This window comes from Streptomyces ovatisporus, from assembly GCF_042653885.1.
Classification (GTDB): Bacteria; Actinomycetota; Actinomycetes; order Streptomycetales; family Streptomycetaceae; genus Streptomyces; species Streptomyces ovatisporus.
Map to the genome: position 1 here is coordinate 340,233 of NZ_JBHSFH010000005.1, position 113,646 is coordinate 453,878.

Annotated in this window: 99 protein-coding genes and 3 pseudogenes (1 of these 102 cut by a window edge); 48 read left to right on the forward strand and 54 right to left on the reverse strand. The window is 72.2% G+C overall.

Annotation, left to right across the window (positions count from 1 at the left end; all coding sequences use genetic code 11):
* Together ACFPA8_RS09900 and ACFPA8_RS09905 are read right to left on the reverse strand one after the other, a co-directional pair.
* On the reverse strand, positions 1–1,030 hold a 1,030-nt coding region (locus ACFPA8_RS09900), incomplete at its 3' end, for a serine/threonine-protein kinase (protein WP_386445487.1).
* Positions 1,031–1,250: 220 nt separating this feature from the next.
* On the reverse strand, positions 1,251–2,069 hold the full coding sequence (locus tag ACFPA8_RS09905; RefSeq protein WP_386445489.1) for a VOC family protein: 819 nt from the start codon (positions 2,067–2,069) through the stop codon (positions 1,251–1,253).
* Between the two features lie 343 nt (positions 2,070–2,412).
* Between ACFPA8_RS09905 and ACFPA8_RS09910 the strand changes: the two genes are divergently transcribed.
* Together ACFPA8_RS09910 and ACFPA8_RS09915 are read left to right on the forward strand one after the other, a co-directional pair.
* Positions 2,413–3,057 (forward strand): TetR family transcriptional regulator, encoded by a 645-nt coding sequence (locus tag ACFPA8_RS09910; protein WP_386445491.1) that lies wholly within the window; start codon positions 2,413–2,415, stop codon positions 3,055–3,057.
* A gap of 145 nt (positions 3,058–3,202) precedes the next feature.
* On the forward strand, positions 3,203–4,345 hold the full coding sequence (locus ACFPA8_RS09915; protein ID WP_386445493.1) for a flavin-containing monooxygenase: 1,143 nt from the start codon (positions 3,203–3,205) through the stop codon (positions 4,343–4,345).
* Positions 4,346–4,508: 163 nt separating this feature from the next.
* On the opposite strand, the gene ACFPA8_RS09920 is transcribed toward ACFPA8_RS09915, so the two are convergent.
* Positions 4,509–5,354 (reverse strand): NAD(P)H-dependent oxidoreductase, encoded by an 846-nt coding sequence (locus ACFPA8_RS09920; RefSeq protein ID WP_386445496.1) that lies wholly within the window; start codon positions 5,352–5,354, stop codon positions 4,509–4,511.
* Between the two features lie 107 nt (positions 5,355–5,461).
* Here ACFPA8_RS09920 and ACFPA8_RS09925 point away from each other — a divergent pair, with 107 nt between their 5' ends.
* Positions 5,462–6,487: a GlxA family transcriptional regulator gene (locus tag ACFPA8_RS09925; RefSeq protein WP_386445499.1), complete on the forward strand. Its 1,026-nt coding sequence runs from the start codon at positions 5,462–5,464 to the stop codon at positions 6,485–6,487.
* Between the two features lie 25 nt (positions 6,488–6,512).
* Here the strand turns inward: ACFPA8_RS09925 and ACFPA8_RS09930 are convergent, their stop codons facing one another.
* The gene (locus ACFPA8_RS09930) at positions 6,513–7,928 is read right to left on the reverse strand and encodes an MFS transporter (protein ID WP_386445502.1); all 1,416 of its coding nucleotides are present in this window, start codon (positions 7,926–7,928) and stop codon (positions 6,513–6,515) included.
* A 70-nt stretch (positions 7,929–7,998) separates the two neighbouring features.
* Between ACFPA8_RS09930 and ACFPA8_RS09935 the strand changes: the two genes are divergently transcribed.
* Positions 7,999–9,051, forward strand: coding sequence for a GlxA family transcriptional regulator (locus ACFPA8_RS09935; protein WP_386445505.1), 1,053 nt, complete (start codon positions 7,999–8,001; stop codon positions 9,049–9,051).
* 219 nt (positions 9,052–9,270) lie between these two features.
* Here the strand turns inward: ACFPA8_RS09935 and ACFPA8_RS09940 are convergent, their stop codons facing one another.
* Positions 9,271–9,879 carry an ATP-binding protein gene (locus tag ACFPA8_RS09940; protein WP_386445507.1) on the reverse strand — a complete coding sequence of 203 codons (609 nt, stop codon included), beginning with the start codon at positions 9,877–9,879 and terminating at the stop codon, positions 9,271–9,273.
* Between the two features lie 463 nt (positions 9,880–10,342).
* Positions 10,343–10,723: an STAS domain-containing protein gene (locus tag ACFPA8_RS09945; protein ID WP_386445509.1), complete on the reverse strand. Its 381-nt coding sequence runs from the start codon at positions 10,721–10,723 to the stop codon at positions 10,343–10,345.
* A gap of 366 nt (positions 10,724–11,089) precedes the next feature.
* Here ACFPA8_RS09945 and ACFPA8_RS09950 point away from each other — a divergent pair, with 366 nt between their 5' ends.
* Both ACFPA8_RS09950 and ACFPA8_RS09955 read left to right on the forward strand, forming a co-directional pair.
* The gene (locus tag ACFPA8_RS09950) at positions 11,090–11,665 is read left to right on the forward strand and encodes a sigma-70 family RNA polymerase sigma factor (protein ID WP_386445512.1); all 576 of its coding nucleotides are present in this window, start codon (positions 11,090–11,092) and stop codon (positions 11,663–11,665) included.
* Entirely contained in the window at positions 11,662–13,188 is a 1,527-nt protein-coding gene (locus ACFPA8_RS09955) for a hypothetical protein (RefSeq protein WP_386445514.1), read from the forward strand. Before ACFPA8_RS09950 ends, ACFPA8_RS09955 begins: the two co-directional genes overlap by 4 nt.
* Before the next feature lie 78 nt (positions 13,189–13,266).
* Here the strand turns inward: ACFPA8_RS09955 and purU are convergent, their stop codons facing one another.
* Positions 13,267–14,262: a formyltetrahydrofolate deformylase gene (gene purU / locus ACFPA8_RS09960; protein ID WP_386445516.1), complete on the reverse strand. Its 996-nt coding sequence runs from the start codon at positions 14,260–14,262 to the stop codon at positions 13,267–13,269.
* A gap of 64 nt (positions 14,263–14,326) precedes the next feature.
* Positions 14,327–14,773 carry an SCO4402 family protein gene (locus tag ACFPA8_RS09965; protein WP_386446290.1) on the reverse strand — a complete coding sequence of 149 codons (447 nt, stop codon included), beginning with the start codon at positions 14,771–14,773 and terminating at the stop codon, positions 14,327–14,329.
* A gap of 306 nt (positions 14,774–15,079) precedes the next feature.
* Between ACFPA8_RS09965 and ACFPA8_RS09970 the strand changes: the two genes are divergently transcribed.
* Positions 15,080–16,384, forward strand: coding sequence for an ABC transporter substrate-binding protein (locus ACFPA8_RS09970; protein WP_386445519.1), 1,305 nt, complete (start codon positions 15,080–15,082; stop codon positions 16,382–16,384).
* 95 nt (positions 16,385–16,479) lie between these two features.
* On the opposite strand, the gene ACFPA8_RS09975 is transcribed toward ACFPA8_RS09970, so the two are convergent.
* The 4 genes from ACFPA8_RS09975 to ACFPA8_RS09990 all read right to left on the reverse strand — a co-directional run bounded on the left by ACFPA8_RS09975 (position 16,480) and on the right by ACFPA8_RS09990 (position 22,137).
* The gene (locus tag ACFPA8_RS09975) at positions 16,480–18,132 is read right to left on the reverse strand and encodes a hypothetical protein (protein WP_386445522.1); all 1,653 of its coding nucleotides are present in this window, start codon (positions 18,130–18,132) and stop codon (positions 16,480–16,482) included.
* A gap of 137 nt (positions 18,133–18,269) precedes the next feature.
* The gene (locus ACFPA8_RS09980) at positions 18,270–19,673 is read right to left on the reverse strand and encodes a transcriptional regulator (RefSeq protein WP_386445525.1); all 1,404 of its coding nucleotides are present in this window, start codon (positions 19,671–19,673) and stop codon (positions 18,270–18,272) included.
* Between the two features lie 256 nt (positions 19,674–19,929).
* The gene (locus tag ACFPA8_RS09985) at positions 19,930–20,940 is read right to left on the reverse strand and encodes an alpha/beta fold hydrolase (protein ID WP_386445528.1); all 1,011 of its coding nucleotides are present in this window, start codon (positions 20,938–20,940) and stop codon (positions 19,930–19,932) included.
* A 501-nt stretch (positions 20,941–21,441) separates the two neighbouring features.
* Positions 21,442–22,137 carry a metal-dependent transcriptional regulator gene (locus ACFPA8_RS09990; RefSeq protein ID WP_386445531.1) on the reverse strand — a complete coding sequence of 232 codons (696 nt, stop codon included), beginning with the start codon at positions 22,135–22,137 and terminating at the stop codon, positions 21,442–21,444.
* Between the two features lie 197 nt (positions 22,138–22,334).
* Between ACFPA8_RS09990 and ACFPA8_RS09995 the strand changes: the two genes are divergently transcribed.
* Entirely contained in the window at positions 22,335–23,096 is a 762-nt protein-coding gene (locus ACFPA8_RS09995) for an SIS domain-containing protein (protein WP_386445534.1), read from the forward strand.
* A 46-nt stretch (positions 23,097–23,142) separates the two neighbouring features.
* On the opposite strand, the gene ACFPA8_RS10000 is transcribed toward ACFPA8_RS09995, so the two are convergent.
* Together ACFPA8_RS10000 and pdxH are read right to left on the reverse strand one after the other, a co-directional pair.
* A complete protein-coding gene (locus tag ACFPA8_RS10000; protein WP_386446293.1) occupies positions 23,143–24,642 on the reverse strand; it encodes a PAS domain-containing protein in 1,500 nt (499 codons plus the stop codon).
* Positions 24,643–25,097: 455 nt separating this feature from the next.
* Entirely contained in the window at positions 25,098–25,760 is a 663-nt protein-coding gene (gene pdxH / locus ACFPA8_RS10005) for a pyridoxamine 5'-phosphate oxidase (RefSeq protein WP_386446296.1), read from the reverse strand.
* Between the two features lie 494 nt (positions 25,761–26,254).
* Between pdxH and ACFPA8_RS10010 the strand changes: the two genes are divergently transcribed.
* Positions 26,255–27,355 carry a citrate synthase 2 gene (locus ACFPA8_RS10010; protein WP_386445537.1) on the forward strand — a complete coding sequence of 367 codons (1,101 nt, stop codon included), beginning with the start codon at positions 26,255–26,257 and terminating at the stop codon, positions 27,353–27,355.
* A gap of 51 nt (positions 27,356–27,406) precedes the next feature.
* On the opposite strand, the gene ACFPA8_RS10015 is transcribed toward ACFPA8_RS10010, so the two are convergent.
* The 10 genes from ACFPA8_RS10015 to ACFPA8_RS10060 form a co-directional block, all read right to left on the reverse strand.
* Positions 27,407–28,186 carry a nucleotidyltransferase domain-containing protein gene (locus ACFPA8_RS10015; protein WP_386445539.1) on the reverse strand — a complete coding sequence of 260 codons (780 nt, stop codon included), beginning with the start codon at positions 28,184–28,186 and terminating at the stop codon, positions 27,407–27,409.
* Between the two features lie 10 nt (positions 28,187–28,196).
* The gene (locus ACFPA8_RS10020; protein ID WP_386445542.1) at positions 28,197–28,994 is read right to left on the reverse strand and encodes a MerR family transcriptional regulator; all 798 of its coding nucleotides are present in this window, start codon (positions 28,992–28,994) and stop codon (positions 28,197–28,199) included.
* Between the two features lie 62 nt (positions 28,995–29,056).
* On the reverse strand, positions 29,057–29,653 hold the full coding sequence (locus ACFPA8_RS10025; protein WP_386445544.1) for a TetR/AcrR family transcriptional regulator: 597 nt from the start codon (positions 29,651–29,653) through the stop codon (positions 29,057–29,059).
* Positions 29,641–30,411, reverse strand: a complete 771-nt coding sequence (locus ACFPA8_RS10030) for an enoyl-CoA hydratase family protein (RefSeq protein WP_386445546.1) — start codon at positions 30,409–30,411, stop codon at positions 29,641–29,643. The genes ACFPA8_RS10025 and ACFPA8_RS10030 overlap by 13 nt, the downstream gene beginning before the upstream one ends.
* Positions 30,412–30,475: 64 nt before the next feature.
* Positions 30,476–32,065: a 4-coumarate--CoA ligase family protein gene (locus tag ACFPA8_RS10035; RefSeq protein WP_386445549.1), complete on the reverse strand. Its 1,590-nt coding sequence runs from the start codon at positions 32,063–32,065 to the stop codon at positions 30,476–30,478.
* Positions 32,066–32,198: 133 nt separating this feature from the next.
* Complete coding sequence (locus ACFPA8_RS10040) at positions 32,199–33,401, reverse strand: acyl-CoA dehydrogenase family protein (RefSeq protein WP_386445552.1); 1,203 nt, start codon at positions 33,399–33,401, stop codon at positions 32,199–32,201.
* Positions 33,389–35,644 (reverse strand): ATP-binding protein, encoded by a 2,256-nt coding sequence (locus ACFPA8_RS10045; protein ID WP_386445554.1) that lies wholly within the window; start codon positions 35,642–35,644, stop codon positions 33,389–33,391. Before ACFPA8_RS10045 ends, ACFPA8_RS10040 begins: the two co-directional genes overlap by 13 nt.
* Positions 35,645–35,685: 41 nt before the next feature.
* The gene (locus ACFPA8_RS10050) at positions 35,686–37,290 is read right to left on the reverse strand and encodes an acyl-CoA carboxylase subunit beta (protein ID WP_386445556.1); all 1,605 of its coding nucleotides are present in this window, start codon (positions 37,288–37,290) and stop codon (positions 35,686–35,688) included.
* Positions 37,287–38,954, reverse strand: a complete 1,668-nt coding sequence (locus tag ACFPA8_RS10055) for an acyclic terpene utilization AtuA family protein (RefSeq protein WP_465270234.1) — start codon at positions 38,952–38,954, stop codon at positions 37,287–37,289. Before ACFPA8_RS10055 ends, ACFPA8_RS10050 begins: the two co-directional genes overlap by 4 nt.
* A 92-nt stretch (positions 38,955–39,046) precedes the next feature.
* Positions 39,047–39,910 carry a TIGR03084 family metal-binding protein gene (locus ACFPA8_RS10060; protein WP_386445561.1) on the reverse strand — a complete coding sequence of 288 codons (864 nt, stop codon included), beginning with the start codon at positions 39,908–39,910 and terminating at the stop codon, positions 39,047–39,049.
* Positions 39,911–40,356: 446 nt separating this feature from the next.
* Between ACFPA8_RS10060 and ACFPA8_RS10065 the strand changes: the two genes are divergently transcribed.
* Positions 40,357–41,001 carry a hypothetical protein gene (locus tag ACFPA8_RS10065; protein ID WP_386445563.1) on the forward strand — a complete coding sequence of 215 codons (645 nt, stop codon included), beginning with the start codon at positions 40,357–40,359 and terminating at the stop codon, positions 40,999–41,001.
* Between the two features lie 93 nt (positions 41,002–41,094).
* On the opposite strand, the gene ACFPA8_RS10070 is transcribed toward ACFPA8_RS10065, so the two are convergent.
* The gene (locus ACFPA8_RS10070) at positions 41,095–44,130 is read right to left on the reverse strand and encodes an FAD-binding and (Fe-S)-binding domain-containing protein (RefSeq protein WP_386445566.1); all 3,036 of its coding nucleotides are present in this window, start codon (positions 44,128–44,130) and stop codon (positions 41,095–41,097) included.
* 108 nt (positions 44,131–44,238) lie between these two features.
* On the opposite strand from ACFPA8_RS10070, the gene ACFPA8_RS10075 reads away from it, so the two are divergent.
* From ACFPA8_RS10075 to ACFPA8_RS10085, 3 genes are all read left to right on the forward strand, one after another.
* Entirely contained in the window at positions 44,239–44,397 is a 159-nt protein-coding gene (locus tag ACFPA8_RS10075) for a hypothetical protein (protein WP_386445568.1), read from the forward strand.
* A 204-nt stretch (positions 44,398–44,601) separates the two neighbouring features.
* Positions 44,602–46,104, forward strand: coding sequence for a UDP-N-acetylmuramoyl-L-alanyl-D-glutamate--2,6-diaminopimelate ligase (locus ACFPA8_RS10080; RefSeq protein ID WP_386445571.1), 1,503 nt, complete (start codon positions 44,602–44,604; stop codon positions 46,102–46,104).
* Positions 46,105–46,163: 59 nt separating this feature from the next.
* Entirely contained in the window at positions 46,164–46,901 is a 738-nt protein-coding gene (locus tag ACFPA8_RS10085) for a Clp protease N-terminal domain-containing protein (protein WP_386445574.1), read from the forward strand.
* 61 nt (positions 46,902–46,962) lie between these two features.
* Here ACFPA8_RS10085 and ACFPA8_RS10090 read toward each other — a convergent pair whose 3' ends face one another.
* Positions 46,963–47,712: a DUF1990 family protein gene (locus tag ACFPA8_RS10090; RefSeq protein WP_386445577.1), complete on the reverse strand. Its 750-nt coding sequence runs from the start codon at positions 47,710–47,712 to the stop codon at positions 46,963–46,965.
* Between the two features lie 78 nt (positions 47,713–47,790).
* Here ACFPA8_RS10090 and ACFPA8_RS10095 point away from each other — a divergent pair, with 78 nt between their 5' ends.
* The 3 genes from ACFPA8_RS10095 to serC all read left to right on the forward strand — a co-directional run bounded on the left by ACFPA8_RS10095 (position 47,791) and on the right by serC (position 50,229).
* Entirely contained in the window at positions 47,791–48,003 is a 213-nt protein-coding gene (locus tag ACFPA8_RS10095; protein ID WP_386445579.1) for a hypothetical protein, read from the forward strand.
* Between the two features lie 82 nt (positions 48,004–48,085).
* Positions 48,086–48,835, forward strand: a complete 750-nt coding sequence (locus tag ACFPA8_RS10100) for a DUF1990 family protein (RefSeq protein ID WP_386445582.1) — start codon at positions 48,086–48,088, stop codon at positions 48,833–48,835.
* A gap of 275 nt (positions 48,836–49,110) precedes the next feature.
* Complete coding sequence (gene serC, locus ACFPA8_RS10105) at positions 49,111–50,229, forward strand: phosphoserine transaminase (RefSeq protein ID WP_386445585.1); 1,119 nt, start codon at positions 49,111–49,113, stop codon at positions 50,227–50,229.
* Between the two features lie 71 nt (positions 50,230–50,300).
* On the opposite strand, the gene ACFPA8_RS10110 is transcribed toward serC, so the two are convergent.
* Together ACFPA8_RS10110 and ACFPA8_RS10115 are read right to left on the reverse strand one after the other, a co-directional pair.
* Entirely contained in the window at positions 50,301–51,110 is an 810-nt protein-coding gene (locus ACFPA8_RS10110; protein WP_386445588.1) for an ABC transporter permease, read from the reverse strand.
* Positions 51,107–52,144, reverse strand: a complete 1,038-nt coding sequence (locus ACFPA8_RS10115) for an ATP-binding cassette domain-containing protein (protein ID WP_386445590.1) — start codon at positions 52,142–52,144, stop codon at positions 51,107–51,109. The genes ACFPA8_RS10110 and ACFPA8_RS10115 overlap by 4 nt, the downstream gene beginning before the upstream one ends.
* 204 nt (positions 52,145–52,348) lie before the next feature.
* Here ACFPA8_RS10115 and ACFPA8_RS10120 point away from each other — a divergent pair, with 204 nt between their 5' ends.
* Positions 52,349–53,107 (forward strand): TetR/AcrR family transcriptional regulator, encoded by a 759-nt coding sequence (locus tag ACFPA8_RS10120; RefSeq protein ID WP_386445593.1) that lies wholly within the window; start codon positions 52,349–52,351, stop codon positions 53,105–53,107.
* A 110-nt stretch (positions 53,108–53,217) separates the two neighbouring features.
* Here ACFPA8_RS10120 and ACFPA8_RS10125 read toward each other — a convergent pair whose 3' ends face one another.
* The 5 genes from ACFPA8_RS10125 to ACFPA8_RS10145 form a co-directional block, all read right to left on the reverse strand.
* Positions 53,218–54,258 (reverse strand): hypothetical protein, encoded by a 1,041-nt coding sequence (locus ACFPA8_RS10125; RefSeq protein WP_386445595.1) that lies wholly within the window; start codon positions 54,256–54,258, stop codon positions 53,218–53,220.
* Between the two features lie 158 nt (positions 54,259–54,416).
* The gene (locus ACFPA8_RS10130; protein WP_386446299.1) at positions 54,417–55,406 is read right to left on the reverse strand and encodes an aldo/keto reductase; all 990 of its coding nucleotides are present in this window, start codon (positions 55,404–55,406) and stop codon (positions 54,417–54,419) included.
* A gap of 68 nt (positions 55,407–55,474) precedes the next feature.
* A complete protein-coding gene (locus ACFPA8_RS10135) occupies positions 55,475–56,047 on the reverse strand; it encodes a recombinase family protein (RefSeq protein WP_386445598.1) in 573 nt (190 codons plus the stop codon).
* A gap of 45 nt (positions 56,048–56,092) precedes the next feature.
* The gene (locus tag ACFPA8_RS10140; protein WP_386445601.1) at positions 56,093–56,686 is read right to left on the reverse strand and encodes an AAA family ATPase; all 594 of its coding nucleotides are present in this window, start codon (positions 56,684–56,686) and stop codon (positions 56,093–56,095) included.
* Positions 56,687–56,946: 260 nt separating this feature from the next.
* The gene (locus tag ACFPA8_RS10145; protein ID WP_386445603.1) at positions 56,947–58,596 is read right to left on the reverse strand and encodes a recombinase family protein; all 1,650 of its coding nucleotides are present in this window, start codon (positions 58,594–58,596) and stop codon (positions 56,947–56,949) included.
* An 87-nt stretch (positions 58,597–58,683) separates the two neighbouring features.
* Here ACFPA8_RS10145 and ACFPA8_RS10150 point away from each other — a divergent pair.
* A pseudogene (locus ACFPA8_RS10150) lies at positions 58,684–59,538 on the forward strand (aldo/keto reductase); the annotation flags it as partial.
* A 260-nt stretch (positions 59,539–59,798) separates the two neighbouring features.
* On the opposite strand, the gene ACFPA8_RS10155 reads toward ACFPA8_RS10150, so the two are convergent.
* From ACFPA8_RS10155 to ACFPA8_RS10170, 4 genes are all read right to left on the reverse strand, one after another.
* The gene (locus ACFPA8_RS10155; RefSeq protein WP_386445606.1) at positions 59,799–60,524 is read right to left on the reverse strand and encodes a 2'-5' RNA ligase family protein; all 726 of its coding nucleotides are present in this window, start codon (positions 60,522–60,524) and stop codon (positions 59,799–59,801) included.
* A gap of 51 nt (positions 60,525–60,575) precedes the next feature.
* Positions 60,576–61,817 carry a phospholipase D-like domain-containing protein gene (locus ACFPA8_RS10160; RefSeq protein ID WP_386445608.1) on the reverse strand — a complete coding sequence of 414 codons (1,242 nt, stop codon included), beginning with the start codon at positions 61,815–61,817 and terminating at the stop codon, positions 60,576–60,578.
* A 24-nt stretch (positions 61,818–61,841) separates the two neighbouring features.
* Complete coding sequence (locus ACFPA8_RS10165; RefSeq protein WP_386445611.1) at positions 61,842–63,413, reverse strand: MFS transporter; 1,572 nt, start codon at positions 63,411–63,413, stop codon at positions 61,842–61,844.
* Between the two features lie 62 nt (positions 63,414–63,475).
* Entirely contained in the window at positions 63,476–63,940 is a 465-nt protein-coding gene (locus tag ACFPA8_RS10170) for a MarR family winged helix-turn-helix transcriptional regulator (protein WP_386445614.1), read from the reverse strand.
* 138 nt (positions 63,941–64,078) lie between these two features.
* Between ACFPA8_RS10170 and ACFPA8_RS10175 the strand changes: the two genes are divergently transcribed.
* The 5 genes and pseudogenes from ACFPA8_RS10175 (at position 64,079) to ACFPA8_RS10195 (ending at position 68,669) form a co-directional block, all read left to right on the forward strand.
* Positions 64,079–64,384 carry a hypothetical protein gene (locus ACFPA8_RS10175; protein WP_386445617.1) on the forward strand — a complete coding sequence of 102 codons (306 nt, stop codon included), beginning with the start codon at positions 64,079–64,081 and terminating at the stop codon, positions 64,382–64,384.
* A 191-nt stretch (positions 64,385–64,575) separates the two neighbouring features.
* A complete protein-coding gene (locus ACFPA8_RS10180; RefSeq protein WP_386445619.1) occupies positions 64,576–64,869 on the forward strand; it encodes a DUF2530 domain-containing protein in 294 nt (97 codons plus the stop codon).
* Between the two features lie 73 nt (positions 64,870–64,942).
* Positions 64,943–65,646 (forward strand): annotated as a pseudogene (locus ACFPA8_RS10185) (antibiotic biosynthesis monooxygenase).
* Positions 65,647–65,775: 129 nt separating this feature from the next.
* Positions 65,776–66,087, forward strand: coding sequence for an ANTAR domain-containing protein (locus ACFPA8_RS10190; RefSeq protein ID WP_386445622.1), 312 nt, complete (start codon positions 65,776–65,778; stop codon positions 66,085–66,087).
* Positions 66,088–66,170: 83 nt separating this feature from the next.
* Complete coding sequence (locus ACFPA8_RS10195; RefSeq protein ID WP_386445625.1) at positions 66,171–68,669, forward strand: HAD-IC family P-type ATPase; 2,499 nt, start codon at positions 66,171–66,173, stop codon at positions 68,667–68,669.
* Positions 68,670–68,741: 72 nt separating this feature from the next.
* Here ACFPA8_RS10195 and ACFPA8_RS10200 read toward each other — a convergent pair whose 3' ends face one another.
* The 4 genes from ACFPA8_RS10200 to ACFPA8_RS10215 all read right to left on the reverse strand — a co-directional run bounded on the left by ACFPA8_RS10200 (position 68,742) and on the right by ACFPA8_RS10215 (position 74,670).
* Entirely contained in the window at positions 68,742–69,674 is a 933-nt protein-coding gene (locus ACFPA8_RS10200) for a phosphotransferase enzyme family protein (protein ID WP_386445628.1), read from the reverse strand.
* Positions 69,675–69,745: 71 nt separating this feature from the next.
* Positions 69,746–70,363, reverse strand: a complete 618-nt coding sequence (locus ACFPA8_RS10205; RefSeq protein WP_386445631.1) for a dihydrofolate reductase family protein — start codon at positions 70,361–70,363, stop codon at positions 69,746–69,748.
* 84 nt (positions 70,364–70,447) lie between these two features.
* The gene (locus tag ACFPA8_RS10210) at positions 70,448–73,732 is read right to left on the reverse strand and encodes a sacsin N-terminal ATP-binding-like domain-containing protein (protein ID WP_386445634.1); all 3,285 of its coding nucleotides are present in this window, start codon (positions 73,730–73,732) and stop codon (positions 70,448–70,450) included.
* A 50-nt stretch (positions 73,733–73,782) separates the two neighbouring features.
* The gene (locus ACFPA8_RS10215) at positions 73,783–74,670 is read right to left on the reverse strand and encodes a DUF3027 domain-containing protein (RefSeq protein ID WP_386445637.1); all 888 of its coding nucleotides are present in this window, start codon (positions 74,668–74,670) and stop codon (positions 73,783–73,785) included.
* A gap of 209 nt (positions 74,671–74,879) precedes the next feature.
* Here ACFPA8_RS10215 and ACFPA8_RS10220 point away from each other — a divergent pair, with 209 nt between their 5' ends.
* From ACFPA8_RS10220 to ACFPA8_RS10235, 4 genes are all read left to right on the forward strand, one after another.
* On the forward strand, positions 74,880–76,322 hold the full coding sequence (locus ACFPA8_RS10220) for an MFS transporter (protein WP_386445640.1): 1,443 nt from the start codon (positions 74,880–74,882) through the stop codon (positions 76,320–76,322).
* A gap of 50 nt (positions 76,323–76,372) precedes the next feature.
* On the forward strand, positions 76,373–76,864 hold the full coding sequence (locus tag ACFPA8_RS10225; RefSeq protein WP_386445642.1) for a DUF2771 domain-containing protein: 492 nt from the start codon (positions 76,373–76,375) through the stop codon (positions 76,862–76,864).
* Positions 76,865–76,939: 75 nt separating this feature from the next.
* Positions 76,940–77,671, forward strand: a complete 732-nt coding sequence (locus ACFPA8_RS10230; protein WP_386446302.1) for a futalosine hydrolase — start codon at positions 76,940–76,942, stop codon at positions 77,669–77,671.
* On the forward strand, positions 77,668–78,555 hold the full coding sequence (locus ACFPA8_RS10235) for a 1,4-dihydroxy-6-naphthoate synthase (protein ID WP_386445645.1): 888 nt from the start codon (positions 77,668–77,670) through the stop codon (positions 78,553–78,555). Before ACFPA8_RS10230 ends, ACFPA8_RS10235 begins: the two co-directional genes overlap by 4 nt.
* Before the next feature lie 121 nt (positions 78,556–78,676).
* On the opposite strand, the gene ACFPA8_RS10240 is transcribed toward ACFPA8_RS10235, so the two are convergent.
* Positions 78,677–79,060, reverse strand: a complete 384-nt coding sequence (locus tag ACFPA8_RS10240) for a cold-shock protein (RefSeq protein ID WP_386445648.1) — start codon at positions 79,058–79,060, stop codon at positions 78,677–78,679.
* Positions 79,061–79,306: 246 nt separating this feature from the next.
* Between ACFPA8_RS10240 and ACFPA8_RS10245 the strand changes: the two genes are divergently transcribed.
* Complete coding sequence (locus ACFPA8_RS10245) at positions 79,307–79,561, forward strand: hypothetical protein (RefSeq protein ID WP_386445651.1); 255 nt, start codon at positions 79,307–79,309, stop codon at positions 79,559–79,561.
* A 1-nt stretch (position 79,562) separates the two neighbouring features.
* Here ACFPA8_RS10245 and ACFPA8_RS10250 read toward each other — a convergent pair whose 3' ends face one another.
* The 3 genes from ACFPA8_RS10250 to ACFPA8_RS10260 form a co-directional block, all read right to left on the reverse strand.
* Positions 79,563–80,225: an HAD family hydrolase gene (locus ACFPA8_RS10250; RefSeq protein ID WP_386445654.1), complete on the reverse strand. Its 663-nt coding sequence runs from the start codon at positions 80,223–80,225 to the stop codon at positions 79,563–79,565.
* Positions 80,226–80,324: 99 nt separating this feature from the next.
* Positions 80,325–81,251 carry a carbon-nitrogen hydrolase family protein gene (locus tag ACFPA8_RS10255; RefSeq protein WP_386445657.1) on the reverse strand — a complete coding sequence of 309 codons (927 nt, stop codon included), beginning with the start codon at positions 81,249–81,251 and terminating at the stop codon, positions 80,325–80,327.
* 3 nt (positions 81,252–81,254) lie between these two features.
* A complete protein-coding gene (locus ACFPA8_RS10260; RefSeq protein ID WP_386445660.1) occupies positions 81,255–82,457 on the reverse strand; it encodes a hypothetical protein in 1,203 nt (400 codons plus the stop codon).
* A 132-nt stretch (positions 82,458–82,589) separates the two neighbouring features.
* Between ACFPA8_RS10260 and ACFPA8_RS10265 the strand changes: the two genes are divergently transcribed.
* Positions 82,590–85,163 carry a helicase-associated domain-containing protein gene (locus tag ACFPA8_RS10265; RefSeq protein WP_386445663.1) on the forward strand — a complete coding sequence of 858 codons (2,574 nt, stop codon included), beginning with the start codon at positions 82,590–82,592 and terminating at the stop codon, positions 85,161–85,163.
* Between the two features lie 42 nt (positions 85,164–85,205).
* Here the strand turns inward: ACFPA8_RS10265 and ACFPA8_RS10270 are convergent, their stop codons facing one another.
* On the reverse strand, positions 85,206–85,715 hold the full coding sequence (locus tag ACFPA8_RS10270) for a hypothetical protein (protein WP_386445666.1): 510 nt from the start codon (positions 85,713–85,715) through the stop codon (positions 85,206–85,208).
* 284 nt (positions 85,716–85,999) lie between these two features.
* Here ACFPA8_RS10270 and ACFPA8_RS10275 point away from each other — a divergent pair, with 284 nt between their 5' ends.
* Positions 86,000–87,721: a DNA repair helicase XPB gene (locus ACFPA8_RS10275; protein WP_386445669.1), complete on the forward strand. Its 1,722-nt coding sequence runs from the start codon at positions 86,000–86,002 to the stop codon at positions 87,719–87,721.
* Here the strand turns inward: ACFPA8_RS10275 and ACFPA8_RS10280 are convergent.
* On the reverse strand, positions 87,604–88,812 hold the full coding sequence (locus tag ACFPA8_RS10280; protein WP_386446305.1) for a glycosyltransferase 87 family protein: 1,209 nt from the start codon (positions 88,810–88,812) through the stop codon (positions 87,604–87,606). The two genes, ACFPA8_RS10275 and ACFPA8_RS10280, sit on opposite strands and share 118 nt — an antisense overlap.
* Positions 88,813–89,140: 328 nt before the next feature.
* Here ACFPA8_RS10280 and ACFPA8_RS10285 point away from each other — a divergent pair, with 328 nt between their 5' ends.
* The 7 genes and pseudogenes from ACFPA8_RS10285 (at position 89,141) to ACFPA8_RS10315 (ending at position 95,626) form a co-directional block, all read left to right on the forward strand.
* The gene (locus ACFPA8_RS10285; RefSeq protein WP_386445672.1) at positions 89,141–91,252 is read left to right on the forward strand and encodes a HelD family protein; all 2,112 of its coding nucleotides are present in this window, start codon (positions 89,141–89,143) and stop codon (positions 91,250–91,252) included.
* Positions 91,240–91,746, forward strand: a complete 507-nt coding sequence (locus tag ACFPA8_RS10290; RefSeq protein WP_386445675.1) for an anthrone oxygenase family protein — start codon at positions 91,240–91,242, stop codon at positions 91,744–91,746. The genes ACFPA8_RS10285 and ACFPA8_RS10290 overlap by 13 nt, the downstream gene beginning before the upstream one ends.
* A gap of 219 nt (positions 91,747–91,965) precedes the next feature.
* Positions 91,966–92,976 (forward strand): LacI family DNA-binding transcriptional regulator, encoded by a 1,011-nt coding sequence (locus ACFPA8_RS10295; protein ID WP_386445677.1) that lies wholly within the window; start codon positions 91,966–91,968, stop codon positions 92,974–92,976.
* 125 nt (positions 92,977–93,101) lie between these two features.
* Positions 93,102–93,893 (forward strand): VOC family protein, encoded by a 792-nt coding sequence (locus tag ACFPA8_RS10300; protein WP_386445679.1) that lies wholly within the window; start codon positions 93,102–93,104, stop codon positions 93,891–93,893.
* A gap of 239 nt (positions 93,894–94,132) precedes the next feature.
* Positions 94,133–94,330: pseudogene (locus tag ACFPA8_RS10305) on the forward strand (IS5/IS1182 family transposase); the annotation flags it as partial.
* A 104-nt stretch (positions 94,331–94,434) separates the two neighbouring features.
* Positions 94,435–95,052 carry a hypothetical protein gene (locus tag ACFPA8_RS10310; protein ID WP_386445682.1) on the forward strand — a complete coding sequence of 206 codons (618 nt, stop codon included), beginning with the start codon at positions 94,435–94,437 and terminating at the stop codon, positions 95,050–95,052.
* A gap of 22 nt (positions 95,053–95,074) precedes the next feature.
* Positions 95,075–95,626 carry a GNAT family N-acetyltransferase gene (locus tag ACFPA8_RS10315; RefSeq protein ID WP_386445685.1) on the forward strand — a complete coding sequence of 184 codons (552 nt, stop codon included), beginning with the start codon at positions 95,075–95,077 and terminating at the stop codon, positions 95,624–95,626.
* 45 nt (positions 95,627–95,671) lie between these two features.
* Here ACFPA8_RS10315 and ACFPA8_RS10320 read toward each other — a convergent pair whose 3' ends face one another.
* Entirely contained in the window at positions 95,672–96,487 is an 816-nt protein-coding gene (locus tag ACFPA8_RS10320) for a copper homeostasis protein CutC (protein ID WP_386445687.1), read from the reverse strand.
* A gap of 199 nt (positions 96,488–96,686) precedes the next feature.
* Here ACFPA8_RS10320 and ACFPA8_RS10325 point away from each other — a divergent pair, with 199 nt between their 5' ends.
* From ACFPA8_RS10325 to ACFPA8_RS10345, 5 genes are all read left to right on the forward strand, one after another.
* Positions 96,687–97,385, forward strand: coding sequence for an HD domain-containing protein (locus ACFPA8_RS10325; RefSeq protein WP_386445690.1), 699 nt, complete (start codon positions 96,687–96,689; stop codon positions 97,383–97,385).
* 213 nt (positions 97,386–97,598) lie between these two features.
* Positions 97,599–98,177 (forward strand): RNA polymerase sigma factor, encoded by a 579-nt coding sequence (locus ACFPA8_RS10330; protein WP_386445693.1) that lies wholly within the window; start codon positions 97,599–97,601, stop codon positions 98,175–98,177.
* Positions 98,167–98,808: a hypothetical protein gene (locus ACFPA8_RS10335; protein ID WP_386445696.1), complete on the forward strand. Its 642-nt coding sequence runs from the start codon at positions 98,167–98,169 to the stop codon at positions 98,806–98,808. The genes ACFPA8_RS10330 and ACFPA8_RS10335 overlap by 11 nt, the downstream gene beginning before the upstream one ends.
* 339 nt (positions 98,809–99,147) lie before the next feature.
* Positions 99,148–99,711 (forward strand): TIGR03086 family metal-binding protein, encoded by a 564-nt coding sequence (locus ACFPA8_RS10340; RefSeq protein WP_386445699.1) that lies wholly within the window; start codon positions 99,148–99,150, stop codon positions 99,709–99,711.
* 250 nt (positions 99,712–99,961) lie between these two features.
* Positions 99,962–101,164: a Cmx/CmrA family chloramphenicol efflux MFS transporter gene (locus ACFPA8_RS10345; protein WP_386446308.1), complete on the forward strand. Its 1,203-nt coding sequence runs from the start codon at positions 99,962–99,964 to the stop codon at positions 101,162–101,164.
* Between the two features lie 3 nt (positions 101,165–101,167).
* Here ACFPA8_RS10345 and ACFPA8_RS10350 read toward each other — a convergent pair whose 3' ends face one another.
* Together ACFPA8_RS10350 and ACFPA8_RS10355 are read right to left on the reverse strand one after the other, a co-directional pair.
* Positions 101,168–101,449 (reverse strand): DUF4031 domain-containing protein, encoded by a 282-nt coding sequence (locus tag ACFPA8_RS10350; RefSeq protein WP_386445701.1) that lies wholly within the window; start codon positions 101,447–101,449, stop codon positions 101,168–101,170.
* Between the two features lie 139 nt (positions 101,450–101,588).
* Entirely contained in the window at positions 101,589–101,945 is a 357-nt protein-coding gene (locus ACFPA8_RS10355) for a hypothetical protein (RefSeq protein ID WP_386445704.1), read from the reverse strand.
* 113 nt (positions 101,946–102,058) lie between these two features.
* Between ACFPA8_RS10355 and ACFPA8_RS10360 the strand changes: the two genes are divergently transcribed.
* The 3 genes from ACFPA8_RS10360 (at position 102,059) to ACFPA8_RS10370 (ending at position 106,073) form a co-directional block, all read left to right on the forward strand.
* Positions 102,059–103,057: a MurR/RpiR family transcriptional regulator gene (locus ACFPA8_RS10360; RefSeq protein WP_386445707.1), complete on the forward strand. Its 999-nt coding sequence runs from the start codon at positions 102,059–102,061 to the stop codon at positions 103,055–103,057.
* 197 nt (positions 103,058–103,254) lie between these two features.
* Positions 103,255–104,274, forward strand: coding sequence for an N-acetylmuramic acid 6-phosphate etherase (murQ, locus tag ACFPA8_RS10365; RefSeq protein WP_386445710.1), 1,020 nt, complete (start codon positions 103,255–103,257; stop codon positions 104,272–104,274).
* 143 nt (positions 104,275–104,417) lie between these two features.
* On the forward strand, positions 104,418–106,073 hold the full coding sequence (locus ACFPA8_RS10370; RefSeq protein ID WP_386445713.1) for a PTS transporter subunit EIIC: 1,656 nt from the start codon (positions 104,418–104,420) through the stop codon (positions 106,071–106,073).
* 132 nt (positions 106,074–106,205) lie between these two features.
* Here ACFPA8_RS10370 and ACFPA8_RS10375 read toward each other — a convergent pair whose 3' ends face one another.
* The 4 genes from ACFPA8_RS10375 to ACFPA8_RS10390 form a co-directional block, all read right to left on the reverse strand.
* Positions 106,206–106,838: a hypothetical protein gene (locus tag ACFPA8_RS10375; RefSeq protein WP_386445716.1), complete on the reverse strand. Its 633-nt coding sequence runs from the start codon at positions 106,836–106,838 to the stop codon at positions 106,206–106,208.
* Positions 106,835–107,512 (reverse strand): hypothetical protein, encoded by a 678-nt coding sequence (locus ACFPA8_RS10380; protein WP_386445719.1) that lies wholly within the window; start codon positions 107,510–107,512, stop codon positions 106,835–106,837. Before ACFPA8_RS10380 ends, ACFPA8_RS10375 begins: the two co-directional genes overlap by 4 nt.
* A gap of 483 nt (positions 107,513–107,995) precedes the next feature.
* Positions 107,996–108,760 (reverse strand): SDR family NAD(P)-dependent oxidoreductase, encoded by a 765-nt coding sequence (locus ACFPA8_RS10385; protein ID WP_386445721.1) that lies wholly within the window; start codon positions 108,758–108,760, stop codon positions 107,996–107,998.
* Positions 108,761–108,768: 8 nt separating this feature from the next.
* Complete coding sequence (locus ACFPA8_RS10390) at positions 108,769–110,175, reverse strand: MFS transporter (RefSeq protein ID WP_386445723.1); 1,407 nt, start codon at positions 110,173–110,175, stop codon at positions 108,769–108,771.
* A gap of 195 nt (positions 110,176–110,370) precedes the next feature.
* On the opposite strand from ACFPA8_RS10390, the gene ACFPA8_RS10395 reads away from it, so the two are divergent.
* The 3 genes from ACFPA8_RS10395 to secD form a co-directional block, all read left to right on the forward strand.
* A complete protein-coding gene (locus ACFPA8_RS10395; protein ID WP_386445726.1) occupies positions 110,371–111,168 on the forward strand; it encodes an IclR family transcriptional regulator in 798 nt (265 codons plus the stop codon).
* A 179-nt stretch (positions 111,169–111,347) separates the two neighbouring features.
* Positions 111,348–111,731 (forward strand): hypothetical protein, encoded by a 384-nt coding sequence (locus tag ACFPA8_RS10400; RefSeq protein WP_386445729.1) that lies wholly within the window; start codon positions 111,348–111,350, stop codon positions 111,729–111,731.
* A 174-nt stretch (positions 111,732–111,905) separates the two neighbouring features.
* Positions 111,906–113,646, forward strand: partial view of a protein translocase subunit SecD gene (gene secD / locus ACFPA8_RS10405; protein ID WP_386445732.1) — the 5' portion only. It continues 650 nt past the right edge of the window; 1,741 of the gene's 2,391 nt are visible here — the first part of the coding sequence; its start codon is at positions 111,906–111,908; the stop codon falls past the right edge of the window.

The following is a 113,646-nucleotide window of genomic DNA, read 5'->3' on the forward strand; positions in this document are numbered from 1 at the left end:
CGGGAGCCGGGGCCGCGGGAGAGCCGGCCGGCGCGGGGACGTGCGCACCGGCGTGCGCGGGACGTCCGTCCGGCGAAGCGGGAGCGGGCCCCTCGGGCGGACCCTCCTGCCGGTGGGAGGGGCGTCTCGGTGCCGGACGCGCGCCCCGCTTCCGCTCGATCAGCGCGACGGCACCCGCGGGCAGCCACGCGGAGGCCGTACCGCTGTCGTCGCCGCCCGAGGAGAAGAGGTGCGGAGCGAGCTGCGCCTGGAGATCGGCCGGGCTGGGACGTTCCTCCGCGGACATCCGCATGCAGGACTCGATCAGCGGCCGCAGTTCCTCGTTCATACCCTCCAGGTCGGGGCCTTCGCGCAGCAGCATGAAGACCGTCTCCACGGGGTTGGCACCGTGGAACGGCGCATGACCGGTGGCGGCGAAGACCAGCGTGGAGGCCAGCGAGAAGATGTCGCTCGCGCCGGTGACGCTGCGCGAGTCCCGCGCCTGTTCGGGAGACATGTACGCGGGTGTGCCCACCGCCACGTTCGTCATCGTCAGGCGGGTGTTGGAGACGCCGGAGGCGATGCCGAAGTCGATGACGCGGGGGCCGTCCTCGACGACGAGCACGTTGGAGGGCTTCAGATCCCGGTGCACGAGCCCGGCACCGTGGATGGACTCCAGCGCCTCGGCCACCCCCGCCGCCAGCCAGCGGACGGCCTGCACCGGCAGCGGACCGCACTCGTTGACTATCTCCTCCAGCGAGGGAGCGGGCACGAACGCCGTCGCCAGCCAGGGCACGGCCGCGCGCGGGTCCGCGTCCACGACGGCAGCGGTGTAGAAGCCGCTGACGGCGCGGGCCGCCTCGACCTCCCGCGTGAAGCGCACCCGGAACAGCTGATCCTCGGCGAGCTCGGTCCGCACCGTCTTGATCGCCACTCGCCGGCCGGACGCCGAGCGCGCGAGATAGACCAGCCCCATGCCTCCGGCACCGAGTCGGCCGAGCACCTCGAACGGGCCGATCCGCCGCGGATCGTGCTGCGTCAGCTGCTCCACCACTTGCCTGCCACCTCCCCGTAGGGGCCAATCGACATCCGCCCCGTGCAGCTTCTCACTGCCGTGCCGGACACCAGGTCCTCAGGCCGATTCTTCCTGCCGGAGCCGCCGGTTGCGAACCCGGGGCCTGCCCTGCGCGTTCTCCACATCCAGAACGGAGTCCTCCGGGGGCCGCCGGGACCGCGTTCCGGTGGCTGGAAACCGGTCGCCCGCCCGGCCCTCATGCGTCACCCGCGACCGCTGCCGAGGGGATCTCCAGCACGGCGAACTGCGTGCCCTGGTCGTCGGCGAGGACCGCGTACCGCCCGTACGGGGAGTCCTCCGCCTCACGTACGGCCCGTCCCCCCATGCGCAACGCCCTGTGGACGGCGGTGTCGCAGTCGTCGACGGCGAAGTAGGTCAGGAAGTGGGCAGGCATCTGGGCAGGGTAGATCTCCTCCAGCAACGAGCGCCCGCCGATTGCGTGCTCCTCGTCTGCGGGCGCACCGGCCGGTGTCCACATCATGAAGTCGAAGCCGTCGCCGATCTGCCGCATGCCGTATCCGAAGACGTCCGCGTAGAACTCGTCGACGGCCGCTTTCCGGGCGTCCCGGGTGGCGACCTCGGTCCAGATGTACGCACCGTGCTCCCTGCGCACTCCGAAGCCGGCCTGCGCACCGGGCCGCACCTCGAGCAGCCCGAAGACCGCGCCGGAGGGATCGGCGGCCACGGCGACGGTGCGGTCGCCGCCCACGACGGACGGTTCCGTCAGCACGTCCCCGCCCGCCCCGCGGATCCTCGCCACGGCGGCCCGGACGTCGGCGGTCGCGAGATGGAGATTCCAGACGGTGGGGAGCCGTCCGTCGGGCTTGGCGAAGAGTCCCGCCGCGTGCCGGCCGTCCCGGAAGGCCATCGTGTAGCCGCCGGAGGCGGCGTCCGGTTCACCGAACGTCCAGTCGAAGAGCCGGCCGTAGAACCGCTTCCCGGCCTCGACGTCGGAGAGCATCGCGTCGGCCCAGCAGGGCACGCCCTCGGCGAGTACCTCTGCCCGTACCGCCATGACCGTGCCTCCAGTGATCAGCGCCCGTCTCCGCGCCGGTTCTCGCGCCCGGCAGCGCGCCCGCGTGCGCCTGTCTTCACAGTCGTGGTGCGCGCCTGTCCTCTTCCCCGTGTGCCCCTGCACTCGTACGGGCACGCTAGCCGCGTTCGCGGGCCCCCGCAGTACAACGAATCGAACGAACGGGCAATCACGCGGCCGCGGACGCGGGCTTCGGGGCGCGGCACAGGCGGAAGACGGACGGAAGACAGGCGGAAGACACGCGAAGGACACGCGAAGGACGGGGCCGGACCCCATTTGCATGCGGCCGAATCGCGCTGTCGTTCCCCGTCGATAAGCTGACGGCATGACACAGGTTCGAACCGTCGACGGGCGAGTAGCAGGACGCCGCGGGCAGGCGACGCGGCAGAAGCTGCTCGACTGCCTCGGCGAGATGCTCAGTTCGTCGCCGTACCGCGACGTCAAGGTCATTGATGTCGCCCGGAGAGCCGGCACCTCTCCGGCGACCTTCTACCAGTACTTCCCGGACGTCGAGGGCGCGGTCCTCGAGCTGGCCGAGTCCATGGCGAAGGACGGGGCCGTGCTCAGTGAACTCGTGTCCGACCGCTCGTGGGCGGGCAGGTCCGGCCGGCGCACCGCCGAGGAACTCGTCGACGGCTTCCTCTCCTTCTGGCGCAAGAACGACGCCATCCTGCGCGTGGTCGACCTGGGTGCGGCCGAGGGCGACAAGCGGTTCTACAAGATCCGCATGAAGGTGCTGAACCACGTCAACGGCCCGCTCACCAAGTCCATCAAGGAGCTCCAGGCCAAGGGCCGTGTCGACAAGGACGTCAACCCCGCCGCGACCGCCGGCGCCCTGGTGACGATGCTCGCCTCCGTGGCCGGACATCAGAAGGGCTTCCAGACGTGGGGCGTCAAGCAGGCCGAGCTGAAGCCCAATCTGGCGCTGCTCGTCCACCTCGGCGTGACGGGCCGCAAGCCCACCAGATGACCTGTCAGTTCCGGCCACCCCCAGAAACGTTTCTCCATCGCTGTGCGCAAACGCGGACGCAACTCCGCGGATACTGCGGCCACGTGCTCTTCCCGTGACTCTTCCGTGACGGGAGTGCCACGCCACCAGCACTAAACTCTCCGTCATGCCCATGACCGACGACGGAGTTCCCGTTCACATCATCGGCGCCGGTCCCGGCGGGCTGGCGACAGCCGCCGCCCTGCACGAACGGGGCATCAGCGCCGTCGTACTGGAGAAGTCCCCCTCCGTCGCCGCCTCCTGGCGCACCCACTACGACCGGCTGCGGCTGCACACCACACGGCGCTGGTCCGCCCTGCCCGGCCTGCCCATCCCCCGCTCCTACGGGCGCTGGGTCTCCCGCGACGACTTCGTCCGCTACCTGGAGACCTACGCGGAGCACCACGGCATCGAAGTGGCCACCGGAGTCGAGGTGGACACCGTCGAACGCGGGGACGACGGCTGGGTGCTGCACGCCAACGGAGGACGCAGGCTGACGACACCGGTCGCCGTCGTGGCCACCGGCTACAACCACACCGCGCACCTCCCGTACTGGCCGGGCCGCGAGGACTTCGGCGGCGAACTGCTGCACGCCTCCCGGTACCGCAACGGGAAGCCCTACGCGGGCAAGGACGTACTGGTCGCGGGCGTGGGCAACACCGGCGCGGAGATAGCCGTCGACCTCGCCGAGTCGGGTGCCGCCCGGGTACGGCTCGCGGTGCGCACCGTCCCGCACATCGTCCGCCGCTCCACGCTGGGCTGGCCCGCCCAGGCCAACGGCATCCTGTGCCGCCGCCTGCCGACGCGCATGGTGGACGCTCTCGCCGCGCGCATGGCCAGGGCGGCGGTGCCGGACCTCGCCGAGTACGGGCTGCCGCGTCCGGACACGGGCCTGTACACGCGGGCCCGTCAGGGGGCGATCCCGGTGCAGGACGTGGGGCTGATCAAAGCCGTGCGCACGGGAAAGGTGGAGCCTGTCGCTGCTGTCGAGTCGTTCGACGGTGCCAAGATCCAGCTCGTGGACGGCACCACCGTCGGCCCGGACGTCGTCATCGCCGCGACGGGCTACCAGCGCGGCCTGGAGGACCTCGTCGGCGGACTCGGCGTGCTCGACGAGCGGGGACGCCCCCTGGCACACGGCGCCCGTACCCACCCGGACGCCCCGGGGCTGCACTTCATCGGCTTCACGAATCCGCTCAGCGGAATGCTGCGCGAACTGGCGATCGACTCCCGCAAGGTCGCGCAGGCGGTCGCACGCGCGATCTCGTAGGGACGGCCGCGGGCGGGGGGTCACACCGGGCCGACAGCGGGCCGACGGCGCACTCACCGGGGGCTCACCGGCGAGTGCCGCGACGCGCGGTCGCCGCTCGACGGACCGGTGCGGACGGCCCGGTGCGGACGGACCGGTGCGGACGGTCCGTCCTCCGGCGGCCTCAGCGTCGGGGCACGGCTGCCGGGAACATCTCGTGGACGTCCAGACCCGCGCCGTCCGGAGCGATCCACGGCTGGAGTGTCAGCTCCTCGCCGTAGTCGCCGCCTCTCTCGCTCCTGTAGGGCAACGGCTCCTCCTCCGGCAGGCCGCGCAGCCGCTCCCGCAGCTCACGGGCGTACGTGCGGTGACCGGCCTCCGTCAGCCGGTCGGCGCCGTACACCACGAAGGGTTCGTGGGGAGCCATGCCCGTGTACCAGAACGTGCCGTGCAGCAACGGCCACAGCACCTGGCGGATGTGACCGTGGATGCCGCGCGGCCCGAAACTGCTCTCCCTGGCACCGACCGAGGTGACCACCAGGGCGCGCCTGCCCGCGAGACCGCCCTCCCCGTAGCGCAGGGCGCGGCCGTCGGAGCCGCGCAGCCCGAAGGCGAAGCCCTGGACGAGTACGCGGTCGAGCCAGCCCTTGAGGATGGCCGGCGGACCGAACCACCACAGGGGGAAGTGCAGGATCAGGGTGTCCGCCCACAGGAGCTTCTGCTGTTCGCTGCTGATGTCCTCGCTCTGCCCGCCACGCAGGTACGCACGCTCCTGCGCGGCGCCGACGGCGAGGCGCCGGCCGGGTCCTGACGGCGCGGCCGGCGGTGCCGCAGACGGCCCGGCCCGGCCGCCGGACGGGGCGTGGGCCCGTACGTCGGAGGCGTCCAGCACGGCCTTCCAGCCCATCGCGTACAGGTCGGAGACCCGGCTTTCGTGGCCCGAACCGGCGAGCTCGCTCAGGCCCTCGCGCATGAGGGAGGCGTTCAGGGAGCGCTGCTCGGGGTGGGCGAATATCCAGAGAACCTTCATGACTTCGAGAGTGCGGGCCGTGCTCCGGGGCCACGAGTGGCCGGATGGCCAGCTTGTGAAAGAATCCGGCCATGAATCCGGCAGTGAATCCGTCCGTGAATCCGGTCATGCCTTCTGACACCGGATTTGCTCCCGGGCGGCCCGTGTTCACCCACGACGGACGCCACCGGGTCGCCGTCCTCGTGCGGCCGGGAGTGATGCCGCTCGAACTGGGCCTGGTGCACCAGCTGTTCGGAGCGGCGAAGCACCCGGAGGACGGGCGCCCGCTCTACGAGGTGGCGACCTGCACGCTCACCCCCGGTCTGATCCGCACGAACGCGGACTTCCCCGTCCAGGTCACACACGGCACCGGCACCCTGGCCGAGGCGCAGACGGTGATCGTCCCCGCCACCCACGAGGAGGACGAGCCCGAGAGCGCGGGACGGCTCGGCGACGCCCTCACCGAGGCCCTCGGCCGCATCCGCCGTCCCGGCACCCGCGTCGCGTCGATCTGTACGGGCGCCTTCGTGCTTGCCGCGGCGGGCTGGCTGGACGGCAGAAGAGCGACGACGCACTGGAAGTCGGCCGGGCTCTTCCGGCGGTTCTTCCCCGCCGTCCGTCTCGACCCGGACGTCCTCTACACCGGGGAGGACGAGCTGTTCACCTCCGCCGGTGAGGCGGCGGGCATCGACCTGTGCCTCCACCTGATCCGCCTCGACCACGGTGCGGCCGTCGCGAACGACGTGGCGCGTTCCACTGTCGTACCGCCGCACCGCGAGGGCGGGCAGGCCCAGTTCATCGCAGGGCCCGTCGCGCACGGCGGGGGTCGTTCCTCCACCGGAGCGGCCCGCGACTGGGCCCTGCGGAACCTCGGCCGTCCGCTGTCGCTGCGGGAGCTGGCCGACGTGGAGTCCATGAGCGTACGGACGTTCACGCGCCGCTTCCGCGAAGAGACCGGCCTCACGCCCGTCCAGTGGCTGACCCGTCAACGCATCGAGCGGGCACGGCAGTTGCTGGAGGAGACGGACATGCCGGTGGAGCGGGTCGCCGCGGCCGCGGGCTTCGGCACCGGGGCCTCGCTGCGCCAGCACCTGCACGCGGCGCTCGGCGTGGCTCCCGGCGCCTACCGCGCCACCTTCCGCGGGCCGGGCTGAGCGGGCCCCGGGCGGTCACGGGCGGTCACGGGGCGGCGGGCGCCGATGCCTTCCCGGTCTCTCCCGCTCGGCCGTCCCCTCCCGCTTCCTCCCCGGGCTCTCCGCCGGCCGCGTCCCCCGCGCCTTCCCCGGGCCGCTTCCGTATCACCAGCGCCATCAGCGCGGCCGTCGCGCACAGCGCTCCCGAGCCGATCCACGCGACGTCGTAGCTCCCGAACGTGTCCCGCACCAGTCCGGCGAGGAAGGCGACGACGGAGGCGCCGATCTGGTGGGAGGCGAGGACCCAGCCGAAGACGATGGCACCGTTCTCACCGAAGTGCGCGCGGCACAGCGCGATGGTCGGCGGCACGGTGGCGACCCAGTCCAGCCCGTAGAAGACGATGAAGAACAGCATCGACGGCTGCACCGACTGCGCGAACAGCAGCGGCAGGAAGAGCAGCGAGACTCCGCGCAGCGCGTAGTAGACGGCGAGCAGCCGCCGCGGGTCGAAGCGGTCGGTGAACCAGCCCGAGGCGACGGTGCCCACCAGATCGAAGACGCCGATAACGGCGAGGAGCGTGGCAGCGGCCGGCACGGGCATCCCGTGATCGTGCGCGGCGGGCACGAAGTGGACGCCGACGAGGCCGTTCGTCGATGCGCCGCACACGGCGAAGGTGCCCGCGAGCAGCCAGAAGACCTTGCTGCGGGAGGCGTCGCGCAGGGCCCGCAGTGTCCGCCTCGCAGCTCCGGGAGGCGGGGGCGGCGGGCTGACGTGGCCGGGGCCGGCGCCGTACGGACGCAGCCCGCAGTCCTCGGGCCTGTCGCGGAGGACGAACAGCACCAGCGGCACCACGGCGAGCGCGGCGAAGGCCACGGTGAGGGAGGCCGCCCGCCACCCCGGGCCCTCCACCAGCAGCGCCACCAGCGGCAGGAAGACCAGTTGTCCGGCGGCGGACCCGGCGGTGAGGATGCCGCTGACGAGTCCGCGTCGCTGGACGAACCAGCTGTTGGAGACGGTGGCGGCGAAGGCGAGCGCCATCGATCCGGTGCCGAGTCCGACGAGGAAGCCCCAGCAGAGCAGCAGTTGCCAGGTGGCCTCCATGAAGACCGTCAGGCCGCTGCCGGCGGCGATCAGCAGCAGCGCGCCGGAGACGATGCGGCGCATGCCGTAGCGCTCCATCAGCGCTGCCGAGAAGGGCGAAGTGAGCCCGTAGAGCAGCACGTTGACGGAGACCGCCGACGAGATGGTGCCGTGCGACCACCCGAACTCCTCGTGCAGGGGGTCGATGAAGACGCTGGGCGTGGCCCGGAAGCCCGCCGCACCCACCAGCGCGACGAACGAGACGGCGGCGACCCACCAGGCCCGGTGGATGCGCGGAAGGCGCCGCCCGCGGGCCGGGCCGGCACCCGGGTGGCGGCCCGGCGGGAGATCGGGGGCGGGGAGTCCGGTTGTCCGAGTCACGGGATCAGCCTGCGCCGGGGGGCTCCCGCGATCGAGTGGCCCGGAGGCCATGTTGTGCGAGGATCGGGCCATGAGCGCTTTCCGCAGCCCCGGCCGTCACCGCGTCGCCGTGCTCGTGCGGGACGGTCTGCTGCCCATCGAACTGGGCATCCCGCACCGCCTGTTGGGCTGGTCCTGGAACGAGCGGGGCGAGCGGCTGTACGAGGTCGTCACCTGCGCCGTCCGGCCGGGCCCCGTGCGTACGGACGCCGATTTCCCGGTCGTCGTGGAGCACGGCCCGGAAGCGCTCGCCGAGGCCGACACCGTGATCGTCCCCGCCTCGCACGAACTCGACGACGCGTACGCCGAAGGGCGGCTCGACGCCCCGCTGGCCGGCGCTCTGGCGCGCATCCGGCCGGACACCCGCATCGCCTCGATCTGCACGGGAGCGTTCGTGCTGGCAGCGGCCGGACTGCTCGACGGGAGGCGGGCCACGACGCACTGGGCGTCCTGCGAACGGCTCCAGAGGATGCACCCGGAGGTCAAGGTCGATCCGGACGTGCTGTACGTGGCGGACGGCAACGTGCTCACCTCGGCGGGCGTCGCGTCCGGCATCGACCTGTGCCTGCACATGGTGCGGGAGGACTTCGGCGCGTCGGTCGCCAACTCGGTGGCCCGCCGCACGGTCGTGCCGCCCCACCGGGACGGCGGGCAGGCACAGTTCATAGAGCGGCCGGTACCGGAGGCGGGTGTGCATTCCACGGGGGCGGCCCGCGACTGGGCGCTGCGTCACCTGGAACAGCCCATCGGGCTGCGGGAGTTGGCGTCGAAGGAGTCGATGAGCGTGCGGACGTTCACGCGCCGCTTCCGCGAGGAGGTGGGGACGAGCCCGCAGCAGTGGCTGACGCAGCAGCGCATCGAGCGGGCACGTCAGCTGCTGGAGAGCAGCGCGTTGCCGGTCGAGGCGATCGCGTCCGCCGCCGGCTTCGGATCGGCGTCGTCGCTCCGCCTGCACTTCCAGTCGTCGCTGGGCGTCTCACCGAGCACGTACCGGCGGACCTTCCGGGTCGGCACGGCCCGCAGCACCCGGGCCGACGGCACGACGGAGGCACCGCGGCCCGGGTCCGCCGCTCACGCGCCCTGACCGCCGGGCCGGCTGCGGTGGGTGGCGGCGCGCTCATGCTCACGCCCGGCGCGCGGCGGCAGCGCCGCCACCCGGTACCGGCGCTCCGTGGAGGCCGGACCACGACCCGTACTCGTCGAGGAGCCGCGTGCCCCTCCTCGTCGTCCCCTCGCAACGAATCGTTCACCCCAGGGTGATCAGGCAGATACGAAACGTCAACACCTGGGCCCGAAAAGACTGTTACGCCCGCCGAACCCGAATTGCCCCTGAACCGGCTCTCGTACCGCCGCGGGCGCCACGTCCGGCACCCGGTCCCGCCGCCGCGCCGTTGACGGCCCCCGCGGCCAACTGCACGACGGGGCCTGCCGTTCCGGACTTGACAGCCGCGGAAGGCGGGCCGGCCGGGACCTTCCCCGCGACGACCCCTGAGACGGCGGAGCCCTGCTCGTCCGCAGCACGGTCGAGTTCGCACCAGATGCGCTTCCCCGCACCTTCCCACTGCCACCCCCAGCGGTCGGCGAGCCCCGAGACCAGCTCCAGACCGCGCCCGTCGGCGTCGTCGCCGTCTGCGCGACGCTGCCGGGGCGGACAGCTGCTCATGTCCGCCACCTCGACGCGCAGGGCGCCCGGCGCCTGCCGGCCGGGCAGCAGCAGCCGGAGCACGGCCGGATCGCCCGTGTGCACGACCGCGTTGGTCACCAGCTCCGAGACGAGCAGCAGCAGCGTCTCCGCAAGCGGCTCATCCGTGCCGATGCCGCAGGCCCCCAGCCTGGACCTGGCCCACCTCCGTGCACGTCCCACCTCCTTCGGGTCCGCCCCGATCTCCAACTGCACCTGAAGGACCTGCACCGCTCACACCGTCCGTACTGGCAAGCACTTCGCCTCGCGTTTGCATGGGGTCACGTTCCGTGAGCCCGATGGAGGACAGCATCGTCGACCCATACTCGGGCCAACAAGCGCTTCAGGCATATTCCGGCGCAAAGGAGTAGGCGTACTGCATACTGTGCGGCACCGTTCAGACGGACCGGAACAAGTGCGCATCGCGCCACACCGTCCGTAATGCGGCACCTGCGAATTTCCCGCATCCAACGGAGAGTACCGGAACGGAATGATGCCTTCCGGCGACCCGTGGGACATGAACAAGCCGAGTTCTGGCAGCACCGGCCCAATCGGAGGCGCAACGGTGGCCACTTCCGCGGGCGCACGCTCCGCGGGCGGTTCGGACTCCGCGCCCGGGGGCGGAGTCACTCGGGCCGGAACGGCCCGCAATGGAGTGCCGGTCGGGCGGGAGTGCGCCGCCGGGGGCGGCGGCTCAGGCCGAGAGCGGGCCGGCGGCGGCGCCCTGCTGGGTCGCAGCCGAGAGGTCGGGGTAGCAGTCGAAGAGCCGGCGCACACCGAGCGCCGCCAGCACACGGTTGACGTGGGAGCCGTCCTCGGCGCCCCTGGCGGGCAGGATCAGCCTCAACTGGCCGGTGCAGGAGCGCATCAGCCGACGTGAGGCGATCAGCACGCCGACACCGCTGGAGTCGCAGAAGAGCACTTCCGAGAGATCCAGAACGAGGCTGCGCCGCCCTTCGGCCACCGCGTCGTGTACGTGCTGCCGTACTGCGGGCGAGGTGACGAGGTCCATCTCCCCGGAGACCCGGAGAACGGCCCACTCCCCCCGCTCCTCCTCCAACACCTTCAACGACACGTCTTCGCATCCCCTTCGCTCGAGTGGGGCTTCGCCGCCTTACCGGAATCGTTCCTTCCTGGTGCGGCTGCCCGTACCCCCACGGTCAAAACGAGCCAATCACCAGACCCTAAGCGCTCGTCAGCCAGTTCTCCCCCGCAATAGTCGCAGTCATACCCGCATTTCTCCCTGGCAATTTCGGGTGTGATCGGGCAGCGACCGTACTTGAGGCATATCGCAACGTGACGGGATCGACACCATCCGCGATCAGCACGGAAGGCACATTGCCGCAAAGAGGCGTGCGTTGTCAGCCCCTCGCACTACATTCGAGGTGTCGAAGGGGGACAAGGCGGCTGCGAAGCGGCATCGAATCGGCTGGGAGCCACCATGGCGAATGACACACCACCGCGCTGGGACCGGAAGATGCAGCAGCGGCTGGCCCGTGGTGAGGCAGCCGCGCTGGGCGAGTTGTACGACCGTTTCGCTTCACTCGTGCACAGCCTTTCGCACCGGGTGCTCGACGACGAGACCGCAGCCGACCGAACTACGCGCGACGTGTTCGCCTACATCTGGGAGAACCCGCACGCCTACGACCCCAGGGGTGGCCCGATGCGCTCCTGGATAGCGGAGGTCACGCAACGGACGGCAGCGGGGAGGCTGCGCAAGCAGCAGCGCAGGGAAGCCCCCCAGTCCCCGGAGCACCACGAGCAGATAGAGGAGAAGGTGCGGGCCGCCTCCACTGCGGCCCGTGCCGACTACATCGTCACCTCGATGCCCGCCTCGCTCCGCGCCGCGCTGGAGCTGACGTACTTCCAGCGCCGTGACTACCGCCAGGCGGCCCGGCAGTTGGGCGTCACCGACGACGAGGCGAGGCGACGGCTGCGGCTCGGCCTGCAGTTGCTCTCCTCGGCGGCGATCCGGCCGCTTCCCCCGCAGCCGCACGTCGGGGGGCGTCCCCTGTGAGCGGGCCGTACGGACACGGCGGCGGAACCGGCGACAGCGACCCGGCCGGCGGGGACGCGCAGCGCGGCGGCAGCGCGGACGAAGGCGGCGCCGGAGGCAGCGGCGACACCGGAGGCGGGAGAGTGAACGGCGGCGCGCGGGGCGACGCAGCGCACCCGCCCCGCATACCGCCGCCGAGAAACCCCGCGGACGACTCGGCACTCACCGGCGAACAGCCCGGCCGCTCCGCCCCGGAGGACCCGCATCAGCCGTCCGTGCGGAACGACGGGCCCGGAGGGGAGCCGGAGTACGTCCGGTACGAGGACCAGCCCGAGAAGTTCGACCACCGCGTGCTCAAGTCACTCCTCGGAGCGTGGGCGCTCTCGGCCTGCTCGGCGGAGGAAACGGCAGCGATAGAGGGCCACTTGAGCGACTGCGGCACCTGCGCCGACGAAGCGCTGCGGCTGCGTGACGCCGTCGCACTGCTGCACCCGGAGGACAGTCTCGACCTCGACCCGACGCTGCGTTCCCAGGTGCTCCAGGGCTGCATGGTGCGAAGGGCGCCCCGCGTCCCCGTTCCCGACTGGGCCGCCCCGTACGACGCGGAGACCTCCCGCCTGGACGCGCTCCTGCGCGACATGGCGGACGAGGAGTGGCTCGCGCCGGTCCGGCTGCGCTGGTTCGACGGCCGGCAGCAGGCGAAACGGCAGAGAGACACCACGGTGGCCGGCGTGATCGCCCATCTCCTCGCCGTCGACGGGCTGGTGGCGGCCACGCTCGGCATGCCCGACCCGCTCGACGTGGCTGCCGGGAGCGGCAACGGCGGGACGGGCGACGAGTCGAACCTCGCCGCGTCCCCGCGCGGTACGGACGGAGACGCCGCCACCGGAGCCCGGGACGAAGCCCCACGGACGGTGGACCCGGTGGAGCGCACCGAGGAGTTCTGGCAGGCCGACTGCGACGTGCTGCGCACTCCCGCCGCCCGCAGGCACTGGCGGGAGCAGGGACACGCCCTGGTGCGCACGGCGTCCTTCGCAAGTACCGGAGTGGCCGGACTCGGCGTTCCCTACGGCGACTTCACCCTTCCCGTGCGGGACGCACTGCTGGAGCGCGCCTTCGAGTGCTGGATGCACGCCGAGGACATAGCGACAGCCATCCACTATCCCTACACCGCGCCGCAGGGCACGCACCTGCACCACATGGTCGACCTCGCGGCCCGGATGCTGCCGGAGACGATCGCCCGCCGCCGCCGTACCGGCCTGGCGGGCCCGCCCCGGCGGCTCACCGCGGCGGGAACACCGGGGCGCGCGCTCCATCTGGAGGTCGAGGGCGACGGCGGCGGCGACTGGTACATCCCGCTGGACTCGCCCGCGGCGACCGTGAGCCCGGGCGACGCGGTGGCCCATGTCGCCCTGGACGACTACGAGTTCTGCCAGCTCGCCGCCGGCCACGTCGCACCGATGGAAGCGATGGCGGGCAAGGACGGGGACCGCGAGGCCATCGAGGACGTCCTGTTCGCGACGGCGTCGATGTCCCGGATGTAGGCCCGGCATCCCGCACGGCCGAGGTCGCGGACGAGGGCACGGCCGCTCGCCGGACGAGCGTGCGGAGTGCGGTTGCCTTCAGGTGAAGACGACCGTGCGGTGCCCGTTCAGCAGCACGCGGTGCTCACTGTGCCACTTCACCGCCCGCGCGAGTGCCTGGCACTCCACGTCCCGGCCCACCGCCACCAGTTGCGCCGGGGACGCCTCGTGTCCGACCCGCTCGACCTCCTGCTCGATGATGGGACCTTCGTCGAGAGCCGCCGTGACGTAGTGCGCCGTCGCACCGATCAGCTTGACGCCCCGGGCGTGCGCCTGGTGGTAGGGCCGCGCTCCCTTGAAGCTCGGCAGGAACGAGTGGTGGATGTTGATGATCCGCCCGGGGAGCTGCTTGCAGAGGTTGTCCGAGAGGACCTGCATGTAGCGGGCGAGAACGACCAGTTCGACGCCCTCCTCCTCGATCAGCTGCAACAGCCGCGCCTCCGCGTCCTGTTTGCTCTCCTCGCTGCCCTTCTCGACCGGGATGTGGTGGAAGGGCAGGCCGTAGGAGCCGACGAGTTCGGCGAAGTCCGTGTGGTTGGAGACGACGGCTGCGATGTCCACGGGCAGAGCGCCGCTGCGTGCGCGGAAGAGCAGGTCGTTCAGGCAGTGGCCGAACCTGCTGACCATCAGGACGACGCGCATCCTCTCCTCGGCGGGGTGCATCTGCCAGTCCATCTGGAAGGAGTCGCCGATCGCCGTGAAGCTCGCCCGCAGCTTCTCCACGGGCACGCCTTCGTCCGTCGAGAAGTGGACGCGCATGAAGAAGAGACCCGTGTCGTGGTCCCCGAACTGCTGGCTGTCCTCGATGTTGCAGCCCGTCATGAACAGGTAGCTGGAGACGGCGTGGACGATGCCCTGTCTGTCCGGGCAGGACAGCGTCAGGATGTACTGCTCCCGCTGCCCGTCCGGGGCGTTCTGCGCGGCTCGCGCCGCTCGTTCGTCCCGCTCGGTGCGGGCAGGGCCGTCGTCCCGGCGGCCGTCGTCGAAGCGACCGGGCTGTTCGGCGGAGGCACGGTCGGCGTGCGGCTTGCTCATGGGGTAAAGACTGGCACACCGCCTGGAAGCGCCTCCGCCGTGCTTCTCCGGAGCCCCGAGCGCGTCAGACGGAGTGCAGCATGATCGCCAGTACGTCCAGCGAGCGCGGCGGTTCGTCCGGGTCCTCGGCGTCGTTCGTGGCCAGCCGTACGTGCGCGTCACGCGCCGCCCGCACGGCTTCGGGCCAGCCGTGGTGCTCCATGTAGGAGACGACCGGGGCGTCCGCGCCGACCTGGTGCATGATCCGCAGCACCCGCAGCACGGCGGTGTCGACGAGCGCGGCCTCCTGGGAGTCACGGAAGATCGTGCCGACGTACTTCTCGGCGGACCAGTTGTCCAGCCAGGTGTCCTCGACCAGCCGGTACACGGCGTCGGTGACGTCGCCGTAGCCGGGCCGGCCGGTCGCCCAGCATTCCTGCTGGAAGACGGGGTCGGAGAGCATGTGCAGCGCCGAACGCACGTTGCTGCGCCAGCGCCACCAGGGCATGTCATGGACGGGCATGGTGCCCATGGTGGTGGACCGGGGGCCGCGACGGGAAGCCCTCGTGGAATCCCGCGGAACCCGGCCGTGCTGCGACGGCCGCTCCGCGGGGCCGTGCCGGGCGGGCACCTGCTCCACGGGCTCCTGCTGAACGAGCCCCTGGCGCGGTGCCTCCTGGTGCTCCTGCCCGCGCTGCGCTGAACCTTGCTCCATGGTCATCGACCATACGTTCCCTTCCGGCCCTCGCGGCAACGGCCCCGCTGTTCACCGCGGCGTCACTCGCAGTTGGCCGCCCGGCGCCCGTGCGTTACCGCCTGCCCGGCATCGTGCGGACGCATGAAGCCCCGGCGCCGTCCCGCCCTCCTCAGCACTGCCGCCTCCACCGCCGCCTGCGCCGTACTGGTGGGCGGCTGCGGGGCCGTACCGGGCTCCGCGAAGGCGGACGAGGGCACCGTCAGCGTCATGACGTGGGCGCCGCAGGGCACCAGCGCCACCAACATGCCGGGCATGCCCGCGATGGCACAGGCGTACGCGCGGTGGGTCAACGCCGAGGGAGGCATCAACGGCCGCCGCCTGAAGGTGATCACCTGCAACGACCACAACGACACCGTGCGGGCGGCCCGTTGCGCGAACCGCGCGACGAAGGAGGACGTCGTCGCGGTCGTCGGCTCCTACAGCCAGCACGGCCGCTCCTTCATGTCCGCACTGGAACAGGCCGGCATCCCCTACATCGGCGGGTACGGGATCGCGAACCAGGAGTTCAGCAGCCCGCTGTCCTATCCCGTCAACGGGGGGCTGCCCGCACTCGTCGCGGGCAACGGCCGCCAGCTCGCCGCCGGCGGATGCTCGCACGTCTCGCTCGTACGGCCCGACACCAGTGCCGGCGACCAGTTGCCGCCGCTGCTCAACGCCGGCCTCGCGGGCAGCGAGGCGGGCCGGGCGACTGACGTGCGGGCGCCGGAGGGCGCCTCCGCGTACTCACGGCAGGCCCGGCAGGCCCTGAAGAGCGCGGAGGAGCCGGCGGGCACTCCGGGGGAGGCTCGCCCTTCCCCGGACTCCGGTCCCTGCGTCACCGCGGTGCTGGGCGGACGTACGGACACCTTCTTCGACTCCTTCCGGCGCCTGCAGAAGGACTCGCCCGCCGTGCGGACGGCTTCCGTGCTCGGCAGCCTCCGGCAGTCCCTGGTGGACCGCTCCGGCGGACGCCGCAGCCCGCTGGAGGGCGCGTACGCGACGGGCTGGTACCCGGCGGCCGACGACGCGCGCTGGAACCCGATGAAGAAGGTGATCGGCGAACACGCCTTCGGCGACAACCGCGTCGACGGCTCCGACCCCGGCGTGCAGACGACGTGGATCGCCTACACCGTTCTGCACCAGGTCCTGGAGTCCCTCGACGACGAGCCGGCGACGGCCAAGTCGGTGCGGCGTGCGCTGGACCAGGGCGGCCCGGTCGGCACGGGCGGTCTGACCCCGGAGCTGAACTGGGGCTACGACAACATGCTCGCCGCCCGGGACTTCCCCCGGATCGTCAACGCGAAGGTGACGTATCAACGCGTGCGGGAAGGCCGGCTCGAAGCGGTGCACAAGGGCTTCGTGGATGTGGAGAAGACCCTGGAGAGCGGGGCGGCCCCGGTCTCGTGAGCCTGGCGGCCCGTCCCGCCGGGCGGCCGTCCCGACCGGCTCCGACCGGCTCCGGCCGGTGGGTCGGGGCACGGTACCGGCACCTCGACGCGGCGTCAGAGCTGCCCGAACTGCCGTTCCTTCAGGCCGTACTTCTTGGCTGTGGGGTTCCACAGTCCGGCCGCCTGCTTCTTGGCCGCGGTCGCCTGACCGCTGGCCCGCGTACCGGCACCGGTGTGCGCGGTCACCCGCGCCTTGCCCTTGCGGCAGCCCTTCTTGCCGGCCGTCTGGTCGGCCCACGCCGCGTAATGGTTGTCGGCGGCGGCCGAAGACTTCCAGGCGCGGGTGAGTGCGGCGGTCAGTTCGCCGCTGGCCGGGAGTTCGCCGGTCTCCAGCTTGCCGAGCCGGGAGACGAGGGCGTTGCGCTGGCCGGCCGCCGCCCGGAGGTCGTCGGCGGCCTTGTCGAGCTTCTTGCAGGACTTGATGTTCTCCACCGAAGTGACCACGGTGGCACGGCTGTTGTTGCTGTCGGCGAGGAGCTTGTCCAGCTCGCGGGCCTGCGACTCGGCCGGGTCGGGGGCCGCGGGCGCCTTCTTCTCCTCGGCCTTCTCCTCCCCCTGGCCGGCGGGGGCTTCGCTCTTGGTCTCCTTGCCGTCGCCGCCGCTGAGCGCGGCACCGGCGGCCATGCCCACGCCCGCGACGATCACGACACCGGCTGCGATGAGCACGGCGGGAGAGGTCAGCCGCGAGGCCGGACCCCGCTCCGCGTTGCGGCGTGCGGCACGTCCCGCAGCCGGGCCCGGCACTCCCGGTGCTCCCGGGCCGCCGGGTGCGGTGGACGGGCCGGGGCCGCCGGAACGCTGACGTGTGGCGGCCCGGTCGAATATGGGCAGGCTCTGCGTCGAGCCCGGCTCGTCCGGCCCCGGTGCCGGTCCCGGGGTGTCGGCGCGGAAGAGGCTGTCGAACTCGGCGGGCGTACGGCGTTCCTGCTGCGTTCCGGCGCCTGCCGCCGGAGCGTACGCTCCGGCCGTCCCCGGAGCCCCGGACGTACCGCCGTGTGATTCGGGCGGCAGAGGAGAGCGGAGCATCGTCGTCGCCTCGGGGTCCTGCGCCTGGCCGGTCTGGGGCGGCAGCATCTGCGTCGCGTCCGCCGCTCCGGCGGGCGGAAGATGCCCGGGCGGGAGATGCCCGGACGGGAGATGTCCGGGCGGCGCGTCGGTGACGGGCGGTATGTACTGCGTGGCGTCGGCGTCGGAGACGCCCACCGGAGCCGTCGGCGGCTGGGGGCCGCTGCTGAATTGCTGTGCGGCCAGGTCCTGTTGGGGCGGCACCAACTGCGTGGCGGCGTCGGAGGCGTACGGCTGGACCTGCGGCGGCGCGCCAGGAACGTCGGACTGCGGCATGGGGCCGGGGCCCCGGCCCCCGACTGCGGGCGGCTGCACCGGCTGTTCCACGGGCATCTGCGCCGGCGGCGTCAGGGGTGCCTGCGGGGCAGGCATCGGGGGCGCCTGCGGCGGCGTGGGAGGTGCGTGAGCGGGCGGCGGAGGCAGCGCGGCGGAGTTCTCCCCTGCCGCCACGGCGGCCTGCGACGCAGCGGCCTGCGACTCGGGACCCCAGGGCTGTCCCCACGGTTGCCCAGCGGGGGGCTGCGTGTGCGACTGGGCGACCTGGCGCTGCTGTTCGGGGGTCCACGGGTCGCCGTTCGCCGGCAGCACGACACCCTCGTAGAGGGGCTTGTCGCCCTGTCCACGTCCGCTCTGCGCTGTCACCGGGGCTCCTCGATCAACCTGGCTTTCCGGAATCGTCGGGTCACGCTACCGGGTAGCCGGAAGGGACGACCACGCAGCCGAAGTGGCGACACCAACCCTTCACCTCGGATTTGGCGCAAAAGCGGAGTTACCCGCCCTCAAGCCACCCCGGACGAGGCCGTCGACCGCTCCAGCCGCACGGCGAATTCTCCTACGACCGGCACCTTCACAAAAGGCGCAAGTTGCCGCCGGAGGCTCGCCGCGTATTCCGAACTCCGCCCGGAACGGAGGGATTCGAGAAGATTCACAGCCTGCGCGCCCACCTCGCAGGCGTGTTCAAGCTCACGTTTCTGCACGTACGCGGAGGCGAGCAGGAACAGCCCGATGGACCGGCGCCGCACACGGTTCTCCGGGTGCCCCGCCAGCGCGGCCCTCGCCTGCTCGGCGGTCTCGTCCGGCTGCCGCAGATCGCTGTGACAGTGGGCCAGCTCGTCGGCCAGATAGGCGCGGCCGAAGTGCGCGATCCACTGCGGGTCGTCCCCCGGCTCCCCTCCGGTCTCGGCACGGTCCATGGCGGCCACCGCCTCGCCGCACAGCCTGCCGCACTCCGCCGCGTCCCCCGTCAGGGCATGCCCGCGCGCCTCGGCGGCGCGGAACAACGCTTCGACGCGCGGCGTCACATGTCCCCGCGCCCCCTCCTGCGCGGCACGCGCCAACTGTGCGACCTCACGCGGGTTTCCGAGGATGGCGGCGAGGTGGCTCATGCCCGCGGCCAGTACGTAACCGCCGAAGGCGCGGTCTCCGGCCGCCTGCGCCATGCGCAGCGCCTGGATGTAGTAGCGCTGGGCAAGGCCGCTCTGCCCGGTGTCGACGGCCGTGTAGCCGGCCAGCTCGGTCAGGCGGGCCGCCGCCGCGAACAGTGCGCGCCCCACCGTCTCCGTGTAGGAGCCCGCGAGCATCCCGGACACCACGCTGTTCAGGTAGTGCACGACGACCGGGCGTACGTGACCGCCCCCGAAGCGGTGGTCGAGCTCGGCGAGGGAGTCGGTCGTCGCACGCAGCGCCGCCACGTCCGGCATGCTCACGCGGGGCCCCGCACTACGGACCACTCGGGCGTCGGGGGGTGTGATCAGCCAGTCGCGGCTGGGTTCGACGAGCCCGGAGGCGGCCACGGGAGCACCGCTCAGGAAGTCTCTCCGTCCGACGTCGCTGCGCCACAGTTCGCATGCCTGCTCCACCGCACCCGCGACGGTGGGCGCGAAGTGCAGGCCCACGCCCGAGGCGAGGTTCTTGCCGGCGGCCATGCCGATCTCGTCCAGCGAGACCGTACGGCCCAGCTGCCGGCTGAACGCCTCGCACACGACGGCCGGGGTGCGGCCGCGCGGCTGCTGTCCCCGCAGCCACCGGGCGACGGAGGTCTTGTCGTAGCGCAGATCCAGACCTTGTTCCTCCCCGCAGAGGTTGACGCGCCGCGCCAGCCCGGCGTTGGAGAATCCCGCTTCCTGGATGAGCGCCTGCAGCCGTTGGTTGGGCTGCCGGGCGACCAGTGGCCTTGCGGCCATGTGACCTCCCCGAGAAGACATCGATGATCACGTCTTGGACATATGCCCTTGACTCAGTCGATGCAGCACTTCCTCGCACATTGCACCGCAGTGGGAACTACCCGCGCACGCCTGGACACGGACGCGTGCGCCCCCACGCGTGTACCTGTGCGCCCTCCCTGGGCGGGCGCGCGTCGCCGGTCGGCGCGGGTGCACGTGTGCACAGGCGCATGCCCGCGCAGGAACGCGCCGACGGCCGACGGCCGTTCCACGGACGTCAGTTGACAGCGGGATGGGCCGCGTGCAGAAACGGCTCCACGACGCGACGCCAGTCGGCCGGCCGCTCAAGATGCAGCAGGTGACCCGCGTCGGGCACTTCCGCGTAGATGCCACGGGGCAGGACGCGCACCATCTCCTGCGCCTCCGCGCGCCCCAACTCCCCGTCGAGACCGCGCACGACGAGCGTGGGGCACGCGACCCGCGCGAGCTCGTCCCAGTGCGCGTCGTACGCCCACGCCTCGCGCACCTTGAGCATCTGCCTGCGGCAGAAGACCGGCCCCCAGCCCTCCTCGCCCTCCGTCATCACCTCGGCGAAGAAGTCACCGCGCGAGGGCGAAGGACGCTCCAGGGCCGGATCCTCCTCGCCGAACCACTTGCGGACGTCCGCGAGCGTCGCGAACGGCACCGGCCAGGACTTGAACCACTCCTGCCATTCCAGCTGCGACCGTGCGCCCAGCGCCGACGCCTTCATGTCGCTGATGACGAGCGCGCTCACGAGATCGGGACGCTTCGCGGCGAGCTGCCAGGCCGTCAGCGCGCCCATGGAATGGCCGATGACGGCGAGCGGGGCGAGACCGAGTTGTTCGACCGCGGACTCCGCATCCTCGACGAACACCTCACGCGCGTACGGGTCGCCGGGGTGGACGGGGCTGTCGCTGCGGCCGTGGCCGCGCTGGTCGAGAGCCACCGCGCGGTAGCGGCCCGACAGCCAGCGGGCCGTGTCGGCCCAGTGAGCGGCCCGGCCCATCAGCCCGTGGAGTAACAGGACGCCCTTCGGGCCCTGACCGTCCCGGCCTCCGCCGCCCCGCCCCTCGAAGCCGCGGAGGCCGCCGGCACTGACGCTGCCGGCGGCGCCGCCGGTGCGGGTGCCGCCGCTCCCGCCGGGGGGCGATTCCGGGACCCGGACCTGCTCGGCGTCCCGGTCGGGGCCGCTCTTCGGAGGGTCCGCGAACTCCCAGGCCGCCAGGCGGATTCCGCCCGCACCGGTCACGTCGATCCGTCGCACCATGAGCCCTGGCACCCCCAGTCCTTCTGTCCGCGCGGCCACGCTATCGAACTTCTATTCGAACGCGCCGCACTCCGGGAGAAACCCCTACTTTCGAGTGACTGTGCTCCGGGGTTGATCGCCAGGCCCGCGGGGAGACAGTGACCGGGAGGAGGGTCGACCCTGAGAGCTCGGGGCTCCGGGTCGCTCCCGGGGGAGAAGGGGAGGCGGGGCCCCGGTCGCCGAAGGCACCGGGGCCCTTGTCAACGGCTCCCGCGACCCGGGAGCCGGCCCCGTCGGCCGCTCCGCACCTCGCCCCGTCGTCCCGGTCCGGCGACTCCATCGACGACTCCCCTCCCGCCCGTACACATCTGGACACAGAGTGTCACGCTGCGATCGCAGGCACTCGGTTTACCGCAACTTTCGTACTGCCGGGGCCCTTTGGGAAGATGTTCCGCTTTCGGTCCGCCCAAGCGTCCGACGGGAACCGGCCAACCGCCGGCCCGCCTGCACCCGTGGCCCTCCTCAGCGCCTCGCGACGAAGACGTGTGCGGCGATGTCGGCGTCCAGTTCGGCCGCCTCGCCGCTGCTGCCGATCTGCACGCTGCCGGCGGCGCCGGAGTTCACGCTCACCACCGCGCCCGGCTGCACGCCGGCCCGGCGCAGCGTGTACATCAGCTGCGCGTCCATCTGGATGGGCTCCCCGATACGGCGCACCACGACGGTCTTGCCGTCCCCGTCGGCATGCAGATCCGTCAGGCTCACCATGCTGTCGTCCAGGAAGGCTTCGGCCTCCGCCTCCTCCCCCAGCTCTTCCAGGCCGGGGATGGGGTTCCCGTACGGGGACTCGGTCGGGTGCTGGAGCAGTTCGAGGACGCGGCGTTCGACCGCCTCGCTCATCACGTGCTCCCAGCGGCACGCCTCCGCGTGCACCTGCTCCCACTCGAGCCCGATCACATCGACCAGCAGACACTCGGCCAGCCTGTGCTTGCGCATGACGCGGGTGGCCAGCCGCCGCCCTTCGCCGGTCAGTTCGAGATGACGGTCCCCCGCCACCTTGACCAGGCCGTCGCGCTCCATGCGCGCCACGGTCTGACTCACGGTCGGACCGCTCTGGTCGAGGCGCTCGGCGATACGGGCACGCATGGGAACGACGCCTTCCTCCTCCAGCTCCAGAATGGTGCGGAGATACATCTCCGTGGTGTCGATCAGTCCGGACATGCGTGCCCCTCGTCGGTTCGTGCGGTGACCCTTCTCCAATTCTGACGCATCGGAAGGACAACCGTGCCGCCCGGACGGGATGCTCTCTTGACAAGACGCCGGTCCAGAACTCAGCGTGACCGCGGCGGTACCGGGGGCCGGGTCGAGGGCCCGCACGCCCGCGTCCGGAACGGCGGGCGCCGAAGGGGAGGGACCCTGTGGAGACGACCGGGACGACGACGCCGGCGAAGGACTTCTTCGCCGCCGCGGCAGCGCTGCTCGAGCAGGTCGGGAACGCCGAGGCGGCGAGCATGGCCGCCGCGGGCGCCCTGCTCGCCGAAACCGTCGCGGAGGGCGGCCGTGTCTTCGCCTTCGGCGCGGGTCACTCCTCGCTGCCCGCCCAGGACGTCGTCTACCGCGCCGGCGGCCTGGCCGTCATGAATCTGCTGCCCGTGCCCGGGGCGGTCGGCGTGGACGTACGCCCCGCCACGCTCGGGAGTGCGCTGGAGCGCGTCGGCGGCCTCGCCGCCGCCGTGCTCGACGCCGGCCCCGCCCGGGAGGGGGACCTGCTCTTCGTCATCTCGCTCTCCGGGCGCAACGCGCTGCCCGTGGAGATGGCCGTGCACGCCCGTTCCAAGGGGTTGAAGGTCGTGGGTGTCACGTCCGTGGCGTACGCCGGGGAGACGACGTCGCGGCACTCGTCGGGGACGTTCCTGAAGGACCACTGCGACATCGTGCTCGACAGCCACATCGCCGTCGGGGACGCGGAGTTGACGGCCGAGGGCGTCACGGGGGCGTTCGCGCCGGCGTCGACCGTCGTGACGAGCGCGATCATGCAGGCCGTGGTCGCCACAGCCGTGCGCGACCTCGCCGCACGCGGTGCCGAACCGCCGATGCTGCGCTCGGGGAACGTCGACGGCGGCCACGCGTGGAACGAGAGCGTCATGACGCGCTACGCGGACCGCATCTTCTACCGGTGACGACGGCCTTCCGCCGGTGACGACGGCGCGTACTGCTGCCGCCTGACTACTGCCGCCGGATCTGCTGCGCCAGGTCGACCGCCGCGGCGATGCGGACGGCGATGTCCTCGGCGTAGGCCGCGTCGGCACGGTCGAAGGAGCGGCGGCTGGCGCCGCGCAGCAGCGTGACGACGCCCAGGGTCCGTCCCCGGCTGCGCAGCACGGCGCACAGCCCGTGCAGCGTCCCCTCGGGCCACTTGCGGTCCGCGGCCCAGCCCTCCAGCACGCTCCTGGCCTCTTCGGCTCCTTCGCCGCCGCCCGGTTCCGTCCGTCCGGGGAAGCCCCGGGCGGTCGCAGCGTTGCCGACGCTCGCCCGCACCGAACCGCAGCGCTTGAGCGCCTGGAGCGCCGGGTGACTCTCCGCGTAGCTGACGGGGATGCCGCTGGGCAGGCCCCGCTGGTGGCCCGGCACCGGGTCGGGACCGGACGCCGCCGACGCGGGGGTCGCCGCCACGCGCACCAGCCGGGGCGGGGCGGCATCCGCCCGGCCGTCGCCGGCTCCCCCCTGCGCGGTGTCCCCGACGTCTGCCTGCCCGTGCTCGTCGTCCACGGTGCCGCCGCAGCCCGAGGGGAGGACGAGGTCGAGCAGGGCGTGATCGGCGAACCCCGCGAGGGCGAAGTCGAGATGGATGCTCGCCGCCTCCATCGGGTCCTCGCACTCCGAGGCCGCGCGGGCGGCCCGGTGGAGCTGGTTGTCGCGGAACCGCAGCCGGGCGGCCTCCTGTTCGAGGCGCTTGGACTCGGTGACGTCCTGGAAGAGCCAGGCCACACCCAGCGGGGCGGGCTCCTCGGCCAGCGGGGAGGAGAGCCGCAGGAAGCCGCTGCGCCAGCACCGGCGCGCACTGCCGGAGCCGGCCTCCTGGTCCGGCTCCCGGTCCGCCGTACGTACGGAGCGCAGCGTGACCCAGATGTCGGACGGAGTGGCGGGCGGCCCCTCCGCGAGGACGTGCTGGAGCGCGCCCTCCAGCTCCTCGACCCCGTGGTCGATCAGCTCACCCAGGGGACGTCCGAGCATCGTCGTCCGCGAGACCCGGAAGGCGCCTGCCGCGCTGACGTTCACCACCGCGGGACGCAGATCGGCGTCGACCAGCACGACGCCCCAGGTCGCCTCCTCGAAGAGCCCTTCGCTCAGGGCGATGGAGCGCTCCAGGTCGATCTGGGCGTGCACTTCGCTGAACGCGCAGTAGACCCCGGTGGGCCTTCCGTCGGCGCCGCTGACGCCGGACGACTGCGTGCGTACGAGAACCCGGCCGCCGTCCTTCTTCAGCAGCGCGAACTCGTGCACCTGCCGTCCCGGAGCGTGCATCGCGCCGAGCAGCCGGGCCTCCATCTGCTCGGCGTCCGCCTCGCGCACCGCCCAGCCCGCGAGGCCCTTGCGGCCGACGGCTTCCTGGTGGGTCCAGCCGAGGATGCGTTCGGCTTCGCGGTTCCAGTGGGTGACGACTCCGTCCGCGTCGAAGGCGCAGAGAGCGGCGTCCATGCCGTCCAGCAGGGCGGCCAGCAACATCTCGTCGTCCGGTCCGTGCCTGTCGTCGCCGTCGGACGAGGAGGCGGCGTGGGTCTTGAATTGAGCGGACAACTGGGCACCCCCCACTTGAACGCGCCGTGAAACTGCCGCGTGCTGCGCGTACGGATCATTCAACTCCTGCGTGACGCAGCGCACACGTCGTTCGCCGAAGTTCTGCGAAATCGTTGCCGCCCCGAAATCGCTTGCGGGTGCCGTCGGCGCTGCCTAACGTGCGGTGCACACGAGAAAGGAGGTGATCCGGTAGATGTTGCACACTCGGACGCGTGAGGTGGCTGCGGCCTAGCGCCGACGCCACAGTGTGACGCCGGTGCGCCGGCCGATCTCCAGCAGTCACCCGGCCCGTGGGCTCGTCGGACTCGTCCGACCGGCGCCGTTCGCCACCGGCGAGCGGAGCAGCCCACGGGCCGTCTGCTGTCCCGCCCGCGCCGGAGGGCTCACGGGCAGAGCCGCTCGACCCTCCAGACCTGCCCTTCACCGGCGGTGCCGCCCGCACTGTCGGGGCCGCCGTCCCCACGGACATAGCGCAGCCGGTCGTGCAGCCGGTTCTCCCGTCCCTGCCAGAACTCGACCGATTCCGCACACACCCGGAAACCTCCCCAGCCCGGCGGCGCGGGGACGTCCTCCCCCTCGGGGTAGCGGGCGGCCAGCTCGGCGTAGACACGGTCGAGTGCCGCCCGCGAGGCCACCGTCGAGGACTGCTCACTCGCCCAGGCACCGAGCTGGGAGCCGTGCGGACGGGTACGGAAGTAGGCCGCCGTCTCGTCCCTGCCGATGCGCTCCGCCCTGCCGGAGACGATGACCTGCCGCGCGACCGGGTGCCAGGGGAAGAGCAACGACACGTAGGGGTTCGCCTGCAGCTCCCGGCCCTTGCGGGACCCGTAGTTGGTGAAGAAGACGAAGCCGCGCCGGTCGTACTGCTTCAGCAGCACCGTCCGGGAGCTGGGCCGCCCCTGGGCGTCGGCCGTGGAGACGACCATGGCGTTGGGCTCGTGGAGCCCGCTCGCCACCGCGTCGGCGAACCAGCGCGCGAACTGGCCGTACGGCTCGGGCGCGAGCTCTTCCTCGGCGAGTCCCTCGGCGCGGTAGCGGGCCCGCATGGCGGCGGGATCGAGGATGGTCAGCGGCGTGTCACGGGCGGCGTCATCGTGGGCGTCGGGCACGCACACATCTTGCAACACCGCTTCCGCCCTCCACAGCCGCGTTCCAGGACGTCCTCCCAGGCCCCGGGGTCCTCCGGGGCCCGGCGGGCGTCGCGGGCGGGGACGTGTGCCTGATCTCACCCTTCCCCGCTGATGCCGTACCGCGCAGAATCGTGGCCCGTACCTCTGTGGTCCGCGCTGCACACGCCGGTCGCAGTCTCCGCCCGTCCCGGGCCGGGTGACCGGCCGTCCCGCCGGGCATGACCACCGGGGGCGTCCCGGTCCGCCAGCCGCCGGATGCGGCAGTGGAACCGTCGTCCCCTCCGGAACGGACCAGCACGGTCCGACAGACCAGGACGGTGAACCGTACTGCCCCTGCGGGGGCGGTCCGGTTCCGCGTCGCCGACCCGCCGGCAGCTCCGTCTGCCGGCAACCCCATGAGGAGCCGCATGATGTCCGACTTCGTACCCGGACTCGAGGGAGTCGTCGCGTTCGAGACGGAGATCGCCGAACCCGACAAGAAGGGCGGCTCCCTTCGCTACCGGGGTGTGGACATCGAGGACCTCGTGGGGCACGTCTCGTTCGGCAACGTGTGGGGCCTGCTGGTCGACGGCGGGTTCAATCCGGGGCTGCCGCCCGCGGAGCCCTTCCCGATACCCGTCCACTCCGGCGACATCCGCGTCGACGTGCAGTCGGCGCTGGCGATGCTGGCCCCCGTGTGGGGTCTCAAACCGCTCCTCGACATCGGCGAGGCCCAGGCCCGCGACGACCTCGCCCGTGCCGCCGTCATGGCGCTGTCGTACGTCGCGCAGTCGGCGCGCGGCCAGGGTGTGCCGATGGTGCCGCAGCAGGAGATCGACAAGGCGGACACGATCGTCGAGCGCTTCATGCGGCGCTGGCGCGGCGAACCGGACCCCAAGCACGTCGCCGCTGTCGACGCCTACTGGACGTCGGCCGCGGAGCACGGCATGAACGCCTCGACGTTCACCGCCCGCGTCATCGCCTCGACGGGCGCCGACGTCTCGGCTGCGCTCTCGGGCGCGGTGGGTGCGATGTCCGGACCGCTGCACGGCGGTGCCCCCTCCCGGGTGCTCGGCATGATCGAGGAGATCGAGCGCACCGGTGACGCCGAAGCGTTCGTGAAGCGTCAACTGGACCGTGGCGAAAGGCTGATGGGCTTCGGGCACCGTGTCTACCGTGCGGAGGACCCGCGGGCGCGCGTGCTGCGCCGCACTGCCAGGGAGCTGGACGCACCGCGCTACGAGGTCGCCGAGGCGCTGGAGCGCGCGGCGCTGGACGAGCTGCACAACCGGCGTCCCGACCGGGTGCTGGCGACCAACGTGGAGTTCTGGGCGGCGATCGTGCTCGACTTCGCCGAGGTGCCTGCGCACATGTTCACCTCGATGTTCACCTGTGCCCGTACGGCGGGCTGGGCGGCGCACATCCTGGAGCAGAAGCGCACGGGACGGCTGGTGCGGCCCTCGGCACGTTACGTGGGGCCGGGGCCGCGCGACCCCCGCGAGATCGACGGCTACGGCGACGTGCAGCACTGAACCGCTGCCGCAGGCGGCCCGGGGGGCGGGAGTACCGGCGACGGACGCGCCTCAGGCAGCCGCAGCCGCGCTCTCCAGCAGTGCCGCCACCGCGTCGACGGCGGACGTCAGCTTCTGCGGGTCGGGCGTCAACCCGCTGAGCAGGGCGTCGACTTCGCGGAGGTCCGCACGTGCCAGCAGGGTCTTCTCGTTGGTGACCCACTCGCCCCGTGCCGCCAGGACGGCGTGCGCCCCCTGGCAGGCGGCGGTCGCGGCGGCGCCCGCGGTCTCGGTGAGCCTTCCCCGTGCGGCGTAGGCGGCACGGGCATGGGCGAGGGTGTGCCGTGCGTCGCCCCACCAGTGCCGCGGGGCCGTCCGCCGCAGCGCCGCGGGGTATCCGGGGCGTGGCAGGTCTCCGTGGAGGACCCGGTTGACGGCCAGTTCGGCGAGGAGGATGTAGCTGGGGACACCCGCCAGGTGGAACAGCAGCCTCTCGACGTGGAAGCGGCCCTCCTCCGCCTCGGCGAGCACGTGCCTCACCTCGTCCAGGTCGCGGTAGTGCACGTCCACGCGCCGGCCGCGGACCTCCAGCCAGGCACCGCCGTTGAACACCCCGCCGCCCCAGCCGCCGATCTCGGAGACCTCTCCCGGCCAGCCGAGCGCGCGCACGTGCTCCGGCGAGAACGCTCCCCGGTAGTAGACGGCGAAGTCCCAGTCGCTGTCGGGCGCGTGCGTGCCGGTGGCTCGCGAACCGCCGAGCGCGACGGCCTCGGCATGCGGCAGTGCCGCGAGCCGCCGCGTCACGTGGGCGAGGAACTCCTCGTCACGGGCTGCCTGTCCGGGGTCGTGCATGGGCGGGAGTCTAGAGTGCGCGTGCCCTGGTGGGCTCCTGGGAGGCCGCTCCCTGACGGAACCGCTCCTCCGTGACGTAGCGGTGCAGGCGGCCCGAGGCTTCGAGCATCGCGGTCGCCCGCCGCGTCAGCTCGGTCCGTCGTTGCGCCACGGCCGTACGCAGAGCCTCCGTACTGCCGGACTCGCGCAGGCCGTCGAGGACGGTGCGGATCCTCGGCAGCGGGTAGTGGCTCTGCCGCAGCGTGAGGACCAGGCGTGCGTCCCGGACGTCGGCGGGGCCGAACCGCCGGTAGGACGTGCCGGGTTCGCGCTGCGGCGAGAGCAGGCCCGCGGACTCCCACACGCGCAGAGCCGAGGTACGCACGCCGAGGCGGTCGGCCAACTCGCCGATGCGCAGGCCGAGCCGGGGCACCGCCCTCCCGTCCGGCTGCTGCCGTGCCAGTGCTTCGAGAGCCCGGCTCGCCGCGTCCAGCGACAGGCGCTGCTCGTGCAGAGCGGCGTGGCCCTCGTCGATGAGGGCGAGCGCAAGGGGTACGTCGCCGCCCTGGACGGCCTGCATGACCGCCCTTGCCGTACCGGGGCCGTAACCCTCGTTGAGGGACCGGTAGGTGAGCAGGGCGGCGAGGTGCGTGGGGGAGAAGCGGCGGTAGCCGGAGGCCGTGCGCGGGACGGGCGGGAGGATGCCCGACGTCTCGTAGTTGCGGACCTGCTGGGCCGACACGCCTGCCGCCCGTGCCAGATCGACGGGGCGCAGGGCGCGGTCCTCGCCGCCGTACGACGGCCCGGGTCCCTCCTGCTCCTCCGTCACGCCCGGCTCCTTCCTCCCACGGGCAGGGCTCTCCCCGCCGCCGCACGGATCTGCGCCGGCGGCTACCGCGCCAGCACGTCCCGCAGGATCTGCGCCCACTGTGCGACGACCCGCTCGCGCCGCGCGCTGTCGTCCCGCAAGAGGTTGGCGAGGCCGAGCCCGCGCGCCATGTCCAGCAGCCCCTGCACGGTCTCACGCACGCCCGGCACCGACTCGTCGGCGCCCAGCAGGTCCACCGCCATACGGTGGGTCTCCCGGCCGATCCGGGTCTCGAGGGCGGTGACCCGCGGGCCCAGCTGCGGCTCGTTCGACGCGGCGACCCACAGCTGGAGAGCGGCCCGGAAGAGCGGACCGGTGAAGAGGGCGACCACCTGTTCCACCGCGGCGGAGGTGTCGGGTGGCGTCGGCAGCGTCCGCAGCGCCCGGGACCGCTCCTCGGCGACGTACTCGACGGCCGCCGTGAACAGGTCCTCGCGGGTGGGGAAATGGTGCTGCGCCGCCCCCCGCGAGACCCCGGCGTGCTCGGCCACGACCGTCACCGTGCTGCCCGACCAGCCGTGCTCGGCCAGGCAGGTCACCGCCGACTCCAGCAGCCGCTGCCGGGTCGCACGGCTGCGGTCCTGCTTGGGGGCGGCGCCACGGGTGTTCACGGCACCCATGCGGGCTCCCGTCGTTCGAGGAATGCGGTCATGCCCTCGCGTGCCTCGTCGGAGGCGAACAGCCGCGCGGACAGTTCGGCGAGGCTATCGGTGTCCCTGTCGAAGACCCGCAGCACCTCCGCCGTGACCAGCCGCTTCGACTCCGCGAGCCCCTGCGGGGAGCCGCGGCGCAGCCCGTCGAGCACGGGCGCCAGCAGGCCGTCGACGTCCTCGCCCGCCAGCGTGACCAGGCCGATCCGGGCCGCTTCCGCCGCGTCGAACCGCTCCCCCGTGAGGTAGTAGCGGGCGGCTGCGCGGGCGTCGAGGCGGGGCAGCAGCGGCATCGATATGACCGCCGGCGCCACCCCTATCCGCACCTCCGTGAAGGCGAAGCTGGACGCGGGCCCGGCGACCGAGATGTCGCAGGCGGACAGAAGTCCCGTGCCGCCCGCCCGCACGTGTCCGTCGACGCGGGCGACGACCGGCTTCGGCAGCTCGACGATGGTGCGCAGCACGGCTGCCAGATCCCCCGGGCTCTGGCTGCCCTCCCGCAGGTCGGCGCCCGCGCAGAAGGTGTTGCCGGAGTGGGTGAGGACGATCGCACGCGTCCCCTCGTCCTCGGCGGCCTTCTCCAGTTCCGCGTACAGCTCGCTCACGAGTCCCACGGACAGCGCGTTGCGATTCGCCGGGGAGTCGAGCGTGAGCGTGGTGATGCCCTTCTCGTGTGCACTGCGCACCAACGGTGCCGTGGGCGGGTCCTGTTCGGCGGCTGTCGTCACTTCTCAGTCGTCCTCTCGCTCGTGTCGCGGCCGGGCTCCCGGCGCCTTCCGGGGCGGGGGCCGGTCATGCCCCGCCGGCCTCCGCGGCACGCAACTCGCGCCGCAGGATCTTTCCGCTGACCGCACGCGGCACGCTCGAGATGAACTCCAGCTGCCGCACCTTCTTGTACGGGGAGACCTGCCCGGCCACGTACGCCAGCACCTCCTCCTCCGTCAGCCGCGCGCCCTCGTCCCCCGGCTGCCGGACCACGAACGCCTTCGGGACCTCGGTGCCCTCCTCGTCCGTGACGCCGATGACCGCGGCGTCCGCGATCGCCGGGTGGGCCAGCAGCACGGCTTCGAGCTCCGCGGGAGCGACCTGGTAGCCCTTGTACTTGATCAGCTCCTTGACGCGGTCGACGACGTAGAGCCAGCCGTTCTCGTCGACGCGCCCGATGTCCCCCGTGCGCAGCCATCCCTCGCCGTCGATCATGGCGTCGGTCTCGCCGGTCCGTCCCAGGTAGCCCTTCATCACCTGCGGGCCGCGGAAGAGGAGTTCACCGGTCTCGCCGACGCCGAGGTCGCGGTCGGGGTCGTCCAGGGCGACGATGCGCATCTCGGTGCTCGGCAGCAGCTTCCCGACGGTGCCCGGCGGGGCGGCGGCGGTGTGCCGGGGCACCAGGTGCGTGCCCGGGGAGAGTTCGGTCATCCCGTAGGCCTGCTTCACCTCCGGCAGTCCCAGCCGGCGTGCGCAGGCCGCGGCCAGTTCCGCGTCGAGCGGGGCGGCGGCGCTGACGACGTATTCGAGCGAGGAGAGGTCGTACTTCTCGACGTCCGGATGCTTGGCCAGGGCGAGGACGATCGGCGGCGCGACGTAGAGGGCGTTCACCCGGTGCGTCTCGACGGCGGAGAGGAACTGCCCCAGTTCGAAACGCGGCAGGACCACGACGGTGGCTCCGTTGCGCAGCGGTGCGTTCATCAGGGCGGTCAGGCCGTAGATGTGGAAGAAGGGCAGCACGGCCAGCAGTTTGTCCTCGGGACCGCTCGGCATCAGCGGATGGAGCTGCGCGAGGTTGGTGGCGATGTTGCGGTGGGTGAGCATCACGCCCTTCGGCATCGACGTGGTGCCGGAGGAGTACGGCAGCGCGGCCACGTCCCGCGCCGGGTCGATCGCGACCTGCGGCTCCGGGGCCGTGCTGTCGCGCATGTCCAGCACGCTGCGGTGCCCCTCCGCACGGTCGCAGACGAAGATCTCCTCGATCCCGCCGGCCCACTCCGCCGCCTGCCGTGCCGTCTCCAGCAGGGCCGAGACGGTGACGATCCAACGGGCGGAGGAGTCGTTCAGCTGACGGGCCAGTTCCTTCGCCGTCGCGAGCGGATGGACGGTGCTGACGGCCGCGCCGGCACGCGTCGCCCCGTAGAAGACCGCCGGAAAGGCGACGGTGTTGGGGCTGTGCAGGGCCAGCACGTCGCCCTTGCGCACGCCGGCCTCCGCCAGTGCTGCGGCGATCCTGCGGCTGAAGGCGTCGAGTTGCCCGTACGTCAGCGAAGTGCCGCCGACGCCGTCCACGAGCGCGGTGCGGGCGGCGTGGGCGTCGGCGCTCCTGCCCAGCACGGCGTCGTGGATGGGCTCGTCGACGACGGCGACTTCGGCGTACTCACTGCGGAACAGCATGCGGTCCTCCCGGAGCGACGGTCGTGAAACGGCGCGGCAGGAGGGCCGCACCGGACAAATGACGTGAAGTGGCCTCACAGTCTGCTGCCATCGGGCCCTGTCCGGCAGTACCCGTGACGCCGTCGCCGCGGATTCAGTACGACTTGGGCAGGCCCAGGCTCTGGTGCGAGACGAAGTTGAGGATCATCTCCCGGCTGACCGGTGCGATGCGGGCGACCCGCGCCGCGGTGATCAAGGATGCGAGGCCGTACTCGCGGGTGAGCCCGTTGCCCCCGAGGGTGTGCACCGCCTGGTCGACGGCCTTCACACATGCCTCGCCCGCCGCGTACTTCGCCATGTTCGCCGCCTCCCCCGCGCCCATGTCGTCGCCCGCGTCGTACAGCGCCGCCGCCTTGGCCGTCATCAGGCGGGCCAGTTCCAGCTCGATATGAGCCTGGGCGAGGGGGTGCGCGATGGCCTGGTGTGCGCCGATCGGCTCCTTCCACACCTGCCGGGTACGGGCGTAGTCCAGGGCCTGGTCCAGGGCGTAGCGGCCCATGCCGATGCCGAACGCGGCCGTCATGATGCGTTCCGGGTTGAGCCCCGCGAAGAGCTGGAGCAGCCCCGCGTCCTCTCCCCCACGGCCACCCGCGTGGGAGGGGCCCCCGCCCACCAGCGCGTCGGCAGGCAGCCGGACGTCGTCGAGGACGAGCTCGAACTGCTTCTCGGGGGCGGCCAGTTCCATCTCGATGGGGTTGCGTGTGAAGCCCGCCGCGTCACGCGGAACGATGAACAGGCAGGGCTTGAGCTTGCCCGTACGGGCGTCCTCGGTACGGCCGACGACGAGCGTCGCGTCGGCGATGTCGACCCCGGAGATGAAGACCTTCCGGCCGCTCAGCAGCCAGTCGTCCCCGTCGCGCCGCGCGGTGGTCGTGATGCGGTGCGAGTTGGAACCCGCGTCGGGTTCGGTGATGCCGAACGCCATCTTGCGGCTGCCGTCGGCCAGTCCGGGCAGCCACTCGCGCTTCTGCGCCTCGGTGCCGAAGCGGGCGATCACGGTCCCGCAGATCGCGGGCGAGACGACCAGCATCAGCAGCGGGCAGCCCGCGGCGCCCAACTCCTCCAGGACGATGGACAGTTCGGTTATGCCACTGCCCCCGCCGCCGTACTCCTCCGGAAGGTTGACGCCGAGGTAGCCCAACGAGGCGGCTTCGGCCCACAGTTCGTCTGTGTGCTTGCCGTCCCGTACGACACCGGTGAAGTAGTCACGCCCGTAGCGCTTGCCGAGTGCGGCCACGGCCGCTCGCAGATCACGCTGCTCCTCGGACTCCAGCAGGGCTGCGTTCACTGAGGACATGACGTCTCCTTCTGGGCGGGCTGATCCCTCTGGGCGGACTGGGCGGACTGATCGGTCTGGCCGGACTGATCGGACGGGGTCTCCGGGCCGGGCTGTGCGGGCGCGGCCGGACGCCCCGCGGAGTGCGGGGTCCGCGCCGCCTCGCCCGCGCCGTCCTCCGTGACGACGGCGAGCAGCGCGCCGACGTCCACCTGACGGCCCGGCTCGGCGTGCAGCGCGGTGAGTGTCCCGGAGGCGGGAGCGACGACCTTGTGCTCCATCTTCATCGCCTCCAGCCACAGCAGCGGCTCCCCCGCTTCCACCTCGTCGCCGACGGACAGCCCGGGGACGACGCGTACGACGGTCCCGGGCATCGGCGCCAGCAGCGAACCGGGCTCGTTGCGCGTCTCCGGCTCCCGCAGCCGGGGCAGTGCGGTGAAGGCGTGGGAGCCCAGCGGCGGTGGCGCGTCGACATGGACGCACTCGCCGTGCTTCCCGTAGCGCGCGACCGTGAAGTCCCGCCGTACGCCGTCGACTTCGAGGCCGACATGACCCGGGGACGCCTCCAGCAGGCGCAGCCGCACGCCGGCGGGGGACCCCGGGTCGACGTCCCCGGCGTCCGGCTCGTCCTCCGGCTGCGGACCGTCCTCGACGTGCACGCCGTCACGGGTGAGGCGGTAGCGGACCTCGATCTCCTCCTGCGAGGGCTCCGCCCGGAATGTCTTGACCTGCGCCTGCGAGGGCACGTTGCGCCAGCCGCCGAGTCTCGCCGTGACGGTCGTGCCGGCGGCCCGTCTGCGGGCGGCGTCCGCCAACGCGGCGGCCAGGGCGGCGAGTCGGCGCGCCCCGGCGCTCCCGGGCCGGGTCAGTTCGCGCAGGTGCCGGTCGTAGAACCCCGTGTCGAGGCCCGCCGCCTCGTGCTGAGGGCCGCTGCCGCCGCCCGCACCCGCGAAGTCCGGGTGCCGCAGCGACCGTACGAGCAGCTCCCGGTTGGTGGCCGGGCCGTGCACGCGGGCACGCTCCAGGGCGTGGGCCAGTCTGCGCACGGCCTCGTGCCGGGTCGGCGCGAAGGCGACGACCTTGGCGAGCATCGGGTCGTAGTGCACCCCGATCTCGTCGCCGCCGGTCACGCCGCTGTCGAGGCGTACGTCGCCGGGCACCTCCAGGTGGTGCAGTGTGCCGGTCTGCGGCTGCCAGCCGCGTGCCGGGTCCTCCGCGTACAGCCTCGCCTCGACGGCGTGGCCGCGGGCCGGGGGCGGCCCGTCCGGGTCGAGGGCTTCGCCTTCCGCGATGCGGAGCTGAAGCGCCACCAGGTCCACGCCGTACACGCATTCGGTCACGGGGTGTTCCACCTGGAGGCGGGTGTTCATCTCCAGGAAGTACGCGCGGGGTCCGGCACCGGCACCGGCACCGGCACCGGCACCGGCAGAGCCTGCCGCGTCGGCCGCGTCCGCCGCGACCAGGAACTCCACCGTGCCCGCGCCCCGGTAGTCCACCGCTCGGGCCGCCCGGACGGCGGCCTCGTGCAGCAGGCTCCGCAGATCCTCGCCCAGTGCGGGGGCGGGGGCCTCCTCGACGACCTTCTGGTGGCGCCGCTGGAGCGAGCAGTCCCGGGTGCCCAGCGCCCACACCGTCCCGTGCCCGTCCGCCATGATCTGCACCTCGACGTGCCGGCCGCGCTCCACGTACGGCTCGACGAAGACCTCGCCGTCGCCGAACGCCGCGGCCGCCTCCGCACGGGCGGCCTCGATCTCGCCTTCCAGAGCCGCGAGTTCACGCACGATGCGCATGCCGCGTCCGCCGCCGCCCGCCGCGGCCTTCACCAGCAGCGGCAGGTCGTCCTCCGTCGCCTCCTCGGGCCGTACGGGCGCGAGCAGCGGCACTCCCGCCTCGCCCATGAGCTGCTTGGCGCGTGTCTTGGACGCCATCGCCTCGATGGCCGGCGCGTCCGGGCCGATCCACACCAGCCCGGCGTCCTGCACCGCCTGCGCGAAGCGGGCGTTCTCGGACAGGAATCCGTAGCCCGGGTGCACGGCGTCGGCACCGGCCGCCAGCGCCGCCTCGATGATCAGATCTCCGCGCAGATACGTCTCGGCGGGCGAGTCACCCGGCAGCCGGACCGCCGCGTCGGCCTCGCGTACGTGCAAGGCGCCCGCGTCGGCGTCCGAGTGGACCGCGACGGTGGCGACGCCCAGCCCGGCGCACGTGCGGAAGACGCGCCGGGCGATCTCGCCCCGGTTCGCGACCAGCACCGATGTGATCATTCTCTGCTCCACTCCGCCCCTCATCGGCTCCTCACAGCCCCTCACATCCGGAAGACGCCGAAGCCGCCACGCGCACCCTCGACAGGCGCGGTGTGGACTGCGGACAGGCACATGCCCAGCACGGTGCGGGTGTCGCGCGGGTCGATCACCCCGTCGTCGTAGAGGCGCCCCGAGAGGAACATCGGCAGCGACTCCGCCTCGATCTGCTGCTCGACCATGGCCCGCAGTCCCGCGTCGGCCTCCTCGTCGAACGGTTTGCCCTTCGCCGCCGCCGACTCCCGCATGACGATCGACATCACCCCGGCCAGCTGCTGCGGGCCCATCACGGCCGACTTCGCGCTGGGCCACGCGAACAGGAACCGCGGGTCGTAGGCGCGGCCGCACATGCCGTAGTGGCCCGCGCCGTAGCTGGCGCCCATCAGCACCGACAGATGCGGCACCTTCGAGTTGGACACCGCGTTGATCATCATGGCGCCGTGCTTGATGATGCCGCCCTGCTCGTACTCCTTGCCCACCATGTAGCCGGTGGTGTTGTGCAGGAACAGCAGGGGAATGTCGCGCTGGTTGGCGAGCTGGATGAACTGGGTGGCCTTCTGCGACTCCTCGCTGAAGAGCACACCGCGGGCGTTGGCGAGGATGCCGAGCGGGTAGCCGTGCAGCCGCGCCCAGCCCGTGACCAGACTCGTGCCGTAACGCGGCTTGAACTCGTCGAAGTCGGAGCCGTCGACGATGCGGGCGACGACGTCACGCGGGTCGAACGGCGTACGCAGGTCCCCGGGTACCACGCCGAGCAGCTCCTCCTCGTCGTACGCGGGCGGCTCCACCGTCCCGGGGGGCGGACTCCCGTGCGCCTTCCGCCAGTTGAGCCGGAAGACGACGCGCCGTGCCCGGCGCAGCGCGTCCGGCTCGTCCAGCGCGAAGTAGTCACCCAGTCCGGAGACCCGGGTGTGCATGTCCGCGCCGCCGAGCTCCTCGTCGCCCGCCTCCTCGCCGGTCGCCATCTTCACCAGCGGCGGTCCGCCGAGGAATACCTTCGACTGCTCCTTCACCATGATCACGTGATCGGACATGCCGGGGACGTAGGCCCCGCCCGCCGTCGAATTGCCGAACACCACGGCCACGGTGGGGATTCCGGCCTCCGACAGCCTGGTGAGGTCGCGGAAGAGCGCACCTCCGGGGATGAAGATCTCCTTCTGGCTGGGCAGGTCGGCGCCGCCGGACTCCACGAGGCTGATGACGGGCAGCCGGTTCGCGTACGCGATCTCGTTGGCCCGCAGCGCCTTCTTCAGCGTCCAGGGGTTGCTCGCTCCGCCCCGTACCGTCGGGTCGTTCGCCGTGATCAGGCACTCCACGCCCTCGACCACGCCGATGCCGGTCACGAGCGACGCACCGACCGCGTAGTCGCTCCCCCAGCCCGCGAGCGGGGAGAGTTCCAGGAACGGGGTGTCGGGGTCGAGCAGCAGCTCGATGCGCTCGCGGGCGAGCAACTTGCCGCGTCCGCGGTGCCGCCGAACGTACTTCTCACCGCCGCCCGCCACCGACTTGAGCAGTTCGGCGTCGAGTTCGCCGAGCCGCTCCAGCATCGTCTCCCGGGCGGCGGCGTAGTCGCCGCCCTGTACGTCCAGCGTCGAGCCCAGCACGCTCACGGGCTCACCACCCCCTCGCAGATCTCCTCCGGCACGTCGACGTGCCGTGAACGCAGCCACTCCCCCAGCGCTTTGGCCTGCGGATCGAACCGCGCCTGTGAGGCGACGCCCTGACCGAGCAGCCCCTCGACGACGAAGTTGACCGCCCACAGGTTGGGGAAGACGTGGCGCGTGACGGTCAAGTCAGCGGTCTCCGGCAGCAGTTCACGCACCGCGTCGACCGTGAGGCTGTGCGCCAGCCAACGCCACGCCTGCTCGCTGCGCACCCACACGCCCACGTTGGCGCTGCCTCCCTTGTCTCCGCTCCGCGCCCCTGCCACCGTTCCCAGCGGCACCCTGCGCACGGGCCCGCCGGGCAGCGGCTCGGGCAGCTCCGGCTCGGCGGCGGCCCGGAGCACCTGCGTCGTGAGCGGCGCGGGTACGTCCTCGCGGCGACCGTCGGGCAGCACCGCGACGTGCGGTACGCGTCCAGCCTCCTCGTACACGGCCTCGAACACCCCGTACGGTGCGCCCTTCCCGGGCGGCGCCGTCACATGGAAGCCGGGGACGCTCGCCAGCGCCAGCTCGATCGCCGCACCGCTGACCGCGCGCCCCACCGTCTCGGCGGAGGGGTCCCGTACCGCCATCCGCAGCATCGCGCTCGCCTCCTCCTGCACGGCGGCGTCCTCCCGGTCCGTGCGCGCGAGGGTCCACGTCACCTCGGCGGGACGCCGTCCGGCACGCTCCAGTGCGTCCTCCATCTGCCCTTGCACGAGTGCCGCCTTGGCCTCGATGTCGAGCCCTGTCAGGACGAAGGTCACCTCGTTGCGCCAGCCGCCCATGCGGGTCAGTCCGACCTTCAGTTCGGGCGGGGGAGCCTCTCCCCGCACGCCCTCGATCCGCACCCGGTCCCTGCCCGCGTCCCGCAGCCGCACCGTGTCCAGGCGGGCCGTCACGTCAGGCCCCGCGTAACGCGCACCCGCCGTCTCGTACAGCAGCTGCGCCGTCACGGTGCCCACGGTCACGGCGCCGCCGGTGCCGGGGTGTTTGGTGACGACGGACGTGCCGTCCGCTTCGATCTCCGCGACGGGGAAACCGGGGTGGCGCACGTCGATTCCCTCCTCCGCGAAGAAGGCGTAGTTGCCGCCCGTGGCCTGCGTCCCGCACTCCAGTACGTGACCCGCGACGACGGCTCCCGCCAGCGCGTCCCTGTCTGCGTCGGACTCCTCGGACCAGCCGAAGTGTGCGGCGGCCGCGCCGCTCACCAGCGCCGCGTCCGTGACGCGTCCGGTGACCACGATGTCGGCCCCGGCGCGCAGGCATGCGCCGATCCCCCGGCCGCCGAGGTAGGCGTTGGCGGTCAGCACGCCCTCGCCCCACGAACCCCGTGCCAGCACGTCGTCGCCCTCGACGTGCGCCACGGCGGCCGGCACTCCGACGCGGTCGCTCAACTCCCGTACTGCGGCGGCGAGTCCGGCCGGGTTCAGGCCGCCTGCGTTGACGACGATCCGTACGCCCCGCTCACGGGCGAGGGCCAGTGAGCCCTCGAGTTGCCGGAGGAACGTCCCGGCGTAGCCGCGTCCGGGGTCCTTCATGCGGTCCCTGCCGAGGATGAGCATGGTCAGTTCGGCGAGGTAGTCCCCGGTGAGGACGTCCAGCTCGCCGCCGGAGAGCATCTCCTCCATCGCCTGGAACCGGTCGCCGTAGAAGCCCGAGCAGTTCCCGACGCGGAGCACTTCCCGCCCGGTCGCTTCCCGCCCGGTCGCTTCCCGCCCGGTCACGAGCCGCTCCTCGCCGGTCGGCCCTGTCCGGGCGGGCCCGCGAACGCCTGCGCGATCTCCAGCCACCGGGCCGCGTCCGGGCCTTCGGCGGACACGTCGGCGTCGGCGGGATGCAGCCGCTGTGTCACGAGCCTGCAGAAGGCGACCGCGTCACCGGTCACGCGCTGTGCTGCGTCGGAGGGGCCGTGCACCCACAACTCACCGTCGACGCCCCGCAGTTCGACCCGGAACTCCTCGGCCGGCGGCTTCAGGCCCCGCACGGCGTAGGCGAAGTCCCTTGCGCGTACGCCGATCCGTACGACATGCCGCAGCCGTCGCGTCGGCTCGCGCCGCGCCCCCAGCGCCTCGGCCACGTCCTCGCCGTGCGCCCAGGTCTCCATGATCCGTGCGGTGGCCATTCCGGCAGCGCTCATCGACGGCCCGTACCAGGGAATGCGAGCGCCGCGCGGCACCTGGCCCAGCACCCGCAGCAGTTCCGCGCGTCCGGCACGCCACTGCTGGAGCAGCTCCGCCGGCGGCAGGGCGGCACCGCGCTCCGCGCCCTCGTCGACGAACCGGCCGGGCTCCGCCAGGGCGGCCTGGGAGGCGCGGCCGAAGGCGGCCTCGTCCGTGAGCGCCGTCAGCGACTGCCGGTCGGTCCAGGCGAGATGGGCCACCTGGTGTGCGACGGTCCAGCGCGGTGCGGGCGACGGCAGGGCCCAGTCCTCGGCCTGGATTCCCGCCACGAGACCGTCCAGTTCCTCGCCCTCGTCGCGGAGGTCCGCCAGTACGACCGCCGCCGTACCGGCGGCGGTGCCACCGGCGGCGGTGCCACCGGTGTCCGCGCCGGCACCGTCCGCGCTCTCCGCGGCATCCGTCATCGCCCGCCCGCCCCTCGCTCGTTCGGACCACGAGCGTGACAGCGAAGGCAAAAACAAGCAAGCATGCTTGGAAAATTTCCCGACCCGTTCCGGCGCCGGCCCGCCCCTGCGGCCCGGCAGCGCGGCACCGAGCCCCGGCACTTCCCGGTCCGGACGACGGGCCCATGACCGAGCCGCACAGAGTGCGGCATACAACACATAGCGGTGGCACGGAAGTAGGTTCAGACCGGACCGGCCGATGGGACACTGCCGGCGAAGTACCCGAGGAGGGACGAACGTTGGACGTCGTGGACTTACTCCTGCTGCTCTCCGGCTGCTGCGTTCTCGGAGTGGTGCGCCGGCTACGCCTCTATCCGGCGAGCTTGGAGAAACGGGAGCATGTCTACGCCGCCCGGCACCGCGACGCGCGTCGTACGTTGCGTGACGCCCGCCTCAGGAGACTGTCGGTGGAACGTACGGAACGGCGGGCCGTGAAGGCGGCGGAGCGACGCCTCGCCGAATCCGTCAGCAGCGACGAAGAACGTGCCCGGACGCTGGGAGAAGAGCGCGAGGAACTCCGGCGGCCCCCGCTGGGCGCAGCGGTGGCCGAGGACTTCGGAGAACTGCGGCTGCACAAGCACTACTTGCGGTTCCTCCGTGAGAATCCCGACGGGGAGCCCACCCCTGACGATCCCCCGATCCGGCTGGCCCACCTCACCGTCCGGGCCGAGTTGTCCACGGCGGAGAACTGCTACATCAACGTGACGATGCCCGACGGCAACAGGCGTTCCGCGGTCTATCCGCGTTCCCTGTTCAAGGAGCGGGACGTCAAGACCTTCGAGAACCGGATCCACAGACAGACACTGGACGACGCGGGGTTCGCCCGCTCACGGGAGAGCAGGGACGCCGAACTGACCGCCCGCATCGACCGGATCAGGACGGACATCGACAGGAAGAAGCAGGCGGGCCGCCGCGAGGTCGAAGAGCTGGTCGAAGCTCAGCGGACGGCGCCCGAGCGCATCAAGGCCGAGCAGGCCTGGCAGCGGGCCCGTGAGGACTGGAAGCGTGGGACCGGCCGCCTTCCACCTCTGCGGGCACGGCCCTGGAAGTGACGCGGCTCCGCCGCGCTGCACCACCAGGGCCGCACACCGTCCCGGCTCGGCACCCCACCAGCCGCAGGAGAGCTGCCGCGGACCGGTCTCCCGTTACCGTCCGCCGACCCTGCCGGAGCCGGTGCCACGCCGTCCCAGCCCCTCGGCCAGGACCTCCGCGAGATGACGGCTGGAACGCCCTTCGAGCTGCTCCAGCTGCGTACGGCAGGAGTAGCCGTCGGCCAGCAGCTCGGCACCGGACCCGGCCTCCCGCACGGCCGGGAGCAACTGGTCCTCCGCACAGGCGACGGACACCTCGTAGTGCCCCTTCTCGAAGCCGAAGTTGCCCGCCAGACCGCAGCAGCCCTTGCTCAACTCGCCCACGAGCCCCGCCCGTTCACGCAACCGCCGATCCGCGGCGTCCCCGATCACGGCATGCTGGTGGCAGTGCGTCTGGCCCGCGACGGGACGGTCGATCCGCGGCGGCTCCCAGTCCGGGGCGTACTCCTGGAGCGTCTGCGCGAACGTCCGCACCGCCGCGGCGAGCCGCCGCGCTCGCGGATCGTCGCCCAGCAGCTCCGGCACGTCGGTGCGCAGCGCCGCCGCGCAGGGCGGCTCCAGCACGGTCACGGGCAGGCCGGCGTCGAGCGCCGGCTCGATGTGGTCGAGCGTGCGGCGCATGACCTCACGGGCCAGATCGAGCTGACCGGTCGAGACGTACGTGAGGCCGCAGCACACCTGCTTCGGGGGCACCGTGACCCGCAGACCCGCGTCCTCCAGAACCCGTACGGCCGCCGAACCCGCTTCCGGCGACAGGTAGTTGGTGAACGTGTCCGGCCACAGCACCAGCGTCTTCCCGGGACCTGAACCGGTACCGCTTCCGATTTCGGTTCCGGCACCGGCACCCGGCTGCCGCCCGCCGCCGTCGCCACCCCGGCCGCGCTGCTTGCGCCACCACCGCGTGAAGGGCTCCTTCGCCAGCGGCGGGATGTCCCGCTCCGGCGCGATGCCGCCCAGCCGCTTCGCGATCGCCGCCAGCGGACGCACGCGCGCTGCCGCGTTGAGCAGGGGCGCCGTCCGGCTCGCCGCCGCGAGCCGCAGCCACTGCGGCAGCCGGCCCATCGAGTGGTGCGCCATGGGGCGCCGCCTGCCCTGATAGTGGTGGTGCATGAACTCGGCCTTGTAGGTGGCCATGTCGACGTTCACCGGGCAGTCGCTGCGGCATCCCTTGCACGACAGGCACAGGTCGAGTGCCTCGTGCACCTCCTTCGACTGCCAGCCGTCGGTGACGACTTCACCGGCGAGCATCTCGTGCAGCAGCCGGGCCCGTCCGCGCGTCGAGTGCTGCTCCTCGCCGGTGGCACGGAAGGACGGGCACATCACTCCCGAACCGGCTTCCGTGTTACGGCACTTGGCCACGCCGACGCAGCGCCGTACCGCCGCCGAGAAGTCACCGCCGTCGTGCGGATAACCGAACTCCACCTCGACCGGCTCGCGCGGCAGCGGCGCGAAACGCAGGTTCTCGTCGATGCGCGCGGGCCTCACCAGCATTCCGGGGTTGAGTCCGCCGGCCGGGTCCCACAGGTCCTTGAAGCGCCCGAAGAGCCCGACCATCTCCTGCCCGTACATCTTCGGCAGCAGCTCGGCACGCGCCTGCCCGTCGCCGTGCTCACCCGAGAGCGAACCGCCGTGCTCGACCACCAGGTCGGCCAGCTCGTAGGAGAACGTCCGGAACCGGCGGATGCCCTCGTCGCCGAGCAGGTCGAAGTCGATGCGCACGTGGATGCAGCCGTCGCCGAAGTGCCCGTACGGCAGCCCCCGCAGCCCGTGCTGCCGCAGCAGCGCCCGGAAGTCGCGCAGATACGCGCCGAGCCGGGCGGGCGGGACGGCACAGTCCTCCCAGCCGGGCCATGCCTCGCTGTCCCCCTCGCCGCCGGAGCCGCCGGGCATCCGTGTCGCCGTGCCGGAGGCGTCCTCGCGGATGCGCCACAGCGCGCGCTGCGCGGCGGGCCGGACGACGAGCCGGTGGTCTGTCACGCCGTCCGCCGCCGCGGCACGGCACAGCTCACCGGCCCGCGCCCGCGCGTGCGCCTCGTCCTCGCCCCCGACCTCGACGAACAACCAGGCGCCGCCGCGCGGCAGATCGGTCCTCGCGGCGTCGGAGACGAGGTCGTTGGCCATGCCCTCGACGGTCAGCGGCCCGTGCGGCAGGAGCCCTGCGGCGGCCTCCGCCGCGGCGCTCTCGTCGGCGTAGCCGAGCACCGCCAGCACACGCGCTCCCGGTGCGGGCACCAGCCCGACCGTTGCGCGGGTCAGCAGACCGAGCGTCCCCTCGCTGCCCGTGAACACCCTGGCCCAGTCCTCGCCCTTCTCGGGCAGCAGCTCGTCGAGCGCGTAACCCGAGATGCGGCGCGGGAGTTCGGGGAAGCCGGTGCGCAGCCGCGTGAGCTCCTGCCGCACCAGCTCCCGCGCAGCCTCCCGCAGCCGGGCGGGGACGCCCTCGCCGCCGCGGGCGAGGAGCATCCGCTCGCCTCCGTGACCGAGCACGTCGAGCTCGCGGACGTTGTCCGCGGTCGTGCCCCAGGCCACCGAATGCGAGCCGCACGAGTTGTTGCCGATCATTCCGCCGAGCGTGCACCGGCTGTGCGTCGAGGGGTCCGGGCCGAAGGTGAGGCCGTGCGGAGCTGCCGCGTCGCGGAGCCGGTCGAGGATGACTCCGGGCTGCACGACGGCGGTGCCCGCCGCGGGGTCGATCCGCTCGATGCGGTTCATATGACGTGTGAAGTCCAGTACGACGCCCGTGCCCGTGGCCTGGCCGGCGATCGACGTCCCCGCGCCGCGTGCCACCACGGGCACGTTCTGTTCGCGGCAGACGGCGAGCACCGCGGCGACGTCGTCGGCGTCCCGCGGGGCGACGACGCCCAGCGGCACGCGCCGGTAGTTCGAGGCGTCCATGGTCACGAGCGCTCGCGAGGTCGTGGAGAACTCGACCTCGCCGCCGACGGCCGCTCTCAGCGCTTGCTCCACCTCGCGGGCGTGGGCCTGCCCCGCCGCCCCGGCCGCGTCCCCTTCCTGTGCTGGTGCCTGCGTGTGCGTCCGTCGCGTGCGTCCCCGGGAGTCCCCGGCCGCCGCATCCCGTGCCTGTGCCATGGGACAAGCGTGCACGCTCACCGCCTCCGAACGGCACCCTCTCCGAGTGCGGAAACGGCAAGTCCGGCTCCGCTCCGGCCGCTCGGAACAGGGTTGTACACTCAACGTATGTACTGCGTACGCACGGTGAGGAAGCGCCTCGCACAGGCCCCTCGCCCGCTGCGTACCACTCGGGCGGAGTGCGTCACCCTCGCGCGGACCACCGCGGAGGACGGCAACGCCGAGTCCCCCAAGAACGGCTGCCGGGCGCTGCGCGGCCACGGCTAGCTAGTGCTGTGGCCGGGAAGCGGGCCGAGCCGCTTCCGCCCGGCCGGGGCCGCGCCGCCCCCCGTCTTCCCACCCACCGTGTGCGTCTCCGGCTGACGCACGCCACCCACCCGCGTCCGCGCCACCCGGCACCGGCCCGCCGTCGTACGACGACGCCCGCCGGTGACCGGGCGCGCGCCGCACCAGACCCCCGAAGGGGCCCCTGTGAAGTTGAGCGAGCTGCTGTCCGGGCACGACCACCAAGTGCTTCAGGGCGACCCGGAGACGGAGATCACCGCGGGGGTGCACTTCGAAGCGCGGCGGGTGTCCCCGGGTTCGCTGTTCATCGCGGTGCCCCGGCACCTGGAAGGCGGCAGGGAGCTCACCGGGACGGCTCTCGCACGAGGCGCGGCGGCTCTGCTCGTCCAGGCCGGCGCGGAACCCGGCACGGAAACCGGCACGGAAACGGCGGCGGAGACCTTCGCAGGCCGGGGCGTCTGCGTCGTACGCGTGCCCGACGCCCGTACCGCGGCCGCTCTCGTCACCTCGCGCTACCACGGCGAGCCCGGCCGGGGCATGGACATGGTGGCGGTCACCGGCACCAACGGGAAGACGTCCGTCGCGTCCATGATCGAGGCCCTGCTGCGGATCGCCTGCGACACCAGGACCGGTGTCATCGGGACGTCCGGCAGCCGGATCGGCGGCGAGCTGATCCCGATGCCGCGCTCCGTCCTGACCACGCCCGAGTCGCCGGACTTCCAGTACCTGCTGGCGCGCATGCGCGACCGGGGCGTCAGGAGCGTCGTGCTGGAGGCCACCTCGATGGGCCTGTTCACGCACCGCGTCGACCATGCCTTCCTCGACGTGGGGGTGTTCACCAACCTGACGCAGGATCATCTGGACGACCACGGCACGATGGAGAACTACCGCGACGCCAAGCTGCGCCTCTTCCAGGGCCTCTGCCGGCGGGCCGTCGTCAACGCCGACGACCCCGTGGGCGCGGCGGTCCCCGCGATGATGCCGGGCTCCGCGACGACGTACGCCCTCGACGCCGATGCCGACTACCGGGCATCCGACCTGGCCATGGACGCCTCGGGCACCCGGTTCACCCTGCACCACGCCGGCCGCAAGTACCCGGCGGCCGTCCCCGTCCCGGGCCGCTTCTCGGTGGCCAATGCCCTGGCGGCCGTCGCTGCCTGCCACGCGCTGGGGCACGACCTCGAAGGACTCGTCGGCGCTCTGGACCGGATGCCGCCCGTCCCCGGCCGCTTCGAGCGGTTCGAGACGCCGCGCGGCACGTCCGTGATCGTGGACTACGCCCACTCCCCGGACTCGCTCCGCAAAGTCCTTGCCGCCGTGCGCGACTTCGCACCCGCCCGCGTCATCACCGTCTTCGGCTGTGGCGGCGACAGGGACGTCACCAAGCGCGCCGAGATGGGTGAGATCGCCGGCAGCTACTCCGACCTGTGCGTCCTCACGTCCGACAACCCCCGCAACGAGGACCCCGAGACGATCCTCGACCAGATCGTCCCCGGTCTCGCCGGGACCGGCACCCCGTTCGAGCGGTTCGCCGACCGGCGGGAGGGGATCGCCCACGCCCTGTCCGTCGCGGGTGGCCGCGACACCGTCCTCGTCGCGGGACGCGGCAGCGAGACGCACCAGGCCGTCCGCGGGACGCTGCTCCCGTTCGACGACATGGCCACTGTGCGCGAGCTTGCCGGCGGCTGAAGCGCAAGGTGTCAACCTCGGGTTGACGCCTCTTCCACTGTCAACTTACGGTTGACAGCATGACGAATCCCACCGGCCTGACCAATGCCGTGCGCCTCGACGACCTCATCGAGGCCATCAAGAAAGTGCACACCGAAGTCCTCGACCAGCTCTCAGACGCCGTCATCGCCGCCGACCACCTCGGCGACGTCGCCGACCACCTGATCGGCCACTTCGTGGACCAGGCGCGGCGCTCCGGGGCGTCCTGGACGGAGATCGGCAAGAGCATGGGCGTCACCAGGCAGGCGGCCCAGAAGCGCTTCGTGCCGAAGAACGAGAGCCCGGACCTCGACCCGAGCCAGGGCTTCAGCCGCTTCACCGAACGGGCGAGGAACGTGGTGGCGGCGGCGCACAACGAGGCGCACGCGGCGGGCAACGACGAGGTCCGTCCCGAGCACCTGGTCCTGGGCCTGCTGAGCGAGCCGGAGGCCGTCGCCGCGAAGGCGATCACCGCCCAGGGCGCGGCGCCGGAGTCCGTACGGGAGGCCGTGACCGCGGCGCTGCCCGCCGCGGTCCCCGAGGTGCCCGACCTGATCCCCTACGACGCGGGGGCGCGCAAGGCCCTGGAGCTGACCTTCCGGGAGGCCCTGCGGCTCGGCCACAACTACATCGGCACGGAGCACATCCTGCTCGCGCTGCTGGAGTTCGAGGACGGCGCGGGAGTGCTCACCGGCCTCGGCGTCGACAAGGCCGCCGCGGAGGCACACGTCGTCCAGGCCGTGAAAGCCGTCGCGGACCGCGCGCGGAACGACTCCTGAGAGCACGGAGCCGGCGACGGGAGAACGGTGCGGCCGGACCGCCGACCGCGCCGGTCTCCCGTCAGGCTCCCGGTGAGTCGCGGCAGAGCTCCCCGGGGATGCTGCGGGTGGCGATGCGCACGCCCCCCACCACGCGTCCGCCCGCGATGGCCGCGGCCCGCAGACAGAAGTGCACCCACATGTTGAACTGCATCTCCTTGGCCACGCGGAGTCTGCTGTAGAGGAGTCCGGCCAGCCTGTCCCCGGCCCTGGACCACGCCTCCGTCTCGAACTCGAGCAGCCCGTCCTCCGCGACGCGCGACGTGAACTGGATCTGGCCGGCCTCCAGATGACCCCGCAGCGTCCCGAGACGGAACGAGGTCGCGTCACAGTGCAGGACGCGGACGGGCCCGTCCCAGGGGCCCGGCATCTGCACGCGGTACTCGTCCCCCTCGCACGGCGGGCCCGCCTCCCCCCGGGTCTTGTGGAAGACCGCGACAGTCGACGGCGCCACCCGGTTCAGATTCGCGGCGACGGCCCCGATCAGCTCTTCGGGGCTCATCCTGGAGCCCTCGATCCGTACGACGAAGCGCCGGCGGAACATCGGGCCGACGCCGTCCGACAGCGGCTTGGTCCACTCGTCCGTGTGGCTCTCCTCCAGCCGGGGAGGCAGGTCCCGCGCGCCTCCCGGAATCTCGCTCCGGTGCAGCGCCGTGACCCGCCAGAGGTACTGCCACGAGACGAGCATCACGCCCAGCGGGAATCGCAGCACGATGCCCGCTCTCCGTACCAGCGAAGGTCCCTGCGGTGGTGCTGCATGCGGTGTGGACATGCCCTTCATGACACCATGTGCGTTATTCGTGCGCTTTTCGGAATCGCCCTGTCGACTGCTGAGAAGGAGGTCGGTGTCTTGACCGCGAAGGTGATCCATCTCATCGGAGTACGCAGCCAGTACATCCAGGCCGCGGCCACCGGCTCCATCGCCCTGTGTCTCGTGCTGTGGATGCGCGCCGCCGGCCTCGACCAGGACGAACGGGGCAACGCCGAGCGCCGGGCGATCTTCGTCGGCCTGTGGGGTCCCACCCTGTGGATGATCAGCCAGTCGGTGGCGGAACTGGAGTGACGGACCCGCCCGGCGACGCGCCCCCCGGGCCCCGCCCCCGCCGTGGCCCGTACCGCGGCCGCCAGACCAGTGAGGCGCAACCATGCTGCGTGAGCGACGTCTGTACCGCGAGGATGCCGTCCCGGCCCTGCGTGCCCTGGCCTCCCTCGACGTCAACTACCCCGGGGCCGGAGGCCGCCCGGCCGCGGAGGCGGGCTGGCACATCGACACGCTCGTGCAGCCGCTCCCCCCGGAGGACGCGGGCGCCCCGGTCCCCGGCGGCTCCTGGGAGACCGCATGCCGCCTCGTCGGCGACTACCGGTTCGCAGAGCCGCGCATCCTCCGCTCCGTCTACGACTCGACGGCCCCGCTGCTGGGCCGGGACATGCTGCTCGAAGGCAGGTTCTACGGACTCCGCTTCGACATGGGCGTCCGCGTGACATGCGTGACGGACGAGGTCCACGGCTCCGGTGAGGACGCCCGCCGCGTGTGGGGGTGGAGCTACCGGACGCTCCAGGGCCACCTCGAACAGGGCGAGCTGACCTATGAGGTGGTCAAGCATCTGCACACCGGCGCCGTCGACTTCGTCATCACCGGGTACTCACGGCGGGCGCCCATCCGCAATCCGCTCGTCCGCCTCGGATTCATGCTGTTCGGGCGCCTCACGCAGCGCCGCTTCTACCGCCGGAGCGCCAAGCGCCTGCACCGGCTGCTCCAGGGCGAACTGCGCGGACTCCCCGCGGCGGCCATGGACACCCACCCTTCCGACGACCGTGTCGTCGTCGCCCCGGCGACCGCGCCCCTCCCGGAGGCGTTCCGCCGAATCCCCCGCAGTCACGACCGGCACCCGTAGGAGCACGCCGCACCACGATTGAACTCCGCGTGAACGGAGACCCGGCACGGTGCATCCAGCAGCGCTGCAACGGATGAAGGCGGCGGCAGTTGGGAATACAGCTCCGTCGCCGCTCCCTCCTCCGCGGGGGAACATGCCTCCGCGGAGGAGGGTCCCTCTGTCACCTCACGGGCGGGGGACTCGTCCCCCGCTCCCCCCAGGGCCGTGACCTGCCCGGCGTCTCACCCGGTGGACCTCGCCGCTTGCCGTGTAAAGCCAAGCACTAGGCTTCACCCGTGGCTGATCTCCAGATTCCCGCTGACATCAAGCCCGCCGACGGTCGATTCGGCTCGGGCCCGTCCAAGGTACGTACGGAGGCACTGGCCGCCCTGGCTGCCACCGGTACGTCACTGCTCGGCACCTCGCACCGCCAGGCCCCGGTCAAGAACCTGGTCGGCAGAGTGCGCGAAGGTGTCAAGGAACTGTTCCGGCTGCCGGAGGGCTACGAAGTCGTCCTCGGCAACGGCGGCACGACCGCCTTCTGGGACATCGCGACGCACGGACTGATCGAGTCCACGTCGCAGCACCTCTCCTTCGGCGAGTTCTCCAGCAAGTTCGCGAAGGCCGCGAAGCAGGCACCGTGGCTCGGCGCTCCGACGGTCATCGAGTCGGAGCCCGGCACCCACCCGCAGCCGCGGGCCGAGGCGGGCACCGACGTGTACGCCTTCACGCACAACGAGACCTCGACCGGTGTCGCCATGCCCATCGAGCGCGTGGCGGGTGCCGACGACGGCGCGCTGGTGCTGGTCGACGCCACCTCGGGCGCCGGCGGTCTCCCGGTCGACGTGAGCGAGAGCGACGTCTACTACTTCGCCCCGCAGAAGTCCTTCGCGTCGGAGGGCGGGCTGTGGATCGGTCTCTTCTCGCCCGCCGCCCTCGAACGGGCCGGGCGGATCGCCGCGTCCGACCGCCACATCCCGGCGTTCTTCGACCTGAAGACGGCGATCGACAACTCCCGCAAGAACCAGACGTACAACACCCCGGCCCTCTCCACGCTCTTCCTCCTGGCGGACCAGCTGGACTGGATCAACGGACAGGGCGGTCTCGACTGGGCGGTGCGCCGCACGGCCACCTCCTCCCGCACGCTCTACGGGTGGGCCGAGGAAGCCAAGTTCGCCTCGCCGTTCGTGGCCGACCCGGCCCAGCGCTCGCAGGTCGTGGGCACGATCGACTTCAACGACGACATCGACGCGGCGGCCGTCGCCAAGGTGCTGCGTGCCAACGGCGTCGTCGACACCGAGCCCTACCGGAAGCTGGGCCGCAACCAGCTGCGCGTCGCGATGTTCCCCGCGGTCGAGCCCTCCGACGTGGAGGCGCTCACCCGCTGCGTGGACTACGTGATCGAGAACCTGTAGGCGCCGCAAGCGCTGTGGGCGGGCGGGGACGGATCCGTCCCCGCCCGCCCTTCGCGCGTCCGCGCCCGGTGTCAGCCCGCGAGCCGCTGGAACTTCCGCACCGCGAGCGGCATGAAGACAGCCGTGATGATCAGCGGCCACACCACGGCCATCAGCGCCGAGTGCTGCTCGATCCAGCTGCCGCCGGCGGGCAGCGGATTGCCGTACAGCTCGCGTACGGCGTTGGACGTGGAGGAGACCGGGTTCCACATCGCGACGGCGCCCAGCCAGTCCGGCATCACCGAAGGGGGAGTGAAGACGCTGGAGACCATGCCGAACGGGAAGGCCACGGCGAAGAGGTTCCCCGCCGCCTCCTGGTTCGGGGTGACGAGCCCCAGCCACACGCCGATCCAGATGAGCGAGAAGCGCAGCAGGAGCAGCAGCACGAACGCATAGAGCGTCGCGACGACACCGCCGTCCGAGCGCCAGCCCACCACGAGTGCGATCAGCGCCAGCACGAGAAGGTCGAGAGCCGCGTGGAGGACGTCCGAGACTCCCCGTCCCGTCACGACCGCCGAAGGCGCCATCGGCATGGACCGGAAGCGGTCGGTGACGCCGCGCTCCTTGTCGACGACCACGCTCATCGCGGTGTTCATGAAGCCGAAGGCCATCGTCATCGCGAACATGCCGGGCATCGCGTAGTCCTTGTAGTCCACGCCCTCCCCGATGTCCATGGCGCTGCCGAAGACGAAGACGAAGAGCAGGACGGAGACGATGGGGAAACCCAACTGCCAAGCCAGGAGCGACGGTTGCTTCGCCAGGTGGGTCAGGTCGCGCCGTACGATCGTCCAGCAGTCGGCCATCGCCCAGTAGGCGGTGCTGCTCATGCGGGCGGTCGTCATGCCAGGGCCTCCTGCTTCCTGCGGGTCAGCGTGAGGAAGACCTCGTCGAGCGTGGGGCGGCGCAGCCCGATGTCCTCGACGACCAGCCCCGCGTCCTGAAGGCTCCGCGCCACCTCCATGAGGGCCGCCACTCCCTCTCCGGCGGGTACCGAGGCGTGCACACGCCGCGCGTCGGCGTCGATCTCCGGCTCGCTCCCGTCTGCCGCGACGCGGGCGACCGCCCTGACGATGCCGGGGATGTCGCTCTCCTCTCCGGCCGTCACCTCGACGCGGTCCCCGCCGATCGCCCGCTTCAGCGCGGCCGGCGTGGGCGTGCGGCCCCCGAAGGCCGGTGACGACTCGGTGACGTTGCGGCCCCGGTCGATGACGGCGACGCGGTCGGCGAGCTTGTCGGCCTCGTCGAGGTAGTGCGTGGTGAGCACCACCGTCGTACCGGTCTCGGTCAACGACCGCACCGCTTGCCACACTTCGCTGCGCCCGCGCGGGTCGAGGCCGGTCGTCGGCTCGTCCAGGAAGAGCACCTCGGGGGCGAGGATCATGCTGGACGCGAGGTCGAGGCGGCGGCGCATGCCCCCGCTGAACTCCCTGGGCTGCTTGTCGGCGGCCTCGCTCAGACCGAACTGCTCCAGCAGTTCTCCCGCCCTCCGACGGGCCCGGGACCGGCCGAGATGGAACAGCCGGCCGAACATCTCCAGGTTCTGGCGGGCCGTCATGATCTCGTCGACGGCCGGATTCTGGCCCGTGAGACCGATACGACGGCGCACCATCCGGGGCTCGCTCGCCACATCGTGGCCCGCGACGCGCGCACTGCCGCCGTCCAGCCGGATCAGCGTGCACAGGATGCGCACGGCGGTCGTCTTGCCCGCGCCGTTCGGACCGAGCAGACCGAAGACGGTGCCGCGCGGCACCGCCAGGTCGAAGCCGTCCAGGGCGCGCTTGTCCCCATAGGTCTTGCGCAGCCCTTCCGCGACGACGGAGAACTCCCGTCTGTCCGCCGAAGGACCGTCCGAAGGTCCGTCTGCCGGTGACCTCACTGCTGCTCCCCTTCACTGACGTGCGCCGCGATGCGGGCAAAACTGAGTACGGCGTACTCACAAAGAACAGCGTACAGCGCACGCAGATTTGCGCAAGCCCTTTAGGATGGCGGCCACGACGAGGACGGCCGCCGCGCCCGGCGACCGGCGCCCACAGCCCGCAATCCGACGCCCCGACGCCACCGACCCGGCCGGAGACCCCGCATGACCACGGAATACAGCGGCACCGGCGACCTCCCCCGCACCCTCGAACTCCTCTGGCGCGGCAAGGAGCAGCCCACCCGCGGACCGAAGCCCGGCCTGACCCTGGACCGGATCGTCGCCACCGCTGTCGCCCTCGCCGACCGCGAGGGCATCACCGCGCTCTCCATGCGCAAGGTCGCCGCCGAGCTCGGCGTCGGCACGATGACGCTCTACCGGTACGTCCCGGGCAAGGGCGAACTCCTCGACCTGATGCTCGACCACGTCAACGGCCCCGCCGGCGACTTGGAGGAGCAGCGCGGCAAGGACTGGCGGACGACCATGGAGTCCATCGCGGAGGGCTCGTGGACGCTCTACACGAAGAGCCCCTGGCTGCTCCAGGTCAGTCAGGTCCGCCCGGTCCTCGGCCCGAGCTCACTGAGCGGCGTCGAATTCGCCCTGTCCGCGCTGGACGGCGTGCCCCTGGAGGGCAAGGAGAAGATCGGCCTGCTCACCGCGCTCGACAACTACGTGGTGGGCGCGGCGCGTACGCACGTGCTGCAGCAGCAGGCCACGGAGAACACCGGCCTGTCGGAGGAGGAGTTCTGGACGGCCCAGCTGCCCTATCTGGAACGGGCTATGGGAACCGGTGACTACCCGCACCTGGCGGCCCTGCCGGAGGACTCCTTCTCCCTGCGGGGCGAGGAGGCGATGAGGCTCGGCCTGCGGGCGCTGCTGGACGGCTTCCAGTCGCTGATCGAGCGCAGACGGACACAGCGCTGACCGGCGGACACCGACCGGCAGAGCGCGTGACCGACAGCGGGAGCAGCCCCCGGGCAGGTGGAGCCGGGGCGTCCGGACGGGCACGCCCCGGCCGGACGAGCAGGACCGGCTCAGCCGCGCCGCCGGAAGAGCCGCCTCAGCGTCATCCACAACACGGCGACCACGGCGACTGTGAGCCCCCCGACCACCACGTTCCGGTCGGCGGGTCCGTCACTGTCGCCGGCCGCGCCGCCCCCGCCGCGGGCACCGTCCGAGTCCTTGCCGTCCGCCGCGACGCTCTCCGGCAGCAGCGTCCCGTCGAGCTCCAGCGGGTCCACGGAACTGGAGCGCCCCTCGGAGCCGCACATCAGGGTGCGTCCGTCAGGCGTGAAGGTGACCGACTCGCCCTGGCCCGCCACAGGCACGCTCACCGGACGGTCGAGCGCTTCGGGTCGGCCGTCGCGCCACTTGAACATCTCGCCGCCGAAGTAGCCCCGCAGCACCAGGCGGGTGCCGTCCGGCGAGAACGCACCGTCGGTGGCCCACATCTCCGTACGGGCGATCCTCCGGAAGACGTTCACACCGGACGCCGAGAGCTGCCCGGGGCCCTCGTAGATGCCGCCCTTCTGCTTCTGGCTCTTGCTGGCGATGTAGACCCGCCCGGTCTTCGGATGCACCATCAGCGACTCGGCGTCGCGCGGCCCGTCGTCGTAACGCACGGTGTAGCGCGCAGGGGTGACCGTCACGTCCCGCAGCTGCTTCGGCTCGTCGAAGCGGTAGATCCACACCTCGCTCCACCGGCCGTTGAAGTTGTCACCGATGTCGCCGACGTACACGCTGCCGCCCGGGCCGATCGAAATGCCCTCCACGTCGCGGGGGTCGATGCCCTGGAGGGTGACTGTCGCGACGGTCTTGCCGGTTGCGGAGTCGACTGCGTAGACGTACGGGCCGTCGTCCGAGTCGTTGTGCGTCCAGTAGACGCCCTTGTGCGTGCGGCTCGCGGCGAGCCCGCTGGATTCGGTGATGCGGGGGCTCTCGATACGGAAGGACTCCGGCTTCCCCTCCGCCGCGGCCGCCGGCCCGACGGCGGCGTGAGCACCCGTCAGCAATCCGGACGTGACAAGGGCGACGGCCCCGACAACCGCGACAGCGCGGCGCACAAGCACAGACATGAGGCCCAGTCTCCAGCATCGGCGCCCCGCACGCCCCGCCCGTCCGAAGGCCCGTCCGGTTTCGCGCGCATGTGGCACCACGGAGAGCGCCGGCCGCCACCCCCAACTCGCCCTGCACGCAGAGCAGGAGGCAGCGGTCCACATGCAGATTTGTTACTTCACCATGCGAAAGCTTCGGGGGACGGTCCCGGCCCCGGGAAGATCTCGTCGAGAGCCGCAAGGAGCTCCACGCCCAGGTCCAGGTCGAGGGCGCGCAGCGCTGAGTCAAGCTGCTCCTGCGTGCGTGGGCCGACGATCGGTCCTGTCACGCCGGGACGGGTGAGCAGCCAGGCCAGGGCGGCCTCGCCTGGTTCGATGCCGTGCTTGTCGAGCAGGTTCTCGTACGCCTGGATCTGCTCGCGCGTGCGGGCGTCCTTGAGGGCGTCGGCGGCCCGTCCGCTCGCCCGGCGCCCCTCCGTGGCCTCCTTCTTGAGGACTCCGCCGAGCAGCCCGCCGTGCAGCGGCGACCACGGGATGACCCCGAGGCCGTAGTCCTGCGCGGCAGGAATGACCTCCATCTCGGCGCGGCGCTCGGCGAGGTTGTAGAGGCACTGCTCGCTGACGAGCCCGACCCGGCCGTGCGTCTTCGCGTTTTCGTTGGCCTGGGCGATCTTGTAGCCGGGGAAGTTCGAGGAACCGGCGTAAAGGATCTTCCCTTGTTGGACCAGGACGTCGATCGCCTGCCAGATCTCCTCGAACGGCGTCGAACGGTCGATGTGATGGAACTGGTAGACGTCGATGTAGTCGGTCTGGAGCCGCTTGAGGGAAGCGTCCACGGCACGGCGGATGTTCACGGCGCTGAGCCGGTCATGGTTGGGCCAGGCCGGTCCGTCGGCGCCCATGTTCCCGTAGACCTTGGTGGCCAGGACCGTCTTGTCACGACGCCCGCCGCCCTTGGCGAACCAGGTACCGACGATCTTTTCGGTGCGCCCCTTGTTCTCACCCCACCCGTACACATTTGCAGTGTCAACGAAATTCAGCCCCGCATCGAGCGCCGCATCCATGATCGCGTGGCTCTCGGTCTCCTCGGTTTGAGGCCCGAAGTTCATCGTGCCGAGCACGATGCGACTGACCTTGAGTCCGGTACGTCCCAGCTGCGTGTATTCCATGGTCGCCAAGCGAACCCCTTCGAGTTCACTCCACGCAAGACGTCCGGCGGGCGGCGGGTACGCCTACCTCAGGCGCCCTCGCCGATGCGCCGGTACAGCGTGGCGCGTGAGACGCCCAGGGCCCTGGCGATGGCGTTGACGCTCTCACCCTTGGCCCGTCTGGCGCGGGCGACCGTGAGCATGTCGTCGTTCATGACAGCGGGCCGTCCACCGGTACGCCCCTGCGCCCTGGCCGCGTCCAGCCCAGCGCGGGTGCGCTCCTTGATGAGGCTGCGCTCGAACTCTGCCATCGCTCCGACGACCTGGAGCATGAGGCGGCCGTCGGCCGTGCCGGGGTCGATGTTGGCCAGTGCACCCGTGAGCACCTTGAAGCCGATGTCCCGCTCTCGAAGGGTGTCGACCATGGACACGAGGTCGATGAGCGACCGAGCGAAGCGGTCCAGCTTCCACACACACAGGCTGTCGCCGACACGGGCGTAGTCGAGTGCTGCGTGCAGCTCTGGCCGATCGGTGTTCTTGCCGCTCGCCTTGTCCTCGAAGATGCGGGCGCAGCCTGCGTCGGCGAGCGCGTCACGCTGGAGCTGCGCCTCTTGGTCGCCGGTGGAGACGCGGGCGTACCCGATGAGCTGGCCAGTGTTCATGTTCGCCGTCACAGCCGAGACAATCTCAGAACTCGTCTCAATACGTCAAGCCTGAGGCGGGGGTTTCGAGACGGGTTTTGAACAGCGCTGGCCCCCCTTCTGGGATGCCTTACCCTTCGGCGTGTGCGTCACCGCGAGCACGGGGGTGCCGGACTTGCTGATCGGCTTGAGCTTGTCGATGGTGTTCCGGGCCGTGACGGAGGAGGCGACGTCCTCACCGTCACCGAGGGCGCCCAGCACGTTGTCGAGGACGACGAGGTCGGCGGTCAGCGTCAGGAGGTCGTCGTGGACGCCCTGCCAGTAGCCGGGCTGGCTGGTGTCCTCCACGGGGAAGACGGTGACTGAGTCCCTCGGGACTGCGCCGTGCAGCTGCTCGCGGAGTTCCCCCTCGGCGCCGTCGTCGGTGAGGCCGAAGATGATGTGGCGGCAGAGGCGCAGCACGGGGAAACCGAGGAATTCGTCGGCTCCCTTCAGGGGGGCGGCGGACATCCCAGCGGCGAAGTTCGTCTTCCCGGCCTTGGGCTCGCCGGCGAGCATGGTGATGTTGCTGGTGAACAGGTCGCCAATGAGGAACGCCTGCTCGTACGGGACGTGCTCGATCTCGTGGAGCTTGCGCCCCTTGGTGGTGATGGCTCCCAAGGTTTGTCGGGCCCCTTCCTGTGAGGCGCACGAATGCGCCGGTAACCCCACGCCGGACGGCGGGCCATGTGCCTCCCCTTCTTCGCGGGGGGACCGGCGCCGGACGGCGCGGTCTCTCATCACAGGTGGCGCCCAGGGCGTGATGCCCGGACTCGGTCTCGTGCGGTCGGGAGCGACGGCGACGACCTGCCGGGCATCCTACAAAGGCCGAGAGGACCCTGCGTTCGGGGCCCCTCGGTTCCTCTCGCCCTTCGGCTTCGTCACTCTTCGCTGCGAATCGCTGCCATGTTGCGTACGCGCTGCTTGAAGTCCATCGGGATCAGAACCTGAACCCGTCCGACGGAGTGCTGCCACATGCCGTCATGGCCGTCCACGGACATGACCTGCGCGGCCGTCATCCCCCGGATCGGCTCTGCGTGGATGACAGCCTTGGCCCCTGCGGCACGGAGCTCCTTGCCCTTCTCGTGCTGGGTCGACAGCTTGCTCCACCGCTCCCGGTAGGTCTCTCCCGTGGGGATCTCCTCCCAGGTGTCCGGTCGTGTGGGCTGGGCGATGAGTTGCTCGCGTCGCGCGTCCAGCCGCTTGTACGTCTCGCGGTACTCCTGCTTGCCCAGCTCGCTGGAGTAGAGGCCCGCCGCGCGGTCTTCCCGCAGGTCCGCCAGGGCACGGTTCACTTCTTCGATGTCGCGCGTGTAGTCCACCCCCGGACGGAAGACCTTCCGGACGATCTCGACGTCCCCTGCGGCGAGGAGGAACGCCTTCTCCACGGCGTCCTCCAGCGTGTGAGCCGCAATGCCCTTGCTTCCGGTCGGGCACGGCTTGTGGGTGGTCCGCGAGGCGCAGCGGTAGTAGGGCCAGTTACGGCCGGGGCCGAGATACGCGGGTTCCCCACAGGTGCAGAACGCAACCCGGAGCAGGGGTGAGCCGCCCTTGCGGTTTCCGTTGCGCTGACTGGTGTTCTCGTCCAGCTTCTTGTTGGCCAACTCCCACTCCTCCTGCGTGATCAAGGGCTCCGCGCGCTGAAGAGGCTGGCCATCGGCGTCCCGGACAACTCGGGTCCGCTTCACCTTCTTCCCCTCAACCATCACTTCCTCAGTCACTTCCATCTGCCCCAGGACACAGCGGGAGCGCACGACCTTGGACGTGTTCGCGGCGGTCCAGCGGCTCCCCTTCGGGGTCTTGCCGCTCCGGATCATCTGGGCGTCCAGGGACGTCGGGGTCTTGGACGTGTCCTCGTTGAGCCACTGCGCGATGCTGTTCGCCGACTCACCTTCGATGAGACGGCGAACGATCTCGCAAAGCGTCCCGGCCGTGTCCGTTCCGTAGTCGTCCGGCACCAGCTTCCACCCCTCGCCGGTCTCCTGCTTCTCCTCGCGGTACCCATACGGAGTGCGGCCACCGCGCCAGCGTCCCTCCTTCACCAGGTGGTTGTAGGACGACTTGGCCCGCGCCTTGATGGCTTCGAGCTCCCCCTCCGCGAAGGACGCGATCAGGCTCAGGAGGAGCTTCCCCATCTGCGTGTTCAGGTTGATCCCGTCCTCGACGGTGGCTACCTCCTTGCCGTTCTTCTCGCACCACTCCAGGAGGGTGTGCACGTGCAGCACGCGCCGCGAGAGGCGGTCGATCTTCAGCGCGCAGAGGATGTCGTACTCATCGGCGCGCGACTCCTCCATCGCGATCCTGTGCTCGATCGCGCTGACCTCCTTTCCGATGGTCGAAGGCAGCCACTTGCCGAACTCCGGGCGCTTCCACGGCTCTACCCCGCCAGACACGTCGATGTCCTCGACCCATCCCACGACGACGTGCCCCTCCTGGTCGGCCCATCGCTGGATGGACCGACGCTGACGCTCCGGTGATGTGGTCTCGTCCGACACCCTCGACAGACGGACCACACCCAGAACTCTCCCCATGCTCGTTCTCCCTCTCCCCTGCAGCACGCATCGTGCACAAGGGGTGACGGTATGTGGTTCGGATCATGGCGTCAAAATTGATCTTTGGACACCGCCAACGTGTACGGCTGGGGTGAGAACAAGGGCCGCACCGAGTCGATCCTCGGCACCTGGTTCGCCAAGGGCGGCGGCCGCCGCGAGAAGACCGTGCTGGCCACCAAGGTCTACGGGAACATGGGCACCGACGGCGAGCCCTGGCCCAACCAGGACCGTCTCTCCGCGCTGAACATCCGTCGCGCGGTGGACGCCAGCCTCAAGCGCCTCCAGACCGACTACATCGACCTCTACCAGTTCCACCACGTCGACCGGGCGACGCCCTGGGAGGAGATCTGGCAGGCGGTCGACGTCCTCGTGCAGCAGGGCAAGATCCTCTACGCGGGCTCCTCCAACCACGCCGGCTGGCACATCGCGCAGGCCAACGAGACAGCCGCCCGCCGCGGCACCTACGGCCTCGTCAGCGAGCAGTGCCTGTACAACCTCGCCGAACGCCGCGCCGAGATGGAGGTCGTCCCGGCGGCGCAGGCGTACGGCCTCGGTGTCATCCCCTGGTCGCCGCTGCACGGCGGCCTGCTGGGCGGCGCGATCCGCAAGGCGGAGCAGGGCGGGTCCGGGCGTACGGCCTCGGGGCGGTCGGCGGACGCGCTGTCGAACACGAAGGTGCGCGAGCAGATCCAGCGGTACGAGGACCTGCTCGCCGAGCACGGACTCGAACCGGGAGAGACCGCCCTGGCCTGGCTGCTCACCAGGCCCGGCGTGACGGGCCCGATCGTCGGTCCCCGCACCCCGGAACAGCTCGACTCGGCGGTACGGGCCGCCGGGATGGAGCTGGGGGACGAGCTTCTGACGTCCCTCGACGAGATCTTCCCCGGCCCGGGACCCAGCCCGGAAGCCTTCGCCTGGTAGACGGGTCCGTCGGCCGGGCCGCGGAGCGGCCGTCCGGGAGACGCCGGGGCGAGCGAGCCGGGCCGCCCGCACAACGCGGACACCGCACGGCCGCGCCCCGCTCCACACCCGGTGGAGGCGGGGTGCGGCCCCGGCAGTCCGGGCTGCTCAGCCGCCCAGCGCGGCTGCGACGGCCACCACGATCAGCATCAGCACGAGCGCACCGCTGACGATGCGCGTCCTCGTCTTGGTATTCACGCTCACCACCGTAACCGGACGGCTCAGCCGCCCAGCGGCCAGGCTGCAACCTGCTCGTAGCGCGGCTGTTCGCCGGGGATCCCGTGCTCCGGCAGGTTGCTGCGTACGAGGGTGAGTTCGGCCGCCGTCCAGGGATCGCCGTGGAAGCCGCCGAGCGCCGCGGCGTACGGCCGCAGATCGACCGGTTCCCGAGCCGAACGCGCGACGGTCAGATGGGCCGTGAAGCGGCGGGACTCCTCCGTCTCCACTCCCGCCCGGCGTCCCGCGGCGGCCGCAGCCGCGGCCAGCCGCCGCACCGCCTCGACGGGCCGCACTCCGGGCCGCGATCCGGACCGCGCTGCCGCGACGGTGCCGGGGCCGGACTCGCCGCCCCCGCCGGGGCCGCCGGGCCCGACGGGGCCGTCATCCGGCTCCGCGGCCTCCTCCGCCCCGGCGTCTGCGTCTGCGTCTGCTTCACCGTCCGCGATCCCCGCCCACAGCGCCCGGTCCCCGAACCGTCCCGATCCGGCGATCCTCAGCCGCAGGGGACGCCCGCGACGAGCGGCCCGTGCCAGCCGCTCCTCGAGAGACGGCAGGACGGCATCGGACACCTCGCCGTAGAAGGCGAGGGTGATGTGCCAGTTGGCCCGGTCCGTCCAGCGCAGCCGCCCGGCTCCCTCCATGGAGTGCAACTCCCCTACGGCTTCCGCGAGTTGGCCCGGCCCGTCCAGGACATGGGCGGGCGGGAGGAGGGCTGCGAAGAGTCTCATGCGACAAGGATGCCGTCACCCGCGGACATCGCGTCCCCGGGCCGTACGTCCTCAGAGGAAGCGGCGGAACGGCAGGACCGCGGCCTCCCGGAGCCGCTCCACGAGCGCCCGGCGCCGCCAGTGCCGCAGCGGGACAGGGGTGCTCAGGGCCACGTCCTCGGTGAAGTGCCCGTCCAGCGTCGCGGTGAAGAACTCGTCCAGCACGGCGAGCATCACTTCCTCGTCGTGGTCCAGCGAGCGCCGGTTGAAGTTGGTCGACCCGACGAGCGACACCAGGCCGTCGACTGTGACGATCTTGGCGTGCAGCATCGTCGGCCGGTACTGCCAGATACGCACTCCCGAGGCGAGCAGTTCCTCGTAGTAGCGCTGCCCCGCCAGCTGGCAGACCCGCTTGTCCGTGTGGGCCCCCGGCAGCACGATGTCCACTTCGACGCCGCGCCGCGCCGTGGCCGTCAGCAGCTCGACGAAGTACGCGTCAGGTGCGAAGTAGGCCGTCGTGAGACGCACGCGGGTGCGCGCCGACTCCAGTACGACGCGTAGCAGGGTCTGCATGTCCTGCCAGCCGAAGCTCGCCGAGCCGCGGACCACCTGCACCACGGAATCGCCCGCCGCCTCCTGTTCGACGAACCGGTCGCGGTCGTCGAAGAGTTCGTCGTGGCACTCCGCCCAGTTCTGGGCGAACGCGGCGCAGACGCCGTCCACCGCCGGCCCGCGCAGCTCGACGTGCGTGTCCCGCCACTCGCCCTCGTGGCGGGCGTTCCCGCACCACTCCTCGGCGATGCCCACGCCGCCGGTGAACGCGACCCGCTCGTCGACGACCAGCACCTTGCGGTGGCAGCGGTGGTTCTGCTTCACAGGTGAGATCCACATCGGTTTGCGGAACCACACCACCTGCACACCGGCATCGGCCATGTCCTCGAGCAGGTCCTTCTCTATGAGCCGGCTGCCGAACCCGTCCAGCAGCAGCCTCACCCGCAGGCCCTGACGGGCGCGGCCTCCGAGGGCGCGGGCGAAGTCGCGGGCGATCTCGCCCCGCCAGTACACGAACGTCATCATGTCGACGGTGTGCTGTGCGGAGCGGATCGCCTCCAGCATCGCCGGGAAGATCTCGTCCCCGTTGCGCAGCGCGCGCAGCGCGTTCCCCTCGGTGGCGGCGATGCCGATGAGGCGCTCCAGCCGTCTCCGTACGGGCTGGATGCCCTCGCCGACGCCCGGCGACCGGGGAGCGGGAGGACTCCCGAGGCTCTGGAGTTCTCCGGTGCCGGGCACCCCGGCCGATTCCGCCATGCTCATGACCGTGAGCATACGGTCTGTCCCTTACGCGGCAGAAGGCACCCTCTCGCGCCCATCGCCCCGCTCGGGCGCCGCCGCAGCACCGGGGTCCGCGTCCGGCTCCGAGCCGGACTCCCGCGGTACGAACCTCAGGTGCCGGTGCCCGCGCCGCATGTCGAAGCGGAGGCGCAGGCCGCCGGCGCGCGCCAGCGCCAGGCCGACGCCGACCGCGACGACGGCGGAGACGACACCCCCGGACAGGAAACCGACGCGCGCGCCGAAGGTGTCGGTGATCCAGCCCATGACCGGCCCGCCGATGGGCGTACCGCCCATGAAGACCATCATGTAGAGGCTCATCACCCTGCCCCGCATGGCCGGGTCCGAGGCGAGCTGGACACTGGAGTTCGCGGTGACGTTGAACGTCAGCCCCATGATGCCGATGGGCGCCATCAGGGCGGCGAACAGCCAGAAGGACGGAGTGAGCGCGGCGATCATCTCCAGGACGCCGAACAGCAGCGCCGCCCCCGCCATGAGCCGCATCCGGGACGTACCGCGCCGTGCGGACAGCAGCGCGCCCGCGACGGAGCCGACGGCCATCAGCGTGTTGAGCAGCCCGTACGTGCCGGCGCCCTCCTGGAAGACCCGGTCCGTGAAGGCGGTGAGCCAGATCGGGAAGTTGAAGCCGAACGTTCCCACGAAGCCGACGAGCACGATGGGCCACATCAGCTCGGGGTGGCTGCGCACGTAACTCAGCCCTTCGCGCAGCTGACCCTTGCAGCGCGGGGCCCGCTCGGTGCTGTGCAGTTCCCCGGTGCGCACCAGCAGCAGGCTCGCGACGGGAGCGAGGAAGGAGAGGCCGTTGAAGAGGAACGCCCAGCCGCTTCCCACGGCGGCGATCAGCACACCGGCGATGGCGGGCCCGACCAGGCGGGCGCTCTGGAAGTTCGCCGAGTTGAGCGAGACGGCGTTGCGTATCTGCGCCGGGCCGACCATCTCGGAGACGAAGGTCTGACGAGCGGGGTTGTCGACCACCGTGGCGAGCCCCAGCACGAAGGCCAGCACGTAGACGTGCGCGATGTGCACGTGACCGCTGAGCGTGAGCACGGCCAGCGCCAACCCCGTCAGTCCCATGACGGACTGGGTCGCCAGCAGCAGCCTGCGCTTGTCGTACCGGTCGGCGACGAGGCCGCCGTAGAGCCCGAAGAGCAGCATCGGCAGGAACTGGAGCGCTGTGGTGATGCCGACGGCGGTGGCCGAGCCGGTGAGGCTGAGCACCAGCCAGTCCTGGGCGATGCGCTGCATCCAGGTGCCGGTGTTGGAGACGGCCTGGCCCATGGCGAAGAGCCGGTAGTTGCGGATGCGGAGGGAGCTGAACATCGAGGGCTTGCGGGCCTCGGCCGGCTCCTGCTCGCCGGCGGCCGATGCCGTCTTCTCAGTCGCGGGGGCATTCCCGGGGGCGGCGGTGGCGGCCGGGCCGGTGCCGGTGGCCGCCGTGGTGTCGGTCGCGGTGCCGGTGTGCGTGCCGGTGTCCGTGCCGGTAGCGGTGTCGGTCGTGGTGTAGGTCGCGGGCTTGTCCTGTGGTGCGGGTGCGGAATGTGCTCCGTTGCCCGTACTCAAATCGGGTTCGCCTCCTCGTCGGCGTTGTTCAGCGGTTCGGCGTGTGCGCCTCGTCGTGCTCCTTATGCATGAGCCAGCTTCTCCAGCACGGGGGCCGCGGCCCGCAGCGTCTCCCACTCGTCCTCGTCGAGCCGCCCGGCCAGCTCCGCCAGCCAGGCGTTCCGCTTCTCGCGGCTCGCGGCGAGCATCGACTCGGCCTGCTCGGTCTGCGTGACCGTCTTCTGCCGGCGGTCCTCCGGGTGGGGCTCCAGACGGACCAGCCCCTTGGCCTCCAACATCGCGACGATACGAGTCATCGACGGAGGCTGCACGTGCTCCTTGCGGGCCAGCTCGCTGGGCGTCGCGGAGCCGCAGCGGGCGAGGGTGCCGAGCACGGACATCTCGGCCGGGCTGAGCGACTCGTCCACACGCTGGTGCTTCAGGCGCCGCGAGAGGCGCATGACGGCGGTACGCAGCGCGTTCACAGCCGCCATGTCGAGGTCGCTGTCGCGGAGTGGGGCTGTGGCGCGCTCGGGCGTATCCGGCATGTCGTTAGCGTAACTCATTACCTATGCTAAAGACTAGCGCGAGGCGGGGTCACGCCCTGTCTCTCGAATCACACGTACGAGTGAGTTCGCACGGAAATCTGACGCATCACCCCACACGGGAACGGGACCGTTGGGTGCATGACTTCGATGACCTCGAAGGTGCTCAGCCTGCGCATGGACAGCGAACTGTTCGACAGGCTGCACGACCACGCCGCCAAGCGCGGCATGAGCGTCCAGGACTATGTGGTCCGCACGCTCGTGCGCGACGACTTCGACGAACGCTTCCAGGCCTCCGTGGAGAGGACGGAGCGCTTCTACGGCTCCACGCACCGCGCGGAAGCACCGGAGCCGGACGTGGAACCGGCTGTCGCCGACCGCCGCAGCAGCCCCGGTCCTCCGGGCATCGGCGCACGCCCGGCGCCCGCCCGACGGGGTCGAGCTTGAACGGGACGGGAAGCAGATCGCGGCCCGGACCCTCCGGACCACGGCACGAACGCGGCGCAAACCCCGGGCGCGCAGGCGACGACCGGCCGGCCACGCCGTCTCCGCACGTGGAGAGACTGCCCGCCTCCCTCCCGCAGCGCCTGGATAGGCTGTGCACGACAGGAGCCGACGAGCGCGAGGGAGCTGCGGCGATGGGTCTCATGGACCGGTGGACCGACGGCGAGCGCGAATCCCCCGAACCGCTGGAGGGCCCCGTCACGGGCACCGTCCTCGTCGGCACCGCGCTGTGGTTCCTCCTCTTCCTCGGCCAGCTCCCCTTCTACGGCTGGTACGCGAGCCACGGCCACGACTGGTTCATCTGGACCTGCGCCGCCGGTGCCGGGCTCGGCCTGCTCGGCCTCTGGTACGTACGGGCGCGGGAGCGCGGCCTCCGGCGCGCGCAGGAGCAGGAGACCGCGGGTCCGCCGCAGCCGTCCGGCGACTGAGCGCCCGCCCCGCGGCAGGACCCGCTCCGGCACAGGTTGACTTCAACAACGCTTGAAGTACGAGCATCCAGTCATGACCAGGACCGCAGAACGCACCACCCGCCGCCCCGACCTGCTCCGTGAGGACGCGGGCACCACTCTCTTCAGCCGGTGGAGGCTGGGCACGTCCGCCCGCCGCCGGACGGCACTCGACGCGATCGCCGCCGTCTGGGAGCGCGAACCCTGGCCGGACGAGCGCCTGCTCGGCTACTGGGTCTACGAGGGGGAGGACGGCGAGACCCTGCTGCACCACTCCCAGTGGAGGGACGACGACTGCCCTACGCCCGGAGCCACCGCCGGTCCCGCGTGGAGGAGGTCGACGCCGCCGTTCCCGGCATCGAACGCCTCGGCGTGGGCCGCTTCCACCGGTACCGCAGCGGCAGCCGCGAGGGGGACACACGCGTGCCGGGCTGCGTCGCGATCGTCGACGTGGAATTCGACGGACCCGACCCCGACCGCCAACGCGCCTGGGTGGACACGGTGTTCGAGGCACTGGAGAGCGACCCCGCCCCGCACCCCGGCGGCATCTCCGCCCACTTCCACGTCGGTACGGACGGCACCCGGGTCGTCAACTACGCCGAGTGGGAGAGCGCTCAGGCGCACATCGAGGCCGTACGGGATCCGGGACGCGGCACCGCCGCACTGACCCCGGAGTGGCAGCGGGTGCAGAACCACCCGGGGATCAGGAACCGCTCGATCGACCGCTTCCGCCTCGCTCTCGGCCTCGTTCCCCACTGAGGGACCGCACACGGTGCCGCGGCTCCGGCCCTGACGGAACTGAGTATGATCTCTTCATCGGGCATATGCCCATCCGTCCGCTGGGTCAGAGGTGCATCACTGGGCACCCTGAGTGGAAGTGGGGCAAGCATGGGCGACGCGGAGAGTCCGCATGCCGAGCTGGAGCAGTTGCGCCGGGCGATGGAGACGCGACCGGTGATCGACCAGGCGCACGGCGTCCTCATGGCCGCCTACCGCTGCACACCGCCGACCGCCTGGAAGGTGCTGGTCGCCGTCTCGCAGCACGCGAACGTCAAGCTGCACAAGGTCGCCGCGGCCCTGGTGAGGAGTACGCAGGGGGAGCCGCTGCCGGAGCCGCTGAGTTCCGCTCTGCGCACCGCACTGCAGAGCACATCTCAGCCTCCGCCGGCATCCGCTCCCCCGCAGGACGACAGCCGCTGAGCAGGAGTCGGGCGCCCCCGCACCGCCGCCAACGCGCCCGGCGAAACAGGACAAGGCTCACCAAGCGCCCGTAACGTCGGGGCATGACACAGCGGGAAGAGGGGCGGTCCGCACCCGGAACGGAGCGTGGGCTCAGTGCCGCGGAGGTGGAGGCGCGGATCGCACGCGGCGAGGTCAACGACGTGCCGGTGCGCAGCAGCCGCTCCGCCGTGGAGATCGTCCGGGCCAACGTCTTCACCCGCTTCAACGCCATCATCGGCGTGCTCTTCCTGATCATCCTGATCGTCGGGCCCATCCAGGACAGCCTGTTCGGCTTCGTGATCCTCGCCAACACGCTCATCGGCATCGTCCAGGAACTCCGCGCGAAGAGGACCCTGGACTCCCTCGCCGTCATCGGAGAGGCGCGGCCCACCGTCAGACGCGACGGCATCGCGCGCGACCTGCAGACGAACCAGATCGTGCTCGGCGACCTCGTCGAACTCGGGCCCGGTGACAAGTGCGTTGTGGACGGCGAGGTCGCCGAGTCCGACACCCTGGAGATCGACGAGTCGCTGCTGACCGGTGAGGCCGACCCCGTCCTCAAACGGCCCGGCGACCGGATCATGTCCGGCAGCTTCGTCGTAGCCGGAAGCGGCGCCTTCACCGCGACGCGAGTCGGACGGGACGCCTACGCCGCGCAGCTCGCGGAGGAGGCGTCCCGCTTCACCCTCGTCCACTCCGAGCTGCGGAGCGGCATCAACGACCTGCTCAAGTACATCACCTGGATGATCGTTCCGACGGGCATCGGTCTGGTGCTGAGCCAACTCCTGCTCGGACACCGCGACATCGACGACGCCATCCGCCGCATGGTCGGAGGCATCGCGCCGATGGTGCCCGAAGGACTGGTGCTGCTGACCTCCATCGCCTTCGCCATCGGAGTCGTCCGGCTGGGACGGCGGCAGTGCCTCGTGCAGGAACTCCCGGCGATCGAGGGCCTCGCCCGCGTCGACGTCGTCTGCCTCGACAAGACGGGCACGCTGACAGAGGGGGGCATGGACGTCACCGGCGTGCGGGTCCTCCAGGACGGCAAGGCCGGCAGCACCTCCGACACCGCCTACCTTCAGCGGGTGCTGACCGCCCTCGGCTCCGCCGATCCGCGGCCGAACGCCAGCATGCGGGCCATCGTCGACGCCTACTCCCCGGACGGAGCCGGGCCGCCGGGCAGCGGCCCCGCGGCGTGGCGCACGGAGCAGTCCCTGCCGTTCTCCTCCGCGCGGAAGTACAGCGGCGCGACGTTCGTCGAGCAGGACGGCACCCGCCGTACGTGGCTGCTGGGCGCCCCCGACATCCTCCTGCCGCCCGGCCATCCCGCGCTCGCGGAGGTCGACCGGCTCAGCCGGGAGGGGCTGCGCGTCCTGCTGCTGGCCGCGGCGGACGGCATTCCCGACCGGGCCGGGAGCGCCGGTCGCGGAGGGCCCGTCCACCGGGCCGAACCGGCCGCACTGGTGATACTGGAGCAGCGACTGCGGCCCGAAGCGGCCGCAACGCTGCGCTACTTCGCGGAGCAGGACGTCGCCGCGAAGGTTCTCTCCGGCGACAACGCGGTCTCGGTCGGAGCGGTGGCGGCCAAGCTCCGCCTGCCGGGCGCGCAGGACCCGGTGGACTCCCGCCTGCTTCCGGACGACGCCGAGGGTCTGGTGCGCGAGCTGGAGAGGGGCACGGTCTTCGGGCGGGTCTCACCGCGGCAGAAGCAGGACATGGTGGCCGCCCTCCAGGCCCACGGGCACCACGTGGCGATGACCGGCGACGGAGTCAACGACGTACTGGCCCTGAAGGACGCGGACATCGGCGTCGCCATGGGCACGGGCTCCGAAGCGACGCGGGCCGTCGCCCAGATCGTGCTGCTCGACGACAGCTTCGCCACGCTCCCTTCGGTGGTGGCCGAGGGCAGACGTGTGATCGGCAACATCGAACGAGTCGCGCATCTTTTCCTGACCAAGACCGTCTATTCGGTGCTGCTCGCGGCGCTTGTCATCGCCTGGCAGGTGCCGTATCCGTTCCTGCCGCGTCATCTGACCCTGCTGTCGTCGCTGACCATCGGCATCCCCGCCTTCTTCCTGGCCCTCGCTCCCAACCGCGAGCGCGCGAAGCCGCACTTCGTACGCCGGGTCATGCGCTACTCGGTACCGGCGGGGCTCATCGCGGGGACGGCCACCTTCGTCATGTACCTGGTGGCCCGTCACCACTACACGGGCCGGGGATCGCTGGCTGCCGAGACGAGCGTGGCGACTCTGACGCTCTTCCTGATCGCCATGTGGGTACTGGCGATCGTCGCCCGTCCCTACTCGTGGTGGCGCGTCGTCCTGGTGCTGACGATGGGGCTGGGCTTCCTGACCGTACTGGCGACACCGTGGCTGCAGCACTTCTTCGCGCTGAAGCTCGTGGGCACGGCCATGCCGTGGACAGGGGTGGCCGTCGCGGGGGTGTCAGCGGCGGCCCTGGAGGCGACCTGGCGCTGGGTGAAACACCCGCGGCACGGCGAACGTGACAGCGCCGCAGCCCGGGACGGGCGCCGGGCCCCGAGCCGGAACCGGACGCGCTGACCTGCACGGCTGGTGCTGCGACCCGGCAGGTTCACCGGCTCGCGACGCCCGGCGGACCGTCCCGGCCACGCGCTAGAACGCGAGCCAGCGCACCGTCACGTCGTCCTCCCGGAGTGAAGCCACTCGGCGTGCGAACTCCCGGCGCGCAGCGGGGTTCCCGGGCGCGTGCTGTGCCACCCACGCGCAACTGGCCGTCTCCCGCGCGCCCCGCAGCACCGCGCAGCCGGACCACTCGCGTACGTCCCAGCCGTAGACGCGCACGAAGCGGGCGTACTCCTGAGCGGTCAGTCCGTACCGGTCCAGGCCGAGGGCGAGGACGGTCAGATCGTGCTCGCGCATGTCGTCGGAGAAGGTCTCCAGGTCCAGCAGCAGCGGCCCGTCCGGGCCGACGTGGACGTTGCGCGGGAGAGCGTCGCCGTGCACCGGGCCCGGCGGGAGCGCCGGCGTCAGGGCCGCGACGGCGGCCGCGAAGTCGTCGCGCCGTGCCCGCAGCCAGGCCGCGTCCTCGGCGGGGACCGCGTCGCCCGCCAGCCGGAGCCAGCGCTCCACTCCGGAGAGCAGGTCACGGCGCGGCAGGGGGAAGGGCGGCGGCGGCAGGGCGTGCACGAGGAGCAGCAGCTCGGCCAGGTCCGCGGGTGTGGCCGGGCGTACGGCGTCGGGCAGGCGCCGCCAGTAGGTGAGCGGGTGCCCGTCGACGACGGTGACGCCGGGACGTGCCGCCCGTACGGCAGGCACGTTCTGTTCCTCCAGCCAGGCGGCCGTGCGGAGTTCGCGTGCGGCGCGCTCGCGCTGCCACGGGCCCCGCCCGACGCGTACGACGGCGGGCTGCCGTGTCCCGCGCGCCGCCCTCAGCGCGAAGACGGCGTTCTCGCCGAGGGCGAGCAGTTCCGCGTCGCCGGTGCCGGCCGCCTCCCCTGCCGCTTCGAGCACTGCGCGGGCCCGCCCCTCGGTGAAGGGCGGGCCCGGTTTCTCTGCCGCGTCCGCCGGTGTCTCTTCGGTGCCCATCCGCCCGAGGCTAGCCCGGGGCCACCGGCCGACGGGCCGCCCGTCTGCCTGCTTGCCTGCCGAGCCCGGGGTCACTCCAGCTCGAAGGTTCCGTACGTCGGCCGGCCCGCCCATCTGTAGGTGTGGATCGCGATGCCGGTGCCGGTCGTGCGGCTGCCCGTGAGCTCCAGCGCCGTGGGGAGCGCGCCCTCCGCGAACAGCCGCTTGCCCGTGCCGAGTACGACCGGGTAGGTGAGCAGCCGGTACTCGTCGATGAGGTCGTGAGCCATCAGGGACTGGGCGAGCTGTGCGCTGCCGTGGATCTGCAGCTCTCCGCTCGCCTGCTTCTTCAGGGCGGCGACCTGCCGTGGCACGTCCTCGCTGAGGACGGTCGTGTTGTGCCACTCGGGTTCGCCGAGGGTGGTGGAGGCGACGTACTTGGGCTGGCTGTTGAGGCTGGTGGCGATCGGGTCGTCCGGGTCCGTGACGCTCGGCCAGTGCGCGGCGAAGATCTCGTACGTGCGGCGTCCGAGGACGAACCCCTCCGCCTTGGCGATCGTCTCGTCCATGAAGGCGCCCATGTCCGCGTCCGCGTACGGCACGAGCCAGCCGCCCTGGTCGAAGCCGCCGCCGGTGTCCTCGTTGGGCCCGCCGGGGGCCTGCATGACCCCGTCCAGTGACAGGAACGTGGTGAGCGTGAGAGAAGTCATGCCCGGAATGACCGTTCAGCGGTGCGGAACTCATCGCGGCGCGCCGGGTGGGTCAGCCGGCTCGGCCGGCCGGCCGAGCCCGGCTCAGTCGAACCAGCGGGCCCGCTCCAGCTCGGCCACGCGCTCCGGGTCCTCCAGCAGGGCGGCCACCTCGAAGCGGCGCGCCCAGTGGCCCGCCGACCAGGCCAGCCCGGCGGCGACGCCCTCCAGCGTCGCCGCGTGCAGCACACCGTCCGGTGTGCGGCGCCAGTCCACGTCGGTGCCGTCCACCACCAGCTCGTCGTGTTCGCGGTACGTCAGGGGCGCGTCCGGCAGCAGGAAGCGCACGGCCGCGGGCACTGCACGCTCCGTGCCCTCGCCGGATGCGGCCTCGTCGACCGTGCCCGGGACCGCTTCGCCGAGCCGCCGCACCTCCAGCACCGCGGCGAGTCCCGCGGCGCCCGCGGGCGGTACGGGCAGCAGCAGCCGCCTGCCGGCCACCGGGATCAGGTCGGGGGCGTCCGCGATGAGCGCGTCCTCCCTGGGCACGACCTCGATCTCGCCGGTGGCCGCCACCACGGCGCGCAGCTCTTCCGGGAGTGTCACCTCGTCCGGATCCAGCTCGGCCAACAGCCCGTAGAGTCCGTGCAATTGAGCATGACCTACCTCGAGGTCCGGCTCGGCGAGCCGTCCCAGCAGCTCCGCCGCACCTCCCGGCTCCTCCAGCAGTGCCGCAGCCGATGTACGGATGCCGAGCGCGCGCAGCACCTGCGCGTCGGAGAAGCCGGAGGCGTCCGCCTCGTCGTAGAGCCCGGCCAGCAGCGGGTCGCCGCCCGCTGCGCGCAGCCCTGCCGGGCGGCGCCCGTCCAGCACGGGATGACCGCGCAGCCACCACGCCGTGTAGGGGCGGACCGTCTCTGTGACACCGTCGGGCAGCAGGACGCGCACCGGTGCGGTGAGCGCGTCCCGCAGCGGCGGCTCGGCGAGCATCGCCAGCACTTCCGGCCAGTTGTCGTCGTCGACCAGGTCCAGGTCGCGTACGGCCACGAGTTCGGACGCCACGGGCGGCACCGCCGCCTCGCTCTCCGGGAGCTGGTCCAGTACGTCCTCGCACCACACGTCGACGGCGTCGAGCAGCCCCACGTCGTCGGGTTCGGCGAAGTCGCCCTCGCGCGGCTCCATTTCGTCGGGGTCGAGCACGACGTCGGTGGCCCGCACCAGTGCGAAGGTCGCCTGCACCCCGGCGGCGGTCAGCGCCTGCTCACCCCAGCGCTCGCTCAACTCGGCGTCGCACACCGGGAGTTCGTCCTCGCGGATGACGCGCTCGAAAGGGCTGCCGGGGAGGACGAGTTCTCCCGCGGGGACGAGTTCGCCGTCCTCGTCGGGGAGCGCCAGTGCGCCCAGCCAGGGCTCGTCGCCGGGCGCGAGGCCCGCGTCGCGTACGAGGCCGAGCACGACGTCCGCCAGCTCATCGGCGTCCAGAGGGCCTTGGCCGTCCTCGCCGAGTCCGTCGTCCCAGGCTTCCTCGGCGTCGAGTGACGCGGCGACAGCCGCCCGCACCTGCGGGGTCGTCAGCACGGCACGGGGTGTGGCACCCGTCGCGCCGAGCTTCTCCAGCAGCGGGTGCGCGGCGTCGGGGTGTGCCACCTTCAGCCCCAGACGGGCGAGCTGCCGCGCCCGCTCCTGCTCCGGGGCGGAGTCCGGCAGGGGCAGCAGCACCTGACGCGGGCCGATGGCCGTACGCGCCCCCGAGGAGCCGGGGCGGGCGGAGTCCCCGCCGGCCAGCGGCACGGGCAGCCCCGTGAGCCTGTCGGGGTCCACGCCCGCGAGGGAGTCGTACAGCCGCCACCACCATTCCGGCGTCCGCTCGACACCCGCGAGGCGGTCGATGATCTCGCCGAGCGGTACACGCGCCACGTCCAGTGCGCGCAGCTCCGTCCGCCGCTCCAGTCCCGCGGGCAGCAGGCCGGGGAACAGCTCCGCCAGAACGGCGACCGTACGGGCGCCCGCGCCCTCGGCGATCTCCGCCTCACGGGGACGCAGCACGACGGGTCCGCCGTCCTCGTGGGTGCCCGCGCCGCTGAGGAACGGGACGTCCGGCAGCCGGGCGAGCAGCAACTGGCGCAGCGCGCCGTCGAGTTCGCTCTTCCCCAGCGGTCCGGGCACCAGATCGACGAGGTCGGGCGTCACAGGCCGCCAGTCATGCAGCAGTCGCACGTACGTACTTGCCGCCTGCTCCAGCAGGAAATCCGTCAACGGCCCCCGTGCGACGTGCCGTCGTGTCGAATCGAGCGGGAAGTCCGCGATGAGGAGCGCGGGCAGCCCCAGTGGTTCGTCCGTCGGTGTCGGGGCGTGCACGTACGCCGCCGTCGGCGGCCGCACCGGGCGTCCGTCCTCGACGGGGACGGCCCACGTCACCGACCAGCCGGGACGCATGCGCTCCTCGACCGGACGGTCCGCGAGCAGCTCCTGCGCCGCACGTCCGCCGGCGCGTGCCACGCGCCATCGCCGGACGGTGCGCGTCCCGTCGCCGTCCTCGCAGCGGATCTCGACGACGCCGGAACCAGCGGCGCCGGAACCAGCGGCCTCCGCGGCATCTGCGGCCTCCCCGGCGGCCGGGGAGCCGTCGGCGCCTGCGTCAGCTCCTGCCCCGGTACCGAGGTCGTGGCGGGTGAAGGTCCTGGTGCCCTCGCCGGGCAACTCGACGACGACTTCCTCGAGTCCCGGCAGCGTCAGCAGCAACGCGTCGTCGACGGCAGCGAGCAGACGCTCCGTCAGCTCCTCCGCGGCCGTGTCCCGTATGGGCAGCACGACGGCCGTCTCATAGCCGTCGGGAGCGGTGCCCTCCGCGGGCAACGGCAGCCGCAGCAGCGGTGCGTGGCCGTCGCGTCGGCGCAACTCCTCGCCCAGGGCGGGTGCTTGGTGCGCAGCTTCCAGCACCATCTCCCGTGCGTCGGCGAGCGACCACCGCACGCCGCCGGCGCGTCCCAGGACGGCGGGCTCGTCCGTGACGGCGAGCACCGCGGAGAAGCCGACGCCGAACCGGCCGACGGCCGCCTCGTCCCGCTCGTCGCGTTTGGCCGAGGCACGCAGCGTCGAGAGCGACTCCACGCCCGTCCCGTCCAGCGGCGCACCGCTGTTGGCGACGACGAGCACGCCGTCGCTGAGGGTGAGCCTCAGCCGCCCCGCCGTCCCCACGCGGGCGGCGGCGTCGGCAGCGTTCTGTGCGAGTTCGACGACGAGGCGGTCGCGGTAGCCGCCGAGTGCCAGCTCCTGCTCGGCGTTGGCGTCCTCGCGGAAACGCGCGGGCGACGCGGCCCACGCGTCCAGCACGCCCCGCCGCAGCCGTGCCGTCCCGAACACGTCGGCCTGTGCGTCACCCTGAACCATCGCCGTCTCCTTCGTCGTCCCGCCACCCCGCCCGTCATGCGGCCCGGGACCTACGACAGCTCGTCCGCCCGCGTCTCGTCGATGACGGGCGGCGGAGGCTGCGGGGTCTTCGGCATGACCGCCGCCTCGGAGTGTCCGCCGCAGCCGTAGGCGAGGGAGACCACGCGACCGTCCGCGGGGCTGTACTCGTTCGCGCAGACGCCGAACGCCTGCCGCAGCGACCCCACGAGGGGCATGAGGAACCCGCAGGTCACACAGTTCGCGGGGGCCGACTGCGCCATCGGCGTGTCCGGCCCGTACTCCTCCTCCCAGCGCTCCGCCGCGGACAGCAGCCCGTAGCGGGAGAGGATGCGCGGCCGGGTCATGCCCAGCTCCTCCGCCACCGCCGCGATCGTGCCGCGCTCCGGAGGGGAGGACACGGCGGCGAGGTCCCGGGGCGAACCGGGCAGCAGGTCGACCTCTTCCTCCTCCACGAGGTCTTCCAGGCCGGGCGCCGACGTTCCGTCCGTTCCCGGCAGATCACCGGTCTCGTCACCGGCGTACCCCGGTTCGAGACGGAGGTCCTCCGCCTCTGTGGGCAGCAGATCGCCCGGCCCGAGGTCGCCGGGGCGCAGCCGCTCGCTCCAGGGAACCCACTCGGGTGCGAGGAGGGCGTCGGGGCCGGGAAGCAGAACGGTTTCATCCAGTGTGACCGTCTTCGCCCGTGATGCCCGGGTCACCGTCGCCGCCCAGCGCCAGCCCCGGTAACCGGGCACGAGGCACTCGAAGAGGTGGGTGACGACGCGGTCGCCGTCGGCGACGACGTCCACGTGTTCGCCGAGCTCGCCGGGTGCGGCGACCGCCTCGACCGCTTCCCGTGCGAGCGTGACGGCTTCGGCGCACAGCCGGTCCGGCACGGAGGAGCGGCGGGTACGGCCGCTTCGCGTCGCGGCACTCATGCAGCACTCACAAGAATCGTCTCTCCTACGCCATAGCGCCGTTGTCGGCGTGCACTCCTGTACGGCGGCCGTGGAAGGGACGGGCGGAATGCGGACGGAGCGGGACCGGGGAGCCGCTGCGACGTACGCGCCCCGCTCGGGGCCGTGCGGAACGCACCGTTGACCCACGCTACCCCACACAATCCGCGGGACTCGTCGAGGGATTGCCCATGAGACGCCGTACGGCGTGGACTCTCCGCATCGTGTACGGCCCGTGGGGCAAACTGAAGCTCGTGGCTGCCGAGCCCCGACGCCTGCGTCAGAAGCTTCGCGGAGCCGCGCGTGCCGTGCGACGGCCACCCGCGGCGGTGGCCAGGCGCCTGCGGCGCCTCACACACGCGCACGGAGCGGGCGAGTCCGGGCTCGGGAAACTCATCGAGCTGCACGCCGTCAACTCAGCGGGCGACATGCTGATCACGGTCGCGCTCGCCTCCACCATCTTCTTCTCCGTGCCCACCGGCGAGGCGCGCGGCCGGGTCGCGCTCTACCTCCTCGTCACGATGGCCCCCTTCGCGCTCCTCGCACCCGTCGTCGGACCGCTCCTGGACAAGGTGCCGCACGGACGGCGGGCTGCCATGGCGGCGTCGATGCTCGCGCGGGCGCTGCTCGCACTGACGATGGCGGGGGCGGTGGAGACCGGCGACCTGGAGCTCTATCCGGCGGCTCTGGCGGTACTGGTGTCGTCGAAGGCGTACGGAGTGGTGCGCTCGGCCGTCGTGCCGCGTCTGCTGCCGCGGGCGTTCTCACTGGTGAAGGCCAACTCGCGGGTCACCCTCGCGGGGCTGGTGGCCACCGGTGCCGCGGCGCCGCTCGGTGCGGGGCTGCATCAGCTCGGCTCGCACTGGCCTCTGTACGGGGCCTTCACGGTCTTCGTCCTCGGTGCGTTCCTGTCGTTCTCCCTGCCGGGCAAGGTGGACTCCGCCAAGGGCGAGCGCAAGGCACAGCTGGCGCCGGGAGTCGTCTCCCTGCGGAAGGCACCGCGCGACGAGCCACCTGCCGCCGCCCGTGAGCGGCGTCCCAGGCTGCGCACCGTGGGCGCCCCGGTCCGCAGCGCCCTCGTCGCCAACTCGGCGCTGCGCGGACTCTCCGGCTTTCTCACCTTCTTCCTCGCCTTCCTCCTCCGCGACCAGCCGCTCAGCGGACTGTCCGGTGCCGTCTCCCTGGCCGTCGTGGCCGTGGCGGCGGGCGGAGGCAACGCACTCGGCACGGCCATAGGTTCATGGCTCAAGGCCCGCGCCCCGGAACTGATCATCGCCTGCGTGCTCTCTCTCGCGCTGGCCGCCACCGTCGCCGCGTCCGCGCTGTACGGGACGGTCACGCTGGTCACGGTCGCCACCACGGCCGGCGTCACCCAGGCCCTGGGCAAGCTCTCCCTCGACGCTCTGATCCAGCGGGACATGCCGGAGGAGGTGCGCACGTCCGCCTTCGCTCGTTCGGAGACCCTGATGCAGATGTCGTGGGTCGTGGGCGGCGGTCTGGGCATCTCGCTGCCGCTGATCGGCACGCTCGGGATGTGCGTGGGCGCGGTGCTGGTGGCCCTCGGGGTGGCGCTGTCCGTGCGGAATCTGCTGCGGGCGGCCCGGCACGGCTCCCCGCGTCCGCGCACCGCCTGACCGGCACCCGCCCGGCCGGGGCCCCGCGACAGCCCGGTAGCCTGCCGCACATGAGCTACGCGATCTCCCGGCGGGTTCTCCGCTCCCGTGTCACTGCCGTCGGGGCCGCCGCCCTCGGCCTGTTCGCCCTGTCGGCGTGCGAGAAGCCGACTCCGCTGGTGACCGCGACCGTGAACAGCAACTCCGTCACCACCGAGGCGGCCTGCTACGACGAGGGCAGGACGCTGCCGACCGGTGAGGCCAAGAAGTGCCTGGGCGAGAAGGCCGGCACGACCGTCAAGATCGGCGCGGGCGACAAGCTGCGCCTCGGAGTCGAGCCGGAGACGGCGGAGAGCGGCTGGCTCCTCGTGGTCGACGGACGTCCCGCGGTGCCCGACCCGATCCACAAGACGTACTACACCTTCAACGGCGACGCCTTCTTCCAGCAGCAGTCCGCGGACGGCGGCGGCGAGTCGAAGGAGACGGCGCGGGTGAGCGTCGTCCAGACGGAAGGCAAGAACTTCAAGGGCGTCTGGCATCTCGGTCTGAAGAAGACCGGCTGACGGCAGGGTGACCCGGCCGTGTCCCCGTCGCCGTCCCAGTCGACGTCCCGGTCGACGTCCCCGTCCCCCGGTGCCGTGCGCGTCCTGATCGTGACCGCCGTAGCGGCGGAACGGGACGCGGCCGTCTCCGGCCTCGGCGGAGCAGCGCTCGTGCAGCTGCCGGGCGGGGCGGGCGGGCAGGGCGGCTACGCCGTGCACCGCGTCCACGCCCGCCCGGGCGGCGGTCCGCTCGTCGTCGACGTGCTCGCCGCCGGCGTCGGTCCGGCCGCCGCCGCGGCCGGCACCGCCACGGCCCTCACCGCCGCGTCGGCCGGCGGCGAGCCCTACGACGTCGTCGTCTCCGCGGGCATCGCCGGAGGCTTCGGGCAGCCGCTGGGCGGCACCGTCGTCGCCACCTCGATCGTCGCCGCCGACCTCGGCGCCGCCACTCCGGCGGGCTTCGCCTCCGTCGCCGATCTCGGCTTCGGCACGGTCGAGCACCGCCCGCCCGAGCAGCTCGTACGGTCGGCGGCCGAGGCGACCGGGGCGGCGGCCGGCGCCGTCCTCACCGTCTCGACGGTGACCGGATCGGCCGAGCGCGCCGAGGAGTTGACCGCCCGCCACCCCGGCGCGGCGGCCGAGGCCATGGAGGGCTTCGGCGTCGCGGAGGCAGCCGCCGCGCACGGCGTGCCGGTGCTGGAGCTGCGTACCGTCTCCAACTCCTGCGGGCCGCGGGACCGGGCCGCCTGGCGGATCCCCGAGGCGCTGACGGCGCTCGGGGGCGGCTGCGCGGCACTGCTCCCCGTGCTGCGAGCATGGAAGGCATGAGCGCGCACGTCCACGTCCCCGGCCAGCGAGCGGCGGACCGCACGGTGAGCATCGCTTATTCGCCGTGCCCCAACGACACCTTCGTCTTCGACGCCTGGGCGCACGGCCGTGTGCCGGGCGCACCGCCGCTGGACGTCACCTTCGCCGACATCGACGTCACCAACGGCATGGCGCAACGCGGTGAGCTCGACGTTCTGAAGATCTCGTACGGCGTGCTGCCCTGGGTGCTGGACGAGTACGCGCTGCTGCCCTGCGGCGGGGCGCTGGGCCGCGGCTGCGGCCCGCTCGTCCTCACCCGTGGCCGGACCGCCGCCGCCGGCCTGCGCGGCAAGACCGTCGCCGTGCCCAGCGAGCGCTCCACCGCGTATCTGCTCTTCCGTCTGTGGGCGGCGGAGGAGGTGCCGGGCGACGTGGGCGAAGTCGTCGTGCTGCCGTTCCACGAGATCATGCCCGCGGTGCGGGACGGCACGGTCGACGCCGGGCTCGTCATCCACGAAGCGCGCTTCACGTACCAGGAGTACGGGCTGCACAAGCTCGCCGACATGGGCGAGCACTGGGAGAACACGACCCGACTGCCGATCCCGCTGGGCGCGATCGTCGCGCGCCGCTCTCTCGGCGCGGAGACGCTGCTCTCGCTGGCCGCGGCGGCCCGGACGTCGGTGCGGATGGCGTGGGAGGACCCGGAGGCGTCACGCCCGTACGTCCTCGAGCACGCGCAGGAGATGGATCCCGCCGTCGCCGATCAGCACATCGGGCTCTACGTCAACGAGTTCACCGCCGACCTCGGCGAGGACGGCATCGCCGCGGTACGCGGACTGCTCACGCGCGCCGCGGCGGAGGGGCTGGTTCCGCCCCTCGCCGACGGCGCGCTGAGATTCCCCTGACCCTGAGCGGATCTCCCGAGCGGGACCTCCCGGACGGGACCTCCAGGGCGGGGTCCTGCGCGAGGTCGACCCGAGGCGGCACTGCGGGCCGGGCCACGCCGCGGCCCGGCGGCTCCGCCGCTCAGACGTCGAGCTGGTCCGCGACGGCTCTCAGCATCCCGGCGATCTTGCGACCGTGCTGCTTGTCGGGGTAGCGGCCGCGTTCGAGGGACTGCGAGACCCCATCCAGGAGTGTGGTGAGGTCCTGGACGATCGAGGCCAGTTCGTCGGGCTTGCGCCGCTGCGCCGCCGCGACGGAGGGAGCCGGGTCCAGCACGCTCACCGAGAGGGCCTGGTCACCGCGTTGCCCGGCGACGACGCCGAACTCGACCTTCTGGCCGGGCTTCAGCGCGTCCACTCCGCTGGGCAACACGGAGGAATGCACGAACACATCGCCGCCGTCGTCGCGGGAGAGGAAGCCGAAGCCCTTCTCGCTGTTGAACCACTTGACCTTGCCGGTAGGCACGTCTGTCCTCGTCCTCGTACTGCCGGGCAGCCTCGGCTGCGTCCTGAAAGCTGGTGAGTGGTGAATGCTTGTGATCTCGTCCTGAACCGGCTCCGAAGAGCAGTCGAGCGGGCCGCATGACCCGCTCATCACCAAGGCTAGTCCCCCGGCACCCGGTGGCTGGGGGTACCTCCGGGCCCCTCGGGGCCCAGGGGGAGCCGCCGAGCGGTTCCTCCGTACAGTTGCCAACCGATCTACCCTGGCCGTGTGAACACTGAAACGTCCCGCGCCGGTGATCTTCTCGTACGAATCGGCGGCGTGATTTTCCTCGTCGGCGCTCTCGCCACACTCGTCACGATCGCCCCGCTCTTCCTCGGGACCGAGCCGTTCCCCGCCCCCGCCTACTTCGTCTGCATGCTGATGGCCGCGGGCTTCGCGCTGGCCGCCGCCGGTGTCGTACGCTCCGCCGCCTGCCAGCGGCGCGAAGCACGCTCGGCCGTGCAGCGCTTGTCGGCGCGCTGAGTCACGCCGTACCGGAGCGGCGGAACGCGCCCAGCCACGCGGGGAACTCCGTGAGCCCGTCCTCCAGCACGACATCCGCCCCGGCCGCTCGCAGTTCCTCCGCATCGCACGGCCCGGTGGGAACGGCCACGGAGATGACGCCGGCCGTCCTGGCTCCCCGTACGTCGCCGGTGTGGTCGCCCACGTACGCGCGCGCGCCGTGCTCGCCGAGTGCCTCGGCCTTCGCCTCGGCCCACAACCAGCCCACCACGGCGTCCGGTTCGATGCCGAGATGCGCCAGGTGCAGCTTCGCGTTCGGCTCGTGCTTGGCGGTGACCACGACGGCGCGGCCGCCCGCGTCCTGTACCGCTGTGACGGCTTCGCGGGCGCCCGGCATGGCGAGGGCCGGCTCTATGCCGTGCTGCCGGTACAGCTCCCGGTAGAGCTCGGAGACCCCCGCGATCTGCTCGTCGGGGTACCAGTGCGCCAACTCCTGCTCCAGGGGCGGCCCGAGGCGGGTGACGGCGAGCGCGGCGTCGATGTACGTGCCCGTCGCGGCGGAGAGTGCCTCGTAGGTCGCTCTGATGCCGGGACGGGAGTCGATCAGCGTCATGTCGAGATCGAAGCCGATGGTGGGGCCGTCGCCGGCGCCCTGGAAGTGCGGGGGCGGTGCCTGTGGTGCCATGCCGGGCATTCTGCCCTGCGCGCCGAAGCCGTCCGCGCCCGCCCGCCCGCGCCCGCTCGCGCCCGCCCGGGGCCTGGCCGCCGAACGGCCGCCGCCGCGCTACAGCTCCTGCCGCCGCGCCGAGCGCGGATCCTCGACCGCCGTCCCGCTGTGGAGCACCCCGGACATCGCCCGGTCCCGCCACGCGGCGGTGGAGTCGTAGAGCTCCTCCTCCGTGTCCGCGGTGGAGACCAGCACCCCGGCCCGGTTGCGCGGCAGACGGCCCGTGGTCATGCCGTCCGCCCGGACGAAGAACGCGCCCCAACAGCTTTCGCGTGCCGAGGAGTTGGCGCAGCTGATCCACACGTGGCTCGCCCCGGCCTGAGCGGTCGTCGTCGCCTGCTGCGTGACGGTGGCGTGGCTGAACACCCCTCCGGGGTTGAGGCGTTCGAGCTCCTCCCCCACCTCGGCGCGGATCGCCGCCACCCGTCGCGACGTCATGTTCCCGGCGTGGAAGGAGTGGAGCACGAGCTGCACGTCCTGCCGCTTGAGGTCCCTGTACAGCTCCGGGTAGCGGTAGTCGTGACAGATCAGCGTGCCGCAGCGAACTCCCCTGACGGTGAAGACACTCGAGTGGTCCCCGGGCGTGTAGTGGGCCAGGTCGCCCGTACGTTCCGTGGCGTCGCCGGCGCAGAAGCGCTTGTCGTAGCGGTCGGCGATGCGGCCCGAACCGTCGATCACGTAGAGGCAGTTGTGCGGCTTGTGCTCCCCCGTCAGCGGATGCGCCGACCCGACGACCGTCCACAGCCCCAGCTCGCCCGCCAGCGTCATGACGCGCCGCGTGACCGACCGCAGCAACTCCCAGTCGAAGCCCCGGTGGTCGGCGAAGTCCGTGCCCGCATATCCCGGCAGGCAGGCTTCGGGGAAGTGCACGAGATCCGCTCCCCGCTCCTTCGCGGTCCGCATCTGGCGCATGACGTACCGGCCGTTCCGTGCGACGTCCGCGCTCACGGGGAACTGGCATGTCGCCACGGTCAGTTCGGGCATGGGTCAGCCCTTCGGCCTTCGTGCCCGCCATGCCAGGAACAGTGCGCTCGCGACGGCTGCGACCTTCAGCAGCACCGGCCAGGCGTCGGTGAGCGTCTGCCCCAGCGCGTCCCCGCCCTGCGGAATCCGCTCGCCCCAGCGCCCGTCGATCCGGCCCCACACCCACACCACGGCGCCGCCCGCGACGATTCCGGGCATCCCCGCCGCGGCCCACTTGGCCTCCGTACGGCTCAGCCTCGGCGACCACCAGGCAGCCAGCCACCCCACTGCCAGCGGGATCAACGACCCCGCCACGACGCCCGCGACCAGCAGCACGGCCGCCGTCCACTCGACGATCCCGCCGACGCGGGGGCCGCCCCGGCCGCGGAGGGCCGCCCGTCCCGGCCACAGCCCGCCCAGCCGGCCACCGGCCCCGGCCACCACACCCGCGTCGCCGTCCCCGGCGGCGCCCTTGACCATGTCGACGGGGTCGACGGGGTCGACGCGGTCGACGCGGTCGGCGGGGTCGGCGGGGCGCGCCGGGCCGGCGGGCTTGCGGGCACCGGGTACGGCGGCCGCCGCCCCGCCGCCGCCCGGCTTGCCCGCGCCGCTCTCCTCGCCGGGGCGGGGCGGGGGCTTCAGCAGCTCCGGGATCTCGATGCCGCCCACGAAGCCGGGCACCGGCTCGCCGAACGTGCGCCTGCCGCCGCCGTCGCCGTACGGACTGGGGTCGACGCGCCACCAGTCCGGGTCCGACTCCTCGGGCCCCAGCTCGTCCATCCCCGCCAGGTGCGGGGCGGAGGCCCCCCGGGAAGCGGTGACAGGGGGCGCGGCGGGCGCGGACGGCTCGTCCGAGGACGCACGCCGTGCCGTTCCCCGCTTCCACAGCGACACCTTCGAGTCCCGGGAACCGGTCCCGTCCCCCGTGCCGCCGCCGAACCGGTCGGCACCGGCGGAGCCGGTGCCGGAGGCGGCGGGCCGCGGCGCGGGTACGGCGCCGCCGCCCGCTCCCGCGACGACCTCCTCGGGACGGCCCAGCCGCGAGAGGATCTTCCGCACGGCTGCCTTGCTCTCCGCGCCGCCCTGCTCAGCCCGCATCCGGTCGATCTCGCCGCGCAGCCCGTTCACCAGCCGCGCCCGCTCCGCGGCCGTCATCGACGTACTGTGCGCCAGATCTCCGATCCGGCTCAGGTAGTCGAACACGAGCTGATCGCTCTCGATCCCCACCAATTCCCCAACGGATGCTCGCTCTTGGCGCCTGCCCTGCCACTCGTCAGGCTCGGACACGACGGTACCGCGCCCGGCCTGCCCGTGACGCGGGCGCGACTGTCCCCGGGCCGTCCCGCTAACGTGGTGTGGATGAGCCCCGAGCAGAACGGCGGCAGTGCCGCACCCCGTACGCTCGCCGACGACCTGCGCGCCCGCGACGACAGCGCGCTCGCCGAGCTGCTGCGTATGCGCCCGGACCTGCTCTCCCCCGTACCCAACGACCTCACCCAGCTGGCCACCCGCGCCGGCACCAGGGCCTCGGTCGTGCGGGCCGTCGAACGGCTGGACCGCTTCGCGCTGCAGACCGCGGAGGCCATCGCCGTCGCGCCCGACCCCTGTCCGTACGAGACGCTGCTGGGCCTCCTGCGCGGCGACCCCGACCGCGTGGACGGGCCCGGCGACCCCGCTCGTCACGTCGCCGGTGAACTGCCGCACGCACTGCGCACTCTGCGCGCGCAGGCCCTGCTGTGGGGAGGCGACGACCGGCTCCGGCTCGTCCGCACGGCACGCGAACTCCTGACACCCAGCCCGTCCGCCCCCTCGCCCACCGGCCTCGGCCCGACCCTCGCCGAGGCGACGTCGGGCATGTCGCCGGGACGGCTGCAGGACATCCTCGCGAACGCGGGCCTCGGTCCCACCCACGACCCGGTGAGCGCGCTCGCCGCTCTGACCGGGCTCTTCACCGACCGTGCCCGCATGGCGGGGCTCCTGGACGAGGCACCGCCGGAGTCGCTGCTCATGCTGGACAAGCTGCGCTGGGGCCCGCCCTACGGCTCGGTCCACACCGAGCGCCCTTCGCCGCCGGTGACCTGGCTCCTCGACCGTGCCCTGCTCGTACGCTCGTCGGCCCGTACGGTCGTACTCCCCCGCGAAGTCGCGCTGCACCTGCGGGCCGGCCGGGCGCACCGCGACGTCGAGCCGCTGGCCCCGCCGCTGATGCCGCGCCGTGAGTACCCGGAGGAGACGGTCGACTCCACCGCCGCCGGGCAGGTCCTCGCCGCGCTGGGCACGCTGGAGGACCTGCTGGCCGACTGGGAGACCGACCCGCCGTCCGTGCTCCGCTCCGGCGGCCTCGGCGTACGCGACCTCAAGCGCACGGCCGCAGTGCTCGACCTGCCCGAGCCCGCCGCCGCGTTCTGGGTCGAACTCGCCTACGCCGCGGGCCTGGTGGCACCCGACGGCGAACCCGACGAGTCCTACGCCCCCACGCCCGCCTCCGACGACTGGCTGCGCCGGCCCGCGCAGGAACGCTGGGCGCACGTCGTCGTGCGGTGGCTGACCGGCACCCGCGTCCCCGCCCTCGTCGGGGCACGCGACGCAAAAGGCCGCGCCCTGGCCGCACTCGGTCAGGGCCTCGACCGTGGACTCACCGCGGACGTGCGCCGCCGCACCCTGACGTTGCTCACCACCCTCACTCCCGGCGCCGCCCCCGCACAGCACTCGGTACTCGCGCGGCTCCGGTGGGAGCACCCGTTGCGCGGAGGTTCGGCACCGCCGCCGGGCACGGAGAGACCCGCACCGGCAGGGGCCTCCGGGGAGACGGCACCCGCCGACATGCGCACGCAACTGGCCGAATCGGTTCTGCACGAGGCCGAGTTGCTCGGTCTCACGGGACGCGGCGCCCTCGCCTCGTACGCGCGGATCCTGCTCTCCACCGAAGCGGGCGCCGGGGCCCGTACGGCGTCCGAGGTGGAGGCGCTGGAGGCCACCGCCGCGCAGGCCGCAGGCCGGCTGGCCCCGCTCCTGCCCGAGCCCCTCGACCACATCCTGCTCCAGGCCGACCTGACCGCTGTCGCTCCCGGCCCGCTGAAGCGCCCCCTCGCCGCCATGCTGAACGTCCTCGCCGACGTGGAGTCCAAGGGCGGCGCCACCGTCTACCGCTTCACCCCCGCCTCGGTACGCCGCGCACTCGACGCGGGACGGACGGCCTCGGACGTGCACACCTTCCTCGCCGCCCACTCCCGCACACCCGTGCCGCAGCCGCTGAGCTACCTCGTCGACGACGTCGCCCGCAGGCACGGCAGGCTGCGCGTCGGCGCCGCCTCCTCCTACGTGCGCTGCGACGACGACGCGCTGCTGAGCGAGATCATGGCGGACAAGCGGTCCGCGGCGCTGCGCCCCCGGCAGCTCGCCCCGACGGTCCTCGCGTCGCCCCTGCCGCCCGACCAACTGCTGGCCAGGCTGCGGGAGATGGGCTACGCCCCGGCCGCCGAGTCCGCCGAGGGCGATGTGGTGGTCGCCCGCGCGGACGTGCACCGCACGCCGCCGCGTACGGCCCCCGAACCGGTTCCCGACGGCCCCCCGGTGCCGGACAGGGCGCTGCTCACCGCCGCCGTACGGGCCATCCGTGCCGGGGACCACGCGGCGACGGCCGAGCACAAGCCGCGGCAGTCGTCCGGACGCGCGCCGCGCCCGCCCTCGCAAGGCGGCGAACCGCCCCGCACCACCTCGGCGGACACGATCGCCACGATGCAGTCCGCGGTGCTCTCCGGCGACGCGGTGTGGATCGGCTACGTCAACGCGGACGGAGCCGCCAGCCAGCGGGTGATCGCACCGGTGCGCGTGGAAGGAGGCTTCGTCACCGCGTACGACCACACCGCGGACGAGGTGCGTACGTACCCGCTGCACCGCATCACGGGGGCGGCCGCGCTGGCCGAGAAGTGACGGCCCGGCGGTGAGTGCCTCGCCCTCCCGGCGTGCGCCCGCTCAGCCCGCGGCCGGTGCCGTCTGCCGGGACGCCCCCGACGGCCACACCACGTCGACGGCGAGACCGGCGCTGCGCGCCCCGCTCACGATGTCGGCCATGGTCCCCGCCTTCTCGGGCGCGGACGGCTGGCCGTCCCAGATCGCCACGAGCCGGTCGGCGCGCTCCAGAAGAACCGCGTTCGCGGCCTCGTACGCCTCGCGGCTCACCGTCTCGAACGGGAGAACCAGCACCTCGTCGGCGGCCGCGGTGAGGCGGTCGTAGGTCTCCGCGTGGTCGGGCCTCACGGTGGCAGCCCGGTAGTCCCGGCTGGGCAGCACCGCGACGAGCCGGCCGCCCGCCGCCAGTACGGACTCGGCGAACAGCGAGTCGGCGCCCGCCGCCACGCAGGACAGCCCCACGAGTCCCGACGGCTCGAACATGCGCAGCAGCCGCTCCAGTTCGGCCCGTACCAGCGGCACCGTCTCCGCGGACAGCTCCATGTGCCCGGTTACCGCAACTTTCGTCGCCATCCCGGTGCTCTCCTTCGTCAGTTCTCTCCGGCGCGCCTCGGACACGGTCGCGTGGTCACGCATCTCACACGGACCACTACACCTTGTATCTGGGCGTATAACCGTATAGACCTCGGAGCTTTGCGCGAGGCCACACGCACGGCAGGCGCCCGTGTGGCCGTGCGCAGCCGCACGACACCGAAATGCGCTCATGGGGCACACTGGACGATTGACCCGTGTGCCGGAGCCGGCCCCCACGGCCGCCCGACCGGATCTGCCGCAGCTGCGAGACGGAGGAAACGCGCGTGAACGGTGGTCCCCTGATCGTCCAGAGCGACAAGACGCTGCTTCTGGAGGTCGACCACGAGCAGGCGGACGAATGCCGCCGTGCCATCGCCCCCTTCGCGGAGCTGGAGCGGGCGCCCGAGCACATCCACACCTACCGCCTCACCCCGCTCGGCCTGTGGAACGCCCGCGCAGCCGGACACGACGCCGAGCAGGTCGTCGACGCCCTCGTGGCCCACGCCCGCTACCCCGTGCCGCACGCCCTGCTCGTCGACGTCGCCGAGACGATGGCGCGGTACGGGCGGCTGCGGCTGCTCAAGCACCCCACGCACGGCCTGGTCCTGGAGAGCAGCGACCGCCCCGTGCTGGAGGAGGTGCTGCGTTCGAGGAAGGTCCAGCCGCTCGTCGGTGACCGCATCGACCCCGACACCGTCGTCGTGCACCCCTCGGAGCGGGGCCAGATCAAGCAGGTCCTGCTGAAGCTGGGCTGGCCCGCCGAGGACCTGGCCGGTTACGTGGACGGCGAGGCGCACCCCGTCGCGCTCCGGGAAGAGGACTGGGCGCTGCGCCCGTACCAGCAGCAGGCGGTGGAGAACTTCTGGCACGGCGGCTCCGGCGTCGTCGTACTGCCCTGCGGTGCGGGCAAGACGCTCGTCGGTGCCGGGGCGATGGCGCAGGCCCAGGCGACCACGCTGATCCTCGTCACCAACACCGTCTCGGCCCGGCAGTGGAAGTCGGAACTGGTGCGCCGCACCTCGCTGACGGAGGACGAGATCGGCGAGTACAGCGGCACGAAGAAGGAGATCCGGCCGGTCACCATCGCCACGTACCAGGTCGTCACGACCAAGCGGAAAGGCGTCTACCCGCATCTGGAGCTGTTCGACTCGCGTGACTGGGGCCTCATCGTCTACGACGAGGTGCACCTGCTGCCGGCGCCCGTCTTCAAGTTCACCGCCGACCTCCAGGCCCGCCGCCGCCTCGGACTCACCGCGACGCTCGTGCGCGAGGACGGCCGCGAGTCGGACGTCTTCTCCCTCATCGGGCCGAAGCGTTTCGACGCGCCCTGGAAGGAGATCGAGTCGCAGGGCTACATCGCTCCCGCCGACTGCGTCGAGGTGCGGGTGAGCCTCACCGACGCGGAGCGTCTGGCGTACGCCACCGCCGAGACGGAGGAGAAGTACCGCTTCTGCGCGACGACCGACAGCAAGCGCCGCGTGACGGAGGCCCTGGTGCGGCAGCACGAGGGGGAGCAGACGCTCGTCATCGGGCAGTACATCGACCAGCTGGACGAGCTGGGCGAACACATCGGGGCACCCGTCATCAAGGGCGACACGACCAACAGGCAGCGCGAGAAGCTCTTCAACGCCTTCCGGGAGGGGAAGTTGAGCACCCTCGTCGTCTCCAAGGTCGCGAACTTCTCCGTCGACCTGCCGGAGGCGACCGTCGCCATCCAGGTCTCGGGGACCTTCGGGTCCCGGCAGGAGGAGGCGCAGCGGCTGGGGCGGGTGCTGCGTCCCAAGGCCGACGGGCACGAGGCGCGCTTCTACTCCGTCGTCGCCCGCGACACCGTCGACCAGGACTTCGCCGCGCACCGGCAGCGCTTCCTCGCCGAGCAGGGCTACGCCTACCGCATCGTCGACTCCCACGACGTGCTGGCCGGGGCGCCCGAGCCGGCGGCCGAACCCGACGCGCCCGGGGCTCCGGAGACCTCCGGAGGCGGCGCGGCACCGGAGGCCGAGTAGCAGCGGGCCGCCACCCCGGCGAGCAGCACGACCGTCAGCAGCGGATACGGCGAAGCCAGCGGCTGCGCCCACCACGGCAGCCGGAGGTCGAGGGTTCCGTGCTTCGGCACGAGCCACAGGGTCCGCGCGGTGAAGACGGCGTACACCGCGACTGCGGCACCCCGGCCCGCCGGCTCCGCCGCCATGAGGACGAGCAGCGGCACGCACCACACCCAGTGGTGCGACCAGCTGATCGGCGACACCAGCAGTGCCGTCAGGGCCGTGACGAGCACTCCCCAGCCCTCCAGCCCGTGCCGCCCCCGCAGCCGGCAGGCCAGCGCCAGCCCTGCGACCGCGAGCACGGCGGCGGGGACGAGCCACAGCATCCCGGGCTCCGCGGTGTGGGCGACGCGGGCGGCCAGTCCCTGGAGTGACTGGTTGTCGACGATCCACGCCTTGCCGACGCGGGTCGTCTCGAAGATCCGCCGCGTCCAGAACTCCCAGCTCGCGCCGGGCAGTACGAGCGCTCCCAGCGCCACGGTGCCCGCGAATCCCGCCAGCGCCGCGAGGCCGGCCCGTACGCGTCCCGTCAGCAGCAGGTAGACGGCGAAGACGGCGGGGGTGAGTTTGATGCCCGCTGCCACGCCGACGGCGAGGCCCTTGCCGCGTGCTCCGTCGGGTCGTCCCAGGTCCCACAGGACGAGGCAGGCCAGCACCAGGTTGATCTGCCCGAAGACGGTCGTCTGGAAGACCGGCTCCAGCCACAGGCCCACGGCGGTGGCGGAGAGCAGCAGCGGCAGGCGCAGTTCCCGCCTGCGTGGCAGGTCGGTGAACCTCAGCGACAGATGCACGAGCAGGACGAGCAGGACGACGTTGCCGACGAGGAACGCGGCCTTCGCCGCGGTGAGGGAGAGCCAGCCGACCGGAACGAACAGCAGCGCCGCGAAGGGCGGATAGGTCGCCGGCAGCTTCCAGTCGGTGACGGCGAAGCCGTACAGGTCGGTGCCGCGGGAGACGGCCTCACCCTCCGCGCGGTAGACGTGGACGTCGGCCATGGGCAGTCCGCCGACGGCGCACACGACGGCGAACGCTGCGAGGGAGAGGGCGAGCAGTACGGCGGCGGGCGGCGTCCGTCCGACCCAGGTGTCGAGCCCTGTCAACTGCCGACTCTCCTTCACGAGGGTGCCCGGACCGGGTGCGGCAACGACTCGCCGTTGCCTTCGGCGGCAGACCATAACCCCACAGGGGGAAATACGTTGGCACCGCCCCCGGCCACGCCGCTAGGATGCCGCGTCTGCCGCCTCCCGGAGTGGGGAGGCCCCCGGCCGCTCGGAAACCGGCCGGTGCTCTGACCTCTCCGCGACGCACCGTCGGAACCTTCGGTGCGTCGCCGCGAACATCAGCACCGAACCCACCGCGTATCCCGCCGGAGGCAACACCGTGTCCGCCCCTGCCCAGCCCCAGCACGACTCCCCGGCCGAACCCGGGTCCGGCCCCCTCGACGCAGAACGCCGCCATCTGGCCACGTCCCGCGCCGCGCTGCGGGCCATGCGCGAGGACGCCGAAGCTCTCGACATCAAGGACGTCGCCGCGAACTGGGTCAACGCCGAGACCCTGCGCAGCGATGTGGAGGCCCGCATCAAGTCGCTGGCCGACCTCGCCGGGACGCCGCTCTTCTTCGGACGGCTGGACTACCTGCCGCAGGCGGCCGTCTTCGAGGGGACCGCCGACGGCGAAGGGCACGCCTTCCACATCGGACGCCGTCACGTCCACGACGCCGACGGCGACCCGATGGTCGTCGACTGGCGGGCACCGGTCTCCCAGCCGTTCTACCGGGCGTCCAGGAAGGATCCGCAGGACGTCGCCCTGCGCCGCCGGTTCGGCTACTCCGGCGGCGAGCTGACGGCCTACGAGGACGAGCGCCTGAGCGACCCGGACGAGGACGAGAAGACCTCCCGGCTGCTCCAGAGGGAGATCGAACGTCCCCGAGTGGGGCCCATGCGGGACATCGTCGCGACGATCCAGCCCGAGCAGGACGAGATCGTCCGCGCCGGGGTGGAGGGCTCCCTGTGCGTACAGGGCGCGCCCGGCACCGGAAAGACAGCGGTCGGGCTGCACCGGGTGGCGTACCTGCTCTACACACACCGCGAACGGCTCTCCCGCACCGGCACACTCGTCATCGGCCCCAACTCCTCCTTCCTGCACTACATCGAGCAAGTGCTGCCCGCCCTGGGGGAGATGAGCGTCCGGCAGGCGACCGTCGACGACCTCGTGGCGCACGTCCCGGTACGCGCCGCCGACAGCGCGGAGGCCGCCCGCATCAAGGGCGACGCCCGCATGGCCCGGGTGCTGCGGCGCGCGGTGCGTTCGGGGGTGTCGGCGCCCGACGAGCCGTGCGTGGTGGTGCGTGGGTCGCGCCGGTGGCGGGTTCCCGCCTACGAACTCGCCGAGATCATCGAGGAGTTGCTGGCCCGCGACATCCGCTACGGAGCGGCGCGGGAGGCGCTGCCGCAGCGGATCGCACACGCGGTGCTGGTCCGTATGGAGCAGGCCGGTGAGGCCCCTGACGACCGTGTGCAGGACGCCGTGGCACGGAACGCGGCCGTCAAGGCAGTGGTGAAGTCCTGCTGGCCGGCGGTGGATCCGGCGAAACTGGTACTGCGGCTGCTGTCCGACGGGGACTTCCTCGCGGCACACGCGGACGGCATCCTGACCGACGAGGAGCAGCGGTCCGTGCTGTGGGCGAAGCCCGCACGCGGAGTGAAGTCCGCTCCGTGGTCGGCGGCGGACGCCGTGCTCGTCGACGAGGCCGTCGACCTGATCAGCCGCACGGCCTCGCTGGGCCACGTCGTCCTCGACGAGGCGCAGGACCTCTCCCCCATGCAGTACCGCGCAGTGGGCCGGCGCTGCACGACCGGCTCCGTGACGGTGCTCGGCGACATCGCACAGGGCACGACGCCCTGGGCCACGCCCAGTTGGGAGGAGGCCCTGCGGCACCTGGGCAAACCGGGCGCCGCCGTCGAGGAGTTGACGCTCGGCTTCCGCGTGCCGCGGCAGGTCATCGCCTACGCGTCGCGCCTGCTCCCGCAGATCGCACCGGAGTTGAAGGAGGCGACCTCGGTGCGCGAGTCGCCGGGAGACTTCGCCGTGCGGCACTGTCCCCCGGAAGGGCTGGATGCGGCAGTCGTCGAAGCGTGCCGGGAGGCGCTGCGACGGGAGGGCTCGGTCGGCCTGATCGCGGCGGACGCCCGCGTCCCGGTGCTCGCGCGGGCTCTCGGGGCCGCCGGTCTGCCCCACCTCGAACCGGGCACGGAGACCAGCGCCGCCGCGCGCCTCACCCTCGTACCCGCCACGCTGGCCAAGGGCCTGGAGTACGACTACGTGGTACTCGACGAACCGTCCGCCGTGGTCGACGGCGAGCCCGACATCCGCACCGGCCTGCGCCGCCTCTACGTCTCCCTCACCCGCGCGGTGTCCGGGCTCACGGTGCTGCACGCGGCACCGCTTCCGGCAGCGCTGACCCTCGGAGGGTTCACCCCGTGCAGAACGTGATCCAGACGGCCGTGCTGACCGCCGCGACCCTGCTCACCGGCCTGAGCGCCGGTCTCTACTACGGCTTCGCCTGTGCCGTGATGCCGGGCCTCCGCCGCTGCGGGGACCGTACGTTCGTCGAGGCGATGCAGCGCATCAACACGGCCATCCTCAACGGCTGGTTCATGCTTCTCTTCGCGGGCTCGCTGGTGCTGACGGCCGCGGCCGCGGTTCTCCGGCTGACCCTGGGGACCGGGCCGGTGGAGGTGGCGCCGCTGGTCTGGACGCTTGCCGCTCTCCTCCTGTACGTCGCCGTCCTCGGCATCACGATGGGCGTCAACGTGCCGCTCAACAACCGCCTCGAAGCGGGCGGGCTGCCCCACGAGGAGGACGAACTGGCGGCGCTGCGCGGCCACTTCGAGAATTCGTGGGTGCGCTGGAACCTGATCCGCGCGGTGTGCAACACGGCGTCGTTCGCCTGCCTCGCCCTGGCCCTCCGAGTCCCGGGCAGCTGATGAAAACGATTACTCCGATACTGGCGGCGCCGTCCTGACCGAACCGGGCGGCGTGACCACCCGGGGCGGACACCCGGTGCCCGCAGGGCGAGCTCGACTCCGCACATGTCTGAAATCCATTTCACGCAAGTAGGGTGACCTCCGGTGGCCCCTGAGGGGTCAGGAGATCGCACACAGCGCTCCCGCAGCCCGAGGGGCGCGACGGCGTGGAGGAGTCCGGTGGCAACCATCAGTGACGTGGCACGGGCCGCCGGGGTCTCCCCCGCGACCGTCTCCCGTGTCTTCAACGGCGGCCGGGTCACCGCCGAACGCGCCGAACGCGTCCGCAAGGCCGCCGCCGACCTGGGCTTCTCCCCGAACCGGGTGGCCCGTTCGCTGCGCACGCAGCGCGCCAGCGTCATCGGCCTGCTCGTCCCGGACGTCGAGAACCCCTTCTTCGCCTCGCTCGCCCGCGGCGTCGAGGACGCCGCCCGGCGCACCGGCCTCTCCGTCGTGCTGTGCAACACCGACGACGACGTGGAGAAGGAACGCGGCTACCTCGGCATCGCGCTGGCCGAGCAGATGGCCGGCGTCATCGTGGCCGCCGCGTCCCGCACGCACACCGACCTCTCCGCCCTCGTCGCCCGCGGCATGCCCGTCGTCGCGGTCGACCGCCGGCCCCGTGCAGCCGAGGTGGACGCCGTGACGGTCGACAACCAGCACGGCGGCGAGGACGCCACCGTCCATCTCCTCGAACGCGGCTACCGGCGCATCGCCTGCATCACCGGGCCCGCCGGCGCGTCCACCTCCGAGGACCGCCTCGCGGGATACCGCGCGGCCATGCGCGACGCCGGCACCCCGGACGAGCAGACGCGCGCCTGCACGCGGCACGGCGACTTCCGCGCCGAGGGCGGCCACACCGCCATGCGTGAGCTGCTCGCGCTGCCCACGCCGCCGGACGCGGTCTTCGTGGCCGACAGCCTGATGACTGTGGGCGCTCTGCAGGCCCTGCGCGAAGCCGGCATCGAACCACCCGGCTTCGGCGTCCTCTCCTTCGGCGATCTGCCCTGGGCGTCCCTCGTACGCCCCCCGCTGACGACCGTCGAGCTGCCGTCGTACGACCTGGGCTCCTCCGCCGCGGAACTGCTCAGGGACCGCCTCGCGGGCTCCGGGAAGCCCCTGCAGACCGTCGTGCTGCGCACGGTGCTCCAGGCCCGTGAGAGCACCGCAGGCCCGGTGCCGAGCGGCTGACGCGCAGGCGGGACGCGCCGGTCACCGGGCTGCCCGGCCGCTCGGCGAGCGACAGTCGGCGGGCGGTGGGACGCTGAGCCGTATCGGGGGCTGAGCCGTGTCAGGGACTTCCGGAGGGAATCACCATGATCACCACTGACTTCGCCGCAGGCGCTCCGTGCTGGCTCGATCTGGGTGTCAGGGACGTCTCCGCCGCGAAGAAGTTCTACGGCGGAGTCTTCGGCTGGACGCTCGAGCAGTTCGGCCCGGGCGACGACGCGTACGGCCTGTTCAAGTCCGACGGGAAGACCGTCGCCGCGCTGGGCCCGCTCGACGAGGGTGCCCGTTCCGGCTGGATGATCTACTTCATGTCGCCCGACGTGGACGAGACCGCCGCGAAGGTCCGCCAGCTCGGAGGCACCGTCCGGGTGGAGCCTTCCGACGTCGACGACCAGGGCCGCCTGGCCCAGTTCAGCGACCCGCAGGGCGGCCAGTTCGCCGCTTGGCAGCCGGGCAAGACGCCGGGGCTGGAGACCGTGGACGAGCCGGACTCGCTGATGTGGGTCGAGCTCTACACCACCGACTCCGGCGCGGCGAAGAACTTCTACAAGGGGCTGTACGGATGGCAGTACAGCGAGATGCCCGTCCCGGACGACCCGGAGACCACGTACGTCATGATCACACCGGCGGGTGAGGAGCAGGAACGCATGCACGGCGGTCTGATGCAGGTGCCGCAGGACGCCCTCGCGCTCGCCGGCGGCGATCCGTTCTGGCACCCCGTCTTCCGCACGAACGACTGCGACGCCACCGCCGCGAAGGTCACCGAACTCGGCGGCAACGTGGTCATGGGCCCGGAGGACGCCGAGGGAGTCGGCCGCATGGCCGTCTGTCTCGACCCCTTCGGAGCCGACTTCGTCGTCCTCAAGCCGTCCATGTGACGACCCGGCGTCCGCGTCGGGGAGGGGCGGCGGCCGGGGGCAGCGGGCTCACGGGGCGTCTGTGCACGGGGCGTCTGTGCACGGGGCGTCAGGTCGCGGGAACGCGGCCTGACCGCCCCGTGCACGCTTCAGAGGTCATCTCATGTGGCTCGCTCGGTTTCCTGAGTTCGTGGTGACCGTGGAACGTCTGGTGCCGGATGAGCTGTGGGAACTGTTCCAGCGGGTGGTCCCTCCCGCTCCGACGCGGCCGCAAGGGGGTCGAGCCCTCGACGCGACTCGGCCTGCACCGCTGGACGACAGAACGCACCGTGGCAGGGCTCGGCGGCTGCCGCAGACTCCACCGCCGCTACGAACGCAGGGCAGAGCACTTCCTGGCCTTCACCGCCATCGCCTGCACCCTCATCTGCTTCCGCCGCTTGGTGCCACCGAAGCCGTAAACCGTTTCTCCCGCCAGGCGCGGCAGGAGAAACTCGCCAGGACAGTGAGCAACGCGATCGCCGGTCGTCTCCCATACCGCACCGGCGCTGGCGGGAGGAGGGCCATGGCAAGACCCGCGGTCGAAGCGGCTGTACGCCGCTGTGCCGAATGCGGCGGATACGAGTACAGCGGTGCGCCTGCCTGTATCGCCTGCCGCAGGCTGGTGGACAGCATCCTGGAGGACGAATGGTCCGCCTTTCTGCACCGGTGGGACGCCGGCGACTCTCAGGAAACCGAGGCGCTTGCCGAGATGGTGGCGGCCGAACCCGATCGTCACGACTGGCGGGTGGTGGATGCCGCGCTCGACAGGCTGGTCTGCTCCGACTGCGGTGACCGGCTCAGCCGTGGTCCTGCCGGTTGCCCCGCATGCGATCTTGCCCACGGTTTCCGCTATGCCGCGATCGAGACGGACCGGCCGGGTGTCCCCCTGGGCAACGAGCACGCCATCCGGGTCAACGTCTCGGTCGTGCGTCGGCCGCAGGTCACCTCCGAAAACGAAGTCCTTGCCCGCCGCCTGCTGCTACCGCTTCTCCTGGTGGGCCTCCTGCCGACCATCGAAGAGGCCCAGCGGATGAGCGCCCTGCTCAAGAGGAGCCCCCCGACACAGACGACTCACCTCGTTGAGCAGGCCATCGAGGAAATGCTCGGGCGCCGACGCGACAGAAGTCGCCCTTCCAGATGAGATGACCTCTTAGCGTCGTGCGATGGCATCCGAGAACAAGTCGTTCCTTCTCAGCGGTCCCCGCGTGGGGATACGTCACGTCACCCGCCAGGACCACGCCGAACTCACAGCTCTCGCGCGGCAGAGCACGGATCTCCACCGGCCGTGGGTGCCGCAGCGGGACATGGGCCGCGAAGCCTTCGCGGAGTACGTCGCCCGGTTCGAAGGACCCGCTCACGAGGGGTTCTTGATCTGCCTGCGGCGTACCGGGGGGATCGTCGGAGGCGTCAACATCAACAACATCGTCAGAGGCAGCCTGCAGCGCGGCACGCTGGGCTACGTCGCGTACGCGCCCACAGCGGGGCGGGGGTACATGACGGAGGGGCTGGGCCTCGTACTCCGCCGGGCCTTCGGCGAGTTGGGGCTGCACCGGCTGGAGGCCGACATCCAGCCCGCGAACACACGCTCGTCGAAGCTCGTCGCGCGGCTGGGCTTCCGCCTCGAAGGGCACTCCCCCGAGTTCCAGTTGATCGACGGAGAGTGGCGGGACCACGACCGGTGGGCGATCACGCGAACCGACCGGGAGCGTCCGTGACGACAGTCCTCCTGCTCGCGGGAGACCCCGGTCGGGTGGCCGCAGTCAGGACGTCCGGCCCGTCGCCGCGATCCCGTCCAGTGCCTTGCGCCAATCCAGCACTCTGGTCGCGTCGACGGGGCTGTCCCACCCGTCGAGGCGCGCGGCGCCGCCGATGTGGAAGGCGGTGATCCCGGCGGCGGCGAGTGCCGGCACGTGGTCGAGGCGGAGCCCCCCGCCGGCCAACGTCTGTGCCTCATAGCCCGGTTCGCCGGCCGCGGCGCGGGCCGCCTCCGCGCACAGCACGCCGAGCCCGGCGTCGACACCCCGCGGCGACCCCGCCGTCAGGTAGGTGTCCGGGGCGCTGCCCGCCCCTGGCCTGCCCCTGCCCGCGCCCTCCGCGTCCGCCTGTCCCGCCGGCAGGCCCTGCCCCCTCCCGCTCCCGGCACCGCCCGGAAGCCCGGCGAGCGCCCGGCGCAGCCCTTCGCGGTCTGCCGCGCGGTCGATGGCCCGGTGGAAGGTCCAGGAGCAGCCGTCGAGAACGTCCGTCACGGCGACGACGGCGCGCAGGTCCGGCCGCCCCGCGTCGTCGAGGAAGCCGAGGACGAACTCGTCGGCACCTTCGGCGCGCAACCGGCTTGCCTGCTCGCACAGTTCGCCCAGTGCCGCGTCGCTGCCCACCGTGAAACCGGTGGACGCGCGCAGCATGACGCGCAGCGGAACGCCGACGGCTGCACGGATGCGGGCGAAGGTCTCGCGGCTGGGGGTGAGGCCGTCGGAAGCCATGTCGGCGACCAGTTCGAGGCGGTCGGCTCCTCCGGCCTGCGCCGCCCGCGCGTCGTCGGCTGTCAGGGCGATGACCTCGAGAATTGGTCTAGACATGTTCAGCACTCTGCCACACGTCCGCCCTCGCGGGAAGTCGGCATCGAGCCGTCCGGAGAGCCGTCCGGAGAGGCGCCCGGGCGCCGGAGCCGCAGTCGGAACAGCAGTCGGAACAGCAGACGGAAACAGTGCCGGGGCGAACCCGCGTCCCCGTCGGCGGCAGGCCCGACGACCCTGCACGCCAGGGGACAATCACGTCATGGCAACCGACGAATCCGCCCTCCGTGGGACGCGTGACCGCCTGCTCGCCGACTGGCACGCGCTGCTCGTCCGGGTCAGGGGCGGCGAGGAGGAACCGGCACCAGGACCGTACGGCGAGGACCTCATCGCCCGGTGGTCGGAACCGCAGCGGCACTACCACGACGTCGGCCACCTTCTCGCCGTACTGGACCGCGTGGACGAACTGGCCCCTCACACACCGGGGGCGGACGCCGACACGGCGCGGCTTGCGGCGTGGTTCCACGACGCGGTCTACCGCCCCGACAGGAGCGAGAACGAGGAGCGCAGCGCCCGTCTCGCCCTGCGCGCCCTGCTCGAAGCGGGCGTCGGCCGGGCCCGTACCGAGGAGGTCGTCCGTCTGGTACGTCTCACCGTCACCCACGATCCCGAACCGGGAGACGACGACGGCGAGTTGCTGTGCGACGCGGATCTGGCCGTACTGGCGGGCCCACCCGCCCGGTACGCCGAGTACGCCGCGGCCGTGCGCCGGGAGTACGCCTTCGTCCCCGAGGAGCGCTTCCGCGCCGGGCGTGCGGGCGTACTTCGTCAACTCCTGGGGCTTCCGCGGCTGTTCCGCACCACGTACGCCCAGGAACGATGGGAGAATGCCGCCCGCCGCAACCTCACGACCGAGTTGGGGCTGCTCGAATCGCAGACGGAGGGGGACGGGCGGAGTTGAGCGCACCACGCACGGCCGGACAAGCCGCCCCCAGGTGAACACGGATCGTCGAAACCGGGCGGACTTGCAGCCTCCGGACAGCACCCCGGCGTTTGTGGTCGACGGCACCGCGACGTTCGAGGCCGGACCGGCAGGACGACGCAGAGGCACGACGGACCCGACGCACCACCCCATCACCCAAGAGGCCACTCACCACGGAGGGTCGCAGGCCACGTGGTCATTTCTTCCGACACCGGCAACGACAAGCCCGACCCGTCGTTCGACGACGTCTTCTGCGAGCTGCTGCACCGGCTGTACCGGAGAGCCGCGATGCTCGCCGGTCCGCGTCAGCCGGCGGAGGACGCCGTCCACGAGGTCTACCTCAAACTGGCCGCCAGGCCCGAGCGGTTCCTCGCTCATCCGGAGCCCTACGCCTACGCCTTCTCCGCGCTGCTGAGCGTGATTCGCGACAGCTGGCGGCGGGAACGACGGCAAGTGCTGGTCGCCGACGTCGAGTTCGCGGGGGACTCGGGCGCGGCCTCCGCAGACCCCGGCCGGCAGTCGGACGACGGAGGACTGGAGCGGCGGGCTTCGGAGCTGGAAACCGTACGTCTGCTTCGTCAGTTGACGGTCCGGCAGGCCGGAGTCGTCATCCTCGTCGACCTGGACGGTTACACGATCGACCAGGCCGCGAAGATCCTCGGCCTGCACCGGGGCACCGTGGCACTGACCCGGAGACGGGCCCTGGACAAGCTGCGAGGCGCGCTCCCCCAGCGCGCGGGCCGCTCGAGAGGAGAACGGCATGCGTGCTGAACGACGCGAGGAGACAGCGGCGGCTCTCCGCGAACGGCTGCGGTCCGCCGACGCCGAGATCGAGGTTCCCGACGGCCTGTGGGAGAGGGTCCGCGCCCCGCGCGACGACATCAGGGTCGCCCCCGTGCCGCGTGCGCGCCGGCGTCCCGTGCCGCTGGTCCTGATCGCTGTCGCCACGGTGGCGGTGACCCTCGTCGTCTGCGGCACCTGGTGGCTGGTCTCCCCGGCGTCCGGCCCCGCGCCCGGGAAGAGCGCGGCCCCGGCCGACCCGAACGGCGGCGCCGTCACCCTGCGCGTGTACAACGTCGAGAAGCCCTGCCAGGAACTTCGCACCCTGGAGTGCTCGCTCCGGGTCGCCGAGAACCCGTACACGCTCTACGCCGACCCCGGCAACGCGGCAGGCCGCGTCTGGCACGGCGACCGGCTCACCGCCACCTGCGTCGTCACGGACGGCCGGCTGGTCACGGACGAGAAGGGCATCTCCTCGCCCCGCTGGTACCGGGTGGAGAAGGCGCAGGACGAAGGAGGGCGCGAGCGGTTCGAGGGCTGGCTGCCGGGTGTGCGCACACGCAACACCACCGAGGTCCCGACCTGCTCGGCGGCCGAGAGGCCGGCACGGAACGGCAGTTGAGGCTCCGGCGCCGTCGCCGCTTGCGCGCGGTGCCGGACGCGGCGCCGGGACGGCGGCCCGGTGGGCGGCCGGCTCCTGCCGGGCGCACCCCCCTCACAGCCGCCCCGGCACTCCCCCGAGTGCACGCGGCTCGGCGACCGCGCTGTCCGGAGCCGTACGCCGCTCGCGCAGGCCGGACGATCCGTACACGTACGCGGGGGCAGCCACGTATGACACCGAGACGAGTGACGTACGTCACACCGGACGCCGGGATGCGGTGGTACGCCCGGGCGCCACGGCGACCGGGCCCGTACGGGTGAGCCGGGATGCCGCGTGCCGGATCAGGCGCACCATTGACGCATGGAACTGATCGACGCTTTCGAGTCAGCCTTCAAGGAGTGGGACCGCCTCGTGCACGAGGTCGGCGACCGGCAGTGGGAGGAACCCACCCCGTGCACCGACTGGAACGTACGGGATCTGGTCAACCACATTGTCGGCGAGCATCTTTGGGCACCGCACCTGCTCGCCGGCGAGACGCTCGCGCAGGTCGGCGACCGTTACGAGGGGGACGTCCTCGGCGACGACCCCGTCGCGGCGTGGGAACGGGCGGGCAGCGGCTCGTGGTCCGCGTTCCACCGCGAGGGCGCGCTGCACGGCCAGGTGCACGTCACCGGAGGCACGAGTCCGGCCACGGAGTACGGCTGGCAGATGACCACCGACCTGGCGGTGCACGGCTGGGACCTCGCCCGTGGGATCGGCGTACGGACCCGCATGCACGACGAACTCGCCGACGCCGTCTACGCACAGGTCGCCCCGCAGGTGAAGAGCTGGCAGGGCGTCGGTGTCTTCGACCCCCCGGTGCCCGTGCCCGAGGACGTGGTGCCGCAGGAACGGCTGGTGGCGTTGCTCGGCCGCCACCCGTAGCTCGCCCCGGCCCGCCCTCCCGTGACCTGCCCGGCAGGCACGACCCCGCTCCGGATCCGTCCGTGGCCGGACCGCCTCGCCGGAATGCCGGGGCGGTGGCGCGTCGTTGACGCCTGACATGCCCGACACCAGCGCGGAGAAGACCGGCGCGCCCGCCCGCTCTCCTGCCCCCGACGCCACCGGCAGCACCCCCGGCGCCTCCGGCGCCCGCAGTTCCCCCGACGGCAGGGAGCTCCCGGCCGCCCGCCGGATGCCGCTGTCCGTCCACGTCCTCGGGCTCGCGGTCTTCGCGCTCGGCACCTCGGAGTTCATGCTCTCCGGACTGCTGCAACCCCTCTCGCGCGATCTGGGCGTCTCCATACCTCAGGCGGGGCTGCTGATCTCCGCCTTCGCGATCGGCATGGTCGTCGGCGCCCCCGTGCTCGCCGCCGCGACACTGCGGCTGCCGCGCCGTACGACCCTCGTCGCGCTGCTCGTCGTCTTCGGGCTCGGCCAGGTGGCGGGGGCGCTCGCCCCCACCTACGAGGTGCTCTTCGCCTCCCGCGTCGTCAGTGCGCTCGCGTGCGCCGGCTTCTGGGCCGTGGGCGCGGCAGTCGCCGTGTCGGTGGTCCATGTGGACGTGCGGGCACGGGCGATGGCCGTCCTCGTCGGCGGGCTGAGCATCGCCAACATCCTCGGAGTGCCGGCCGGTTCACTGCTCGGCCAGCACGCGGGCTGGCGGTCGGCGTTCTGGGCGGTGGCGGTGATGTCGGCCGTCGCACTGGCGGGGGTGCTGGCGTTCGTACCGAACACGCAGCCGCCGACGGGCGCCGGCCGTCCGCGGCTCGGCCGGGAGATGCGCATCTACAAGGACAAGCAGGTGTGGCTCACCGTCGTCATCATCGCGCTGAACGGTGCGGCGGTCTTCGCCGTCTTCTCCTACCTCGCACCGCTGCTCACGGACGTGGCGGGCCTGCGGGAGAGCTGGGTGCCCACAGTGCTGGCGCTGTTCGGACTGGGCGGACTGCTCGGTACGGCCATCGGCGGCCGGATCTCCGACGGACACCTCTTCGGCACGATGTACGGCGGCATCGCGGCGTCGACGGCCGCTCTGGCACTGCTGGCCCTGCTCGCACGGAGCAGCGTCGCAGCGGTGGGGCTCGCGCTGCTGCTGGGGATCACGGCGTTCATGACGGCGCCGGCGCTGAACACCCGGATGTTCGACGTCGCAGGCGCAGCGCCCACGCTGGCGGGCGCGACGACGACGTCGTCGTTCAACATCGGCAACACCGTCGGCCCTTGGCTGGGCGGCCTGGTCATCGACGCGGGGTGGGGTTACCGGTCGGTCGCGTGGACGGGCGCGGCCCTGGCCGCGGCCGGTGTGGGTGCCACTGCCTGGGCGTCCCTCGTGCAGAGGCGGACGGCACGCAGAAGTGCGCCGCTCCGGCAGGCGGCGTGCCCGGCCGCACGCTGAGCCTCACTCCTGCGGCGGCGCCGGTCCGCGTCGGCGCGGGCGGCGCAGCCCGGCCTCGGTGAGGCGCCGCAGCAGCTCCTTGCAGCCCACTTCGACGGCTCCGGCCGCCACCGCGGCCGGATACCGGGTGCTCGGCACGTCGTAGTGGTCGCGGTCGAAGGCACCGCGCGGACAGCCGATCGCGGCGGCGAAGGCGTGGAGCTCCTCGTAGGAGGAGTCGCTCACCAGGTGCGACCACATGCGCCCGCGGCCCGGCCAGTCGGGCGGATCGATGTAGACGGTCACCGCAGGGAGCCCGGGGACGTCCCGTGGTCCCTGGCGCAGGCGCCCCGGCCGCGGAACCGGCCGCGCAGGCGCCACTGCCGCCGCCGTCCCGGAGGCCGCTGCCACCGCCGCCGGTACTGCCGCCCCGCCCGCGGGCACCTCAGAGCCACTTGTTCAGTGCTCCGACCCGTGCCACGGAGGTCGTCGTCTTGCTGCACACCCAGTGCGGGTCCTCCCCGAGCGCCGGTTCGACGTCCAGTGCGTGCGGGTCCGAGCCGATGCACACGGGGCACAGCGGCCACCGCCCGTACCGGTCGAGCAAGGCGTCCTGTACGTCCTGGGCTATCAGCCCGTTGACGAAGGCGATGCCGTCGGGCCATTGCTCGACCCACCACCTGCGGTGGGAGACGGCCTCTTCGACGAGCGAGACCACGTCGGCGTCCGCGACCTTGCCGGCCTCCAGGTCGGCGAGCACGAGGGCGCGTGCCGCGTGAAGTGTCTGCTCCAAAAGGTCCATGTCTCCATTGCACCAAAAGGGGCACAGCGCCTGCCGCAGAGCGGCGCGAAGATCCCGGCCGATTTGGCCTGAAAGCCTTGACGCACCCTCCCGGGCGAAAATATCTTCCGGCGATGACCACGTATCTGAAGGAAAGTTTCGCCAGAAGCAACAGGACCCACGGCAGACCCCAAGGCAGCGGCGCCGCCCGGGACGCCGGCCCGCCGCCCGCCGCTCCGCGCCCCGCCCCCGGCCCGCCCGCTCCCGGTGCTCTCGCCGCGAAGGTGCGCACCATGGCCCCGTCGATGACGCGCTCGATGCAGCGCGTCGCCGAAACCGTCGCCGGAGACCCCGCCGGCTGCGCCCAGTTGACCGTCACGGGCCTCGCCGAGCGCACCGGTACGAGCGAGGCCACCGTCGTGCGCACCTCCCGGCTCCTCGGCTTCCCCGGCTACCGCGACCTGCGCCTGGCCCTCGCCGGGCTCGCCGCACAGCAGGAGTCGGGTGCCGCGCCCGCGGTCACCGCCGACATAGCGGTGGACGACCCGATCTCCGACGTCGTGGCCAAGCTCGCCCACGACGAGCAGCAGACGCTCGCCGACACCGCCGCCGGCCTGGACACCGTCCAGCTGGAGGCCGCCGTCACCGCCCTGGCCGCCGCCCGGCGCGTCGACGTGTACGGCGTGGGCGCGTCCGGCCTCGTCAGCAAGGACCTCGCGCAGAAGCTCCTGCGCATCGGCCACGTCGCGCACGCGGAAGCGGACCCCCATCTGGCCGTCACCAATGCGGTGCAACTTCGGGCCGGCGACGTCGCAGTGGCCATCACGCACTCCGGACGGACCGTCGACGTCATCGAGCCCCTCCGGGCCGCCTTCGACCACGGCGCGACGACCATCGCCATCACGGGCCGTTCGGACGGAGAGGTCGCACAGTACGCCGACCACGTACTGACCACGTCCACGGCCCGCGAGAGCGAACTGCGGCCCGCCGCCATGTCCAGCCGTACGAGCCAACTCCTGGTCGTCGACTGTTTGTTCATCGGCGTGGCGCAACGTACGTACGAGAGCGCCGCACCGGCGCTCTCCGCCTCCTACGAGGCGCTCGCGCACCGTCATTCGCCCCGGCCGCGCTGACCGCGGAAGGAGCAGCTCTCTGCCCACCGGCGCGACGCCCGTCCCGGCCTCCCGGTTCCCGGCCCGGACCGAGGGGGAAGGGTCATGCGCGCCGGTCGTCGCACTCTCACGGGAAGCAGCTCCGCCCGGCACCAGTGACGCACCGACAGCACCCCTCCCAGCCGCACCGCGCCTGTCAGAGAGAGCCGTACCCCTCCATGACCTCCACCGCCGACACACCTCCGTCCTACAGTTCGGACAACGACGCCGCCTCCCGCCCGGCCTCCCCGGGCAGCGCGAACGGAGCCTCCTACAGCGAACTGCGCGCCCAGCTGGAGACGCTCACCACGGAGGCGTTCCGCAGTGAGCTGTCAGAGATCGACCAGCTGCCCACCCTGGAGATCGCCCGGATCATGTCGGGTGAGGACTCCACCGTTCCCACAGCCGTCGCCGCCCAGCTGCCGCAGATCGCCGCGGCCATCGACACCGTCGCGGAGCGGATGGCCCGCGGCGGGCGCCTGATCTACGCGGGCGCGGGCACCGCCGGACGTCTCGGCGTGCTCGACGCCAGCGAGTGCCCGCCCACCTTCAACACCGACCCCGCCGACGTCGTCGGTCTCATCGCGGGCGGGCCGGGTGCGATGAGCAACTCCGTGGAAGGCGCCGAGGACAGCAAGGAGCTGGCCGCGGCCGACCTCGACGAACTCCAGCTCACGGCGGACGACACCGTCGTGGGAATCTCGGCCTCCGGCCGCACTCCGTACGCGGTCGGCGCCGTCGAGTACGCCCGCCACACACACGGCGCGTTCACGGTCGGCCTCTCCTGCAATGCGAACTCGCCGCTCGGTGACGCCGCAGCGCAGCGCATCGAGGTCGTCGTCGGCCCGGAACTCCTCACGGGCTCCACGCGGCTGAAGGCCGGTACGGCACAGAAGCTCGTCCTGAACATGCTCTCGACCATCACCATGATCCGTCTGGGCAAGACGTTCGGGAACCTGATGGTCGACGTCCGCGCCTCGAACGAGAAGCTGCGGGCCCGTTCGCGCCGCATCGTCTCCCTCGCGACAGGCGCCGACGACGCCGCCATCGAGGCCGCTCTCACCCAAGCGGACGATGAGGTGAAGAACGCCATTCTGATCATCCTGGCCGGGGTGAACGGCCGTACCGCCGCCCAGTTGCTCGCCGAGGCCGACGGTCACCTGCGTGCGGCGATCCGCACGGCGACGGGTGAGGGCTGACAGTGGTGCCAAGCGGCTGACGGAGACCGCAGCCGGCGCCGGGGGGCGCCGGACTGCCGGTGAAGGCCCGGCGAGGTCCCGGTCGGCACGCTCGACCGCACCACGTTCCGGGTCTACCGGACCGTCAGAGAGCGACCGCACCCATGAGCTCAGACCAGAACCGCCAGATCGCCGAGGCCCTGCTCCCCCTCGTGGGGGGCGCCCCGAACGTCACCTCCGTCACCCACTGCATGACACGGCTGAGGCTCGGCCTGACCGACCGTTCGCTGGTGCAGGACGCGGCGCTGCGCGCACTGCCGGACGTGATGGGCGTGGTCGAGGACGACGAAGCGTTCCAGATCGTGCTCGGCCCGGGGAAGGTCGCCCGGGTCACCCCCGAATTCAAGGCGCTGGTCGAACACGACCCGCACCGTGCGGCTTCCTCGCAGGGGCGGCACGACGCTGCGGCGGAGGCCGCACCGTCCCCGGCTGCGGCTGCGGCGGGCGGCGCGTCCACCGCCGAGGAGCTCGCCGAGCGGGGTGAGGCGATCCGCGCGGCGCGCAGACGCAGGAACGCCACACCGGTGAAGCTGATGCTGCGCCGCGTCGCCAACATCTTCGTGCCTCTCATCCCGGCCCTCATCGGCTGCGGCATCGTCGCGGGCATCAACGGCCTGCTGACCAATCTGGTCAGCAGCGGCAGCGCGCAGTGGGCGTCCGGCATCGTCCCCGCCCTGACGGCGATCTCCACCGGTTTCATGTCCCTGATCGCGGTCTTCGTCGGCATCAACACCGCGGCAGAGTTCGGCGGTACGCCTGTCCTCGGCGGAGCGGCCGCGGCCGTCATCGTCTTCGCGGGTGTCTCCGACGTCTCGGCGTTCGGCGAGAAGCTCGCCCCCGGACAGGGAGGTGTGCTGGGTGCGCTCTTCGCCGCGCTCCTCGCCGTGCACGTGGAGAGGTGGTGCCGCCGCCGGGTGCCGGAAGCGGTGGACGTGCTGGTCACACCCACCGTCACCGTCCTCGTCTCCGGCCTGGTCACCCTCTTCGGGCTGATGTACGTGTGCGGGCTGATCTCCACCGGCATCGGCGAGGTCGCCAACTGGCTGCTCCTGCACGGCGGAGCGGTGGCCGGTTTCGTACTCGGCGGTCTCTTCCTGCCGCTGGTGATGCTCGGCCTGCACCAGGCGCTCATCCCCATCCACACCACCCTGATCGAGCAGGACGGGTTCACGGTGCTGCTGCCGGTCCTCGCCATGGCCGGCGCGGGCCAGGTCGGTGCGGCCCTCGCCGTCTACCTCCGGCTGCGGCGCAACACCTCGATCCGCAAGACCATCAGGTCGGCCCTCCCCGCCGGGCTCATGGGCGTCGGCGAACCGCTGATCTACGGCGTCTCGCTCCCCCTCGGCCGGCCCTTCGTCACGGCCTGCGTGGGCGGAGCGGTCGGGGGTGGCGTGGTCGGGCTCTTCCATCAGATCGGGACGTCCGTCGGGTCCACCGCGATCGGGCCCTCGGGCTGGGCCCTCTTCCCCCTCCTCAAGGGCAGCCAGGGTCTCGGTGCCATCGCGGCGGTGTACGCGCTGGGCATGGCCACGGGCTACGCGGCGGGCTTCGTCGCGACCTACTTCTTCGGCTTCAGCAAGCAGATGCTGGCGGAACTCGACGTCGCCCCGGAGACGGACCGTCCGGCAAGCACGGTCGTGGCGGGCGGCATGCCCGCGGCGGCGGCAGCGGCGGCGCCGGACCGCGACGGCGGGACCCCGGACGGGGCCGACGAGGAGGACGGCGGCCACGGCGGTCCGAGACGCCCGATCGGCGTCTGAGCGCGGGGAGCGACCGGGCGCGGACCGCCCGGGACGGACGACAGCTGTCCGTCCCGGGCGGTCCGCGCTCCCTGCTTCGCTCCCCGCCCAGCGGCCACGGCCGAGGGCCGCGGGTGGACCCGCGGCCGGTCGCTACAGCTTCAGCAGGCGTTCGGTCGCCGCCTTGTACTCCCGCAGAGCCAGCCGGAGCTCCTCCGTACCGGCGTCTGCCGCGGCGGAGTCGGCAGCGCGGCCGTCGCCTCCCTCCTGCCACGGTTGCCGCAGCGCACGGCGCCGCTGGGCCAGGGCGTCGGTGAGGTGGCGGGCCGCCTCCTCGAAGACGTGGTCCGCCTCCTCGACGGCCTTGCGCGGCCCGTCCACGAAGCCGCTGACGGCGTGGTGGAGGCGGGCGGTGAGACGGTCGCGTTCGTCCAGCCCGAGCAGTGGACCTGTCGCGTCCCCACTGCGAAGGGCCGCTGTCCGGTGCTCCTGCCCGCGGTCCCGTCGCTGTGCTGCCGCGACCGGCGGTACGAGACCGTGGCCCGGGCCGGAGTCCGCGGCAGCCACCGGGTCGGCGGGCGCACCCGGCGGGACGGGCGGCGGGGCAGGCGGATCGGCCGATGCCGGGTTCCCGGTCGAGCCCGGGTCGGCGGGCGGTCCGCCGACGGCGTGCGGCGGGGCCTCCGGCGGTGGCGGAGCGGCCGGACCGGCGGGACCGGCGGGAGCGGCCGGAGCGGCCCGCGGCGTCTGGGACGCGGTGCGTTTGCGGGCGTCGTCGGTCGTCACAGCGCCTCACGTCCCTTCGCGTTGCCACGCGGCGAGAGCAACGGCCGCCGCGTGGGACCGTCGTGGGTCAGCGGACGTCCGGTGCGGGCACGGCCCGCACGGCCGAAGCGCCGGCCGGTGCCCGCGGTGCGTCCCGTCGGCTCGGTCGCAAGCGCGTCGAAGAACGCACGGGCCTGGAGCATGGCCTCCCGCATCTCCTCCGTACCGCCCGGAACGGTCGCAGCGGCGTGCACGCGCCGGTAACCCTCGATGTGGTGAGCGTGGTGCACGGACAGCGCGGCGACGTGTTCGTCGGGACGCTCCGGTCCGGGGAACCCGCGCGCCTGGGCGAGCCCGGCCAGCAGGCGTTCGGCCTCGGCCAGCGCCTCCTGCGGTGATTCGACGAAACTCTCCTGCGCCGCCGTCCAGCGCGTCACGTACTGCTCCCGCACGTGCGGAGGAAGCGGGTGCGCCTCGATGGCCCCGAACCGGCGCACGCGCTCGGAGAGTTCGTGGCCGGCGGCCTTGGTGTCGCCGTTGTGACGGGCGAGCACCCGGTCGTACTCGGGTCCGAAGCGCCGCCTGAGGCTCATGCCGCGGTTTCCTGCGCCCCGCTTGACGAGGCCGGTGCGGGCCGCACCGACGACGACAGCCGCAACGGCCACGATCAGAACAATGATCACAACTGTGGACACGATGACCTACCCCGAGCTTTCTGCGCTTAGCGGATAGTTGACCTCCGGGTAGCCCGTCCGGCGGTGGCACAAACACCCGTGCGGGACAGAAGCGTTGAGGACGGCCGGGGACAGCGGGGGCCGCTCCGCGGCGAGTTCACGAGGACGCCCCGGCAGGGCCGTCCCCGGGCCGGACCCGCCGCCCACGACCGGAATACGCCTGCTGACGGCCGCACTCACCGTCGAGTCCTTCGAACTCCTCGTCACCGCGGGCCTGGTGGCGGGGCTCGGGCAGGGCATGACCTTCCGTGCCGGGCTCGCCGCCGTCGACGCAGCCGCTCCCGCGGCCCAACGGGCCGCTGTGGCCTCGACGTTCTTCGTCGTGATCTACGTGACGCTGTCGCTGCCCGTCGGGTACAGACCACTGCGGCGCAGGGCACGACGGCACAGCGCGTGCACCGGCCCGGGGCGCCGATGCGCCGCCCGCCGCGGCCCGCCCGAAGCTCAGTACCGCACGTGCTTGCCTCCGTCCACGACGACCGTCTCCCCCGTCACCATGTCCATCCCCAGCAGCCCGAGTACCGCCTGCGCCACGTGCCCTGGCTCGGCCGTCCTGCGCAGCGGTACGTGTTCCCGCTCGGCCAGGGCGCGTTCGGCGAAACCCTCCTCACCGTGCAGGGCCGTCTGCCAGCGGGTCGCTACGGTGCCCGGTGCGACAGCGTTGACGCGTACGTCCGGGGCGAGGGCGCTCGCGAGGTTCCGGGTCAGCTGCAGCATCGCCGCCTTGCTCACGCCGTACGCGATGGACGAACCGCCCGCGCGGTAGGCGGAGATGGAGGAGATGTTGACCACCGCCCCCGCAGCCTCCCGGAGGGCGGGGGCGAGGGCGCGGGTGCTGCGGAAGGCGCCGACGACGTTGACGTCCAGCAGCTCGTGCCAGATCTCGTCGCTCAGCCCGTCCAGATCGGCCTCCGACACGGCGCGAGTGGTGCCCGCGTTGTTGACCAGTACGTCCGCCCGTCCGAAACGCTCCAGCACGCTGTCGGCGAAGGCCCGTACGGCCGTGTCGTCGGCCACGTCGGCGCGGACCGTCATGGCTTCGCACCCGTGGCGCGCGACGACGCGTGCGAACTCCTCCGCGGCTTCGGCCGACCGCGTCCAGCTCGCTGCGACCGCGCGCACACCCGCGTCGGCGAGGGCGACCGCGGTCGCCCGTCCGATGCCGGTGCAGCCCCCGGTGACGACGGCGACCTTGTTCTGCAGCTCCATCGCCGCCCTCACTCCTTTCCGGAGCCGGGCTCCGGCACATCCGCCGCGTCCGCCGCGTCCGGCGGCACCGCGGGCGCCGCCGGGGCGTGCTCGGCGAGCCCGACGTCCGTCTCGCGGGACTCCTTGGAGTAGAGGAACGCCACGAGCGAGATCACCGCCGTGCCCGCCATGAACAGCGCGACGAGCCACGGGTCCCCGTCCGCGTACCCGAGCAGCGCCGCCGCGATGAAGGGGGAGAACCCGGCGAGCGCGGCACCGATCTCCCGTGAGGCCGCGAAGCCCGTGTAGCGGACCCGGGCCCCGAACAGCTCGGCGTAGAAGGCCGGCTGGACCGCGATCATCGGCGCCAGGCCCAGCGAGGTGGCCACGATCATCGCGAGCCAGATGACGACGGGCACACCCGTGTCGAGCAGCACGAAGAACGGGTACGCGAACAGCCCGGTGAAGACGACGCTGAAGAGGTTCAGCGGCCTGCGTCCGACGCGGTCGGAGAGGGCGCCGTACACGGGCTGCAGAGCGATCACGACGAGACCGAACGAGATCACGCCGGTCAGAGCCACCCACTTGGGCTGTTCGACCTGCACCGTCAGGTACGACACGGAGAACGTGGCGTAGATGTAGACGACGGACGTGTCGCAGATGTGCGCCCCGATCCCCACGAGGAAACTGCGCGGGTAGCGCTTCAGCGCCTCGCGCACCGGCAGCTTCACCACGTTCCGGTCCGCCTTCATCCGCTGGAAGACCGGTGATTCGGCGACGCGCAGCCGCAGGTAGAGCGACACGGCGATCAGCACGAAGCTGAAGAGGAACGGCAGCCGCCATCCCCACGACTGCTGGCTCGCCTGCGGCATCAGCCCCACCAGCAGGAAGACCACCGTGCCCAGTACGAGCCCGATCTGCACGCCCATCTGCGCGAACGAGGCGTAGAACCCGCGCCGTTCGGCCGGCGCGTGTTCGGCGAGCAGGGTCGAGGCACCCCCGAACTCGGCTCCCGCGCCCAGTCCTTGGCACACCCGCATGAGCGTCAGCAGCACCGGCGCCGCGACGCCGATCGACGCGTACGTCGGCAGCAGACCGATCAGCCCCGTGGAGATCCCCATGACGAGCGTCGTCAGTACGAGCGTGGAACGTCTGCCGATGCGGTCGCCCAGCGCCCCGAAGAAGAAGCCGCCGACAGGGCGGAAGACGAAGCCGACCCCGAAGGTCGCCAGGCCGATGAGCGTGCCCATGGCCGGATCGTCCTGGACGAAGAACAGATCGTTGAAGACGAGGACGACGGCCGTGCCGTAGATGAAGAAGTCGTACCACTCGAGCGCCGTGCCGACGACGGACGCGGTCACCACGCGCCGCAGTTCGCTGTCGGTCCGCGCGCTGCGCCCTCCCGGGGCGTCCGGGCGACTCGCTGTGCTGGACATCGGGCGTCTCCTCACGTCTCGCCGCAGCTCAATATTCCGCGTGAAGGAATTCCATTCCGGAATTCCTGAGGATGCCGAGATGCTGCCACAGCCCTCCCCGGCTGGGAACCCACCGCGCAGAGGAAGACCCGGGCGCGCCTTCTGCCCGTCCCCGTACGCCCTGGACCCCTCCGCCACCGCCCGTAGACTGGGGCGATGGCCGGTGAGGCGCGCCGTACGGCGGCAGACAAGACACTCGACGTGCTGGAGGCGCTGGCCCGGCACCGCAGCATCGCCGAGATCTCCGAGGTCACCTCGCTGCCCAAGCCGACGGTCCACCGGATCCTCCAGACCCTCGTCCAGCGCGGCTTCGCCCGGTACCTGGGCCGGGGCAGCTACACCGGCGGCCCCCGCATCCTCACCCTCGTCGGCAGCCACCAGCGCGAGGTGGACCTCCCCAACCAGGCGCTGCCCACCCTGGAGGAGCTCCGCGAAGAGACGGACTGGACAGTCCACTTCGCCCTGCTCACCGGCGACGAAGCGGTCTACGCCGCCAAGCTCGAGGCCGACAGGCCGTACCGGCTGGCCTCCCGCGTCGGCATGAGCCTCGCGCTGCACTCCACGTCCGTGGGGAAGTCCGTGCTGGCCTCCCTCCCGGAGGAGTCGGTGCTCGCGCTGCTGAAACGCACCGGCATGCCGGCCCGTACGGAATCCACGCACACCGACCCCGCGAAGCTGCTGGAAGAGCTGGCCGCGGTCCGCCGCCGCGGGTACGCCGAAGACCACGAGGAGAACGAGGCGGGCGTCATCGCCGTCGGAGCCCCGGTCTTCGACCACTCGGGTACGGCAGTCGGCGGCATGAGCGCAGCCACCCTGAGCAACTTCTCGGACGTGGACGCCCTGGCGGGATGCGGGCGGGCCGTGGCCGCCGCGGCCCGGCGCTTCTCACTGACGCTCGGCGCCCCCGCCCACCGCAGCGGTCTCACCCCCGGACGGCCCGACAGCTCCGGCTGACCTCGCGTGAGACCTGCTGCCCGGGGCAGGGGACGCCCCCGCGGGTCACCCCGCTCCGGGCCTCCCCGGTCGAACACCGTCCCGGTCCCGCACTGCCCGCCGAAGTCCTGTGGCAGGGTGGGCAGTCCGCGCCCCCTTCCTTTCCGGCGCGGTCACGGCCGGACGGGTGAGGTGAGCGCGTGGTGATCAGCCGCAAGGCGCCGCCCTCGCGCCTGTCCGCACGTCTGGCCGGCCTCCTGTTCGCGGTGGTGCTGGCCGTGCTGGGCGGTTCGTCGCCCGCCGCCCCCGCCCCGCTCCAGCCGGGCCAGACCCCGGGCACCCACGCGACCGCCGTCGCCTCCGGCTCCGACACCGCGGACGACGCACCCCACCTGCGGGGCACGCGTACCCCTCCGCCCCTTCTCGCCGGTCATCCGGCCGCTCCGCTGCTGCCCGCGGCAGGGCAGGAGAACCCGGCCTGGGACGGTTCCGTACTTCCGGCACCGCCCGCCGTCTCGGCCGCGCACCTCGCGCACCGGTCACCGCGCCACGGGCGCGCTCCGCCGCCCTCCACAGGCATCTGACACCCGACGTCCGCACCGCATCCGGCGCCTGGCCGGTTCTGCGTCCCCGCGTGACGTCGGCATCACCCGGCGGCTCCCTCCGCTCGCGTCGAGGCGGCCCCGGTCCCAAGTCGTTCACCACCGGACCCCGTCCCCGACGGGAACCCGGTGTGCCTGTGCAGGAGGAAGAAACCGATGACTCGCGCCAACAGGGTGCGGGCGGTGATCGCGCTTGCCGTCATGGCTCTGGCCGCGGCACTCGCCGTCACCAAACAGCCCCGCCTGGGCATCGATCTGCGCGGTGGTACGCAGATCGTTCTCGAAGCCCGCGACTCCGCCACCTCGAAAGCCACACCCCGGACCACCGACGACGCCATGGAGGTGCTGCGCCAGCGCGTCGACGCGCTGGGAGTCTCCGAACCCACCCTCGTCCGCTCCGGCGACACCCGCATCGTCGTCGAACTGCCGGGCCTCCAGGACCCGCGGGAAGCCGCCGAGGTCCTCGGCCGTACGGCACAGCTCACCTTTCATCCCGTGAAGGACGCCCCGCCCAAGGGCACCGGCGAGAAGCCTCCGCGCGGAGGCGACGGCGGTGTGCTGCCCGACGAGTCGGGGCGGCGCGTGCAGGTGGGCGGCGCCGCGATGACCGGGAAGGAGGTGAAGGCAGCGGAGGCGGCCATCGATCCCCAGCGGGGTTCGGGCTGGTTCATCGACCTGGCCTTCCGCGCGAAGGGCAAGGACACCTGGGCGGAGCTGACCGGCGAGGCTGCCTGCGCCGCTGCCGGTGATCCGAAGCGGCGCGTCGCGATCGTGCTGGACGAGAAGGTCATCTCCTCACCGCAGATCGACCCGTCCGTGCCCTGCAAACAGGGGATCACCGGGGGAAACACCCAGATCACGGGTGACTTCGGCGAGTCCGGCGCCAAGGAGCTCGCGACGCTGATCGAGGGCGGCGCCCTCCCCGTACCGGTCGAGGTCATCGAACAGCGCACCGTCGGCCCGACGCTCGGCGAGGAGGCCATCGACGCGAGTGCGTGGGCCGCCGTGATCGGCGTCCTGCTCACGTCGGCGTTCATCGTCTGCGTGTACCGGCTGCTCGGTCTCCTCACCGCGATCGGCCTGCTGTGCTACGGGCTGATCTCGTACGCGGCGCTGCTCGCGTTCGGAGCGACACTCACCCTCCCCGGCCTCGCCGGTTTCGTCCTCGCGATCGGCATGGCCGTGGATGCCAACGTCCTCGTCTTCGAACGCGCCCGCGAGGAGTACGCGTCCGCGCCGCCCCGGAGGAGAAGTCTGCGCACCGCCACGGTGAAGGGCTTCCGCGGTGCCTTCGGTGCCGTCGTCGACTCCAACGTCACGACGCTGCTCGCCGCGCTGCTGCTGTTCACCCTCGCCTCCGGGCCGGTGCGCGGTTTCGGGGTGACGCTGTCGATCGGTGTGCTGGCCTCGATGATCAGTGCGCTGGTCGTCACCCGCGTCCTGGTGGACTCCGTGGTGGCGCGCCGCACCGTCCGCGCCCGCCCGAAGCTGACGGGCCTCGCCGGACTCGGCCGCGTACGCACCCGGCTGACCGCGCGTGACCCGGACTGGATGCGTCACGGACGGCGCTGGCTGGCCTTCTCGTCCCTCGCCGTGCTCGCCGCGATCGCCGGGATCGTGCTGCGCGGGCTGGACTTCGGCGTCGAGTTCACCGGCGGCCGGCTCGTCGAGTACTCGACGTCCTCGGCCGTCGACCCCGAGCGGGCCCGTACCGCACTCGCGGACGCCGGCCTGCCGGACACGCTCGTGCAGAGCTCCGGCGGCGAGGAGATCTCGGTGCGTTCCGAGAACCTCACCGACGAACAGGAGGCAACGGTACGTTCGACACTCGCCGGCCTCGGCGGCGAGGCCGAGAAGGTACGCGACGAACTGTTCGGACCGAGCCTCGGCGACGAAC

Excerpts from the sequence above, each read along its gene's own strand:
- ACFPA8_RS10385 (WP_386445721.1), bottom strand. The coding sequence starts at position 108,760 with ATGGAGCTGCAGAACAAGGTCGCCGTCGTCACCGGGGGCTGCACCGGC.
- ACFPA8_RS10145 (WP_386445603.1), bottom strand. The coding sequence starts at position 58,596 with ATGGGGAGAGTTCTGGGTGTGGTCCGTCTGTCGAGGGTGTCGGACGAG.
- ACFPA8_RS10235 (WP_386445645.1), top strand. The coding sequence starts at position 77,668 with ATGAGCGCGCACGTCCACGTCCCCGGCCAGCGAGCGGCGGACCGCACG.
- ACFPA8_RS10170 (WP_386445614.1), bottom strand. The coding sequence starts at position 63,940 with ATGCCGGATACGCCCGAGCGCGCCACAGCCCCACTCCGCGACAGCGAC.
- ACFPA8_RS10220 (WP_386445640.1), top strand. The coding sequence starts at position 74,880 with ATGAGACGCCGTACGGCGTGGACTCTCCGCATCGTGTACGGCCCGTGG.
- ACFPA8_RS10360 (WP_386445707.1), top strand. The coding sequence starts at position 102,059 with ATGACCACGTATCTGAAGGAAAGTTTCGCCAGAAGCAACAGGACCCAC.
- ACFPA8_RS10195 (WP_386445625.1), top strand. The coding sequence starts at position 66,171 with ATGACACAGCGGGAAGAGGGGCGGTCCGCACCCGGAACGGAGCGTGGG.
- ACFPA8_RS10040 (WP_386445552.1), bottom strand. The coding sequence starts at position 33,401 with ATGTCCTCAGTGAACGCAGCCCTGCTGGAGTCCGAGGAGCAGCGTGAT.
- ACFPA8_RS10125 (WP_386445595.1), bottom strand. The coding sequence starts at position 54,258 with ATGTCTGTGCTTGTGCGCCGCGCTGTCGCGGTTGTCGGGGCCGTCGCC.
- ACFPA8_RS10270 (WP_386445666.1), bottom strand. The coding sequence starts at position 85,715 with ATGGCGACGAAAGTTGCGGTAACCGGGCACATGGAGCTGTCCGCGGAG.
- ACFPA8_RS10390 (WP_386445723.1), bottom strand. The coding sequence starts at position 110,175 with ATGTCCAGCACAGCGAGTCGCCCGGACGCCCCGGGAGGGCGCAGCGCG.
- ACFPA8_RS09910 (WP_386445491.1), top strand. The coding sequence starts at position 2,413 with ATGACACAGGTTCGAACCGTCGACGGGCGAGTAGCAGGACGCCGCGGG.
- ACFPA8_RS10200 (WP_386445628.1), bottom strand. The coding sequence starts at position 69,674 with ATGGGCACCGAAGAGACACCGGCGGACGCGGCAGAGAAACCGGGCCCG.
- ACFPA8_RS10215 (WP_386445637.1), bottom strand. The coding sequence starts at position 74,670 with ATGAGTGCCGCGACGCGAAGCGGCCGTACCCGCCGCTCCTCCGTGCCG.
- ACFPA8_RS10345 (WP_386446308.1), top strand. The coding sequence starts at position 99,962 with ATGCCGCTGTCCGTCCACGTCCTCGGGCTCGCGGTCTTCGCGCTCGGC.
- ACFPA8_RS10175 (WP_386445617.1), top strand. The coding sequence starts at position 64,079 with ATGACTTCGATGACCTCGAAGGTGCTCAGCCTGCGCATGGACAGCGAA.
- ACFPA8_RS10045 (WP_386445554.1), bottom strand. The coding sequence starts at position 35,644 with ATGATCACATCGGTGCTGGTCGCGAACCGGGGCGAGATCGCCCGGCGC.
- ACFPA8_RS10055 (WP_465270234.1), bottom strand. The coding sequence starts at position 38,954 with ATGGAGGAGATGCTCTCCGGCGGCGAGCTGGACGTCCTCACCGGGGAC.
- ACFPA8_RS10060 (WP_386445561.1), bottom strand. The coding sequence starts at position 39,910 with ATGACGGATGCCGCGGAGAGCGCGGACGGTGCCGGCGCGGACACCGGT.
- ACFPA8_RS10320 (WP_386445687.1), bottom strand. The coding sequence starts at position 96,487 with ATGTCTAGACCAATTCTCGAGGTCATCGCCCTGACAGCCGACGACGCG.
- ACFPA8_RS10325 (WP_386445690.1), top strand. The coding sequence starts at position 96,687 with ATGGCAACCGACGAATCCGCCCTCCGTGGGACGCGTGACCGCCTGCTC.
- ACFPA8_RS10370 (WP_386445713.1), top strand. The coding sequence starts at position 104,418 with ATGAGCTCAGACCAGAACCGCCAGATCGCCGAGGCCCTGCTCCCCCTC.
- ACFPA8_RS10035 (WP_386445549.1), bottom strand. The coding sequence starts at position 32,065 with ATGCTGTTCCGCAGTGAGTACGCCGAAGTCGCCGTCGTCGACGAGCCC.
- ACFPA8_RS10310 (WP_386445682.1), top strand. The coding sequence starts at position 94,435 with ATGGCAAGACCCGCGGTCGAAGCGGCTGTACGCCGCTGTGCCGAATGC.
- ACFPA8_RS10395 (WP_386445726.1), top strand. The coding sequence starts at position 110,371 with ATGGCCGGTGAGGCGCGCCGTACGGCGGCAGACAAGACACTCGACGTG.
- ACFPA8_RS10210 (WP_386445634.1), bottom strand. The coding sequence starts at position 73,732 with ATGGTTCAGGGTGACGCACAGGCCGACGTGTTCGGGACGGCACGGCTG.
- ACFPA8_RS10265 (WP_386445663.1), top strand. The coding sequence starts at position 82,590 with ATGAGCCCCGAGCAGAACGGCGGCAGTGCCGCACCCCGTACGCTCGCC.
- ACFPA8_RS09980 (WP_386445525.1), bottom strand. The coding sequence starts at position 19,673 with ATGGCCGCAAGGCCACTGGTCGCCCGGCAGCCCAACCAACGGCTGCAG.
- ACFPA8_RS09925 (WP_386445499.1), top strand. The coding sequence starts at position 5,462 with ATGCCTTCTGACACCGGATTTGCTCCCGGGCGGCCCGTGTTCACCCAC.
- ACFPA8_RS10025 (WP_386445544.1), bottom strand. The coding sequence starts at position 29,653 with ATGGGTGCCGTGAACACCCGTGGCGCCGCCCCCAAGCAGGACCGCAGC.
- ACFPA8_RS10255 (WP_386445657.1), bottom strand. The coding sequence starts at position 81,251 with ATGCCCGAACTGACCGTGGCGACATGCCAGTTCCCCGTGAGCGCGGAC.
- purU (WP_386445516.1), bottom strand. The coding sequence starts at position 14,262 with ATGAGCAAGCCGCACGCCGACCGTGCCTCCGCCGAACAGCCCGGTCGC.
- ACFPA8_RS10355 (WP_386445704.1), bottom strand. The coding sequence starts at position 101,945 with ATGGACCTTTTGGAGCAGACACTTCACGCGGCACGCGCCCTCGTGCTC.
- ACFPA8_RS10155 (WP_386445606.1), bottom strand. The coding sequence starts at position 60,524 with ATGAGACTCTTCGCAGCCCTCCTCCCGCCCGCCCATGTCCTGGACGGG.
- ACFPA8_RS09915 (WP_386445493.1), top strand. The coding sequence starts at position 3,203 with ATGCCCATGACCGACGACGGAGTTCCCGTTCACATCATCGGCGCCGGT.
- ACFPA8_RS10160 (WP_386445608.1), bottom strand. The coding sequence starts at position 61,817 with ATGAGCATGGCGGAATCGGCCGGGGTGCCCGGCACCGGAGAACTCCAG.
- ACFPA8_RS09965 (WP_386446290.1), bottom strand. The coding sequence starts at position 14,773 with ATGGGCACCATGCCCGTCCATGACATGCCCTGGTGGCGCTGGCGCAGC.
- ACFPA8_RS10010 (WP_386445537.1), top strand. The coding sequence starts at position 26,255 with ATGTCCGACTTCGTACCCGGACTCGAGGGAGTCGTCGCGTTCGAGACG.
- ACFPA8_RS10190 (WP_386445622.1), top strand. The coding sequence starts at position 65,776 with ATGGGCGACGCGGAGAGTCCGCATGCCGAGCTGGAGCAGTTGCGCCGG.
- ACFPA8_RS10135 (WP_386445598.1), bottom strand. The coding sequence starts at position 56,047 with ATGAACACTGGCCAGCTCATCGGGTACGCCCGCGTCTCCACCGGCGAC.
- ACFPA8_RS10110 (WP_386445588.1), bottom strand. The coding sequence starts at position 51,110 with ATGACGACCGCCCGCATGAGCAGCACCGCCTACTGGGCGATGGCCGAC.
- murQ (WP_386445710.1), top strand. The coding sequence starts at position 103,255 with ATGACCTCCACCGCCGACACACCTCCGTCCTACAGTTCGGACAACGAC.
- pdxH (WP_386446296.1), bottom strand. The coding sequence starts at position 25,760 with ATGCGGGCCCGCTACCGCGCCGAGGGACTCGCCGAGGAAGAGCTCGCG.
- ACFPA8_RS09950 (WP_386445512.1), top strand. The coding sequence starts at position 11,090 with ATGGCGAATGACACACCACCGCGCTGGGACCGGAAGATGCAGCAGCGG.
- ACFPA8_RS10335 (WP_386445696.1), top strand. The coding sequence starts at position 98,167 with ATGCGTGCTGAACGACGCGAGGAGACAGCGGCGGCTCTCCGCGAACGG.
- ACFPA8_RS10250 (WP_386445654.1), bottom strand. The coding sequence starts at position 80,225 with ATGGCACCACAGGCACCGCCCCCGCACTTCCAGGGCGCCGGCGACGGC.
- ACFPA8_RS10000 (WP_386446293.1), bottom strand. The coding sequence starts at position 24,642 with ATGTTGCTGGCCGCCCTGCTGGACGGCATGGACGCCGCTCTCTGCGCC.
- ACFPA8_RS10180 (WP_386445619.1), top strand. The coding sequence starts at position 64,576 with ATGGGTCTCATGGACCGGTGGACCGACGGCGAGCGCGAATCCCCCGAA.
- ACFPA8_RS09920 (WP_386445496.1), bottom strand. The coding sequence starts at position 5,354 with ATGAAGGTTCTCTGGATATTCGCCCACCCCGAGCAGCGCTCCCTGAAC.
- ACFPA8_RS10120 (WP_386445593.1), top strand. The coding sequence starts at position 52,349 with ATGACCACGGAATACAGCGGCACCGGCGACCTCCCCCGCACCCTCGAA.
- ACFPA8_RS10225 (WP_386445642.1), top strand. The coding sequence starts at position 76,373 with ATGAGCTACGCGATCTCCCGGCGGGTTCTCCGCTCCCGTGTCACTGCC.
- ACFPA8_RS10070 (WP_386445566.1), bottom strand. The coding sequence starts at position 44,130 with ATGGCACAGGCACGGGATGCGGCGGCCGGGGACTCCCGGGGACGCACG.
- ACFPA8_RS10090 (WP_386445577.1), bottom strand. The coding sequence starts at position 47,712 with ATGTCCACACCGCATGCAGCACCACCGCAGGGACCTTCGCTGGTACGG.
- ACFPA8_RS10315 (WP_386445685.1), top strand. The coding sequence starts at position 95,075 with ATGGCATCCGAGAACAAGTCGTTCCTTCTCAGCGGTCCCCGCGTGGGG.
- ACFPA8_RS10340 (WP_386445699.1), top strand. The coding sequence starts at position 99,148 with ATGGAACTGATCGACGCTTTCGAGTCAGCCTTCAAGGAGTGGGACCGC.
- ACFPA8_RS10130 (WP_386446299.1), bottom strand. The coding sequence starts at position 55,406 with ATGGAATACACGCAGCTGGGACGTACCGGACTCAAGGTCAGTCGCATC.
- ACFPA8_RS10015 (WP_386445539.1), bottom strand. The coding sequence starts at position 28,186 with ATGCACGACCCCGGACAGGCAGCCCGTGACGAGGAGTTCCTCGCCCAC.
- ACFPA8_RS10205 (WP_386445631.1), bottom strand. The coding sequence starts at position 70,363 with ATGACTTCTCTCACGCTCACCACGTTCCTGTCACTGGACGGGGTCATG.
- ACFPA8_RS10085 (WP_386445574.1), top strand. The coding sequence starts at position 46,164 with ATGACGAATCCCACCGGCCTGACCAATGCCGTGCGCCTCGACGACCTC.
- ACFPA8_RS09990 (WP_386445531.1), bottom strand. The coding sequence starts at position 22,137 with ATGTCCGGACTGATCGACACCACGGAGATGTATCTCCGCACCATTCTG.
- ACFPA8_RS10100 (WP_386445582.1), top strand. The coding sequence starts at position 48,086 with ATGCTGCGTGAGCGACGTCTGTACCGCGAGGATGCCGTCCCGGCCCTG.
- ACFPA8_RS09970 (WP_386445519.1), top strand. The coding sequence starts at position 15,080 with ATGAAGCCCCGGCGCCGTCCCGCCCTCCTCAGCACTGCCGCCTCCACC.
- ACFPA8_RS09985 (WP_386445528.1), bottom strand. The coding sequence starts at position 20,940 with ATGGTGCGACGGATCGACGTGACCGGTGCGGGCGGAATCCGCCTGGCG.
- ACFPA8_RS09935 (WP_386445505.1), top strand. The coding sequence starts at position 7,999 with ATGAGCGCTTTCCGCAGCCCCGGCCGTCACCGCGTCGCCGTGCTCGTG.
- ACFPA8_RS10075 (WP_386445568.1), top strand. The coding sequence starts at position 44,239 with ATGTACTGCGTACGCACGGTGAGGAAGCGCCTCGCACAGGCCCCTCGC.
- ACFPA8_RS09905 (WP_386445489.1), bottom strand. The coding sequence starts at position 2,069 with ATGGCGGTACGGGCAGAGGTACTCGCCGAGGGCGTGCCCTGCTGGGCC.
- ACFPA8_RS10300 (WP_386445679.1), top strand. The coding sequence starts at position 93,102 with ATGATCACCACTGACTTCGCCGCAGGCGCTCCGTGCTGGCTCGATCTG.